Genomic DNA, 93046 nt, shown 5'->3' with positions numbered 1-93046 from the left:
CGGCCCGCTGGTTTGCACAGCAAACCCGCTACACCGCGCCGAAACTGCCGTTCTTTAGAACGGAAGCTTCATATCCTTGGGCAGGCCCAGACCTTCGGTCAGTTTGCCCATCTCTTCTTGCGCGCGTTCGGCGGCTTTCGCCTGCGCATCCTTGATGGCGGCCAGGATCAGGTCTTCGACAACTTCCTTGTCGTCGCCATTAAAAATCGACGGATCGATATCCAGCGCCTTGAGATCCCCTTTCGCCGATGCGGTGGCCTTCACTAGACCCGCGCCCGCTTCGCCTGTGACCATGATGTTGTGCAGCTCTTCCTGCATCTCGGCCATCTTGGTCTGCATTTCCTGGGCTTTTTTCATCATCCCGGCCATATCGCCGAGGCTGCCAAGTCCTTTGAGCATGTCGTGGTCTCTCCTGAAAAATCGGTTGATGGTTAGATACGGGGGGCAAGCGGGCCGTACAAGGGCCGCGTGGCTGTCAGGGGGTATCCCCGTCTTTGGGGGTGCGTGGAACGGTATAGAGGATCACGATCACGCTGATCGCGGCGACAATCGCAATAAACAGGGTGGGCGATCCGATACAACCTTCGGCCACGCCGGCGGCACGCCCCCCCGCGTCGGCGAATGTGATAAGCGAGATCAGAGCGGTCCAGAGCACCACGACGACGACGCCGCCCCATTGGCTTTTGAACCGCAGGCAGAGCGCGCTGGCCACAAGCAGTACCAATGCAAACGGGGAGGAAAAGAGTGCGATCGCCTCGTCCACCATGGTCACATCTGTACCTGCAATCCAGTTCGGGCGCTGATCCGCGCAGCTTTGCGCCCAGGCGGAGCCCGGGATCAGCAGGAATGCGGGGATGAGGATGCGAAGCTGTTTGATGGCCTGTGCCTTTGGTTGATCAGTCTTCTTCGAACGGATCCCATTCGTCTTCGACCTCGGGGAGGGCTTCGGTCTGGGCCTCGGCCGCGATGTCTGCGGCGGTGCGGATATCCTTGATCTGCGCCTTGGGGAAGGCCGACAGGACGGCCTGCACCATCGGGTGCGCGCGCGCCTGTTCTTCCAGCGCATAGCGTTCGGCGTTGCGCACCTCGTCAATCGTCTTGCCGCCGCCGGAAGAGACGACCGAGACGCCCCAACGGTTTCCCGTCCACATCTGCAGGCGCTGGCCCAGCCGCTGCGCCAGATCGCCGGGGGCGTTGTCTGCAGGTTGAAACTCGATCCGGCCGGGCTGATAGCTGACCAGCCGCAGGCCGGTTTCCACATCGACCAGCAGCTTGCCATCGCGGTTGGCGCGGATCAGTTCGACCACGTGTTCGAATGTGGGAAAGCGCGCCAGCGCCTCATCCAGATCGCGCGCCAGAGCGGTGGTCTGACCCGAAGCGTTGGGGCTGCCCGCCATACGGGTTTGCGCCCGCGCCACCGCCTGTGCGCCGGAGCTTGTGCCGTTCTGCACGGCGGTCCCGGGGCCTGGGCCCGGTGCGGGAGGCGGCGGCGCATCAGACAAGCGGCGCACCAGCTCTTCCGGGCTGGGCAGATCGGCCACATGGGTCAGCCGGATGATCGCCATCTCGGCGGCCATCATGGCGTTGGGGGCGGCGGCGACCTCCTCAAGCGCTTTCAGCAGCATCTGCCACATGCGGGTCAGGACGCGCATCGGCAAAGCCTCGGCCATCTGGACGCCGCGGGCACGCTCATCGGGGCTGACGGTGGGGTCTTCGGCCGCGTCTGGGGTGATCTTGACCACGGAAATCCAGTGCGTGATTTCAGCCAGATCACGCAGCACGGCCATGGGATCGGCCCCATCGGCATATTGCGCGCCCAGCTCGCCTAAAGCGGCGGCTGCATCGCCCTTCAGGATCATGTCCATCAGATCCAGAACCCGGCCCCGGTCGGCCAGACCCAGCATCGCGCGAACCTGATCGGCGGTGGTTTCGCCCGCGCCATGGGAAATCGCCTGATCCAGAAGCGAGGTTGCGTCGCGTGCCGACCCTTCCGCCGCGCGGGTGATCAGCGCCAGCGCATCGTCGGTGATCTGCGCGCCTTCGGCGGTTGCGATCCGGCGCAGAAGGGCGATCATGTCTTCGGGTTCGATCCGGCGCAGGTCAAAGCGCTGGCAGCGCGACAGGACCGTCACTGGGACTTTGCGGATCTCGGTTGTGGCGAAAATGAATTTCACATGCGCTGGAGGTTCTTCCAGCGTTTTCAAAAGCGCGTTGAAGGCGCTGTTGGACAGCATGTGGACTTCGTCGATGATGTAGATCTTGTAGCGGGCGGAGGCCGCGCGATAGGCGACGGAATCGATGATTTCGCGGATATCGCCAACGCCGGTGCGCGAGGCCGCGTCCATCTCCATCACATCGACATGGCGGCCTTCCATGATCGCCACGCAATGCTCGCATTGCCCGCAAGGATCTGTCGTGGGCTGGCCTTGCCCATCCGGCCCGATGCAGTTCATGCCCTTGGCGATGATCCGGGCGGTCGTCGTCTTACCCGTTCCGCGAATGCCTGTCATGATGAAGGCCTGAGCGATCCGGTCCGCCTCGAACGCGTTTTTCAGGGTGCGCACCATGGCGTCCTGACCTACGAGATCGGCGAAGGTTTCCGGGCGGTATTTCCGCGCCAGTACCTTGTACCCTTTTGTGTCGGTCTCGCTCATCGTCTCTCCGGAGATTCGGCTGAGCCCGCAGGTTATGCGAGCGCGCCGGGGCGGTCCAGCAAGGAGCGTGTAAGATCGCTGGTCAGGTGCGCCGCGATGCGCTTAGGATGGTAAGATGTGTTCCGGTTCGGAGGTTCGCCATGCGGTTACGAGGCGTCAGAAAAAGCACCAATATCGAAGACAGGCGCGGTCAGCGGCGCGTTGGCGGGCGCGCGGGTGGGCTGAGTGCGGGCGCGGTGCTGCTGATCCTGGCGATCGGATATTTCACCGGAATCGACGTGGTGCCCCTGCTGGAGGAACAGGCCGGATCGGTGGGCGAACCCCGTGCGCTCAGCGAGGCTGATCAGCAGGCTGCCGACTTTACTTCGCGTGTTCTAGCGACAACGGAACAGGTCTGGGCCGCGCGGTTTGAAGAGGAATTGGGTCGTAGCTATCAACCGCCGGTTCTGGTTCTGTTTGGCGGGGCGACGCAAAGCCCTTGTGGCGGGGCGTCCGGCGCGACGGGGCCGTTTTACTGCCCGGCTGATCAGAAAGCCTATCTGGATACGCAGTTCTTCGCGACGATGTCGCAGCGGCTGGGCGCCGGGGGTGACTTCGCGGCGGCCTATGTGGTGGCGCATGAGGTGGCGCATCACGTGCAGAACCAGCTTGGTATCCTGAAGCAGGTTCATGACCTGCGCAGACAATCCTCGCGATCCCAGGCCAACGCGCTGACCGTGCGGCTTGAGCTGCAGGCCGATTGCCTGTCCGGCGTGTGGGCCGCATCGGTGCAGGGGCTGATGGAGCGCGGGGATCTGGCCGAGGCGCTGAACGCGGCGCGGATGATCGGCGACGATCAGTTGCAAAGAAGCGCGGGCCGGGTGCCGCAGCCGCATACCTTTACCCATGGCACATCCGCGCAGCGCGCCCGCTGGTTTGAGCGCGGCTTTGATCAGGCGCGGATCGCGGCTTGTGACACTTTCTCGACCAACCGGTTATAGGCGGGTCAAAGCGCCGCCAGCTTTTCCGGCAGGTGGCGCAATACGTCCGATGACCGTTTCGCGCGTGCCATGGTCCAGCCGCCTTCGATCAGCATGAACAGAAGTTCAGCCTTGCGCCTTGCGTCATCGGGATTATCCCCGAAACGGATGGCGTAGTGTTCTGCTTCGGAGATCCAGCCTTCGAAGATGTGGTCGGTGGTTTTGCGGAAGTCTTCGTTTTCCGGCCCATCGAATAGCGCGCCCGAGACGGGGCATCCGTCGCTTTGGCCCGACAGTTCGAACAGCTTGGCCAGCTTGTGACAGAGCGTGGCGAAACCGGCCTCGAAACTGTCGGCATTTTCAAAAGACGCAGCCATGGTGCGCAGCATTCCGTCTGAGGCCCAGGTCGCTGCGGCGATGGCAAGATCCGTCTTGCCGTTCGGAAAATGATGATAGAGCGATCCTTTGGGGGCCTTGGCGGCCTCAAGAATGTCGTTCAGCCCAACCCCGTTATAGCCATAGCGGCGAAACAGGCGGGCCGCAGCCTGTATCAGGCGGTCTTTCGTGGGAAGGGGGCGGTCCGAGCTGGTCATGTTTCCATATTGACAGGTCTGGACCGATTGGTCTAGTGATGTGATTGGACCGATTGGTCTAGTGCCGCTCGCAACCCAGAGGATCTGCTCATGCTGGATGCCAATTCCTCCGACCTGATCCAGGTTGTGCCTGTTACCTTCCCATCAGGTTCAACTGAACTGAGCGGCACTCTTTTTCTTCCTTCGGGGCCTCCGCGTGCGGCCCTGGTTCTGAACGGCGCAACGGGTGTGCCACAGCGTTTCTATCGCCACTTTGCCCGGTGGCTTGCGTCTGACCAGAAAATCGCGTGCCTGACATTTGACTATGACGGCATGGGTACGTCGGCCACGGGACATGTGCGTGATAGCCATGCGACAATGCTGAACTGGGCGCTGCGCGATCAACCCGCCGCCCGCGCGGCGTTGCGGGATCGGATTCCGGGCGTTCCGCTTTGGGTGCTGGGGCATTCTCTGGGCGCGATGTTGCTTCCCATGCAGGATGACATTGACGACATCGAACACGTCTTTGCCGTTGCAAGCGGTTATGTGCACCACAGCGATCACCCCTGGCCCTATCAGGGATTGGCGCGGCTGTTCTGGTTTGGCCATGCCCCGCTGATCGCCGGGGCGCTTGGGTATTTGCCCGGCAAGCGTCTGGGGTTCGGGGAGGACCTGCCACCCGGCGTCTATTGGGAATGGCGCAAGTGGTGCACGTCGAAATCCTTTTTCTGGCCGGACGTTGGAGACACGATCCCCAAGCCGAAATGGACCGGTGCGCCTGTGCGTCTTGTCAGCTTTGCCGATGATTCCATGATGCCGTCGCGCTGCACATGGCGGCTGGAGCGCAGCTTTGGCGCGGAGGCCTGCAGCCGGGTTGTGCTGGATCCGTCCGATGCCGGTTTGTCATCGGTAGGGCATGTTGCGGGGTTCGCGCCACAGAACGCGGCGATATGGCCGCACATGTTGGGCGAGGCTGTTTGCATCTGATCCTGGTGGAAAGGGTGAGAGGCTGGACAACGACCCAAGCGGGGCTCGTTACGGCTGCTTCCTTCCGGATCTGACCGGGTTGGCGAGGCGCTCGCCCGCGCCAACCTCTCAGGGGTTTATTTAGGGAAACCCGGCGGGATTCGCAAGATCACCCAAAGGTCAAAGCGTCAGGCGCAGTTGAAGGAAGCCGTGCTTGTCTATGCCATGCTCTCCGGCAAAAATCGGACCCAGCTCGTCAAGATGGGCGCGCGCATCGGGGCTGGAGGCGGCCAGGACAGTGGTTTGACCCAGCGGCGTGAACCGGCAGACCTGTTGTTGCGCCCAATCGGGGAAGCACCCGTCCTGAAGATAGGTCCGCAGCGCATCGCGCACCAGAAGATGCGGTATCTCTATCCTCTCGGCTGATCTGAGGGCTGCGATATTGCCGCCGCCATTGGCCCGGTAACTGCTGAGGGCGACGGCGAACCTGTCATCGGCGGCAACAGGTTTGCCCTGATACTCAAGCCGTACCAATCGGCGATGGCTGTCGTCGACCAGGTCGCCTGAGATGGTGAAACGCGAAGGTTGGGACAGGTCTAGTTCATATTCCACACCGTAGAAGATGTCGCTGCCATGGGCGGGTCTTTCAGGATCCAGAAGGGGCTGATCGGGCTGGCCGGGCGTGATCTGGTTGTAAAGGCCGGCCGACATCTCGATCCAGTCGGCCAGTTGCGCGCCGGTGACGATGACGCCGGCCATCCGGTTCGGGAAGAAGCACAGATCGAAGACATGGCGCAGGCTGAGCGGCCCGGCGGGAATGTTGACGTAATTGTCAGGCCCGCCGCGCCCGCCCATCTTGGCCGGGGCAACACTGGACAGGATCGGCAAGCCATCAGGCAGCGCGCCCAATTGGCTGAGCGCATGCGCTTTGGCAGCCGCGACAAGGGCAAGGGCTGGGGACGGGGCCAGAAACCCGAAATAGCTGTGAAGCGGCAGAGGGGTATGACCTATGCTTTGCGCCAGATGCGACCGCGTCGCCCGGTGCAGTGGCGCAGTCATTTCAGAAAGTGCTGCATCCTCGCCCGTTTCGGCCGGGCGCAGTTGGGCCTGTTTGCCAATGACCTGCCACGCGCGGCCGTCATGCGCCAGATCCAGATCGATGATGCCAAGATGCCCGCCACCTGCCCCCGGCATGACCACGGGCGTGCCATGCAAAACGCCGCGCGCCAGGTCAGAGCCTTCTGGTGCATGCGGATCGGGCAGTAACAGATGCGTGTGACCGGCCACAACCGCATCCAGACCACCCATCTGGGTCAATGGCCAAAGCGCGTTTTCCTGCCCGGTTTCTTCGACCGGTTCGCCAAGGCCGGTATGGGCCAATGCGATGATGATGTCACAACCCTCTGACCGAAGGGTCGCGATGGCATCGCGCGCCGAGGACATGATGTCATCAATCGTCATGTGGCCGGTCAGGTGATCGGCATCCCAGATCAGCGTTTGTGGCGGCAACACCGAGAAGACGCCTATTTTCAGGGAATGCCCGCAAAGCTCTCGGTCAAGCACGGTCCAGCGATGCACGGGCAGTTGCCCGCCATCGACGCGCCGCGCATTCGTGCACAGGATCGGCACGGGGGCATCGCGCAGGCTGGCCTCGAGGGAATCGAGGTCGAAGTTGAAATCGTGATTGCCCAGACCGGCCGCGTCATACTGCATGAGGTTCAGCGCCCGGTAGAAGATGTGCGGGCCCGCCATGTCGCGCAGGGCCTGTTCTTCCAGCGGGGTGCCCTGCAGGCTGTCGCCATTGTCGAGGGTGATCACCACATCGCCGCGTGCTTTGGCCTTTTCGCGGGTCTCGCGCATCAGGGTGGCCAGCCGGGTCATGCCGGCGCTTTCGATAGGTTTATCCGTGAAGTAATCGAAACTGCGCAGCTGCATATGCAGATCCGAAGTCGCAAGAATGCGCAACCGGCCCGCTTTGCGTGTCGACGACTGCCCCACAGCAGTTGTTTCGGGAAGCCGACGATCGTGTTTCAGAACGCCCTCCGTGGCGGGGTAAGAACAACCTTCCCCTGACAACATAGCAACTTCAGGTTGCATTCAAGGTTCGGTATGCGAATTCTTCGCGAAGTAATTCGACCGCCTGCCATTGTATCGCGGCAAATCGCATGCGATGCCTGCCAAACAGGCAGGGAGGATGAAGGTGAAACTGGCCGAAACAGTGACATTCGGGGGCAGCGGACTGGATCGCGCGGCCCATCTGCGTGGCGATGCGGCGGCCTTGGCCAAAATGCTGAAAGATTCGCGCGCGCGGTGCCTTCCGGTCTGGCGGGGCAAGCCACTGCTCAAAGGGGAAGGGCAGGACAGTCTGGGCCTGCTGCCACCGGATCATCCGGTTCTTGAGCGCGAGGTTGGAAATCGGGACACGATGGTTTTCATTGGGCTTGAGGAGGATGGAACGCCTCTTTTTGCTGTGGATTTTTCGACCTGGGAGCCGGAACAGCTGGATGCCGAGTCCCTCGGGCTTTTTCTGGATCCCAGCCAGCAGCGCCACCCCGACTTGCCCGAGGACCATGTTTTTGCCGAATTGCGCATGGTGATGACGCGGCTTGATCGGCGGGCGGCAGAAATCGCGGCAACCGCCAAGGCGATCATCGGTTGGCACAGTACGCACCGTTTCTGTGCGCGGTGTGGTACGCGCAGCGATGTGGCGCAGGCGGGATGGCAGCGCACCTGCCCCGCGTGCAAGTCGCATCATTTCCCACGGACCGATCCGGTTGTGATCATGCTGATCACGCACGGGTCATCCGTTCTCATGGGCCGGTCCCCAGGTTGGCCCGAGGGGATGTATTCCCTTCTGGCGGGTTTCGTGGAGCCCGGTGAAACCCTGGAAGCTGCCGTGCGGCGCGAAGTATTCGAGGAAACCGGCGTCAAAGTGGGCGCTGTGAGCTATCTGGCAAGCCAGCCCTGGCCGTTTCCGGCCTCGCTCATGTTCGGGTGCGGGGGGGAGGCGCTGAGCCGGGATATCACGATCGACCCGAACGAGATCGAAGATGCGATCTGGGTGACGCGGGACGAGATGATGACGGCTTTTGCCGGCCAGCACCCGGTTTTGAAACCGGCGCGCAAGGGGGCGATCGCGCATTTTTTGATCCGCAACTGGCTTGCGGACAGGCTGGATTGACGGCACAGTTTTGCCAAATCACAAAGCATCCCCGAGGCACGCAGCATGAAATTTTCCAGCAAGGAAGACGTCGAAGCGCCGATTGCCAGCGTGTTTGGCATGCTGTCGGATTTCGAGATTTACGAACGCTCGGCCATCCGGCGCGGGGCGGATGTGCACCGGATCGGCGATCACGACATTCCGCATGTCGGCCAGGCCTGGCAGGCCAGCTTCACCTTTCGTGGCAAAGAGCGGAAGACCCAGGTTACCCTGGCGCGATACGCGATACCCACGGAAATGGTTTTCGAGGGGCAGTCGGGCGGGCTTTTGACATCTCTCGCGCTGGAGCTTGTGGCGCTGTCGCCCAATCGCACGCGCATTTCCGTCGATTTCGAGATCAAACCCCGCACATTGCCCGCGCGGCTTTTTGTACAGTCGATGAAGCTGGCCAAAAGCAATCTGACAAAACGGTTTCGACTGCGCGTGGCAGAATATGCCCGCGACATTGAAGAGCGTATCTCACGTATGGCGTGAAGGTGCGGGGCCGGCGTCAGTGCCGGTCGGGTGAGGCGGGATAAACGCCCAGGATTTCCACGTTGGTCGTGAAGTAATCCAGTTCTTCCAGGGCAAGCTTGACGCCCGGATCGTCGGGATGCCCGTCGATATCGGCATAGAACTGCGTGGCGGTGAAGGTGCCGCCCACCATGTAGCTTTCCAGCTTGGTCATGTTCACGCCATTGGTCGCGAAACCGCCCATGGCCTTGTAAAGCGCTGCCGGAATGTTGCGCACCTGAAAGACGAACGAGGTGATCATGCCATCATTCCCGCGCCGGGAATGATCGGCCTCGCGGGACATGATCAGGAAGCGGGTGGTGTTGTTGCCCTCATCCTCGATATGGCGGGCCAGCACATCAAGGCCGTAGATCTCTCCGGCCAGTTCGCTGGCAAGCGCTGCGATCTTGGGATCGCCCAGTTCAGCCACATGGCGCGCGGATCCTGCCGTGTCGGCGCCAGTGATCCGGTGAATGCCGTGTTTGGCCAGAAATTCCTTGCACTGTCCCAGCAGGACCGTGTGGCTCATTGCCTGTTCGATCTGGTCAAGCGGGGTGCCCGGAACCGCCAGCAGATTGATGTGCACGCGCACAAAGGCTTCGTCGATGATGTGCAGGCCCGAGCGCGGCAACAGCGAGTGGATGTCGGCGACGCGGCCATAGGTCGAGTTTTCAACGGGCAGCATGCCAAGATCGGCTTCGCCCGAACGCACCGCTTCGATGGCGTCCTCGAAGGTGCGGCAGGGCAGCGCCTCCATATCCGGGCGCGCTTCGCGGCAGGCCTGGTGGGAATAGGCACCCAACTCTCCCTGAAAGGCGATCCGTTTGGTCATGTCTTGGTCCTTCAGCGCATTTGATCGAAAAGGGCGTTTGGTCGCGGTGTCTATATCTTGCCAGTTCCGGAGGGAAGCAATAGATAGCCGCGGAACTGGATCAAATGGACGGGCAACACATGCTTGATACGATGACCTTCACCAAGGCGGCCGGCGGTTTGTTCGGGGCGCTTCTTATCTTTTTGCTGGGCAGCTGGGCCGCGGAAGAACTTTACCATGTCGATGGGCATGGCGAGCAGGCCTATGTGATAGACACCGGCGAGGAAGAAACCGAAACGGCCGAAACCGAAGAGGTCGATTTTGCCACTGTGTTTGCTTCGGCCGAAGCGGACAAGGGTGCACGCCTGTTCCGTCAATGCAGCGCCTGCCACAAGCTGGAAGACGGCGCAAACGGCACCGGGCCGCATCTGTTTGGCGTTGTGGGCCGCGAAAAGGGGACGGTCGATGGCTATGGCTATTCCGATACGCTTGCCTCTATGGGAGGCGCGTGGACCCCTGAAAACCTCAGTGGTTTCCTGGAAAGCCCGCGCGATTACGCGCCCGGAACCTCGATGGGCTATGCCGGCATGCGCAAGATCGAAGATCGTGCAAACCTGATTGCCTATCTGGCAACCATCGGCGGGTAATCCGACCGGCATGCAGTTTTTCGAAGGCCGTCGCGTTTTGCGGCGGCCTTTTTTCGTGCGTTGCGCCGCCAAAGCAACGCGGGAAGCAGAAATCGCCTGCAAAACGCAGAGGATTGCCGCACACAGGCGTTTGATCACGGATTCTCAACTTGAGTGTTGGCTTGTGCGCTGATTACCTTACATCAACAAAATAAGGCCCTGAGGCCATCCAGATTGACAACAGGAAGATCCGAATGTTCCAAACCCGTGCCCTCGCGCGCCCTGCATCGCATCCCCGTTTGTTGAGTTTCGGCTTTATCTGCCTTTCCTTCGTTCTGCTTCTAAGCTTGCCCGCCAAGGCGGAAGAGACGGCAAGCGATGATCTGATCGTCAGTCACGGCTATTCTTTTTACGGCGATCTGAAATACGGGCCCGATTTTGAGCACTTCGATTTCGTGAACCCTGACGCGCCCAAAGGGGGCGAGATTTCCTTCGCCGCGCTGGGCACTTTCGATTCGATGAACCCCTACACGGTGAAGGGCCGTCGCGGGCAGCTGAGCTGGTTCATGTATGAAAGCCTGTTGGGCGATGGGGCGGCCGATACATATGGCGAAGGCTACTGCCTGCTGTGCGAGCGGTTGGAATACCCGCCCACCAAGGATTGGGTGATCTTTCACATGCGCCCTGAGGCGCGGTTTTCCGATGGCACGCCGCTGACGGCGCATGATGTTCTGTTCTCGCACAACCTGTTGTTGGAGCAGGGTTTGCCGTCATACGCGGCGGCGGTGAAAAAGCGGATCCCCAAGGCCGAAGTGCTGGATGATTACCGCATCAAGTTCTACTTCACCGAAGGCATCTCGCGCCGCAGTCTGATTGATCAGGTGGGCGGTGTGCCGGTTTGGTCGAAGAAGTGGTTTGAAGAAACCGGAGCGCGGTTGGATGAAAGCCGGCTGGAAACCTCACCCGGATCGGGGCCTTACATGGTCGACACCGTCGATGTAAACCGCCGCATCGTTTACAAGCGAAACCCCGATTATTGGGGCAAGGATCTGCCAATCAACCAGGGCCGGCACAATTTCGACAGCATCCGGGTTGAGTATTTCGGCGACGACACCGCGTCTTTCGAGGCGTTCAAAGCCGGTGAATACACCTTCCGCCAGGAGGGCGATTCCAAGAAGTGGGCGACGCTCTATGATTTCCCCAAGATCAATGATGGCTTTGTGGTGAAAACGGAATTGCCTGACGGTACGCCTCCGACACCGTCCGGCATCGTATTCAACCTGGGCCGGGAGATCCTGCAGGACAAGCGCGTCCGTCAGGCCATCGCGCTGGGCTATAATTTCGAATGGACGAATGAATCGCTGCAATACGGGCTCTTCAAGCAACGCGCATCCTTCACGCAGGACACCCCCCTGATGGCCGAAGGGGTGCCGGAAGGCGCCGAGCTGGAGTTCCTGCAATCCCTTGGCGATATTGTCCCGCCCGAACTGCTCACGGAACCGGCGTTGATGCCCCATACATCGAACCCCGCGCGTCTGAACGACCGCCGCAATCTGCGTCAGGCGATGCGACTTTTGGACGAGGCAGGCTGGGCCGTGGGCGATGACGGCAAACGCCGCAACGCCGCTGGCGATCCGTTGCGCCTGACGTTCCTCTTCAACACCGCACAGGAAGGCACGCTGAGCGCTGTGATGGAAAACTTCGTCTCAAACCTTGAAAAGATGGGGGTCGAGGCGATTTTGGAAAAGGTCGACCCCTCGCAATACACCCTCCGTGAACGTGAGCGCGACTATGATCTGGTCTTTGACGCCTATGCGGCATTCCTGGGCACCGGCACCGGATTGATGCAGCGCTATGGCTCGGACGAGGCGGCGTTTTCCGTCTTCAACCCCGCCGGTCTGGCCAGCCCCCTGGTGGACGCGATCATCCAGGCCTCGCTGCTGTCTGAAAGCACCGCAGAGGAACAAACCACCCTGCGTGCGCTGGACCGCGCTCTGCGGTATGAATTCATCATGATCCCGCTGTGGTACAATGACAGCTATTGGGTCGCCTATTACGACATGTTCGATTATCCCGACCCTTTGCCCCCCTATGCGCTGGGCCAACTGGATTTCTGGTGGTACAACGCCGACAAGGCGGCCGAACTCAGAGCCGCGGGTGCATTGAGGTAAGAGCCCCATGGGCGGCTATATTCTGCGGCGTCTGCTGCTGATCATTCCCACGCTGTTCGGCATTATGCTGGTCAATTTCGCACTGACCCAGTTCGTCCCGGGCGGCCCTGTGGAACAGGCTATCGCACGGGCGCAAGGGCAAGGGGACGTGTTTGGGTCCTTTGCGGGCAATCAAGGGGATGCCGGGGTCGAAAAAGCCGGGCCAAGTGACAGCCAATATGTCGGCGCGCGTGGCCTGCCGCCCGAGTTCATCGAGCAACTTGAAAAGGAATTCGGCTTCGACAAACCGCCGGTTGAGCGGTTTTTCAACATGCTGTGGAACTACATGCAGCTGGATTTCGGCGACAGTTACTTCCGGTCTATCGGGGTGATCGACCTGATCATCGAAAAGATGCCGGTGTCGATCTCACTTGGGCTGTGGTCCACGCTGATCGCCTATCTGATCTCGATTCCTCTTGGCATCCGTAAGGCGGTGCGCGACGGGTCGAGTTTCGACACCTGGACCAGCGGTGCGATCATCGTCGCCTATGCCATCCCTGGGTTCCTGTTTGCGATCCTTTTGCTCGTGCTCTTTGCAGGCGGCTCCTATTATCAGATCTTCCCCTTGCGCGGCCTGACCTCGGACAATTGGGAAAACCTCAGCCTGTTTGGCAAGATCGGCGATTACTTCTGGCACATCACGCTGCCGGTGCTGGCCTCCACCATTTCCGCCTTTGCGACGCTGACGCTTTTGACCAAGAACAGCTTTCTGGATGAGATCAAAAAGCACTATGTCATGACCGCCCGCGCCAAGGGCTTGTCTGAGCAGAAAGTGCTTTATGGCCATGTCTTCCGCAACGCCATGCTGATCGTGATCGCGGGCTTCCCGGCGGTGTTCATCGGTGTGTTCTTCTCAGGCTCACTGATCATCGAGACGATCTTCTCGCTGGACGGCCTTGGCCGCCTTGCCTTCGAAGCCGCCGTCGCCCGCGATTACCCCATCGTCTTTGGTACGCTCTTTATCTTTGGCCTGATCGGCCTGGTCGTCGGCATCCTGTCGGACCTGATGTATGTGCTGGTCGACCCCCGCATCGATTTCGAACGGCGGGAGGGGTAAGTGGCACTTTCCCCCCTGAACCAGCGCCGCTGGCGCAATTTCAAGCGCAACAGGCGCGCCTATTGGTCAATGTGGATCTTTGGCGTGCTGTTCGGCCTCAGCCTGTTCGCGGAATTCCTAGCCTACGACAAACCGATCCTGATCCGCTACCAAGGTGCATTCTACACGCCCATCTGGAATTTCTACCCCGAAACCGAATTCGGCGGCGATTTCCAGACCGAGGCCGTCTATCGCGACCCCGAGGTGCAATGCCTGATCGCCACGGGTGGTCTGGATCTCTGCTTCGACGACCCGGAAGGGTATATCGAAGACGCCGAGGATGGGATCGTCGAGGGTGAAGAGATCACACGCGGCTGGATGCTCTGGCCGCTGATCCCCTATTCCTATGACACGCCAGTGGACCGTCCCGGCGCGGCCCCTTTGCCGCCAAATGGTGAGAACTGGCTGGGCACCGATGACACCAAACGCGATGTGCTTGCGCGGGTGATCCACGGGTTCCGATTGTCGGTGGCCTTCACACTCATGGTGACCGCGGCCGCCTCCATCATCGGTATCATCGCAGGCGCGGTGCAGGGGTATTTCGGCGGCTGGCTCGACCTGATTTTCCAACGGATTATCGAGATTTGGACGGCCACCCCCTTCCTTTACGTGATCATCATCATGTTCGCGATCCTGGGGCGAAGTTTCTGGCTGCTCGTGTTCCTTCTGGTCATCTTCAGTTGGACGGCCCTTGTGGGCGTGGTGCGCGCCGAATTCCTGCGCGCGCGCAATCTGGAATACGTCCGCGCCGCCAAAGCGCTGGGCGTGGGCAACATGACCATCATGTTCCGCCACATGCTGCCCAACGCGATGGTGGCGACGCTCACCATGCTGCCCTTCATCGTCACGGGCACGATCGGCACGCTGGCGAGCCTCGATTTCCTGGGCTTTGGCCTGCCGTCCTCGGCCCCCTCGCTGGGCGAACTGACGCTTCAGGCCAAGGAAAACCTGCAAGCGCCATGGCTGGCCTTCACCGCCTTTTTCACCTTCGCGATCATGCTGTCTTTGCTGGTCTTTATCTTCGAAGGCATCCGCGATGCGTTCGACCCCAGAAAGACCTTCTCATGACAGCGATTTTGGACGTCAAAGACCTGCGCGTTGCGTTCCGTCAGGACGGTCAATTTACCGAAGCTGTGCGCGGCGTTTCCTTCTCTGTCGACAAGGGTGAAACCGTCGCACTGGTGGGCGAATCCGGGTCCGGCAAATCGGTCACGGCGCTTTCCACCGTGTCCCTGCTGGGCGATAGCGCGCAGGTCTCGGGCTCTGTCACCTATGACGGGCAAGGGATGATCGGCGCCCCGGAACGCCTGCTCCGCAAGGTGCGCGGCAACGATATCAGCTTCATCTTCCAAGAGCCGATGACCTCGCTGAACCCGCTTCACACCATCGAAAAGCAGTTGCGGGAAAGCCTCGCCTTGCACCAGGGGCTGGTCGATGACGCCGCCCGCACCCGGATTATCGAGCTGCTGGACAAGGTGGGCATCCGCGACGCCGAAAGCCGTCTCTCTGCCTACCCCCACCAGCTTTCCGGCGGCCAACGCCAGCGCGTGATGATCGCCATGGCGCTGGCCAACAAGCCCGACATCCTGATCGCGGATGAACCCACAACCGCGCTCGACGTGACCATTCAGGCGCAGATCCTGGAACTGTTGGCCGAGCTGAAAGCACAGGAAGGGATGGGCCTTCTCTTCATCACCCACGATCTGGGCGTCGTGCGCCGCATCGCCGACCGTGTCTGCGTGATGAAAGACGGCGAGATTGTCGAAACCGGTCCCACCGAAGAGATTTTCACCAACCCGCAGCACCCCTATACCCAGAAACTCCTTGCCGCCGAAGCCGTGGGATCGCCCGAACCCATCAACGGCACGGCCGAAGAAATTGTGCGCACCCAGAACCTCAAGGTCTGGTTCCCGATCCAGCGGGGGTTTCTGAAACGCACCGTGGGCCATGTGAAGGCCGTCAACGACACCACGCTGTCGGTGCGCGCGGGTGAAACACTGGGCATCGTGGGCGAAAGCGGATCGGGCAAGACAACGCTGGCGCTTGCCATCATGCGCCTGATCGGATCGGAAGGCGGGATCACCTTCCAGGGCCAAGACATCCGCAAATGGTCCACCCGCGAGCTTCGCCGCCTGCGAAAGGACATGCAGATCGTCTTCCAGGATCCCTTCGGATCGCTCAGCCCACGGATGACGGCGTTCCAGATCATCTCTGAAGGGCTTGCCATTCACAAGGTCGACCCCGACCGCAACGCCCGCGAACTCGTGGCCGAAGCGATGGTGGAAACCGGTCTCGACCCGGCAGCCATGGATCGCTACCCCCACGAATTCTCCGGCGGCCAACGCCAGCGCATCGCCATTGCGCGCGCCATGGTGCTGCGCCCCCGGCTATTGGTGCTGGACGAACCCACATCGGCTTTGGACATGACCGTGCAGGTCCAGATCGTCGACCTGCTCCGCGATCTGCAAAAGAAATACGGGCTGGCCTACCTCTTCATCAGCCATGACCTGAAGGTCGTGCGCGCCATGAGCCACCGGATGATCGTGATGAAACAGGGCGACGTCATCGAATATGGCGAGGCCGAGGCTCTCTTCTCAAATCCGCAAACAGATTACACCCGCACCCTGCTGGCCGCTGCTGGATAATCCCTGCTTCTTTCTGGCCCTAAATACTCCCGGAGCGCGAGGCAGAGCCTCGCAAAATCCCTACACCCGCCAGGTTCAAATGGCCGAGGAATGGCCCGCCTTACTTAGATCGTAGGCATCGAACACGCGCGCGATCATGCGCGTCAGGGGCCGCGCCTCCTGTGGGACGAACAAACCGTCTTCGGTCAATTCGATCATGCCGGGAAAGGCTGTTTCAGCTTTCTGGAACAGATCAGTGACCTCTGCGCGCGATACACCGAAGCGGTCGGTGATTTCGGCGGTGTTGATCCGGAAATCGCACATCAGCGCTTCGATCAGGCGTGCACGCATCAGGTCGTCGCCCTGGAACACATGCCCACGTGAGACCGAAAACTGACCGGCCCGGATTTCTCCGGTATGTTTGCCGGTTGAAGGCGCGTTCTGCGCAAAGCCTTGCGGGAATTTCGAGATGGACGACGCTCCTACGCCGATCAGCACGTCGGATGTATCGTCGGTATATCCTTGGAAATTACGCCGCAGTTTGCCGGCATCCAATGCAGTGCTCAGCCCGTCATCTGGACGGGCGAAGTGATCAATCCCGATTTCCCGATACCCGTCCCACATGAACAGCCTTCGTGCCGTGTCAAACAGGGCAAGACGTTCTTCCGGGGTTGGCAGTTCATCAGACGGGATCATCGTCTGGCGCCGCGCCATCCAGGGGACATGGGCATAGCCATAAAGCGCCACGCGGTCGGGGTTCAGCGAGAGAAGTTTCTGCACGCTTTCCGTCATCCGTTCTTTCGACTGGCTGGGCAGGCCGAACAGGATATCTGCGTTGAGGCTGCGAATGCCCCGCGCGCGCAGCATGTCAGCCGCGGCCTTGGTCACGTCAAAGCTTTGGATTCGGCCGATGGTTTGCTGAATGTCGGCATTGAAATCCTGCACCCCGATGGACGCGCGGTTCATCCCTGCCGCGGCCAGCGCGTCGACGCGTGCCTCGTCAATCTCGTTCGGATCAATCTCGACCGAGAATTCATAGCCTTCCGCGAAAGGCGCCACATCGGCGATGGCTTGGGCCAACTCGCTCATCATTTCGGGTTTCAGAAGCGTGGGCGTCCCGCCGCCCCAGTGCAGCCGCGAAAGGCTGACGCCAGCTGGAAGCACCGTTTTCAACAGTGCGAGTTCCTGCTTGAGCGTTTCCAGATAGGCCGCAACGGGTTCATCTGATTGCGTGCCCTGCGTGCGGCAGGCGCAGAACCAGCACAGGCGCCGACAGAACGGCACATGCACGTAAAGCGAGATTTGTCCGCCTTCGGGGATCTGGCCGATCCAGTCCACAAAGTGACCAGGACCCACACGATCATCGAAATGCGGTGCGGTCGGATAGCTCGTGTACCTGGGCACACGCGCGTCAAATAGACCGAACTTGGCCAATTGCGAAATCAGTTTCATGATAATACTCTTAAGATGTGGTGAGGGGCGGGGGCCTTGACCCAGATCAAGTTTGGAAGCGCGCATGAACCTTACCCAATCCTTTTCTCAGGAGTGCTCGGACTGCCCTATTCGACACAGGGCTGTCTGTGCCCGGTGTGAATCCGATGAGCTCGAGCGTCTGGAAGAAATCAAATATTATCGAAGCTTTGAGGCCGGTCAGACCGTCATGTGGTCTGGCGACAAGATGGATTTTGTCGGCTCGGTCGTATCGGGCATCGCATCGCTTACGCAGACGATGGAAGATGGTCGGACGCAAATGGTCGGCCTGTTGCTGCCATCGGATTTCGTTGGCCGTCCGGGCCGCGATGGCGCAGCCTATGATGTGGTCGCGACCACCGATCTGGTGATGTGCTGTTTCCGCAAAAAGCCATTCGAAGAGTTGATGAATGACACGCCCCACGTGGCGCACCGGCTGCTGGAAATGACTCTGGACGAGCTGGATGCCGCCCGCGAGTGGATGCTTGTTCTGGGCCGCAAGACAGCGCGGGAAAAGATCGCAAGCCTTCTGGCCATCATTGCCCGGCGCGATGTCACGCTGAATATGCAGACCGGAAACAGCCAGGTGGTCTTTGACCTGCCTCTTACCCGCGAGGCGATGGCGGATTACCTTGGTCTGACCCTTGAAACGGTCAGTCGCCAGATCTCGGCGCTGAAAAAGGACAAGGTTATTCTTCTGGAAGGCAAACGCCACGTAACTGTGCCGGATATGGACCGGCTTCTTGAGGAAGCGGGCGATGACAGTGACGGCGGCATGCTGAACTGATCACGTCAAACCGAAAAAAAAGGCCCCCGCTTCTATCGGGGGCCTTTTTCGTTTCTGTGACGTCCGATCAGTGGGCCATCAAAACGGGAACGCTGGCCTGTTCCAGCATGTTGCGTGTGGCCCCGCCCAAGATGGCTTCGCGGAACCGGGAATGGCCATAAGCACCCATCACGATCATGTCGGCGTTCTTGTCCGTCACGTGACGGTTCAGCACATCTGACACCCGAGGCAGGGTTTTCGACACAACGTCGATCTCGCACGTGATGTCGTGCCGCGCCAGCATCTGGCTGAGCAATCCGCCGGGATCGGATCGTTCGGGCCCATGCGCCGGGGGGTCGACTACAACGATCCGCACCAGTTTCGCCTGTTTCAGGAAAGGCATCGCGGCGCGTATTGCCGAAAGCGCCTCTTTGCTTTGGTTCCAAGCGACGATGATTTGTTCCGGCGTCGGATTGGGCTGCGCGTCGTCGGGCACCACCAGAACCGGGGCGTCTGCGTCAAAAAGCGCAGCTTCCACCACGGGTTCCAGTTCGGCGCCGCGATTCTCGCCATAGGGTTTGGGCAGGATCACCAGATCCGAGAACCGCGCGTGAAGCGCCACATGGCGGGCCAGATCGGCAAAGGGCGCCACGCCGGTATCGGCCGCCCAACGCACACTGCTTTTCGACAGAATGCCCTTGGTCAATTCAAGAAGCTCATCCGCTTCTTTGTGAGCACGTGTCAGGGTTTCCTGCAAAATCAGTGCGTTGGCACCTGCATAATAATACCCGGTCTGTGTGCGATCCACACCCAGGCACATCGCTTCGACATGGGCGTCCTGCGCGGCGGCCAGAGCCGTGGCATGGGCCAGCGGGCTTTCCGCGACCGCCGCGTCGGTGATGATGGTCAAGATTGATTTATAGGCCATGTGTCCACGTCTCCCTCACTTGGATGGCTCTTTCCGAAAAAAACTCTAGGCCCCACCGCAGGCGCCCTTCGTTGATGCGCGTCAAAAGTTACCGATGAAATGCTTGATTCAGATCAAGGTTTTTACAGGGGGCATCGGCGATCAAACGATCAGTCTAATCCGTCCGACGCGGCACTCGAATCGCGCGGACACGACGAAGGGACGAAAAATGTTGAATTATATCAAGCTGATCGTGCTTGGCCTCGTGGTATTGTTCGCCATGATGGGGGCCTCATTCGCACGTGATTTGGCTTACCAGGTCCACATGATCCTGATCATGGTTGTGGCCGGTGGTCTGTTTTTGTGGACATTGCGCCAGACAGATGAACCCGAAGCGGTGGCGGATCTGTCGGGAGAATATAACGACGGCGTCATTCGCGCGGGCGTTATTGCAACGTGCTTCTGGGGCATCGCTGGGTTCCTGGTGGGCGTGATCATCGCCTTCCAACTGGCGTTTCCAGCGCTGAATTTCGAATGGGCTCAAGGCTATGCCAATTTCGGACGCCTGCGCCCGCTGCACACATCTGCGGTGATCTTTGCCTTTGGCGGCAACGCGCTGATCGCGTCCTCGCTTTATATCGTGCAACGCACGTCGGCAGCGCGCCTTTGGGGCGGCAACCTCGCGTGGTTCGTGTTCTGGGGTTACCAGCTTTTCATCGTGCTGGCGGCAACCGGATATCTGCTGGGCGGCACGCAATCCAAGGAATACGCTGAACCGGAATGGTATGTTGACCTGTGGTTGACCATCGTCTGGGTCGCCTATCTGGCGGTGTTCCTGGGCACGATCATCAAGCGAAAAGAGCCGCATATCTATGTGGCCAACTGGTTCCTTCTGTCGTTCATCGTCACGGTCGCCATGCTGCACGTGGTCAACAACCTGACCATCCCGGTCAGCATCTGGGGGTCGAAATCCGTGATCGTCTGGGCCGGTGTGCAGGATGCCATGGTGCAGTGGTGGTATGGCCACAACGCTGTGGGCTTCTTCCTGACCGCAGGCTTTCTGGGCATGATGTATTACTTCATCCCGAAACAGGCCGAACGCCCCGTCTTCAGCTACAAGCTGTCGATCATTCACTTCTGGGCGCTGATCTTCCTTTATATCTGGGCTGGTCCGCACCACCTGCATTACACAGCGCTGCCTGACTGGGCATCGACGCTGGGCATGGTGTTCTCGGTCGTGCTGTGGATGCCCTCCTGGGGTGGCATGATCAACGGTCTGATGACCCTTTCGGGTGCATGGGACAAGCTGCGCACCGATCCGGTGATCCGGATGATGGTGATCTCGCTTGGCTTTTACGGCATGTCGACCTTCGAAGGCCCGATGATGTCGATCCGCGCGGTCAACAGCCTCAGCCACTACACCGACTGGACCATCGGTCACGTGCATTCCGGTGCGCTGGGCTGGAACGGGATGATCACCTTTGGTGCGCTCTACTTCCTGGTGCCGGTTCTGTGGAAACGCGAGCGTCTCTACAGCCTGACGATGGTCAGCTGGCACTTCTGGCTCGCCACCATCGGCATCGTGCTTTACGCCGCTTCGATGTGGGTGACCGGTATCATGGAAGGCCTGATGTGGCGTGAAGTGGACGCGAACGGCTTCCTGGTGAACAGCTTCGCCGACACCGTCAGCGCCAAGTTCCCGATGTATGTGGTGCGCGGTCTGGGTGGGGTCCTGTTCCTCGCCGGTGCCATCATCATGTGCTACAACCTCTGGATGACTGTGAAGGCTTCTCCTGCCAAGGAGAAAAGCCTCTCCACAGCCGTCCCGGCCGAATAAGGAGGGCCTGGACCAATGGCACTTTTGGACAAACACAAGATCCTTGAGACCAACGCGACGCTCCTTCTGGTGTTCAGCTTTCTGGTTGTGACCATCGGGGGCATCGTGCAGATCGCACCGCTCTTCTACCTGGAGAACACGATCGAGGATGTAGAGGGCATGCGCCCCTACACCCCGCTCGAACTGGCGGGCCGTGAGGTGTATCTGCGCGAAGGTTGCTATGTCTGCCACAGCCAGATGATCCGCCCCATGCGGGACGAGGTCGAACGCTATGGCCACTACTCGCTGGCGGCGGAGTCGAAATATGACCATCCGTTCCAGTGGGGCTCCAAGCGGACAGGTCCTGACCTGGCGCGTGTGGGCGGCCGGTATTCGGACGATTGGCATGTGGACCACCTGCGGGATCCGCAGTCGGTTGTGCCGGAATCGGTGATGCCGAAATATGGCTTCCTGGAACGCACTCTGATCGACGGCGAATATATCGGCGACGTAATGGCAACGCAGGCGATTGTGGGCGTGCCTTACACCGAAGACATGGTCGCCAATGCGCAGGCTGACTTTATGGCGCAGGCGGATCCCGACAGTGATTTTGACGGGCTGCTGGAACGCTATGGCGAAGAGACAGTAAATGTCCGCAACTTCGACGGTCAGCCGGGTGTCTCGGAAGCGGATGCGCTGATCGCCTATATGCAGATGCTGGGCACTTTGGTCGACTTCTCGACCTTCACGCCAGATGCAAGCCGGTAAGGGAGGGTCAGTTCATGGAAACCTATACCTTCCTGCGCCAACTCGCAGACAGCTGGTTCCTTTTGGCGATGTTCTTGTTCTTTGTGGGCGTGATTTTCTGGGTCTTCCGGCCCGGAAGCACAAAGGCCTACGAAGATCCGGCGAATTCGATCTTTCGGAATACCGATAAACCCGCTCAATCCAAGGAGGCACAGTCATGAGCAAGAAACCTGTGCAAAACGACAAAGATCCAGATACCACGGGTCACTCCTGGGATGGGATTGAAGAGTTCAACAATCCACTTCCCAAATGGTGGGTCTGGGTCTTCTACGCGACCATCGTATGGGGCATCGGCTATACGATCGCCTATCCGGCCTGGCCGCTGGTGAACTCGGCAACGGCTGGCCTGCTGGGCTATTCGACACGCGCCGAAGTCGCCGAGGAGATCGCCGAGTTCGAGGCCAAGAATGCCGGTATCAACGAACGTCTGGCCGGTGTTGAACTGGCCGCGATCGGAGATGACGCCGAGCTTTATGGTTACGCCGTATCTGCGGGTGAGGCCGTGTTCCGCACGTGGTGCGCGCAGTGCCATGGCTCGGGGGCTGCGGGTGCGGTTGGCTATCCCAACCTTCTGGACGACGACTGGCTGTGGGGCGGCGATATCGAAGCCATTCATTACACGATCAGCCACGGCATCCGGAACGAAGAGGATCAGGATTCGCATTATTCGGAAATGCCGGCCTTCGGTGACATCCTTGAAGAAGGTGAAATCATCGCCGCCGTCAATTACGTGCAGACCCTGTCGGGTGGCACGCCGAATGATGCGGCAGCCGCAGCAGCGGGCGAGGAAGTCTATCTGGACAATTGCTCGGCCTGCCATGGCGAAGCTGGCGAAGGCGACATCTATCAGGGTGCGCCCAACCTTGCTGATGCGATCTGGCTCTATGGTGGGGATTACGACACGTTGATCGAAACGGTCACCTACTCCCGCTTTGGTGTGATGCCGCCCTGGCAGACACGCCTGAGCGAGGCCGAGATCCGTGCCGTCGCCACCTATGTGCACCAATTGGGCGGTGGTGAGTAACCATCCCTGATGACATACCTTGGGGCAACCTGACTTGCCCCAAGGCTTCAGCGCCGGTTTTCCGATCTGTTCGCGCGTTTCCTGGAAAACCGGCGCTACTTTTTCCCCGCTTACAGACAACGGCCGTGATCAGGTCGTGGAGCCACGGCGATCCGGTTCGGAACGCCGTGCCGCTTGGTTCAAAATAGTAAGCCAAACGTCAAAAGATGAATAACCGATACGCTTTTTGACCCATGTCAAAGTTGCGAGCGGATGGGGATGAGAAAACACATCCCAAATGATGCATCCTTCGGAGTGATTCCCTTGTCCGATACCTCGGAACAGCCGCAAAGCCTTTACGCGGCGCGTGAACCGATTTTTCCCAAACGCGTATCCGGTCCGTTCAGAAATCTGAAATGGATCATCATGGCGGTGACGCTTGGCATCTATTATATCACGCCATGGATCCGTTGGGACCGAGGCCCCGATCTGCCCAATCAGGCGGTGCTGCTGGATATGGCGAACCGGCGGTTTTACTTCTTCTGGATCGAGATCTGGCCGCACGAGTTCTATTTCGTCGCCGGGCTTCTGATCATGGCCGGGCTTGGGCTGTTTCTGTTTACCTCGGCTTTTGGCCGGGTGTGGTGCGGATATGCCTGCCCGCAAACTGTGTGGACCGACCTTTTTATTCTGGTTGAGCGTTGGATCGAAGGTGACCGTAACGCCCGCCTGCGACTGCATCGCCAAAAGAGCATGGATTTTCGCAAGTTCCGCCTGATGACCAGCAAGTGGATTGTCTGGCTTCTGATCGCGCTTGCCACAGGTGGGGCCTGGGTCTTTTACTTTGCCGATGCACCCACATTGCTGCGGGATCTGGTGACGCTGAACGCCCATCCGATTGCCTATACGACCGTGGCCATTCTGACAGCGACAACCTTCTTCTTCGGCGGCTTCGCGCGTGAGCAGATCTGCATTTATGCCTGCCCCTGGCCGCGTATCCAGGCCGCGATGATGGATGAAGATACCATCACCGTCGGCTATCGCGCCTGGCGGGGGGAACCCCGGAAGCACTCAAAGGAAATCACCGAGGACACGCCGCAGGGCGACTGCATTGACTGCATGGCCTGTGTGAATGTGTGCCCCATGGGCATCGACATTCGCGACGGCCAGCAGATGGAGTGCATCACCTGCGCGCTGTGCATCGACGCCTGTGATGACATCATGGCGAAGATCGGAAAGCCACGGGGTCTGGTCGACTATATGGCGCTGTCGGACGAGCCGCGCGAGCGTTCTGGTGAAAAACCGCGCAGCATCTGGAAGCACATCCTGCGACCCCGCACGATCCTTTACACCACGTTGTGGTCTCTGGTGGGCATTGGTCTGGTTTTTGCGCTGTTCGTGCGGTCGCATATCGACATGTCGGTCGCACCCGTGCGCAACCCGGTCTTTGTCACGCTGTCGGACGGGTCGATCCGCAACACCTATGACGTGCGGCTGCGCAACATGACGAACCAGCCCACCACGTTCCGTCTGTTTGCCACAGGTCATCCGCAGCTGCGCTTGCAGCTGGAAGGCACACCTTATGAAACCGTTGATCTGGATGCGCAGGGGGCCGAGCTCCAGCGTGTCTATGTGATCGCCCCTCCGGGCTCGGATCCCGCGAATGCGGAACGGACCGAGCTGAGATTCTGGGTCGAGGACCTGTCGAACGGCGAACGCAACTATGCCGACACCACGTATTTCGGGAAAGGAAACTGAACCATGGCAACGCGCGAGTTTACCGGCAAACATGCCTTGATGGTCTTTGGTGGAGCCTTCGGTGTGATCATCGCGGTGAACCTGGCGCTGGCCTACAGCGCGGTCAGCACCTTTCCGGGGCTTGAGGTCAAGAACTCCTATGTCGCCTCCCAGCAATTCGACGCCAAGCGCGATGCTCAGCTTCGGCTGGGCTGGTCGGTGCGTGCGGATGCGCGCGACGGGCAGGTGATCCTGTCGTTCACTGACAAGACCGGCGCGCCGGTCGAAGTGGCGGATCTGAAGGCCACACTTGGCCGTGCAACCCATGTGAAAGACGATCTGGAGCCGGAGTTCGTTTTTGACGGCAAGGCTTATGTCGCCCCAGCTGATCTGGACAAGGGCAACTGGAATATCCGTTTGATCGCCCGCGCCGACGACGGAACGGAATTCACGCAGCGCGTCATCCTTCACGTGCGGGGTTAGGCGAAAGTGACCGCGCATATGCCCCCTTCGGCTGCGGCCTGTCCCGGCTGCGTCGCTGCGCCGGCCCAACCGGTAGAGGAACCGGTCAAACCCGGCCGCATTGCGCTGTCACTGCCCGGCATCCACTGCCAGGCCTGTATCTCGAACGTCGAACGCATCCTGAACAGCCAGCCGGGCGTTCATTCGGCCCGCGTGAACCTCACACTGAAGCGGGCGATGATCGACGCCGATGCCGATGTACAGGCCGCCGGTCTGATCCCCCTGCTCGAAGCGGGCGGGTATGAAGCGCATGAGCTTGATCCGGGCGCTTTGCGGGCAACGCAGACGGACCGTGCAGGCCGGGATCTGCTGATGCGGCTTGCGGTTGCCGGTTTTGCCTCGATGAACGTGATGCTGCTGTCGGTGTCCGTCTGGTCAGGGGCCGAAGACGCCACGCGGGACATGTTCCATTGGATTTCCGCGGCGATCACCCTGCCGGCGATTGCCTTTTCCGCGCAACCCTTCTTCAGGAATGCCTGGTCCGCGTTAAGGGTGCGCAAGCTGAACATGGATGTACCCATCGTTCTGGCGATTGTTTTGGCGCTGGTCACCTCGCTTTGGGAGACCGCGCTGTCTGGGCATCATGCCTATTTTGATGCAGCCATGGCGCTGACCTTCTTTCTGCTGGCGGGCCGGTATCTGGATCACCGCACACGTGCCGCAGCGCGATCGGCAGCAGAGGAACTGGCGGCGCTGGAAGTCCCACGCGCCTTACGTCAAGAAGACGGAGCCGAGGTGGAAGTTCCCGTTGCGGCGCTCGGTGTGGGCGACCGTATTCTTGTACGCCCGGGCGGTCGCATGCCGGTGGATGGCATCGTTGTTGACGGACAGTCCGAACTGGACCGGTCCCTTTTGACCGGCGAGACGGTTCCGGTTTTTGCCGGGGCAGGGCAGGCGGTAAGCGCGGGTGAGGTCAACCTGACCGGCCCCCTGACGATCGAGGCCACGGCAGTGGGCGAGGATACCTCGCTTCACCGCATGACCGATCTGGTGGCCATCGCGGAATCGGGGCGGTCGAACTATACCTCGCTGGCGGACAAGGCGGCCAAGCTCTATGCACCGGGGGTGCATATCCTGTCGGCGCTCAGCTTTCTGGGTTGGTATATGTTCACATGGGACATGCGCACCGCGCTGAACATCGCAGCGGCTGTTCTGATCATCACTTGCCCCTGCGCCCTGGGTCTTGCGGTGCCAGCGGTGACGACGGCGGCCTCGGGACGTCTTTTCCGCAAAGGTATGCTGATCAAGGATGCAACAGCCCTTGAACGGCTGGCGGCCGTCGACACGGTCGTCTTCGACAAGACCGGCACGCTGACGGCAGGTGCGCCGGAACTGACGAACCTTGCCGACCATGGGCGGCGCGAACTGGAAGTTGCGCTGGCCCTGGCCGAAGTGTCGTCGCACCCGCTTTCAAAATCGCTGACTGCCGCCGCGCGCGAGGCGAGGATCACCCCAGCAGCGCTGACAGACGTGGCCGAGGTACCCGGATACGGCACGCAAGCCAGCTGGAATGGGCGCCGGGTGCGGTTGGGCCGCGGTGCATGGGTCGGCGCGGGAGAGGCGCAGGGCACCACCGCCTGGCTGGGCATCGAAGGCGACGCGCCGCGTGCCTTCAGCTTTACGGACGCGCTGCGCCCGGGCGCGGAAGAAGCCGTGGCCGCTTTGACTGCTGCTGGCTATGAGGTGCTTTTGATCTCAGGCGACACGCCGCATGCGGTGGAGGGGCTGGCTAAACGGCTTGGCATCGCCAAATGGGTGGCCGAGGCCTTGCCTTCCGACAAGGCCGACCGGGTGCGCAAGTTGGCAGAACAGGGCCGCCATGTGCTTATGGTGGGCGATGGTCTGAACGACACGGCAGCCTTGGCGGCTGCCCATGTCTCCATTTCCCCGGCGTCTGCGCTGGATGCAGCGCGGGTGGCGTCGGACATCGTGCTTCTGGGAACGGATCTGTCGCCGATCCCGGAAAGCCTTACAGTCGCGCAACGTGCCGTGAAGCGCATCCGCGAGAATTTTCAGATCGCAACGGTCTATAACATCATCGCCGTGCCTTTGGCCGTCGCGGGGCTGGCAACGCCGCTGATCGCCGCCTTGGCGATGTCGACCTCGTCCATTACGGTGTCACTGAACGCATTGCGGCTGAGGTGACCTGATGGAGGTGCTTGGATATCTCATCCCGATCTCGCTGACCCTTGGGGCGGTGGGATTGGCTGCGTTTATCTATACGGTCCGGTCGAACCAGTATGACGACCCCGAAGGCGACAGCAGGCGTATCCTCAGCGACGAGTGGGACGACCGCCCCAAGCCGGACTGACCCAAGCCTTAGCTGGGCCCGATCATGAAACAGCTGACATTGCGCGCCTGCAGCCGGCGGCAGGCAAGGTCCGCGCTTTCGCGGGTCATGCCGTGGAAATTCGCGTCAAAACCGCGGGGGCCTTTGACCACCTTGCGCAGACTTCCGTCCAGCGACGACATCTCGGCCAGGGCCGTGCGCAGCAGGACCTTCTCGGCCTGGTACCGGCTGGTATAGCGCCCCACATTGATCCCCCAGTGCTTACCGCCCGATGTTGACAGGCGCGTGACCACTTCCCTTTGTGTGTCGTCTGGCAGGTTTTCTGCTGTCGCGACGGTTGTGGCGGTTTGCACCACGGTTTTCGGCCGGGCTTCGGGACGGATGGTGGCCTCAAGCGATGCGGTCTGGATCGTTTCGATCACGTCGGGCGCGTCGTTGCTGTCTGTCGCTTCCGGGTTTGCGGCAGCAAGCGCTTCGGCGATCTCCTCGCGCAGCAGCTTCTCTTCGGCCTTGGCGGTCTCAACAATGGCTTCCGCTACAAGGATCGGCTCCGCTTCACCCGGCCGCAACTGCGGTCTGAGGCTTTTCTGGACTGCACCGCTGACGCGGATCGTTTTGCCTGCCGCACCGTCCGATGCCGCAGGGTTCGACGCATAGACCGGCGGCGCCGGTTTGCGTAGAGGCGCGCGAGAGGGCGCGCGTCGGAAGCCCAGATCAAGCAATTCGGCGACGCGGGCGTTGCGCGACGTGGTGGATTTGCCGCCAAACACCGTGGCAATCACCCGTTCGTTTCCGCGCTGGGCAGACGCGACAAGGTTGAACCCGGCCGCGCGGGTATAACCGGTTTTGATCCCGTCCGCGCCGCGATAGGCTGCCAGCAGGCGACGGTTGGTGTTGCTGACCTCTTTGATGCCGGCATGTGTCGTGCGGCGGGAAAAGAGGTTGTAATACTGCGGATAATCATAAAGCAGCCGGCGGCCCATGATTGTCATGTCGCGGGCGGTCGACAGATGTCCGGATTCCGTGAGACCGTGGGCATTCTTGAATGTGGTGCGCGTCATCCCAAGCGCCTTGGCCGTCGCGTTCATGCGGCGAGCAAAGGCCGCTTCTGACCCTGAAATCGCCTCGCCAATCGCGGTGGCCGCGTCATTGGCCGATTTCACCGCCGCGGCGCGGATCAGAAAGCGCAGCTTGATACGTTGACCGGGGCTGAGACCCAGTTTGGACGGCGGTTCGCTGGCGGCTTTCTTCGAGACGCGCACTTCCGTATCCAGGCTGATCTCGCCATTCTTGACCGCTTCGAACGCGATATAAAGCGTCATCATCTTGGTGAGAGAGGCAGGGTGCAGCCGCGTATCGGCATTGCGCGAGTGCAGCACTTCGCCGGTGCGGGCGTCCATCACCATGGCTGCATAAGGGGCTGCCGCCACGCTAAGTGGGACAACAATGCACATCCAGATTGCTGCGAATACATATAGCCCTAAACGGGCCGGGCTAATGCGCCGAACCTGCACGATCAATGCCTCTATCTGCCTCAATGCCGCTGATTTTTCAGCTGACGTTTTTCTGCTTATGCGAAAAGGCTAACATAAGGTCCGTTCAAAAGAAAGTTCGAACTTGCAATGATTTAAGGGGCGCACTGGGCGCCCTGTGTCCACATTTTGTACTTAGGGCAGAGATACTTACTAAACCGGCAATTGTGGCAAAAATGGGGCGCGGTCAGCCGATCTGGTCCAGCAATTCAGGCAGGGCACCCAGATCGGCGATCTCGTGGAAGCGGGGGGCCTCCTGCGGCGCGGGTGCGGCTTCGATCTCCCATTCGAGGCCATGGGGGACGAATACGCCCCAGCCGCCGATTTCCACAACAGGCACCACGTCGGATCGCATGGAATTGCCCACCATCATCGCATGTTCCGCGCCATCGGCATGGGCATCGAAAATCCGCGCATAGGTATCTGGCGTTTTCTCCGAGACGATCTCGACCCCATCGAACAAATCGCCCAGACCGGATTGTGCCAGTTTGCGTTCCTGATCCAGCAGATCGCCCTTGGTGATCAGCAGAACGTGGTGGGTGTCTGCCACCGCCTTCACCGCCTCTTCGGCATGGGGCAACAGCTCGATCGGTTGGCGCAGCATGTCCTGCCCGGCTGCCAGAAGTTCGGCGATTACCGAGGCGGGCACGCGTTCCTCGGTCACCTCGATGGCGGTTTCGATCATCGACAGGACAAAACCTTTGATGCCATAGCCGTACTGCCCGATGTTGCGCTTCTCGGCTTCCAGCAGGCGGGCCATCAGGTGATCGGCCTCGGTATAGTCGCGCAACAGGTCTGCGAACCGCTCCTGCGTCAGGCGGTAAAACCTCTCGTTGTGCCAAAGCGTGTCATCGGCATCGAAGGCAATGCAGGTCAGCGTGCGCATCCGGATTCTCTCGCCCATGTCTTTTCTAATTTTTCACAGGCGTTATATAAGGCCATCAGGGAAGAGAAAGCACATTGGCACGGTAGATGCAGATGACGATAGGTCCTTGGATCATGGCAGGCGATAATGGCACCGATGACGATACATCGGTCATTACCGACGTGCGCCCAAAGACCAAACGCCCGCCGCTGTATAAGGTGCTGCTGCTGAACGACGACTATACCCCGATGGAATTCGTGGTGCATGTGCTTGAGCGGTTCTTTGGCATGACCCACGCGCAGGCCTTCGAAGTCATGCTGACTGTCCACAAGAAAGGCGTGGCCGTTGTCGGTGTCTTCAGCCACGAGATTGCCGAAACCAAAGTGGGCCAGGTCATGGATTTCGCCCGCCGTCATCAGCACCCCCTGCAGTGCACGATGGAGAAAGAGGACTGATCCTCCCCCATGTCGCCCCGGTTATCGCTGGCTTTTGAAACGGGCGGTTTGAGCCTGCCTGATGGACGCATCGTTGTGCTGCATCCACGCGCCGATGCGGATTTGTCGGCTCTCCCGAAAGACCGTGTGACCATCGTTCAGCCCTTTTACCCCGACTACGCGGCATGGTCTGCGCGCGGTTATGACTGCAGCCCGACGCTTGATGGCGAGTTTGCGGCGGCGGTGGTTTTATTGCCCCGGTCGAAAACGCAAGCGCGGGCTTTGGTCTGCGATGCGGCGCAGGTGGCCGGGCTGGTGGTGATTGACGGGGCCAAGACCGATGGCGTCGACAGCCTGTTGAAGGACCTGCGCAAGCGCACGGATGTCTCGGCCCCGATCGCCAAGGCGCATGGGAAAATTTTCTGGTTCACGTCCGGTGCGGATCTGTCCGACTGGGCGGCGCAGCCCACGCATGTGGACGGGTTTCAGACCCTTCCCGGCGTGTTTTCGGCCGATGGGATAGATCCGGCCTCCCGCATGTTGGCAGAGGTTTTGCCGGAAAAGCTGGGCCCCCGTGTAGCCGATCTGGGGGCGGGCTGGGGATATCTGTCTGCCGAAGTGCTGACGCGGGCATCGGTCAAGGAGCTTCATGTGGTCGAAGCCGATCACACCGCGCTGGCCTGCGCACAGATCAACCTGCCCGATCCGCGTGCGCAGTTTCATTGGGCCGACGCGCGGGACTGGGGCACACCGGGTTGCGTGGACACGGTGGTGATGAACCCGCCTTTTCATACCGCTCGGGCCGCAGATGCGTCGCTTGGGCAGGCGTTTATTGAAGCAGCCGCCCGGATACTGAGCCCGCAAGGCACGCTCTGGATGGTGGCAAACCGCCATCTGCCCTATGAAACCGCGTTGCGCGCTGCCTTTCGTGAGGGTGACGAGTTGGCAGGCGATGCACGGTTCAAGCTGTTCCGCGCCGCACGCCCCTCTCGCCCGCGGCGCTGAAAGCCGCTAGTGTCCGCCCAGACTGAGGAGATCGCACATGTCCTTTTCCATTGCAGGAAAGACCGCCATCGTCACCGGGGCCGCCAATGGCATCGGGTTGGCCATCGGCCGTCACTTTGCCGAGAAGGGCGCGAATGTGATGTTCGCGGATATCGACGAGAAAGGCCTAATCGACCAGCTGGGCGAAAAGGCGGATGAAGGCAACATCCGCTATTTTGCCGGTGATCTGCGGGAAAAGCTGACGATTGCCAACCTTCTGTCTGCCACAATCGACGCCTTCGATCAGGTCGATATTCTGGTCAATGGCGCGCGTCAGGTCACGGTGTCGGATCCGTTGTCGCCCGATGATGATTCCGTCATCAGCCTTCTGAACCAGAACCTGGTTCCGGCCTTGCGCCTGACACAGCTTGTCGCCAAGCGGATGGTCAAGCAGGCCGAAGGCGAAACCGAAGGGCAGGTGGGTTCGATCATCAATCTCAGTTCAATCGCGGCGCGGCGCACGCATCCGGATCTATTGGCCTATTCGGTCAGTTCAGCGGCTCTGGACCAGCTGACGCGGTCGATGGCGGTGGCACTGGCTCCGATGCGCATTCGAGTGAACGCAGTTGCCTTCGGATCCGTGATGTCTGCGTCACTCCAGGGCACGCTGCGCGAGAATTCAGAGTTCCGTCAGGATATCGAGCGCCACACCCCTTTGGCGCGCATCGCAGCGCCCGGGGAACTGGCCGACGCGGTGCAGTATCTGGCGTCCGAAGGGTCGGGCTTCATGACCGGCCAGATCCTGACCCTGGATGGCGGGCGCACCTTGCTGGATCCGGTCGCCGCACCCGCGCATTAAGTCTTGGCCCTGTTTCCCAAGGGGGGTAGGCTATGTGTCAAGTGAAGGAGACAGCGATATGACGGCCCATTTTGACACGGAAAAAGCCACCGCGGCCGCCTGGTTCCGCCGGCTGCGCGATGACATCGTGGCTGCGTTTGAAGGGCTGGAAGACAGCCATTCGAAGGGCCCCCTGTCGGATCAGGCCCCGGGTCGCTTCGAAGTGACCGAGACCAAAAGGCACTCTGACGATGGGTCGGATGCTGGCGGCGGATTGATGAGCGTGATGCGCGGCGGGCGCGTGTTCGAGAAGGTGGGCGTCAATGTCTCGACCGTCTATGGCACGCTGGGCGAACGGGCGCAGGCCGCGATGATGGCGCGCAAAGGCCTGCCCGGCATGAAGGACGATCCGCGGTTTTGGGCTTCGGGCATCAGCCTTGTTGCCCATATGCAAAACCCCCATTGCCCGGCGGTGCATATGAACACACGCATGTTCTGGACGCCCCATGCGTGGTGGTTCGGCGGCGGGTCCGATCTGAACCCCTGCATCGAATATGACGAGGATACGGCCCATTTTCATGCAACGCAGAAAGCGCATCTCGACCCCCATGGTGCCGCACATTACCCGCGGCTGAAGGAATGGGCGGATGAGTACTTCTTTGTGCCCCATCGGGGCCGCGCGCGGGGTGTGGGCGGGATTTTCATGGACGATTACTGCACCCAGGATTGGCAGGCGGATTTTGCGCTGACCCAGGATATCGGTCGCGCCTTCCTGCCAGCTTTTGTCCCGCTGATCGAAAAGCGTCGGGCTCAGGAATGGAGCGATGCTGACAAGGATGCTCAGTTGATCCATCGCGGTCTTTATGCGGAATACAACCTTGTCTATGACCGAGGCACCAAGTTCGGGCTGGAAACCGGCCACGATGCCAATGCTGTGCTGATGAGCCTGCCGCCTCTGGCCAAATGGGTCTGACCGCCACCGCGGGACAGGTACGAAAATCCACCATATGCGCAGGGGGCCGGGCCTGTTAGGCTGTAAGCTCTGTCAGGTGGGTGGTCATATGCTTCCGGATTCTGGATTTCTTTCCAACGCGTCCCAGGACCTGCGCGACCTGATGGGACGCGCGGCGACCGAGGTCACGTTGAAAGACGGGGAAACCCTGTTCGATCAGGGGGACGAAGGCGACACGCTTTATGCGGTGACGGAAGGCGCGATCGAATTGAGCGTGCTGTCCCGCGAAGGGCGCAAACTGTCCCTCGATATCCTGCGGCCTGGCGACATGTTCGGAGAGATTGCCCTTTTCGACCCAAGTCTGAGGACGGCTGCGGCTGTGGCGGTTGGTGAGACGCATCTGCTAAGCGTAAGAAACGCCGATCTGCTGCGGGAATTGCGGCATGCTCCCGAACTGGCCGTCGATCTGGTGAAGCTGGCCGGGCAGCGCATGCGCTGGATGAACAGGCAGCTGAGCGAACAGGTTTTCCTGCCAATGCCTAGCCGTCTGGCGCGGAAGATCCTGCACCTGACCGAACATGAGAAAACCGACCAGCCGATGCTGGATATGTCCCAGACGGATTTGGCCGAATTCGTCGGTGCCACACGTGAGGCTGTGTCGAAAACCCTGTCGACATGGAAAAAGCGTGGTGTCGTTGAAAACGCCAAGGGTGGTTTAAAAATATTGGATTCCAGCGCCTTACGCGCGATGGCCGACCTGGACGAACTGTAGGCCGCAAGTTTTCTTCTGCCCTGTGACCCAGTTCACAGCCCGAATCAATCGCCTTTGGCAAAGTCATTCTCAGACAAGGGGCCAACAACCCCACATCGGAAGGATGACACAAGATGACCCGCAAAGACGCCTCTTCCCAACGCGCCCATCCGGTTGAGACAGTCCGGAACATCCTGAGCTGGATCGCCGAAACCGACCGCAAATTCCGCATGGCGCAGGCCCGCATTGATCAGATCAGCGATCGCTTCTGAGCTGTGACAGAAACAGGCGATTGCGCCGTCAGGCCGATCGCCAGCCCGCTTCGCCCAAGGCATCCCAATAGGACCGGGCGACCCTCATTTCAGCACCAAGACCTTTTTCAATAAGAGCGTCATGCATGTGCCTGAGCTTCCAGCAGGGCACATGCATGACCATATGATGTTCCAGGTGATAATTGACCCAATAGGGTGCAACCAAAGCCCGTGCGATGGGGCCCGCATGGGTGGTGCGCACATTCTGCAGCGGGTTCTCGGATTGCTCCGTTGCGCCATGTTCCGCGATGTTGCGAACGCGGAGAACCAGTTGGAACCAGGTCAGGAAGGGCAGCAGCCAGAAGGCCAGACCGTACCACCATTCGCCAATCACGCCCATCAGCACGATGATGCCAAGAAAAACCGGGAAGGATTTCCACAGATCCCGTGCCTTGAAAGCCTGCGCGAAATCGGAATTCGCCGCCTTGATCGCGTCGTCATCGCCCGCCAGACGAAGTGACATCGCGATCTGGCCCGCCAGTTGCTTGAAGCCCGTCTGGCCGGTCAGGTCGCGGATGAACTTCCGCTTCAGCGAGGCATGAGAGGTGGGAAACTTGGAGGACAGAACCAGGTCAGGATCCTTGTCGGTCTGGGTAAAGCGATGATGAGTCAGGTGGTAGTGGCGATAGGCCGAAAGTTCTGCCAGAATGGGCCGACCGCACAACCACTCGCCCACGAACTCATTCACCGCGCGGGTCTTGAACAGGGCGTTATGCGCCGCCTCGTGCATCAAAATCGCAAGGCCAAGTTGGCGCGATCCGATGATCATTACCGCCAGGACAAAGGTGATCGGGTTGGGCAGCCACGCAAAAAGCGCGACGGCCAGTGCGATCACGCCCCAGCAATGCAGGATCAGCCAGACGCCCATCGCGTCCGAGCGTTCTGCAAGAGGTCTGATTTCGTCGGTGGTCAGATAGGCTTTGCCGGGTGTCATTTCGCGCCTCCCGTCAGGTTGACGTGACACATGGTCCAGCCGGACGCGTCGTCTGTCAACAAAAGCGCGGCGTCACTTTGTGGTCAGCTGTGCCAGTCGAAAAAGCCGGGACCTGCCTGTTCCAACAATTTGCGCGCCATCGCGCGGCCCAGTTCGGGGCCGTCCTCGATCGGGGCGGAGGCATCGTCGGCAATGGCTTGCGACCCATCCGGGCGCAGGACTTCTCCGCGCAGCCTCAGTGTACCGCCTTCCAATTCCGCAAGGCCCGCGATGGGCGTTTCGCAAGATCCGTCGAGTTCTGCCAGAAATGCCCGCTCGGCGGCCAGACGCTGGCCGGTTGGGCCGTGGTGGATCGCCTCCAGCATTGTGGCCGTGCGGCTGTCATCGGCGCGCCGTTCGATGCCGATGGCGCCTTGCGCGACGGCAGGCAGCATATCATCGGGGGAAATCGCGTGCTTCGGCACTTCGTCCATCGCCAGCCGGTTCAGGCCGGCCATCGCTAGGAACGTGCATTCCGCAACGCCCTCGGACAGTTTGCGCAGCCGGGTTTGCACGTTGCCGCGAAACTCCACCACCTGCAGATCGGGTCGGCGGTTCAAAAGCTGGGCCTTGCGCCGCAGGCTGGATGTACCCACAACCGCGCCCTGAGCCAATGCCGCGATCCCGTCCTTGTCGGGAGAGATGAATGCATCGCGCACATCCTCGCGCGGCAGATAGGTGTCCAGCAGCAAACCGGCGGGTTGCTCGACCGGCATGTCCTTCATCGAATGTACCGCAATGTCAATTTTTCCTGACAGTAGGTCCTCTTCGATCTCGCGGGTGAACAGGCCCTTGCCGCCGATTTCTTTCAGAGGACGATCCTGAATGGCATCCCCGGTGACCTTGATCACCACGATCCGGAAGGCTTCTTCAGGAAGATCAAAGGCTTCGCTCAGGCGGCGGCGCGTCTCATGTGCTTGCGCCAAGGCCAGGGGGGAGCCTCTGGTGCCAATGTTCAGCGGGTGATCGGGGGTCGGCAAATCAATCGTCATAAGCCTATCATTAGTCGCGTCAATTTGCCCTGACAACCGCCCCCGTCTTGACAAAGTGACGCTGAGCCATGACCAAAAGCGCACAGACGTTGATGAGGGACTTATGGCCGAAACGAAGACACTGCTGCGCGCCCTGGCGGGAGAAACACTTGAGACACCGCCGATCTGGATGATGCGGCAGGCAGGCCGGTACCTGCCGGAATACCGCGCCACGCGCGCTCAGGCAGGGGATTTCCTGTCGCTTTGCTATAACAGCGAACTGGCGGCCGAGGTCACTTTGCAGCCCATCCGCCGCTATGGGTTCGATGCGGCGATCCTGTTTGCCGATATCCTGCTGGTGCCGCAGGCGCTGGGCGCGGATCTATGGTTTGTCACCGGCGAAGGCCCGCGTCTGTCGACCATCACGACCGAGGCCGATTTTGCCAAGATCGGCACGCGCGACGATATTCACGAAACACTGAACCCCATTTATGAAACCGTGCGCATCCTGCGCCGCGAATTGCCCGAAGAAACCACGCTGATCGGATTCGCGGGTGCGCCGTGGACTGTGGCCACCTATATGATCGCGGGTCGCGGCACTCCGGATCAGGGGCCTGCGCATAAGCTGATGGCCGAGAACGAGCCGCTGTTTGCCAGCCTGATCGACCGTTTGACCGAGGCCACGATTGATTACCTGTCGGCGCAGATCGAAGCGGGCGCGGAAGTCGTGAAGATTTTCGACAGCTGGGCTGGGTCTCTGAAAGGCGACGCCTTTGACAAATACGCGCTTGAGCCCTGCCGCGTGATCACCGCCGCGCTGAAGGAAAAGCACCCTGGTATCCCCGTGATCGGCTTCCCGCGCGAAGCCGGTGAGAAATATGTGGGCTTTGCAAAGGCAACCGGCGTGGATTGTGTTGCGCTGGACAGCGCAGTTGACCCGAAATGGGCGGCTGAACATGTGCAGGTCGATGGCTGCGTGCAAGGCAACCTAAAATCCTCGCATATGGTGACGGGTGGTCAGGCCTTGATCGACGAGACACGCGCGATTGTTGAGGCCTTTTCCAACGGGCCGCATATCTTCAATCTGGGCCATGGGATTACGCCGGATGCCGATCCCGAGAACGTCCAGCTGATGATCGACACGGTGCGCAGCGCAAAGCGGTGATTTCCCGCTTGACGAGTCGCGGGGGCTGGCATAGGTCACGCCCCCATGGCGCGGTAGCTCAGCTGGTTAGAGCGCTCGACTCATAATCGAGAGGTCGGGAGTTCAAGTCTCCCCCACGCCACCATCCCCTTCAAGAATACGAAATCTGTGCATCTTGGCATGACCGACCTGCCTTCGCGCTTGCGCGACTCGCAGGGCTGAGCAATGCTTTGTTCTGATGGTGTCCGGCAAGACGATATGCCGGGCTGAAATGGGAACGCGGTGCGGGCCATCTGGCCCAATTCCGCGACTGCCCCCGCAACTGTAGGCGGCGAGCGATCCTGAAACGCAACCACTGAGCGCCACAACGCTTGGGAAGGTTCAGGCAAGCAGCGACCCGCAAGTCAGGAGACCTGCCATCTCCGGTGTGTTTCGCACCGCAGTCAACTCAACCCGGGCGGGGTGCCCCGGAGAAGGAGCAGACAGGATGGACCGGACAGGCCCGACACAGTTGCAGACTTCCCCGCGCACCGCCCCTGCTGCGCGGAGGGCGCGATGCTGATCCACAGAACCTTGCAACAACTTCAGGTACGGGCGGACACGCCCGAAAGGGCGCTCGAATTGGGGCGCATGGGCTATATGCAGTGGCTGGGTGGCTTGCCTGGTCAGGCGAATTACGAATTCGAGGCGATCCGGGCTTATCTTTACGCCCGCCCCTTCGTTGAAACCGATCCGGCGGTGGCTGTGTTCTGCGACCTGTTGCGCCAGTCGCTGCAAAAACCGCTGACGCCGCTGGATCTGACACTGCCAAAACCCCGGCGGCGCGGCGGGGCCGCGGAACGGCGTATGTCGCTGTGAGCTAAGCGTCACTGCGTGGCGCGATAGGCCTCCAGCACCCGCCAGACCAGATCCTGCATCCATGCAGCCTGGGCCTTGTCCGGTTCCCCGCGCGCGGGGATGCCATGGGGCAGGCCTCGTGGGTCGGCGCCATAGATGACCGCATAATGCGCCAGTGCGATCAGATAGGCCCCGCGCGCATTTAGGTGGATCTGATCCGTAAACAGGTCCGAGATGGATGAAAGGCCCGGTGCCTTACCTGCGGCGATGTCGTCATATGCCGCTGCCATGATCAGCGGGCCGGGAATCATCGAAACTTTCGGTACCCCTTGTGGCAGGTTCGCGTTCACGTGATCCAGAATACTTCGCCATCCCGCCATCTCGATCGGCAGCCGGTCGCGAAAGGGGATATGGCCGTCCGGGTCGTTATACAGGTTTTCCGCATCGGGGCCGCTGTCGATCTCGACCCAGGTGGCGTAGAGCACAGTCCGCAGGCCGCCGTTTCGCCAGGCATGTGTCGTCCAGCGCAGCGCCCATTCCGGTGACTGGTGCCAGGGCAGGGTGCGGCTGAGCGGAGCCCGTTCGGTCAGCACCAGCACATCGTATTGTGCGATAACGCCGGGCTGGCGGATATCCGGATCGGTCGGGTTGTTCCACCGCCAGTCCATCGGGCTGCCGGGGAGGGTCGCCTTGTCGAGCTTCCCGCCGCGCACATGGGTCGCACGCACCATTTGCGTCAGTGGCGCCATGATGTCGTCGGTTAGGCTGTGGCCGGATTGCACGACATCCAGCGCGGGCAGGCGACCTTCTGCACCCACCCCCGATCCGGTGCACAGCCCCAGGGCAAGAATGAAACCGATCAGCCGCATATTGTCTCAATCGCCGTGCTTTAGGCCCGTCAGGGGCGTTTCTGAAACGCAGGTAGCCCGTCTTCCACATGATGGAAGGGCTGTGCATCGCACAGGAAAATCGCAAGTTGCGGGCGGAAGACAGAAGGATCGTCCAACGTCCCGACCTTTAAAATCATCAGGTCTGGCCGGCGCGGACTGTAATTGCCGATATGGGTTCCGCATCTGGGGCAGAAGTACCGAGGAACCGGGTTTTCCAGATCGGATCGCGCGAAGGTCGCGAGGTTTCCACGGGTAAAGATGACATCGCCTTCATCGAAGGCCATGGCGGTGGCCGGTTCGCCGCCGCTGAAATACTGACATTCCCGGCAGTGGCACTGAAACGCGGCCTCTGCGGGACCGTCAATCTGGTATCTTATGTCGCCGCAATAGCAGCCGCCGCTGGCTTTCATCAGTATCGCTCCTTTTCGTGGGGTTTTGCCAATCGGGGGCATCGCAGCGGACAAAGCCCGGAGACGTCGTCGCAGCCGGGGAAATGAATTTGACACAGCCCCGCTTGTGGGATGGGATGCGTTGTCTGCTCATTTTACCCATTGGATGCCATGGCCGCGCCTTCCGTTTCTCTGTCACTGTCGGATTATACCGCACGGATCAGCGGGCGTCTGGTAACCAACACATTGGGCCAGATCGACGCGGCCTTTCAAGGGCTTTCGGCCGATGGCCCCACTCTGACGCTGGATCTCTCCGGGCTTGAGGCGCTCGATACCGGTGGTGCCTATCTGGTTGTCCGGCTGCGGCGGCGGTTGGCTGCAGAAGGGACCGAGGTGCACATCTCCGGCGCCAATCCCGATCAGATGCAACTGATCGACACGGTGTCCGAAGCCCTGCCCAAAGACGAGGGGCAGGAGGATCTGCCGCGCGGCGTCAAAGAGTGGTTGGAGGATCTGGGCGAAGGTACATACCAAGGGTGGCTGTCGGTCCTGTCGCTTCTGTCCTTTCTGGGTCTCACGCTGCAGCGGTTCCTACGCATGACCCTGCAACCGCGCAGGTTGCGCATGCCCGCGCTTGTCAGCCAGATGCAGGAAACCGGTTTGAACGCGGTGCCAATCGTCGCGCTGATGGGTTTTCTGATCGGTGTTGTGCTGTCCTTTCAGGGGGCGGCGCAGTTGCGGCAATTCGGGGCCGAGGTTTTCGTCGTCGATCTGATCGCGATCTCGATCTTTCGGGAATTGGGCATTCTGCTGACCGCGATCATCGTGGCCGGCCGGTCCGGTTCGGCTTTCACCGCCTCTATCGGGTCGATGAAAGTGCGCGAGGAAATCGACGCGATGCGCACGCTGGGGCTTGATCCGATTGACGTTCTGGTGCTGCCGCGGGTGCTTGCGCTGGTCATCATGCTGCCTGCGCTTGGGTTTATCGCCAATATCGCGGGCATTTTTGGCGGCGCATTGATGAGCTGGATCGAACTGGGCGTCAGCCCCGGCATGTTCATAACCCGGCTTTATGAAAACACCGATGTCTGGCATCTGGGCGTGGGTATGATCAAGGCACCGTTTTTCGCCGTGGTCATCGGCGTTGTGGCCTGCTGGCGTGCGATGCAGGTGAAGGGGTCCTCCGAAAGCGTCGGACGGCAGACGACCTCGTCGGTGGTGCAATCCATCTTTCTAGTTATCGCGCTGGATGCCGCCTTTTCCATCTTCTTCTCGGAAGTGGGGGTCTGATGGACGGCGCGCTGACACCAGAAAAGGCCCAGAGCGACGTGCAACGCGAAGCTGTGATCCGGGTGCGTGGCCTGCGCACTCAGTTTGGCACGCAAGTTGTACATGATGACCTGAACCTCGACGTTTGGCGGGGGGAGGTTCTGGGCATCGTCGGCGGATCGGGAACGGGCAAGTCGGTTCTGCTGCGCACCATTGTCGGGTTGAACCGTCCTGCCGCCGGGTCGATCGAGGTGCTGGGCGTTGACGTGCTGAATGGCCCCGAAGCCGAAAGGCGCAATGTCGAAACCCGCTGGGGCGTGGCGTTTCAGGACGGGGCGCTGTTTTCGTCGCTGACTGTGCTTCAGAACGTGATGACCCCGATGCGCGAGCACCTGAAACTCAGCCCCGCGCTGATGAAGGCTTTGGGAGAGTTGAAGATCAGCCTTGTGGGTCTGCCCCCGCTGGCCTGTGGCAAGCTGCCTTCGGAACTGTCGGGCGGCATGCGCAAACGTGCGGCGCTTGCGCGCGCGCTGGCGCTGGATCCCGAGATCGTGTTTCTGGATGAACCCACCGCAGGTCTCGACCCGATCGGGGCGGCAGCTTATGATGACCTGATTGGCGAGTTGCAAAGATCATTGGGTCTGACGGTTTTCATGGTGACGCATGACTTGGACAGTCTTTATGCGATTTGTGATCGCATTGCGGTCTTGGCCGAAAAACGCGTTCTGGTAGAAGGTCCGATAGAAGACATGACAGCCGTAGATCACCCCTGGGTCCAGGAATATTTCACCGGGCCGCGCGCCCGTGCCGCGCAAGAAAAGTCCCAATAAGGCAAACCGCACCGATGGAAACCAAAGCAAATTACCTGCTGATCGGCGTGTTCACGTTGGCGACCATCATCGGCGGGTTCGGGCTGTTGCTATGGTTGACCAAGGTCGAGATTGATCGCCAGTATGCCTATTACGACATCCTTTTTCCCGATGTTGCGGGGCTGAGTGCGGCGGGCGATGTGCGCTATAACGGGCTGCCGGTGGGACAGGTCGTCAATCTTGAGCTTGACGAGGGCAGCAACGCCTTGGTGCGCGTGCGGATCGAGGTGGGCGCGAATACCCCTGTTAATACCGAAACCGTGGCGCAATTGCAGGCGCAGGGTGTCACCGGCGTCAGCTATGTGGCGCTGTCGGGCGGATCGGACACCTCGACCCCGTTGCCGGAAGGGTCGGTGATCCCGTCGGAACGCTCGGCCTTGCAATCGGTTTTCGAAGGGGCGCCCGTGGTGCTGGAAAAAGCGGTTTCGCTTCTTGAAGATATCAACGAGGTCTTCAATGAAGAAAACCGCACTGCCATTTCGGACATTCTGCAAAACACCGCAGACGCAACCGAACGGCTGGACACGGCGCTGACGAATTTCGAAACGCTTTCAAATGATCTCAGCACCGCCGCGCAAGAGGTTGCCGCCTTCTCTAACCGTTTGGAGGATCTGGCGGATGTGGCGGAAACCACGTTGAACACCGCCACCGAAACACTGGATACCGCAGGCGATACGTTCGAAAGGGTCACTGCCTTTACCGACAACGACCTGCCCCGCATCGTGGAGGATATCCGTGAAGTGGCAGATACAGCCAACAAGGTGATTGACCAGTTCGGCACAGACGTGTCCACCGCTGTGGCCAGTTTCGAAACCTTTGCCGAGACAGGAAATCAAACGCTGCTGGATGCCTCCCAAACCTTTGCCAATGCCAATGAAACATTGACCGCCATCGACGGAGCCATGGTCGCCGCCGAAGAGACATTGGACACCGCGCAGGAAGCATTCGGATCGGTGAACGAGATTATCGATACCGAACTTGACGGGATCATCACTGATCTGCGCGGGGCAGTGACAGCATTCTCCGACACTGTCGCCGGCGCGTCCGAAGATATCGACCGCGTTGCGGAAGAGATCCGCGAAGCGTCACTTTCGGCCTCGTCCTTCCTGGGCACTCTGGAGGATCTGGTTCTGGAAAACCGTCGTCAGGTTTCGGATTTCCTTGGGCTTGGCCTGCCGGAATTCCTGCGCCTGACAGAAGAGGCGCGCCTGCTTGTGTCGGGTCTTGACCGTCTGGTTGATCGGGTGGAAAGGGATCCCGCCCGTTTCCTTCTGGGCACCACCAATTCGGAGTTCCGCAGATGATCCAGACCCTGATCCGCCTGGCCGTATGCACCGCGCTTGTCAGCGGGCTAAGCGCTTGTGCCGGTCTGACCCGTCTGCAATCGGTGGCCACACCGAACGAGCTTTATGCGCTGACGCCGAAAAGCACGTTTTCGTCCAATCTGCCCCGATTGACCCAACAGATTGTCGTGGAAGAACCCACCGCGACCGCTGCGGTCAGCACCGACCAGATTGCCGTGCAACCCACGGCTCTGCGCGTTCAATATCTGCCTGTGGCCCGCTGGGTGGATCGCGCGCCGCTGATCGTGCAATCGCTGCTTATTGAAAGTTTCGAGAATTCCAATCGTGTGCCTGCGGTGGGCAGTTCGGGTATCGGTCTGCGCGCCGATTACTATATCGCGACCGATATCCGCGAATTTCAGGCGGTTGTTCCCGCTGACGTAGGGCCTGATGCGCCGCTGCAGATTCAGGTGCGTCTGAACATCAAGCTGATTGATGCCCGTGAGGACCGGATCATCGGCTCACGATCATTCGAAGAATTTTACCCATCACTCAGCGACAATCCCAATGACGTGGCGACCGCCTTTGATGAGGCGCTGGGCAGTGTGATGAAAGATGCGGTGGAATGGAGCATCCGCAGCATCCACACCCATGCGACCGAAAGGGAAGAACGCGAAGCGCGTGCGCGCAGACCTGCACCGCGCCCGTCGCCACTATCCGAATCCGGGACAGACGCTTCGGAACAGACGCCGGTGCAAGACGACGGCTGATCGGGCTCGGAAAAGCCCGGCAAATAGTCGGGCCTGACGCCAGGTTTCGCAGCAAGTCGCATTTCGCGTCTCTCCCGCGTCAGGGCGCTTTACTATGCCCGCGCTTTGCCTAAGCTGTTTGAATAAGCAAAAAAACCGGGAGGTTCACATGAAAAAACTATTGGCTGCCAGCGCCGTTGCCGCGCTGCTTGCGCCTTCGGCCATGGCCGAGGAAATCAAACTGGGTATCATTTTCGGCTTCACCGGGCCGATTGAATCGTTGACCCAACCCATGGCCTCGGGTGCCGAATTGGCGATGAAAGAGGTCTCCGATAGCGGACTTCTGCTGGATGGCGCTTCGGTCGTGTCGGTTCGCGGTGACTCCACCTGCATCGATTCCGCCGCGGCGACAGCGGCAGCGGAGCGGCTGGTCACGGCTGACCGCGTGAACGCGATTGTCGGTGCCGATTGTTCGGGTGTGACGGGCGCCATCCTGCAGAACGTGGCGGTTGCCAACGGCATCGTGATGATTTCGCCCTCGGCCACATCGCCGGGTCTGTCGGCGGCCGAAGACAACGGTCTCTTCTTCCGTACCGCCCCGTCTGACGCGCGGGAAGGTCAGGTGATGACCGATATCCTGATGGAAGAAGGCATCAAATCCGTCGCGCTGACCTATACCAACAACGACTATGGCAAAGGTCTGGCCGACAGCTTCCGCACCGCGTTCGAGGCAGCCGGTGGCGAGGTGACCGTGAACCTTAGCCACGAAGACGGCAAGGCTGACTATTCCGCCGAGGTTGCGACCCTTGCCGCCGCAGGCGGTGACATTCTTGTGGTTGCCGGATATCTGGATCAGGGCGGCCGCGGCATCATCGAAGGCGCGCTGGATACTGGCGCATGGGATCGCTTTGTTCTGCCCGGCGGCATGATCGGCGACAACATCCTGACCATCGGCGATGCGCTGAATGGCTCCTTCGGACAGGTCGCGGGCACCGACAGCCCGGGCACCGACATCTATGCCAAGATGGCTGAAGCGGCGGGCTTTGACGGCACATCGCCGTTCACGCCGGAAAGCTATGACGCGGCGGCGCTGATCATGTTGGCCATGCAGGCGGCAGGGTCATCCGACAGCCAGGCGCTGAAGGATCATGTCTTTGACGTGGCCAACGCCCCGGGTGAAAAGATCTATCCCGGTGAATTGGCCAAAGCGCTGCAGATCCTGAAAGACGGCGGCGACATCGACTATGTTGGCGCATCGGCGGTCGAGCTGATCGGCCCTGGTGAATCGGCGGGCAACTATCGTCAGGTCATCGTGAAGGACGGCCAGTTCGAGACAGTGCGCTACCGCTAAAGCGATCTTTTCAAAGCGTTACAGACACCCCGGCATTTGTCCGGGGTGTTCTTGTTCAGGGGAACGACATTCAAGACCGCGGCGGAAATCCCCATGGACGACCATGGCAACCTCACCTAACTTGTGCGCTGCACCTCCGGGAGGGAACATGCTGACCAACACCAAACATGCTGGCTATTTTCTCTATCACTCCATCGGGATGTATCCCGGCAAAGAGGAGGAAATGGCCGCCGCGATGGCCGAGTTTGCCGAGGTCTGGGCCGCGCCCAATGACAAGCAATGGGGCTATGTTCTGCTGAAACGGCAGGATTTCATTGATTACTGGCGGCGCATCATCAACGTACCCAAGGGATCGACGACCACCTGCGAAAGCGTGACGGACGGCTTGCACAAGCTGATGCGGTCGCTGCCTGAAGGTATGCTGCGGGGCAAGCGCGTACTGGTGGCTGGCGACTGTTTTCCCAGCCTGCATTTCCTGCTGACAGGCCTTGCGCCCAAGATGGGCTTCACGCTTGACACCGTGCCCCTGTCAGAGGGGAAATCCTGGGTCGAACAGGACCAATATCTTGAACATTGGGGCCCGGATGTGGGTCTGGCCCTGATCACCTGGGTGACCTCCACTGCGTCGGCACGCGTGGATCTTGAACCGCTTGTGGCGCATGGCCGCAAGATGGGCAGCCTGATCGGCGTGGACATTACGCAGGCCGCCGGGCTGATCCCGTTTGACGCCCAAAACCCCAAGGTTGATTTTGTTCTGTCCACCTCGCTGAAATGGATGTGCGGGACACCTGGTGCAGGCATTCTGTATGTCGACAAATCGTTGGTGCTGGAGCTGGAACCAGAAGGACGCGGATGGTTTTCGCAAAACAATCCGTTCAGCTGGGATCTGGACAAGTTCGAATATGCGCCCGATATCCGCCGATTTGACAGCGGAACGCCGGGATCGGTGCCTGCCATTGCCTCTCTGCCGGCGCTTGCCTGGCATGCGGAGCAAGATCACGCAGAGCTGGCCGCCTGGAACCGCAAGCTGGTCGACCGGATCATCGCACGCGCTGATGCATTGGATTTGCCGCTCCATTCGCCCCGCGATGCGGACAAGCGCGGCGGATCTGTCATGCTGCGCTTTCCCGACAAACCCGAGGCTGCCGCCACAGTAGGGGCGCTGGGGGTCGAAGGATTTTCCGTTGATTTCCGTGGCCCGCTGGTGCGCCTGTCGCCCGGTAATGTCACGCGCGAAGAAACCATCGACGCGGTCTTCGACATCACCGAAGAAACGCTGAACCGCCGCAAGCGCCGCTTTGCCGGTAAAGGCCCGCAAACCCCTGTGAAAGGCATCCAAATGACCCCTCAAGACCTTCTTGGCGGGCTGGGCGCCATGTTGCTGAGCGGTCAGGTGAAGATAGTTGATTGCACCGCACCTCTGGGCCCCGATACGCCGATCCTGCGTTTGCCCGAGGATTTTGCGAAAAACACGCCCAAGGTCGAAATCCACCGCATAAGCGAATATGACGCCGATGGTCCGTTCTTTGCCTGGAACTGGCTGAAACTGGGCGAACATTCGGGCACCCATTTCGACGCGCCCCATCACTGGATCACCGGCAAGGATTTCGAAGACGGCTATACCGACACGCTGGACGTGCAACGCCTGATCGCGCCGGTGAATGTGATCGACTGCTCGAAGGAAAGCGCCGAAGACCCCGATTTCCTGCTGACGGCCGAACACGTCAAGGCGTGGGAGGCCGAACACGGCGAAATCAACCCCGGCGAATGGGTTGTCATGCGTACCGATTGGGACAAGCGCGCCCATGATGAGGAGCTGTTTCTGAACGACGATCCCAGCCCGCATGAGGACGGCTCGCACTCGCCCGGCCCAACAACCGAATGCATGGATTACCTTTTGTCCAAAGGTATCGTCGGCTGGGGCAGCCAATGCATCGGCACCGATGCGGGCATGGCCGGAAAGATGAGCCCGCCTTACCCCGCGCATAACTATCTGCACCGCGACAATTGCTTCGGTCTGGCAAGCCTTGCCAATCTGGATCAGTTGCCGCCAAAGGGTGCGATCCTGATGGCGGCGCCTCTGAAAATCGAACAGGGAACCGGATCACCCATTCGCGCGTTGGCCCTGGTGCCTCAGGGCTGATCGTTCAGGCAAGAAAGCGCCGCATTGGGCATAGGCGGCGCGATCTGCGGGAAACTGGTTGCACCTGCTTTCCCGCACGGGGCAGAGTCTGGCCTATGCGCCGGAACTTTTGGGGGAAGTAGGTTCATGGGCCGATCCGGTCTGCTGTCGTTAGTGCTGACCTGCATTACTGCCTGGGTGCTTGGCGCGGGTGCGCCCAGCGCTGCGCCTGCCTTGTCGTTCAATGTGCCTTCACAAAATGAAGACTTGCGGGACGATTTGCGTGCGACCTCGCTTCTGGCCTCTGCAATCGCCGAAGGCGAAACCGCGCCCTCTGATCTGGTGTCCGCGGCCTTGGCCGATTACCGGCGGCTTGTTGAGACGCTTTACGCCTATGGTCATTACAGCGGCGTGGTGCGCATTCAGGTGAACGGGCGCGAAGCCGCGTCGCTGTCGCTGCTGTCCCTGCCGGCCGAAATCACCCGGGTTGCCATTATTGTCGACCCCGGTCCGCCCTTCCGCTTTGGCCAGACGCGCATTGCTCCGCTGGCACCGGGCGACGCTGCGCCGGAAGGGTTTGCACAAGGACAGCCAGCGCTGGCGACCGTCATTCGGCAAGCCAGCCAATCCGCCATCGTGGGCTGGCGCGAGGCCGGTCATGCAAAGGCCGAACAGGGGCCGCAGCGCATTGTGGCGGATCACAATGCGAAAACCCTGTCGGCCGATCTGACCATCATTCCCGGACCGCGTCTGCGGTTTGGCGATCTCATCATAAAGGGCGAAAGCGCAGTGCGTCCCAATCGCATCGCCCGCATCGCCGATCTGCCCAGCGGAGAGGTCTTTTCCCCCGAAGCGTTGGACGCCGTGACAACTCGGATGCGCCGCACGGGAACGTTTTCGTCGGTGTCCCTGCGTGAAGGGCCCGCGCAGCCCGATGGCACCATGGATATCGAGCTGACCGTTATTGACCGTGCTCCGCGCCGGTTTGGCTTTGGTGCCGAACTGTCGTCCTTAGAAGGGCTCAGCCTCTCGGGCTTCTGGTTGCACCGGAACCTTCTGGGTGGAGCCGAACACCTGCGTGTTGAAGGCGAGATCAACCAGATCGCCGCGCAGGACGGGAACGGGATGGATTTCAAACTGGGTGCGCGGCTGGAGTTTCCATCTGCCCTGCGCTCGGACACCACGCTTTTCGTGTTGGGCGAGTTGGAAAGCCTGGATGAACCCACCTTCCGATCCGACACGTTCGAACTGGGCGTAGGTGTGACGTGGTATCCCATGGACGGGTTTGAGGCCGAAACAGGCGTCGCCTTCTTCCGCTCGAAAACCCGGTCAGCACTTGGGCCCATCGACTATACGTTGATCGAATTTCCCAACATCGCGACCTGGGACAAACGCGATGATCCGCTGAACGCGACCGGAGGCACGTTTCTGCGCGCCACTGCGACGCCTTATCTGGGACTTTCCGACACTGCCTCGGGCTTGCGGCTGACGGCTGATGCGCGGGCCTATCGCAGCTTTGGCGATGGGCGGTTTGTTCTGGCAGGGCGTGTGCAATGGGGGTCAATTATTGGTTCGGACCTGACGGAAACGCATCCCGATATGCTGTTTCTGTCTGGTGGAGGCGGCACGGTGCGTGGTCAGCCCTATCAATCGCTGGGCGTGGATCTTCCGCCCAACCTGACCATTGGCGGGCGCAGTTTCCTGGGCACCATGGTTGAGCTGCGCACCGGTTTCACGGAAACGCTTGGCGGTGTGATCTTTGTCGATGCAGGTTATGTGGGGTCGGGCAGTTTTCTGGATGGTACGGGTGAATGGCATGCGGGCGCTGGATTTGGTGTGCGGTACAACACAGGCATCGGCCCCCTGCGTGTCGATATCGCGGCCCCGGTCAGTGGCAATACGGGCGATGGCGTTCAACTGTACATCGGGATAGGACAGGCGTTTTGAGATTTGCCCGCATCATAACCCTGCTTGTCTGCCTGAGCCCGTTGCCTCTGTCCGCGCAAGGCAATGCGGAGGAGGTTGATGACCGCGGATACCTGCAGGCCCTGCTGGAAGACAGCCTTTCGGGTGCCGGACGGGATGTGCGGATCGAAGGCTTTGCAGGTGCGCTCAGCTCATCAGCGACGATGGAAACGCTGACCATTGCAGATGCCGATGGCGTGTGGCTGACGCTGACCGACGCACAGCTTGACTGGCGTCGCGCGGCCTTGCTGCGCGGACGGCTTGAGGTGGACAAGCTGACAGCCGAAGGGCTGACCATCTCGCGTCTGCCCTCCACCGAAGAGGAGGAACCGGCCGGTTTCCAGCTTCCCAAGCTGCCGCCGCCGCAGGCCACGGCGTTCTCCTTGCCGGAGCTTCCCGTCTCGATCCAGATCGGAGAGCTGGGGATCGAAACGGTCACCATCGGAGAGGCGGTCTTCGGCGAAGCGGCCGAGGTGTCCATCACCGGATCCGCTTCGCTTGCCGGCGGGGAAGGGGCGGCCAATCTGTTGATTGCGCGCACCGACGGCAAAAGGGGTGCTTTCGAACTGACGGGTGACTATGCCAACAGCACGGATATCCTGTCTTTGTCCTTGAACGTGTCCGAGGCGCGCGACGGTCTGATCGCCACGATGGCAGGTATCCCGGAGCGCCCTTCATTGGATCTGAGCGTCACGGGGCAGGGACCACTCAGTGATTTCACGGCGGATATCGCCCTGGCGACCGACGGTGCGGATCGGCTGGCGGGGCGTGTCGTTACCGGTTCAAGCCAGACGGAAAGCGGTACGACCGAACAGTTCCTGCGCGCGAACCTGTCGGGCGATATCCGCCCGCTGCTTCAGCCCGATTATCGCAGCTTTTTCGGCGAGGACCTGCGGCTTGAGCTGGATACGCTCAGATCCGATCAGGGCGGGCTGGAGATCAACACGCTGATCCTTGATGCGGCGGCTTTCGATCTGAACGGCCAGATTTCCCTTGGCCCCGAAGCCTGGCCGCAAGAGATCAACCTGACCGCCCGCATTGCGCCGGTTGAAGGAGACAGCGTGCTGCTGTCGATTCCGGGGCCTGCCACGCGGCTGGACGGGGCCCGGTTGAATTTCGCCTTCGATGCGGATCAGGGCGACATCTGGGACCTTTCGCTTTTGGCCGAGAACGTGACGCGCGACGGATTTTCCCTTGGGGCGGCGCGCATGAACGGGCGCGGAACGATCGCGGCAGGCGAAGGCGATGCGGTTGGCCGCGTACTGGGCGATGTGGTCATGTCGCTGGTCACGCTGGATCTGGGGGATGCCGATCTGAACCGCGCCGTGGGGCGGGATCTGAACGCCTCGTTCGACTTTGCCTTGATCGAGGATGAACCCTTCCGCATCACCGATCTGAACCTGAGGGGCGATGATTATGGCCTGCGGGGCGATCTGAGCCTGCGTCTGCCCGATGGCAGCGATAGCCCTATCATCACCAGCGATCTGACATTGCAGGCGAACGACATAAGCCGCTTCGCCGCGTTGGCAGGTCAACCGATCGAAGGTGGCGTGCAGGTCGATGTAGTTGGCGATGTGGTACCCTTGGATGGCGCGTTCGATCTGCAGGTCACCGGTTTGTCCCAAGATCTGGCAGTGGGCGTTCCTCAGGTCGATCCTTTGATCGGAGGGGAAGGCGCGCTCAGCGTCGCGGCCCGTCGCGACGGGGACGGTACTTACTTGGACAGTTTCGATATCGGCACGCCGCAGGCCGGCATCACCGGCAAGGCTGCGATCACGGGTTCGTCCTCCTCCGGGCAAATCACTGCGCGCATTCTGGATGCCTCGCTAATCCACCAGGACATGCAGGGCGAAGGCCGGGTCGAGGCGACGTTCGAACAAAGTGGCGCGCGCCTGAATGCTGATGTGTCTGCCAATGCACCGGGCAACACACGTCTGGACGCCACGCTTGAGACGCCACTAGACAGCGAGACAACGCGGTACCGGATCGACCTGCAATCCGACGATGTGTCGACCTACGCTTGGCTGCTGGACAGGCCTCTTTCCGGGGCGGTGAACCTGTCGGCCGAAGGCCAGGGGCAGATTGAGACGCAATCGGGCAGCCTGAGCCTGACCGGGCGCATTACCGATCTGCAAACCGGGATTGCCGAGGCGGACACCCTTCTGGCAGGTCGCGCTGACGTCTCGCTTGAGGCTGCGCGCGAGGCGGATGGCACGATCACTCTGGATCTTTTCGACCTTGCCGCGCCGCGCATCTCGGCCAGTGCGAATGGCACGCTGATGGGCGATGACACCTCGTTAGCCTACAGCCTGTCATTGCCGGACCTTGGCGTGATCGTCGCCAGCCTGCCGGGGGCGGTCGCCGCAGAAGGGACTTTGGGCCAAAGCAGCCAAGGCTGGGCCATCGACACCGATCTGACCGGCCCCGGAGGCATGCAGGTGGCGCTGGACGGCACGTTGGCGCAGGATGCCGCCACCGCTGATCTGGCAGCCACCGGCGTCGCGCCCCTGGCACTGATCAACCGGCAGATCGCGCCCAACATCATTGACGGCCCGGTGCAATTCGACATGGCCCTGCGTGGCCCGCTTGCGCTGACATCGCTCAGCGGTACGGCGCGCATCAACGGTGCGACCTTGTCGCTGCCAGCACAGAAACTGGCTTTCAGCAGTATTGACGGCACGGTCGGCCTGTCTTCGGGCCGCGCCTCTGTCGATGCCGCCCTTGCGGTCTCTTCGGGAGGTGTGATCCGCCTGTCTGGTCCGGTCACGATCAGCGACCCGTTCCCCGGCGAACTGTCGATCCTGATCGAGAACATGGTCGTGGTTGAACCTGGCCTGCTTGAGACGACCGCGAATGGCCAACTGACGGTGGACGGTCCACTTACGGGTGGCGCGCGGATCGCAGGCCAGATCACCTTTGACGAAGTCGGTATTCAGGTGCCCAGTACATCTGGTCCCGCATCCGCAGCCTTGCCGGGGTTGGTGCACCGCAATGAACCCGCTGCCGTCCGAAACACGCGCGCGCGCGCCGGATTGATCGAAACCGGCGGCAATGGTGGCGGAGCGACGCGGCCTTACGGGCTGGACGTGCTCGTGTCAGCGCCTGCGCGCATCTTCATTCGGGGGCGGGGGCTTGATGCTGAAATGGGTGGCAGCCTCCGTGTCGCAGGGACCACCAACGCCGTTATTCCGACGGGCCGGTTCGAACTGATCCGGGGCCGGCTCAGCATTCTGGGTCAGCGTCTGGATCTGACCAAAGGCTTTATCGAACCGCAAGGCGATCTTGACCCCTATATGCGCATCGTGGCCGAAGCATCCGCCGGGGAAACCGATGTACGCTTTGTGATCGAAGGGCCGATATCGGCACCCGAACTTGTCCTGACGTCCTCTCCGGAACTGCCCCAGGACGAGATCCTCTCGCGGTTCCTGTTTGGGCGCGATGTATCCGAGATTTCCCCTCTCCAAGCGTTGAAGATCGCCGATGCCCTTGCCCAGCTGTCAGGTCGCGGGCCGGGTGCGGTCAGCCAACTTCGCGAGGGGCTGGGTCTTGATGATCTGGACGTTTCCACGACCGAGACGGGTGAAACATCGGTACGCGCGGGCAAGTATATCAGCGAGAATATCTATTCCGACGTCTCCCGCACCACCGAAGGCGAATCCGAGATCAACCTGAACCTGACGATCACCCCGAATCTAACCGCACGGGGCACGGCGCGGTCTGACAGCTCGACCAGCCTCGGGATATTCTTCGAAAAGGATTACTGAGCGCGACGGGTTCAGCGGAACTCGGCCGGGGCGTATTTCAGAAGCACAGGCACGACCAGTTCTTCCTCGTCCAGAAGATGCCGGTTCAGCAGCGGGGCAAAGTCTGACAGGGTCTTGCTGAACTGACCGGCGCCTTCACGCACCGCCGCGTCATCGCCCGCCTGCAGCGCGTCGTTTGCCCCCTGCGCCAGCCGCTGCAATTGCGCATCCATCGCGTGGTGGTCGCTGTCCAGAATGTCGAAGCCTGCCGAAACGCGGCTGTCCAGCTTCGCCATGCTGGGGAAGTAATGCATATCCTCGATCATGTGGTGGCCGTGCAATTCATTGATTAGCAGCCCGCCGAACCGATGCAGCCGCGCCTTGTATGTGCGCGGGTCCATGCTGCGATCCAGCGCGGCCTGGGAATCCTGAGTCAGCTGCTCAAGCAACTGGCGGAACATCATGTGCCGGTTCAGCCAGAAGTCGATCAGCTGGGAATAATTCTGATGCTCAGCCCAACCCGCGCGCGGGATTTCCCTGACCAGCACCCGCAGGGCATCGGGCAGTTCCTGGCGCGTGGCAAGGTCGGGTTGGTGCAAGGTCATAGCGGCTCCGGTCGCGGTCTGATCAGTTTCGCCGCGTCAGATAGCCCGATTGCCCGCAAAGGCCAAGCTGATCAGCTGACCTCGGCCAGAAGGCTTGCGTTGCCGCCGGCTGCCGTCGTGTCCACGCAGATATGCCGTTCGATCCGCAGTCGCGCGGGCATGTCCGTTTCCGCAACCAGCGGGATCAGCTTGCCCGACCGTCCTGCCAGGGCGATGCGCATGGCTTGCAGGACGTCGTCTTCAGCCTCACAGGCGACCGCGTCAAACCCGTGCAACCCGGCCAGCGCCTGCGGGTTGAGTACCCCATCAACACAATCCGGTCCGCTAAGCCCCGGCGCAACACCGACGGCAACACAGCCGTTATCTGCCGCAATCGCCATTTGCTGGCGAGCCAGCTCTGCCGTGGGGCCCAGGCAGAGAACCACACCGCGCCCGAATTCCGACAGGCGGTTCGATTCCCCCGTCGGCCCGGGAAGGGAGACGGTCTTCAACGGGTGATGCAGCCGCACCATCCGGTCAATCGCAGTTTGAACCGCGTCTACATCGGCCAGCTCGGCCTCTTCCGTGGGCAGCATCACGCGCTCTGGCAGGGTGAAGCGCGGCACATAAGACGGCCCGCCTGCCTTGGGGCCCGTGCCGGACATCCCTTCACCGCCAAAGGGTTGAGAGCCGACGATGGCGCCGATCTGGTTGCGGTTGATATACATGTTGCCTGCCCGCAACCGGCGGGTGACCTGATCAATCCGGTCGTCAATGCGCGAATGCATCCCGAAGGTCAGCCCAAAGCCTGTGGCGTTGATCTGATCGACGACTTTGTCCAGATCCTCAGCGGCATAGGTGGCCACATGCATGACCGGACCGAAGATCTCGCGCTTCAGATCGGCAATGCCGTTCACTCGGATCACCGTGGGTGCAATGAAGGTGCCGTGATCGGGCACAGACAGTTCTTTCAGCACGCGCCCGTCCTGACGCGCGGCGTCGATATGCGCGGCGATACCGGCGCGGGCGGCGTCGTTGATCACCGGCCCGATATCGGTGTTCAGCGCCCATGGATCGCCCAGCGTCAGCTCATCCATGGCACCGTACAGCATGGTCAGGAAATCCTCGGCGATATCCTCTTGCAGATACAGCATGCGCAGGGCCGAGCAACGCTGGCCGGCGGACTGGAAGGCCGATGTGACGATATCCTTCACCGCCTGTTCCGGCAGCGCGGTGCTGTCCACGATCATCGCATTCAGGCCTCCGGTTTCGGCGATTAGCGGGGCCGTGGGCGCAACCGATTTCGCCATGGCGCGATTGATGCGCTGCGCGGTGGCGGTTGAGCCTGTGAAGCACACCCCCGCAATGCGCGGGTCGGACGTGATCCTGGCGCCAACGACAGACCCGTGGCCGGGCAGCAGCTGCAACACCTCTTGCGGCACGCCTGCCTCATGAAGCAGCCGAATGCCAAGGGCAGCGATCAGGCCCGTGGGCTCGGCCGGTTTGGCCAGAACGCCATTGCCCGCAGCCAGCGCCGCCGCGATCTGGCCGGTGAAGATGGCCAGCGGGAAGTTCCAGGGAGAGATGCAGGCGAAGACACCGCGCGCGGGCATCTCCAACCGTTCCCCTTGCGCCGCGTAATAGCGCAGGAAATCAACGGCTTCGCGCAGTTCCGCAATGGCATCCAGTGGGGTCTTGCCCGCCTCCCGCGTCAGCAGGGCGAAGATCTCCCCGAAGTTTGCTTCATAAAGGTCGGAAGCTTTGGTCAAAACCACCGCGCGTTCTGCTGCGCTGGCCTGCCACGGGCGGGCCGCGTCAAGGGCTGCGTCGACATCTGCCGGTGACGACAGGGTCAGCGTGCCCACCTGATCTTGCGGGTTGCAGGGGTTCAGGACGGTTTGCTGTTCCGCCCCCTCTGCCTTGCCCGCGATCATCGGACCTGCCGCCCAGCGATGGGTGCGCCAAGGGGTGCGCGCGTCCTCGACCTCTGCCAGATCGACGGGGTCGTGCAGATCCCAGCCTTTGGAATTCACGCGCTCTGGCGCGTAAAGATCGGCAGGTGCCGTTACCGGGCTTTGCCCTTTGCGATAGGTGTCGAACGGGTCGGCGGCCACGATCTCGGGAGGAACGGTTTCATCCACGATCTGGTTCACAAAAGAGCTGTTCGCGCCGTTTTCCAACAGCCGCCGTACCAGATAAGCCAGCAGATCCCGATGCGCGCCAACAGGGGCATAGATCCGGCACCGTGTGGCATTCGCGGCCAGAACCCGGTCATGCAGCGCTTCGCCCATGCCGTGCAGGCGCTGGAATTCAAAGGCGGTGGGATCCTCGGCCATTTCGATGATGGCAGCCACGGAATGGGCATTGTGCGTGGCGAACTGGGGATAGATCCGGTCGGTCATGCCCAGCAGTTTCTGCGCGCAGGACAGGTAGGAGATATCCGTCGCGGCTTTCTGGCTGAAGACAGGGAAACCATGCAAACCTTCAACCTGCGCGCGCTTGATTTCAGTGTCCCAATAAGCGCCTTTGACCAGCCGCACCATAATCTTGCGATCCAGCTGTTCGGCCAGCGTATGAAGCCAGTCCAGCACTGGCGCAGCGCGTTTGCCATAGGCCTGCACCACAACGCCGAACCCGTCCCAGCCGGCCAGTGACGGATCGCTGAGCACCGCTTCGATCACGTCCAGCGACAGGTCCAGCCGGTCGGCCTCTTCCGCGTCGATGTTCAGGCCCATGCGCGCATCCTTGGCCATGCGGGCGAGGGTCAGGGTGCGGTCCACCAGTTCGGCCATCACGCGGGTTTTCTGACCCATCTCGTAGCGGGGGTGGAGCGCGGAGAGCTTGATCGAGATACCCGGATTGTTGCAGATATCGCTGTGTTTGCATTCGGCCGTTAGGCGTTTGATCGCGTCGGCATAGGCGTCATAGAACTCCTGCGCGTCCGCCGCGGTCAGGGCGGCTTCGCCCAGCATGTCGTAGGAAAAGGTGTAGCCCTGCGCCTCTTTCTTGCGGCCGCGTTTGACGGCTTCGCCAATGGTTTCGCCCAGCACGAACTGCGCGCCCAGCTCCTTCATGGCGCGGGCCACGGCGGTGCGGATTACGGGTTCGCCCAAACGCTTGACGGCGCCGCGCAGAACGGACGCAACCCCTTGACCATCCTGCAAAACCTTGCCCGTGAGCATCAGCGCCCAGGTGGAGGCGTTGACCAGCGGGGAGGAGGATTTGCCCAGATGTTCGCCCCAATGGGAGGGCGCGATCTTGTCTTCGATCAGGGCATCAATGGTGTCAGTGTCGGGCACGCGCAAGAGTGCCTCGGCCAGGCACATCAGCGCCACGCCTTCGTCGGTCGACAGGCCGTATTCGGCCAGAAACACCTCCATCAGGCCGGGATCGTCGCCCTTGCGAATATCGCTCACCAGCTTGGTGGCGCGGGATTTGGCGGCCGTTCTGACATCGTCGCTGATCGGCGCGTCCTGCATCAGTTGAGCGAGGATGTCATCATCCGGTTTTAGGGTTGCTTCGCGGATGGAGGAACGAATCTGGTCGAGATTTTGCATGGGGCGCACCTGTGATGATACCAGGTGAGCCTAACAGATTCCTTCTAGGCAATGTGTCCATGTTGCTCTAGATTTCAGGTAAATTTCCCTATTTTGGATCATCTTGAACGTTATATGAAACTTAAATCCTCAGAAATCAGCCAACTTGACTATTTTGATATCGCCATCCTGGAAAGCCTCAGTCGGGATGGGCGGATGCCCATCACCGACCTTGCGCGGATGATCGGCTTGTCAAAGACACCGACGCAGGCGCGGGTGCGCAGGTTGCAGGCGGAAGGGTATATAACCGGCTTTCGAGCGGTGCTGAACCCGGCGAAGCTGGGGCAGGATCACGTGGCCTTTGTGGAAGTAGAACTGACCGATACGACAGAGGTGGCTTTGCAGGCCTTCAACCGGGCAGTGCAGCAGGTGCCGGAGATCGAGGAATGCCACATGATCGCCGGGGCGTTCGATTACCTGCTGAAGGTGCGCACGACGGATATCAAGGCTTACAGGCAAGTGTTGGGAGAGAAGATTTCGGCGCTGCCGTTCGTGGGCAGCAGTTCGACCCATGTGTCGATGGAGGCGGTCAAGGATCTGGGGTTCTGACGGCCAAAACCGCTGTGCACAACCCGCGCACCGATTCTGTGCATCGGTCGGGTGGGGCCAAGCGGCTTCGAAGCCGCTTGATCAAGCCCGTTCGAACGGGCTTGGCCCGGTGAACTTCCCGCAGGCGTTTGATGCAACGGGCGCGGGGAATCCCTTGCAGCCTTCCGTGGCCAAGCCCTTTCGGTGCTCGATCGGCCTCAACGCGCTTTCAATATGGCAGGCCAACATAGTTTTGCGCCATGACCGCCTGAGCGTCGCGATTGTCGCGCAGAAAGGAAATCTCGGCCTGCTGCATTTTCAGATCGAATTCGGACTGGTCCGGGTAGCGGTGCATCAGATTGGTGAACCACCAGCTGAACCGTTCGGCCTTCCAGACCCGCGCCAGTGCCCGTTCGGAATACCGCTCGATCCCGTCATCGTCGTTGTCCTGATAGTGCTGCACCAGCCCGTGATAAAGATAATGCACGTCCGAGGCTGCCGTGTTCAGACCCTTCGCGCCGGTGGGCGGCACGATATGGGCGGCGTCTCCGCACAGGAACAGCCGACCCCAGCGCATGGGTTCGGTGACGAAACTGCGCAGGGGCGCAATGGATTTTTCGATGGAGGGGCCGGTAATGAGCGCCTCGGCCTGCGAGGCTGGGATGCGGCGTTTCAGTTCAGTCCAAAAGGCGTCATCGGTCCAGTCGTCGGGGCTGTCTGACAGCGAACACTGGATGTAATAGCGGCTGAGGTTCGCGTTGCGCATTGAACAAAGCGCAAAACCGCGGTCGGAACTGGCATAAATCAGTTCGTCGTTCACGGGGGGTGTCTCGGACAGGATGCCCAGCCAGCCGAAGGGATAGACCTTTTCATATTCGCGCCGCACCGACAGGGGGATGGTCTGGCGGCTGACGCCATGGAAGCCGTCGCAGCCTGCGATGAAGTCGCAGTCGATCCGGTGTTCGGTGCCGTCGACGGTGTAGGTGACATATGGCGCGTCGCCATCGGCATCGCGGATGGTAACGCCTTCGGTGTTATAGATGATGGGTGCGCCCGCCGCTTCGCGTGCGGCATAAAGATCGCGGGTCACTTCGGTCTGGCCATAGACCACGACCGAGGTGTCGGTGTGTTCCTTGAAATTGATGCCAAAAAGATCATCGCCATAGGAAATCAGCGTGCCATCGTGGATAAAGCATTCCTTGTCCATCCGTTCGCCCACGCCCGCTTCGCGCATCAGTTGCACCATGCCGGTTTCAAGGATCCCTGCACGGATGCGGCCCAGAACATAGTCCTTGGTTTTGCGTTCAAGGATAACCGTGTCGATGCCCTTGCGGTGCAGAAGCTGGCCCAGAAGCAGGCCCGATGGCCCCCCACCAATGATGGCGACTTGCGTGCGCATCCTGTCCTCCTTCTCTTGCGACAGTTCCGCACTATTGCTGATGAAAAACGGTATGGAAAATGAAAATTGAATGCGGTTAGCTGTCGATACAGGAAAGTATGAGGGCCAAATGGATCGCCGGATCAAGATCAGACATCTGCAGGCCTTCGTCGAGATCGCGCGGCAGAAATCGCTGAAGCGCGCCTCCGAGATTCTGAACCTGACACAGCCCGCCATATCCAAGACACTGAAAGAGCTGGAGGAGGTGGTCGAGATGCCGCTGATGCAGCGTGACCGGGGCGGGGTGCGGATGACACAGGCGGGCGAGGTGTTTCTGCAATCGGCCACCACGGCGCTGGGCGCGCTTGAGCAGGGTCTGACCGGGCTGACGCGGATGCGCGATGGCGGACCTGCGCAGATCGCCATAGGGGCGCTGCCGTCGGTTGCGGCGCGGGTGTTGCCGCTGGCCAGCCAGAAATTCGGTGCCCTGCTGCCGGATGCGACGCTGAATTTCGAAGAAGGCCCGCACGGGTTTCTGATGGACCGGCTGCGGCAGGGATCGCTGGATCTGGTGGTGGGTCGAATGGGCCCGCCGCCGTCGATGAAGGGCGTGTCCTTCGTGCAGCTTTACAGCGAAAAGGTGGCCTTCGTCGTGCACCCTGATCACCCGCTGGGAGAGGGCGCGCGGCTTGGTGATATCGTGCATTGGCCGGTGGTCTATCCTGCGGAAGGATCGGCGATCCGGCCGCTTGTGGACAGGCTTTTGATGGCGGGCGGCATTGCCCGCGTGCCCAACCGGATCGAAACGGTGTCCGGCGCTTTCGGACGGGAACTGGCGCGGTCGAACGATGTGATCTGGGTGATCTCGGAAGGGGTGGTCGCGGCGGATCTGCAGACGAAAATCCTGCGCAAACTCCCCTTTGATACCAGCCTGACCGCCGGGCCCGTGGGCATAATGACCCGGGCCGATGAAGACCTCAAAATGCCGGTGCGGCATTTCCGTCAGGCGATCCGCGCCGCGGTTGAGGATCTGGCGCTGTAGCACGGATTTTCGGGCAGAACATGTCAGAAATTGGGCGTGGATAAATGCGTTTTTCCACCGCGCTGACATGATTGTCCCGCATTTTAGTCAGAATTTAGTTCAATATTCATACTCTGTGAGAGTAGGAAAACAGGTGCCAAAAAAAATGGCCAACCATGTGAAAAAGAAGACACGGGTGCTTGCCGTTGATGACGAACCCAGCATCCTGGAACTTCTGAAAACGGCGCTGAACGCATTGGGCACGTATGATGTGACCACGGCTTCGTCTGTGGACGACGCGATTCAGACGCTGGAGCGGCAGGAAAAGCCGTTTGACTGCCTGCTTTTGGATATTCAGATGCCGGATGTGAACGGCATCACCTTCTGTGCCGAGCTGCGCAAAATCACGGAATACCGCAAGACCCCGATCATCATGCTGACCGCCATGTCGGATCGCGATTACATCGACCGCGCTTTCGCGGCCGGGGCGACGGATTACCTGACCAAACCCTTCGACCTGCTTGAGCTGCGCTCACGTCTGGGCACGGCCTCAATGCTGATCGAGGAACAGGGCCGCGCAAAATCCTCGATCGAGGTGGCGAAGGCCCTGAAGGACGAGCTTGAGACGAACCTGCACTTCAACCTGGAAGACCCGATTGCCATTGACGATGTGGACAACGTGCTGGGCTATGCGGAGTTCGAGAATTACGTGATCCAGCTGTCACAAGGCAAGCTGTTCAACTCTTTCGCGACGGCGGTGAAGATCGCCAATGCCGAAGCGCTTTATGCAAAGCTGTCGTCATCGGCGTTCCGCGCGGTGTTGCATGATGTGGCAGCGGCCATTTCGCGGCTGGTGCGCAAGGACGGATATATGGTGTGTTACCGCGGGAACGGGGTGTTCCTGTCGATCAGCCACCGTCGCAACGGACCGCTGCATCCCGGCGCTGAGCTGCATCTGAACCAGATCGCCGCAACGATCATGTCCCGCCATGCCGAACGGCAAGACGTGAAGCTGATCGTTGGCGAGGCCGCGTCGATGCGGGCGATCACGAAATACGGATCGCTTTATGCGCTGAACAAGGCGGTCGACAACGTGGAAAACCGCGTGGTGAGCGAGACCGACGTGATGAGCCTCCCGTCGCATGTGGTGATGCATCGGTCGCGCAGCACGGCCCACGCACATCTGGAGCGCCGCGCCTATGAAACGGTGCTGGACGATCTTTTGCGCGACGAACCACGGCTGCGCAGCAACGGGACGTGACGCGCGCGCGTTTTCTTGACCGACCTGTTAAACGACACGTCCCGGCCTTTGCGCCGGGACGTTTTCGTTTATGGGCAGTGCTGATGAGAATATGCGTCGCGCGCGGGCGCGGCGTTACTGCGCGAAGATGTCCTGGATGACCGGGAGCAGGGCGTTGATGCGGCGGGCGTCGACATAAGCCAGAAAGCGGTTCCGGTCACAAAAGGCGCATAGCAGATGCGCACCTGTTTCGCCGTCGGCTCCAAAGCTCATACAGCCGCTTTTCTGGCTGCGGCCCAGCGTCTGCTGCATGGCCTGTATGATATCCGGCAGGTGATCTTCAGCCACGTCGCGCAGGCGGTCGGTCAGCCCCCCGTCGCCCAGGGCCTGGGCTTCGTGCCCGTGGCCATCCAGAACCAGCGTGGCACTGGCATGCCGGGCCAGCGCGCGTGTGACCTTGTCGGACAGGCTTTCGCCCGCCAGCGCCTCAAGATCCAGGCCCATCGCCGCCGCAAGCGCCGCGGCCGAACAGCCCACATCGCTGCGGTCCTGGGTGCTGTCCATCCGTGCGCTTTGAAGGGTGACTTCGGTCGCGCGCAGAAGGGCGCGTTTCAGTTCTCCGGCCAGGATCTTGGCGGCCTCGATCGGGTCATCGGGCTGACCGACCGATCCGCCACTGCCCTGCACGACCAGCCGCAATAGCCGGCGCCCGGCGATATCCAGGGCAAAGCGCTGGCCGGCATTGGTGGTCACCCGCACATGACGCGGAAGGATTGTTTCGTCGATGTCGCGCAGAAGCGCCGTGGTCAGCGCGCGCGTATCGCTTTCCGACAATTTGCGGTGCCCCAATCCGTTCAGACGCACGCGCTGGCCCAGCCTTTGCAGGCGGGCAAGTGTGCGCGCATCGCAGTTCTGTGCCGCGTCAGTTGGATATGTGGCAAGAACCGATGTCATTGCAGTGTCGAGATCCTGTGCAGCGTCGACCGGCCCGCGGCAACCATTTCGCGGATATCGGTCTGGTCGGTGAAGGTGCAGAACAGCGCGTCGCAATCATCCAGATGCGAGCGCAGGAAAACCTTGATTTCGCCCGAGCCGACGGCGACGACCTGCGCCAGCTTGCCGCCGCCTAAGGCAGGCGCGATCTGACCAGAGGCAGGACCATCCAGCGACAGCGACGCGGCCTTGCAAAGCGCGTCCAGTTCCTCTTGCGGGCGCTTCTCTGACGCACTGGCGCATAAAACGATACGAGCACCCAGATCGCCAAAGGCGACAAGGGTGCATCCGGGAAGCGTTGCGCGCAGTTTGTCCAGTTCGTCGATGACGCTCATGCTTGTATCTGCCTTGATCTGCGCATGACGGGTTTATCCATGGCCCACCGCACCGTGCCGTCCCGAGGGTTGCGGTCTGCCGGGTCGCGGGGTGGTCTGCCCCGCCGCTTTCACGCGCATGGGTCGGACGGGCGTGATCGGGCGCACTTCGGCTTTGGGCGGTTCCGGCGTTTCCTGGGCTGGTTCGTCGGGGGCCAGAACGGCATCGGGGTTGGTCAGCAGTTCCAGAAGCGCCTTGAGGAACGGCTCGGCCCCGCTGCGATCCCATTTCGCGCGATCCTTGCCCGAGGCCAGCGCATCCAGCAGCGACACCGGGAAGATCGCACGGAACCGGCCCTTGGTTTCGGCCTTGACGCGGGCCAGCACGCGCTTGCGGTCGCGTTCAGAGTGCAGCTTGTCAAAGCGTGTGATCAGCAGGATCGCGTTCTTCTGCAGATGTTCGGGCAACCCGTCAAAGGCGGCGGCCTCGGACTGGCGCCAGGCCTGGGTGGCGTGGGTGCACCAGATCACCAGATCGGCCTGGTTGATCACGCCCGACCAGACCGAACTGTCCATGTTCGGGTCCGAGATACCGGGCATGTCGACCAGATCGCAGATATGCAGGATATCCGATTGCATCTGCAGCTGGATCAGACGGGTGTCTTCCATCTCGACCCCGTTCAGGCCATCGGGGCCCAGCGGGTGGACCTGACCTTCCTTGTCTTCGCGCAGGCCGGCACCTTCACCAAGGGTGATCCAAACCGGCGGCAGGCGGGTCGCGGTGATCTTGACGGGCAGGGGATCGGCAGCCAGCAGAAGGTTCGTCAGCGTGCTTTTGCCCGCGCTGAACTCGCCCATCAGCGCCACCCGGGGCAGGCGGTTTTCGTCTTCGTCTTCGTGCTTTGGCATGTCGTCGGTCATATCGGTCATGTCTTTGCCTTATCCTCAGGCCGCACAGGTCGACAGCGTGCGCATGGTGTCCTCCAGCGCGGCGCGGCGATGGGCGAGGTCATCTGCCGACAGGGCCGCGTCGAAGGCGTCGGTGCCGTGCTGGGCCTTGTCGGCCAGTTCCAGCATCAGCGCGCGCTGTTCGTCGATGAATTGCGTCAACGTGGCGATGACGGCCTGCTGCAGAACCTCGGCCTGATCATATTTCAGCTCGGCCAGAATGGTGTCGGTCTCGCCCTTGATCATGGCGCGGAAGCTTTCGGCGAAGGCCTTGTAGCCGCGTGTGCGTCTCCACCAGCTGGACCACCAGCCATCCTTGAAATCCAGCGCGATGGTCTGGCCCAGGCCGACGGGTGGGTTCACTTCGGGGGCGGTAGGGGCTTCGATGCCGAACCCGTTGATCACGCCGCCGAAAGATGTGCCGTAAAGCTGGGCGATCTCGGTCGCGGTCGCGTCGTACTGACGCTGGGCCGCGCTGCGCGTCTGGTTGCCGAACACGGTATAGGCCGAGCGCAACAGCATCCGCAGACCGGTCGGGTCATAGGACCAGGTGGGTTCTTCCCCATGGGTTTCCAGATGCTTGATCAGCGAATGGGTGGCGCGATCAAGGAAGTTACCATGCGCGCGGTCCGACCGCGCGTGATAGGATTTCACGATTCCCGCCATTTCCGCGCGCAGGCTGGACATGTTGCGCTTTGCAATGGTGTCGAGCGCTTCGGCAATGGCGTGCTTGTCGACCTGAGCCGGCATATCGCCCTCGGCCGAGACTGTGATCGCCTCGGAAATCTTCAGGCTGCCTGCCAAATTCATGGCATTGCGCGCGGTTTTCGACAGGATTTCCTTGCCCTGGCCATTCACCACGCGGGTGCCGATCGCGCGATACAGCGCGGGCAGGCCTGACAATTCCCAGACCATCTTGGCGGGCGACTGGTCATCGCCGGGTTCCATCATCTTCGACGCCCAGTTCAGAAGCGCGTCAGCGCTGTCGGGGGCCATGTTTTCGATGTCATTGGCCAGCACCTTGCCCGCCCAATAGGCCGAGCCGAAGACGATCTCGCAATCTTCAGGGCCGTTTTGCGCCTTGAGCGTTTCGCGGATCGAGGCGCGGATTTCGTCGATCTGGGCGGCGGGGTCGGGCAGTTCGTCGATGCGGTTCACGAAGATGATCACATCGCGGGTATTGAGGTTCGAGATCAGACGGATCACCGCCATGTCCACCGAGCTGAGCGCCTGATGGGCCGACAAGACCAGTACGCACAGGCGGCTGTCGCGGATGGCCTGAATGGTGACCTGTTCGCGCATCATGAAGGTGTCGTTCACACCTGGTGTGTCGCGCAGGCACAGGGGCACCGGCAGGTCGGGGGCCTGCAGATACAGATCGGCGGATTTGGTGATATCGGCAAATCGGCCCTGATCGGCGGCGTCGGGTTCGTCGTCGAACAGATCGCCCAGGCAGATGTAACGTTCGATCAGGTTCTTGTCGAAATAGCCGTATTCGTGGGACTGGCCCAACAGCAGCTCGAATTTCCGGCCCAGACGGGCGCGGGATTTCTCGCGCATCTCTTCAATCTGTTCGCGGATTTTCTGCACTTCGCCCGCGGCACCGGCACGGTCGGCCATCTCACCCAGACGGCCGCCTTTCTGCATTAGCCGGTCCCATTCGCCCGAGCCGAAGAATTTGAACTCGGCCCGCGCGGCGGTGTCCTGCTTGTGTGGCGTGAGGTGGAGCGATGTGACAACGGATGTCCAGGGGTTCACATCCGACGGCAACAGATCCGACCAGCCGGCCATCGCATTGACCAGCGCTGTCTTGCCGGCCTTGACCTGGCCCAGAAGCGTCACGCTGGGTTCAAAGCCGCGCAGTTCGGCGCGCATCCGGTCGACGCTGCGCTTGAGCGCGTTGTCGCCCTGCTCGGCCAGATCGACCAGCGCCTGATCCAGGCGCGCCATCTCTTCCGAGAACGCGTCCAGCGTCTCAAGCCCTGCGCGGGTAATGTCTGTGCGGCGCTCGATCCGCAGTTCGGTTGCAGGCGTGTTTTCTGTGCCCATTCTTCTTACCCCAACTTACACCGCGCCAAAGACCGACCTGTCTGCACAGGCATGCGCGCGATGATTTTTTTCTGCGTCAAAACTGGATGAAAAATGTGGTGAATTTGGGGCCATCATCCGACGATAAAGGACAGTTTGCTGAATTTTAGCCTGCTGTTTTCTCTGCGACTTCTTTCTTGAGTTGCAACAGCAGCGTCACCGCGTCCGAGACCGCGTCTTCCGATTTTTCCAGCTGCAAAAGCACCATCATATCGGCGCTTTCCATGACCTCTTCCTGCAGTTCGGCCAGGGATGGATCGGACTGATCGAAATCCTGCAACAGCGTGCTGAGCTGATTGGCCGTATCCAGGCAATGTTCAAGGATCGCATCGGTGCTGTCATTGCCGGGGGAATCCAGGCTGCTGATCAGCTTTTCGGCGCGGTCCTGCAGATAATCCAGCGCCTCTACAAAGACTTCGCGATTGCGCTGGGCCTTGCCCATGGCTTCGGCCGTCTCCGGGATGACCGAGATCTTGCGCACGGTCTCATCCTGCGTCTCGCGGGTTTCTCCGCGCATGCGTTCGATCTGCGACACGACCGCCGAATACCGGCTCAGGAACAAAAGCGCGTTGTCGGTATCGGCGCGGCGGCCGGTGTCGACCAGTTTCAGCACCGCTTCGTGCAGGGCGTGACCGCCGCTGGCGCTCCAGACTTCGGAGTCGGGGATTTCGGGGCCGGTGCGGGCGGAAATCGCCTGGATCGTGGCCACGGAATAGAGGCTGTGAAATTCCTGGGCGACGATCTCTTCAAGCGAGGCGATGTGATCCTGCAGGACGCCCTTCATCAACAGCTGATCTGCTTTGGTGATGACCAGAAAGCTGTGATCCTTCAGCGCGTCGCGGGCCGGAGCCCAAAGCGCGCGTTCGATGGCGTCGAAACTTTGCGTGCACCAGAGCGCCACATCGGCGCGGTCGCAGGCCCACGTCGCCATATCGCGCTGCGCTGCCGATGTGCCGCTGAGCGTCACTTCGGTCAGGTTGAACTTGTTCAGGACAGGCAGCGGCAATTCGACCCGGACCATCACCGTATCATCGGGAAAGGGAACGTCGGGGCCGGCGGTCCAGTGTTGGATGGTGTCGTCTTCGCGGATCACGAAGACGCGCGGCGCTTCGCCATAAACGATTTCGCAGGTGTCCAGATCGGCGATCTGGGGATAGATCGCGTGGCCCAGCAGCATATTGATCAGCCGCGACTTGCCGCTTTGCGGCTTGCCCAGCACCACGATCTGCACGGGCGAGCGTAACCGGTCGAGCAGGCGCGCGCCCAGCGCCTTCGCCTCGTCCGGGAAGCGATCGGAGTCAAGCACCAGGGACAGTTGGTTCAAGACCGCCTCGGTGGCGTGAGTCTGGCTCATGCCGACCTCTCTGAGGGGCGTTTGAAATGATACAGCATCGACAGACCCCCCAAAGTCTTACGTGCGATCACGGTGATCTTGTTGCCTGACCGTGTGGAGGCCGTGGCGGCAATCTGCGGCTCTTCGGCGACCTCGTCTTCGGCGGCGATGGCCTCTTCCTCAAGGAACAGGTTGCTGATCGTTTCTTCGGCGTCGGGCGTGATATGCACCGGGGCTTTCTGCGTTTGGCCGGTATCGGCCTTGATCACGCAGATCGACACGTTGTCCTGGTGCGGATCGTCCAGTGCCTCAAGCGCGCTGATCAGGCTGCGGGCGATCTCGGCGCTGCTGTCACCGGCCTTTTCCTGGATCAGCCCTTCGATTTCGGAGTTCTCAAGGAATTGCAGCCCATCGCTGGCCACGACAACGATATCGCCGGGGCGCAGTGTCAGGGGCTTTTTCGGGCAGTCGATGCGCGCGATCTCGTCTCCGATCAGGACCGAGGTCAGGCAATGCCGGTCGGGATGGTTTTCCGCCGTCTGCTGATCCATCAGACCCTTGCGCACAAGAAGGTCGATCTGGCCCGCCAGCGAATGATCTTCATTCAGCTGCATCAGCTCGCCATCGCGGAACAGATAAAGCGGTGAATCCCCAACCGAGACCCAGAACATCTTGTCGCCAAGCAGAACCGGGGCCACCAGTGTCGCGCCCATGCCGTGGCTGCCGGGATTGTGCTGGGCGTGCAGGCGGACGCATTCATTGGCCACGCTTGCGGCCTGCGCCAGGATTGCAGGCATGTTGGCTTCGAAACGCCCGGCCTCTCCGCTTTGGAGTTTCAGTTCGCTGAAGACTTCGGTCACGACGATCTTGCTGGCCACGTCACCGGCGGCGTGTCCGCCCATGCCATCGGCCAGAACCGCAAACCCGATATCACCATCCAGCGGGAAGTCGGCGATCACCGCGTCTTCCTGGCTGTCACGCTGACCCTGCGCAAGCGCAGTGGCCACATCATAGGTGAGTTTCGGCATCTCCGTCATCGATCAGAGACCTTCTTGCGCCCAGGAGAAGGTGTCGTCGCAGAGCGCCACAAAGCGCAGTGTCGTCTCGCCGATACGGATGACGGCGCCTGTGGTGATTTCTTCCGTGCTCAGGACTGGGCGGTCATTCAGGCGCACCATGTTGGCCTTGCCGCCATGACCCAGATAAAAGCCGCCCTGTTCCTCGTCATAGGCGATGGCGGCGTGGTTCGACCGCGAAATGCTGGTATCGCCGAAATCAAGCCGTACGGCCTGATCGTCGCCGCGGCCGATCTGCGACACACCGCTGTGCAGCGCGAAGGACGCGCCGCGGCCCGGGCCGCCGGTGACCACCAGCCAGCCCACCGGGAAGGTGGTTTGCGGGGCGGGCGCGCCGTCGGTCGGGGCGGCGCTGGCGAAGGGATCTTTCATCGGCGCTTCTTCGGTGCCGAAACCCAGCAGGCGCGTCTTGACCCGGCCCGCGCCACGGCCCGACCGGCCAGAGGCGGGGGCAGGCACGGCGATCATCGCCTGGATGTCTTCTTCGCCCATGTCCTTCTGCGCGCCACGCCCCTGCATCGCCGGAAAGGCGCTGGGCGCGGGTTCGGGATCTGCCGGGGCCTCAACAGGCGGGGCGGCGTCGTAAAGCCTGCGGGGGCGCGCCATAGGAGGGGGGGCCGGTTCGGGCTCTGGCTGCGGCTCGGGATCGCCAAAGCTGTCTTCGATGGGCGCGTCCTCTTCCTCTTCCATCTCCTGCAAGGTGGAGCGATGACGGCTCAGGAAATCGCTTTCGTCGAAATCGTCGGAACCCAGGTCTTCGCCATCCTCTTCGATCTCTCCGAACAGGTTGTCGCTGTCGTCTTCGAAATCCAGCGCGTGGTCTTCGTCCTGCACCGGCATCGGGTCATCGTCTTCGGCCAGTGCTTTGGCGGCGTCCTCGCCCAACAGGCGTTTGAAAACGTCATCCCCGTCCAGATACGCGCTGTCGGACAGGCGCGTCATCGTGCGGTCCCTGCGCGTCGGTTCCGGGGTGGTCACGGGCTCGGGCCGCACCGACGCATTGGCGCGCGGCTCTGCCTGTGTTTTGCCTTCCGAGCGTTCGGCAATGATATCGCGAATGAACTTCATAACATTTCCCCAGATCAGTTCGTAACAGAGCGTTTGGGATCAGATTGCCCCGGCACCAGCCGGGAGATCAGAGATTTCAGGAAGCGTTGCTTGCCTTTTGGCGCGTCAGCAGCAAGTGCGGCGGCTTCTGCCTTGGCTTGCCGGGCTAATGCGCGTTCCTGTTCGCGCATCCATTTGTCCACGTCCTCGATCGGGTTGCCGAAGATATCGACGGGGATCTCGGGTCGCTTTTCTTCTTTCTTGACCGGGATCACCGGGCTTAGCGGGTTGGACACATGGGTCATGTTGCGGTGCACGCGCTTCAGATCGCCGGGCTTGCCCTGTTCCAGATCGCGGTTGGTGTCCTGCACCAAGCGTGACAGTTCCCGCGTCATCGGTTCTTCGTCCAGCGAAGGGCCGGGGGCCTCTTCGCGCGGGGCGGGGGCCTTCGCGGCGCGGGGCGCGCGGTCTTCGATCACGTCCAGCCATTCCGCGGCCGATTGGGGGCGGCCTTCCGGGAAGACGGCCAATGCCTGGTCAATCATACCCAGGAAAACATCGTCAAAGCCGTCCACACGGCCAACCAGCGGCACATAGGTATCCCCGGTTTCGCTGGCACTGGCGGCCAGGCGTTCCTGGCTGTGCGGCGGCGCCTCACCCGTAATCACGTGATAGAAGGTGGCCCCCAGCGCATAGAGATCGCTGGCCTCGGTCTGGCCCACACCGGGGAGATAGAATTCCTGCGGGGAATACCCGTCTTTCACCGCCAGAAGCGCAGACAGCGCGCGATGCGCCTTGGTCACATGTTCGCGCGCGGCGCCGAAATCGATCAGCGTGAGATTGTCGTCCCAATCCAGCAGGAAGTTATCGGGCGAGATATCGCGGTGCAGAATGCCACGTTCATGGATATAGTCGATGGCGCGTAGCGATTGCGTCAGCAGGCTGCGGATCAGCTTGGGCTTGAGGCGGTGCGGCTCTTCTTCGATCACCATCAGAAGGTCGATGCCGTCCAGATAATCCAGCGCCATATAGGCGGTGTTGTTTTCCTCAAACACCTGATGAACACCCACGATATTGGGATGTTTCAGCCGGGACAGACGGCGCGCTTCCCGCAGGAAGTGGCGGGTGATTGATTCGAACTGAGCCAGCTGATCACGGCTGCGGGCCACGACCTGACCGTTCTTCCGGAAACAGATCGCGTTGGGATAACATTCCTTGACGACGACCCGCCGTTCCAAGCTGTCGCGCGCCAGATAGGTGATGCCGAACCCTCCGCGCACGAGATACCGCTCGATCACGTATTGACCGTGCAGCAAAGACGTCCCTGGCAGAAGTTCTTCTGCGATCTCGTCCTCGTGATGCATGGCTTGGTTCTGCATGCGCGCCTCTTTGCCCTCTTGTTTTACGGTGCGCTGAAAGGCGACGCACCGACCCAAGGACCACCATCACCAGAATTGTGATGATATCGTGGTCCTCGTCGGACAAACTGTGGGCATTATTGGGCGCGCGGCCCCGTCAGGCCATTTTTTGCCGGGCTCAGCCGGCAGGCGCGGTCAGATAATCGTCGTCGGATACATGTTCCAGCCAGTCCGCGACCGACCCGTCCAGCATTTCCTGAATCGCGATATGTGACATCATCGTGTCTGGCCCCGCGCCGTGCCAGTGTTCTTCTCCGGGGGGAATCCAGACTGTATCGCCTGCCCTGATCACACGCACCTCGCCATCGCGGGCGCCGATCCGCCCCACGCCCGAGACAACATATAACGTCTGTCCCAGCGGGTGCGTGTGCCATGCGGTGCGTGCGCCCGGGCAGAACGTCACTTTCAAGGCGCGCATCCGCGCCGGATCGGGCGCGACCATGATGGGATCCTGCCAGACGGTTCCGGTGAACCATTCCGGTGGAACTGAAGTCGTCGGGCGGCCGGCGGGGAAAATCTCCATCATCATGCTCCTTGTCATCGCTCTTCGCGGTATCTGATTGAAAATACCGGTGTTTCGCAAGCGCCAAGGCACAAAATGTCAAATCGGCGACATGGGGCTGCCTCTTTAACGGCTCATTTCGAAACTAGCACGGGATGGAAGCACCAACCGTTGGCCCTTCCGAGGCGGGCTTTCAGCAGTTCCTAGTGAGCGTTCTGGAGACGAAAATGAAGATCTTGGCCGTTGATGACGATCCCAGCATTCTCGAGGTGTTAGAAGCCGCCCTGAGCACGCTGGAAAATTACGACGTCTTCACCGCTATGTCCGCGGCCGAGGGTCTTGAGATCCTGATGGACCATCCCGAGATGTTCCAGGCCGCGCTGATTGATATCCAGATGCCCGAGATGAACGGGATCGAGCTGTGCCGCGAAATCCGCAAGCTGCCCGATTACACCGATACGCCGCTGATCGTGGTGACGGCGATGTCACAACGCTCTTATATCTCGGATGCGTTCCGCGCAGGGGCAACCGATTACGTTACCAAACCGTTCGACCTGATCGACCTGCGTAGTCGGGTTGCATCCGCCGTGCGCCAAGCCTCGCGCAATGTGTCCAAGCGTGCCTCGGGAACGCGCGATTTGTCCGAGGCTTTGCAACTGCGCAACGTCACGCGGTTTCTGGGACAGGACGAATACGAAAACTATGTGATGCAGATTTCGCAGAGCCTGACCTCGAAATCTTCGGTCGTCGCGATCAAGGTCAACAATGTGAAACACCTGCATGATGCGCTTGAACCCGAAGAGTTTCAGGCCGCGATGGAAACGGTTGGCAAGTCAATCTCGGAACTGACGCGCCAGGATGGGCACATGATCTCCTATCGTGGGAACGGTATTTTCCTATGCATCCGCATCGGTCGCTATGACGTGCTGCCCGACAGTTTCGAATTGGTTCTCAATCGCGAGATCTATGCAAACAAACCGGACGCATTGGCCAAAGTGGCCCTGAACGCATCGGTCGGCGATACCGCCGTTCTGCGATCGAATTCCAAGGTGGAAGCGCTGGACGCGCTGGGCGCGGCCATCGCCAGCGCCGAGGAGCGGGCCGAAAGCGCCTCTCTCGGGCCGGATATGTCGCGCCGGATCCTGTCGAACCAGTCGCGCAGCACAGAAGAAAAACGCGTCGAACGCCGTGTCTATTCCCGGCTTTTGAAGGATGTGATGCGCGAAGACGGGCCATTGGAACCCAATTTCGGGCGACAATCGCGGTAATCACTGCCCTATTAATAACAAACTGTGGACAATTTATCCGCAATTTGGCCCGCCATACTGTCTGCGAGCAGGACTGACAGTGGAGGCGGCGCAGAAAAATGAGCGTTGCGGATCTAAACACACAAGAAGAAGAAAGCGCGTGGTTCAAGCTGGACCGTCTTGAGCGCCAGCTGAAGGATTACGTCGGCATCACCACAAAGCTGCTTTGGCAGCGGCAGGTGATTTTCCTGGCGGCTACCTTGCTGTCGATTTTCTATTTCGACCCTGTCATGCCGCTGCTGTGCTACGGCATCGTTCTGCTGACTGACATTTTCGATTTGTCGCTGGCCCGCCGGGTGCAGGCCTGGAAGGATCACGACCCGCGCCGCGCACGCGAATTCCTGATGTGGATCATGGTGAACACCGCGCTCAGCGCCGGTGCCATCAGTGCCTTTGTGTTCACAATTTCACTGGAACAGGAATCCGGCGGTCACTTCACCCCGCTGTTTTTCCTGTTTGCCGCGGGCGTCTTTGCCGCGATGAACAATCACCAGCTTATGCCGGCCCTTGTGCTGCGGCTGGCGATCTATTTCACGACCTTCTTCGCCATCTCCCTGATCGACATCTGGCGGTATAACCCGCCGCTGGATTCCCAGGCCTGGCTGCATTTCTTCACCGTGATCTTCGTGGTCTATTTCATCGTGGACTGTTCGTTCGCGTTCCTGCGTCTTTACCGTCAGGGCATCCGCCAACTGGAAGAGCTGCAGGAAGAACACCAGCGCACCAAGGCCGCCTATGAAGTGAAATCGAAATTCATCTCGACCGTGAGCCACGAGCTGCGCACGCCGCTGACCTCGATCAAGGGGTCGCTCGACCTGCTGAATTCAGGCGCGCTGGGCGACGTTCCCGAAACCATGCGCCCCATGGTCGAGATCGCTGGCAAGAACTCCAAACGTCTTGCGGATCTGATCAACGATCTGCTGGATCTGCAGAAGATCGAGGCGGGCGAGATGGTCTATCGCTTCGAACCGCTCAGCGTCACCCAGCTGATTCAGGACGCGATCGAGGCCAACCAGGGCTATGCGGATAGCCTGGGCATTGAACTGATTGCAAACCCGCCGATCCCCGATGTTCAGATCGAAGGGGACGAGGCGCGGCTGATGCAGGTGATGGCTAATGTTATCTCGAACGGTCTCAAATTCTCGCATGAAGGGGGCGCGGTGCGTGTCTTTGGCGAACATGTGGGCCAGAAGGTACGCATCTGCGTCAAGGACAGCGGTATCGGCATTCCCGAAGACGCCAAGGACAAGGTGTTTGGCAAGTTCACGCAGGTTGACAACTCGGATCAGCGGCGCAAGGGCGGCACCGGTCTGGGGATGAACATCACCAAGCAGATTGTGGAACGTCACAAGGGCGAGATCGATTACATCAGCCGCCTGGGGCAGGGGACGACCTTCTTCATCGAATTCGATATCTTCGATCCGACTAAAGTTTTTCTTGATGCGGCAGAGTGATGAGTCGGTTTGAAAGCCTTGCCCTTGGGTCAAGTTTTCCTGGCAAACGCCTCAATTTTCATCGGAAAACGGGTTCTACTTGACGTTGAATAGCGAAAGGTTAACGCAAATCGAACGCGACTGACGCGCATTGGCATCAGAATTTTTTTGTCTGTGTGCCCCGCCCGCAACATGTTTCGATTTGGTTAATTTTTTGTCAACATTGCGGCAAGGCGACGGTGGACGTGCACCCTGCTATTCGGCTTATGGTTGTTAAAAAGACAACAACCCGAGGCAAGGGATGCAGATCACGCGGATGGCGGGGACGGCTGTGCCGTCGTCGTCCATATTTCCGGAATTGGAGCCGGCCGAAAAACCGACCGCCGTTCAGGCGGCGAAGCATACCGTGCGCTCCAAGCTTCGGATTGTATCCGAGCCGGTTGATCGGAACGCGGCCACGCATGTGCGCGCCACGGTCCTGTCCTTTGCCAATATGCACCGCTATGGCGATTTGTGGGGTGCGTTCATGCGCGCTCGCAAAGAGGTGTTTGTCGATCGTCTGAAATGGAACCTGCCGATTTCTGACGGGATGGAGTTCGACCAATACGACACGCCCTATGCGCGCTGGGTCGTGATCCATGAATACGGAGAGATCCTGGGCGGCGTCCGCCTGTCCCCCACAACGGCCAAGGTCGGCATGCACAGTTATATGCTGCGCGATGCGCAACTGGGTCTGCTGGAAGGCATTCCCACCGATGTGCTGTTCTTCGAAGCCCCGGTGGAGGACCGTATACTCGAGGCGACGCGGCTGTTTATAACCGATGCAGTGCCTGCCGAACGCCGTTTGGCGGTTCAGACCGTGCTGATGGAAAACTTCGCCAGCGCCGCGCGCGTGCAGGGCGCCACCCATGTGATCGGCATTGTGCCCGCGGTCTGGTCCCGCTGGTTGCGTCGGCTGGAACTGGGCGCCGTGCCAGTCGGCCCCCGGTTCGAGATTGATGGCACACGCTCACAAGCGGCGCTTTTCAACGTGATCAAGCAGGATGGCAGCGCGAAAGAACGCTGATTCCTGCGGCAGATCCCCCGAAAAATCGCCTGACCATGCGTCATGTTTTGACCAATCGGTTGAAAAAGCGCGACGCATTCGTCTTTCTTACGCGCAGGTGACGCAGTAAGATGCATCCCACAAAAACCAAAACGGGGAGATCACGAAAATGATCAGAACACTGCTTTATGCAGCCACGGCGATGGCGCTTGTCGCACCCGCCGTTCAGGCCGAGACGCTGAAATGGGCGCGTGCCGGTGACGCGCTGACACTGGATCCGCATGCCCAGAACGAAGGGCCCACTTCGGCTCTGGGACATCAGATCATGGAGCCTCTGGTGATGCGCGACATGACCGGCGCCATCGTGCCGGCACTGGCCACGGAATGGGGTCCGTCGGAATCTGACCCCAATGTCTGGACCTTCAAACTGCGCGAAGGCGTCACCTTCCATGACGGCGCCGAGTTCGACAGCGAAGACGTCGTCTTCTCGCTGAACCGCGCGATGACGCCTGACAGCGACTATAAGGAGCTGCTGGCCTCGGTCACCGAGGTGCGCGCGCCTGACAAGTATACGGTCGAGATCGTCACCGATGGTCCGAACCCGATCATGCCCAACAACCTGACCAACATGTTCATCATGGACAAAGGCTGGGCCGAGGCGAACAATGCCGTGAAGGTGCAGGATTACGAGGGTGGTGAAGACACCTATGCCGCCAAGAACGCCAACGGCACCGGCCCCTACAAGCTGATCAGCCGCGAGCCTGACGTGCGCACCGTGCTTGAGATCAACGAGAACTACTGGGGCAAGGATGAATTCCCCCTGGAAGTGACCCGGATCGAATACACGCCCATCCAGAACGCGGCGACCCGTGTCGCAGCCCTTCTGTCGGGTGAGGTCGACTTCATCCAGGACGTGCCGGTGCAGGACCTTCAGCGCGTTGCCGCAGCCGATGGTCTGGACGTGCGCACCGCGCCGCAGAACCGCGTGATCTTCTTTGGGATGAACATGGGCGACGCGGATCTGGCCAATGACAATGTCGAAGGCGCCAACCCGCTGGCCGATGTGCGCGTGCGCAAGGCCATGTCGATGGCGATTAACCGCGACGCGATCCAACAGGTCGTGATGCGCGGCCAGTCGGCCCCGGCTGGCATGATCGCACCGCCCTTCGTGAACGGCTGGAACGAGGCGATGGACAGCTCGTCCACCACCGATATCGAAGCGGCCAAGGCGCTGATGGAAGAAGCGGGCTATGGCAACGGCTTCTCGATCCAGCTGGATTGCCCGAATGACCGCTACATCAACGATGAAGCGATCTGTCAGGCGGCTGTTGGCATGCTGGCGCAGATCGGCGTGACCGTGAACCTGGATGCCAAGCCCAAGGCGCAGCACTTCCCGCTGATCAACAATCTGGAAACGGATTTCTACATGCTGGGCTGGGGCGTTCCGACCTACGATTCCGAATATATCTTCAACTTCCTGGTCCACACCAAGGGTGAGAAGTACGGCTCGTGGAACGGCACACGCTACTCCAACCCGGAGCTGGATGCGATGATCGTGGCGCTGGCATCGGAAACCGACCTGCCCAAGCGGAACGAGATGATCAACACCATCTGGCAAACCGTTCAGGAAGATCAGCTGTATATCCCGATCCACCACCAGGTGCTGAACTGGGGCATGAAGTCGAACGTGGGCACCATCGTCGCGCCTGACGACACGGCCAAGTTCAAATACTTCACCATGGGCGGCTGATCTGCCCCTGGCAAAAGCCAAGCGCGCGCCCCGGTCGGTATACCCCGCCGGGGCGCTTTCGTTCTGCCCCCGGTGCATCCCCTCACGATTGCGCGTAGATGGCTCTTGCTGCTTGTCGCCCCCTTCCGCAAGGCGTAGCCTTGGCAACATGATCTGGCGCTATCTGACCCTTTTTGTTGCCCTTGCCCTGGCTGCCCCGGCCCAGGCCCAATCGCGGGTCGAGCTGGACCTGGCCCGCCAGACGCTGCGCGCGCTGCAGGCAGAGTCGATCCGGGGCAACCGTGAATTTTGCGGAGTGATCGGCAAAGACCAGGCGGGCCGTCTTGTCGTTAGCCCTGCCGCCCGCGGGTCGCGCGCACGCTGCCGCTATCCCAATGCGCCCGCCGGGACGCGGGTGGTGGCCACCTTCCACACCCATGGCGCCTTTCTGGAGCGTTTCGATAACGAGGTGCCCTCGGTCCTTGATGTGCTGGCGGACATGACCACGGGAACCAGCGGCTATATCTCGACCCCCGGTGGGCGGTTCTGGTATATTAATGGCCGCACGGGCGAGGTGCGGTTGATCTGCGGACCGAAATGCCTGCCCTGGGATCCGCGATATGTGCCGGGTCTGGCGGGGCCGGTGGCGGGGAAATACACGCTGGATCAACTCAAGCGTCGGCAGCTTCGATACTGAAGCAGGCCTGAACGGCGCGGAAATTCCCATGCCAAGATGTCGTGAGCCCAGTGTCCCTCCCGCAATCTCCCCTGGTTGATGAAATCCCAGGCAGGGTCACTGCAGTTCCCCGCAGGTCAAGTGATGAACTGGACCTGCCGCCCTTGACCGGCGGGTCTCGGTAACGCAAAAGAGCCGCCATCATCAAGGGGTGGGTGTGCCATGCTGGCCTTTGTTCTCAGGCGTGTTTTCCAGTCGCTTCTGGTCCTGCTTGTCGTGGGTCTGGTGGCGTTTTCCATGTTCCGTTTTGTCGGCGACCCGGTCGACAACATGCTGGGGCAGGAACGCACGCAGGCCGATATCGACCGACTGCGCACGCAGCTGGGTTTGGATCAGCCCTTCCCGGTGCAGTATTTCAAGTTTCTGCAAGGCGCGGTTCAGGGCAATTTCGGCGTGTCGTACAGGCAGGGCCGCCCTGTGGCCGATATCATCGCCGAACGCGCCCCTGCCACGCTGGAGCTGGCTGCGGTTTCGGGGCTGTTCGCGATCACGCTTGGGATTATTTTGGGCGTCTTCACCGCGATCCGACGAAACGGGGTGGCGGCCAACGCCATCATGACGCTGTCACTGATCGGGGTTTCCCTTCCGACCTTCCTGATCGGCATATTGCTGATCTATGTCTTTTCGGTGGAATTGGACATGCTGCCCAGTTTCGGCAGGGGAGACGTGGTTGATGTGGGCTGGTGGTCCACCGGATTTCTGACCAAGTCGGGACTAATGGCGCTGATCCTGCCGTCGATCACGCTGGGTCTTTATCAGATGACGCTGATCATGCGGTTGGTGCGCTCGGAAATGCTGGAGGTGCTGCGGCAGGATTACATCCGCTTCGCCCGTGCCCGCGGCCTGCGCGAACGCGCGGTGAATTTCCGCCATGCGATCAAGAACACGCTGGTGCCGGTGATCACGGTGACGGGCCTGCAGCTGGGCTCCATCATCGCCTTTGCGATCATCACCGAGACGGTGTTCCAATGGCCGGGTGTGGGGCTTTTGTTCATCAACGCGGTGCAGTTCGTCGATATCCCGGTGATGGCGGCCTACCTGATGCTGATTTCGGTGATGTTCGTGGCGATCAACCTGATCGTTGACCTGCTTTACTTTGCAATCGACCCGCGCCTGCGCGTGGATGGGAGGCACTGATGACCGACGAACTGGTTGATATCAAGGGCCGGGCCCAGGCCCCGCGCCGCTCCCGTCTGGGTGAATTCTTTTCGTCGGACTTCTTCTATATGTTCCGCCGGTCCCCGGTGGCCATCATCTCTTTCGCGGTGGTGGCTCTGCTTGTGCTGGCGGCTCTCTTAGCTCCGCTGATTGCGCCTTATGACCCATTCAACCCGGCGTCATTGAACCTGATGAACGGTTTCACGCCGCCCTCGACGCCCAATGCGTTTACTGGTGACACGTTCCTGCTGGGTACTGATGACCAAGGCCGGGACGTGTTCTCCACTATCCTTTACGGCATGCGCATTTCGCTGTTCGTGGGCTTTGCGGCGGTGCTGTTCGCGATGGTGCTCGGTGTGCTTTTGGGGCTGATCGCGGGCTATGTCGGCGGCTGGATCGAGACGCTGATCATGCGGATCGCCGATATCCAGCTGACCTTCCCGTCGATCCTTGTGGCCATGCTGATCTTTGGTGTGGCCAAGGGCTTCACGCCGGTGGAATACCGCGACCAGATGGCGATCTGGGTCCTGATCGTGGCCATTGGCCTGTCCGACTGGGTGCAGTTCGCGCGCGTCGTGCGCGGTGCCACCCTGGTGGAAAAGAACAAGGAATATGTGCAGGCGGCCAAGATGATCGGGCGCACCGGCCCGGCGATCATGCTGAAACACATCCTGCCCAACGTTTTGTCGCCTGTGCTGGTGATTGCCACGATCTCCCTCGCGCTGGCGATCATCGCCGAGGCGACGCTCAGCTTCCTTGGCGTCGGCGCGCCACCCACGCAGCCGTCGCTGGGCACGCTGATCCGCATTGGTCAGGGTTTCCTCTTCTCAGGGGAGTGGTGGATCCTGCTGTTCCCGGCGGCCACCCTTCTTGCGCTTGCCCTGTCGGTGAACCTGCTGGGCGACTGGCTGCGCGACGCCCTGAACCCGAGGCTCAGATGACCGATCCTGTTCTTTCCGTCAAAAACCTTGTTGTTGAAATCCCCACCCGCCGCGCCGTGCTGCGGCCTGTCGACGATGTGTCCTATGACATCGCACCGGGAGAGATCCTGGGCGTTGTGGGGGAATCTGGCGCGGGCAAATCCATGACCGGTAACGCGGTGATCGGCCTGCTGGACCGTCCCGCCCATATCGCGGGGGGCGAGATCTGGCTGAAAGGCAAACGCATCGACAACCTGCGCGCAGACCAGATGCGCAAGGTGCGGGGCAAGGAGATCGGCATGATCTTTCAGGATCCGCTGACCTCGCTGAACCCGCTTTTGCGCATCGGCGACCAGCTTGAGGAAACCATCCTCGAACACCTGCCCGTGTCCCGGGCCGAGGCGCGCAAACGCGCCTTGCAGGCGCTGGAAGAGGTGGGCATTCCCGCCGCCGCCGAACGGCTGGGATCATACCCGCATGAATTCTCGGGTGGTATGCGGCAGAGGGTAGTGATTGCGCTGGCGCTTTGTGCCGAGCCGTCGCTGGTCATTGCGGACGAACCGACAACGGCCTTGGATGTGTCGGTGCAGGCGCAGATCATTGCGCTTCTGAAGCGGCTTTGCCGGGAACGCGGCACCTCGGTCATTTTGGTGACCCACGACATGGGTGTGATCGCCGAAGCCGCCGACCGCGTGGCGGTGATGTATGCCGGACGTCTGGCCGAGCTTGGGCCGGTTGAACAGGTGCTTAACGCCCCGCGCCACCCCTATACAGACGGGCTGGTGGGATCGATGCCCATGGCCTCCGCCGGCAAGGAACGGCTGCGGCAAATCCCTGGATCGATGCCACGCCTGGGAAGCCTGCCCGATGGCTGCGCTTTTCACCCGCGCTGCCCCAAGGCCGACGCGGAATGCCGCCAGAATCCCGGGCCCACGCTGGACGCCACCGGAGGACGCGCTGCCTGCTGGTTCCCGGTGAGCCAGGAGGTGAGCGCATGAGCACGCTTGTTTCCATCCGCAACCTGACGCGGGTCTTCGATGTGTCTAAGCCTTGGCTGAACCGGGTGTTGGAGAATGAACCCAAACGTTTGCTGACGGCAGTGTCGGATGTGTCTTTCGAGGTCGAGGAAAACACCGTCTATGCGCTGGTCGGCGAAAGCGGGTCGGGCAAATCCACCATCGGGAAGATGCTGGTTGGGCTGCTGCGCCCCTCGGAGGGAGAGGTTGAGATCCGCGGCGTGAACCTGGCGGCGGAGAGCGATGCCAAGACCGTGGATCAGATCCGGTCTGATATTCAGATGATCTTTCAGGACCCCTATGCCTCGCTCAATCCGCGCTGGCGGGTGGGCGATATCATCACCGAACCGGTGGTCGCGCGCGGTGGCGATGCGACGGGGCTGGCCGCCAAATTGTTGGAGCAGGTGGGCCTTGCCGCCGAAGACGCGCAGAAATTTCCGCATGAGTTTTCCGGCGGACAGCGGCAACGGATCGGTGTCGCCCGCGCACTGGCGTCGAACCCCAAGCTGATTGTGTGTGACGAGCCGACCTCGGCGCTGGATGTGTCGGTACAGGCGCAGGTGCTGAACCTGATGTCGGATCTGAAGGATGATCTGGGCCTGACCTATCTGTTCATCAGCCATGATCTGACCGTTGTGCGGCACATGGCGGATGTCATCGGCGTGCTCTATCTGGGTCGTCTGGTGGAAGAGGCGGATCCCGATGCGCTGTTTACCACGCCCAAGCATCCCTACACTCAGATGCTGTTGGCCGCCGCCCCGCGCATGGATCAGATCGGGCGAGAGGTCGAACCGCCCAAGGGCGAAATCCCCGATCCGATCAACCCGCCCACTGGATGTGCGTTCCACCCACGCTGCCCGCTGGCGACGGACGTTTGTAAACAGAAGCGACCCGAGCTGCGGTATGTCGGCACCACCCGCGTGGCCTGCCATCACGCCGAGGGGTGAGGCCGCTTGGGGGCGCTGCCCCCAAACCCCCGGGGGTATTTGGAGCCAGAAAGAAGCAGGGAACGCGCCCGGTCGGCAGGATCAGTCGTCGGAGGTGCGGACGGGGTTGCCGTGACGGTTGGTCCAATGGGGGGCCTTGCGGCCACGGTATTTCACGGTGGTCTCAGGGCTGGCGTCATCTTCGTCATAGACACCCAGCACGATCCCCTTGCGGCCCGACTTCCCGCGCATTGCGATCAGCTGGTCCTTGGACCGAGTGGTGCGCTGGGAGGGGCGGCGCGCCCAGGCAAAAAGCTTGTCATACATCTGGTCGATGATGGGTTGATGATCCGGGCTGTCGCCGAGGTCGGTCAGCTCATCGGGGTCATTTCTCAGGTCAAACAGGATGGGCCGGTAGCCGCCTTCGCAATGGATCAGTTTCCACTCTTCCGTGGCGATCATGAACATCACCGCATCGCGCACATCCACGTTCAGTTTGGGTGACAGAGGCGATCCGGAGTAATCGTATTCGCAGATCACATAGTCGCGTTTCGTGGCTCTGGCTGAGCCGTGCAGGATGGGCATCAGGCTTTCGCCTTCAAGGATGTGATCGGCGGGCTTTGCACCGGCCAGCTCGACAAAGGTTGGGGCCAGGTCGATGGATTCCACCAGCGCGTCGCAGGTCGTTCCGCGTGTGGCGTCGGCCTGTTCCGAGGGATCGTAGATGATCAGTGGCACCTTGGTTGAGGTGTCGTGGAAGAAGGTCTTTTCGCCCATCCAGTGATCGCCAAGGTAGTCCCCGTGATCGGAGGTCAGCACGATCATGGTGTCCTCCATCCGGCCGGTTTTCTCCAGCCAGTCGAAGAGGACACCCATCTGATCATCGCATTGCTTGATCAGCCCCATATAGGCGGGGATCACCGCCTCGCGCACATGTTGCTGGGAGAAGCTTTCGCCGATCTTGGTGGTCATGAAGGCCTTGAGGACCGGGTGGGCATTGTCGAATTCGGCTTGCGCGCGTACCGGCGGGAGCACCTGATTGGGCCCGTACATATCACAATAGGGCTCGGGCACGATGTAAGGCCAGTGCGGCTTGATATAGCTGAGGTGCAGGCACCAGGGGGCGTCGCCTGCCTGTTCGATGAACTCCATGCCGCGGCGGGTCATATAGGGGGTCTCGCTGTCGGATTCCTCGATATTGGCGGCCATGGGTGAGTTTTTGAGGAACCAGCCCGACAGGACATTGCCATCGTCATCGAGGGCGGAATTGGCAAAGTCATGCCAGGGGTTGTCGCTGTCATAGCCCTTGGATTGCAGGTATTTATTGTATTCCTTCGCGCCATCGGGGTCATAGGATCCATCCGGCCCTTCGGGCAGCATGCCGTCGTCACGCTCAAAGACGTCAAAGCCGCATTCCGCCACGCGGGCGCCGATGATGCTGTCAGGCTCCAGCCCCAGACGCGCCATACCTTCGGCGTCAGCCGCCATATGGGTCTTGCCTACCAGCCAGCAATCCATGCCTGCGCGGCGCAAATGATCGCCCATCGTCATTTCCCCCACTTTCAGCGGGATGTTGTTCCACGACGCGCCATGGGAATGCACATAGCGCCCGGTATAGGTCGACATGCGCGAGGCGCCGCAGATGGGCGACTGGATGTAAGCGCGGGTAAAGCGGACACCCATCGCCGCGAGCCGGTCGATATGGGGCGTTTCCAGATGGGGATGGCCATAGCAGCTGAGGTAATCCCAGCGCAGCTGATCGAACATGATGAACAGGATATTCTTTGCCTTGGCCATGATGCCCCCCTCGTCCTGTCTGGGATGGGGCCGGAAAAAGCCCCGCTTGGCAAGCCCTTGGGGTTATCTAATTCATGGCCGATCCGCACCGATGGCCCGCGACAGGTCAGCTGCCGCTTGGGAGACTTGTTCGCCGAAGCCCGCGATCATGTGATCGACAATCCGGCTGGACGGGCCAGAGACGGAAATGCCGGCCACCACATCGCCATAGGCATCAAAGACGGGGGCCGCGACGCAGCGCATGCCTTCGTTCCGTTCTTCTGCATCGATGGAATATCCGCGGTCGCGCGTGGCGGCCAGATCGGCTTTCAGCATGTCAGGATCGGTCAGCGTGTGAGGCGTGAATTGATCCAGCCCATGTTCGGCAATTATGCCATCCAGCCGCGCATCGCTGAGCTGCGCCATCAACGCCTTGCCAATGCCTGAAGAATGCATGGGCGAGAGCGTGCCGGGAGGAAAGAACGCACGGATGGAGGCATGGGTCTCGACCTGGCTGAGAAACAGAACCTGTCCCGCGCGCTCCATCCCCAGATTGGCGGTTTCGCCTGTGGCCTCCATCAACTGACGCAGGATGGGGCGCGCCCGTTCAACCAGATTGGTCCGCCGCAGAAAGCGGGATCCGATCAGGAAGGCGCGCGCGCCAATATTCCAAAGCTGTTCGGTGGGGTTGAATTCGACCATGCCGCGGCCTTCCAGCGTGATCAGCACGCGGTAGACGGTGGCAGGGGATTGGTCGGCTTCGGCTGCGAGTTCCGACAGGGTCGCGCCGCCCATGTCCGACAGGGTTTCAAGGACTTCCAGCGCGCGGTCCAGCGACTTGATCGTGTTCTGCGCGGTCTTGTCATGCCAGTCGCGCGGACGGCCCCGGGCACGGCGCGATTCTGCGATCTGAGGGGGCTCTTCCGCCATTGCGATTCCTTTATGAAAAAGTTTTTCATATTATGAAAAATATAAGGCACTGTAATCAAGACATTTTTTAATCTTTCCCGGTTTTGAAAAACTTTTTCAAAAAAATTGAGCGCGCGGCAGGATGCCCTCATAAAGCGTCAACCCAAGCGACGGAGGACGCGATGAGTTTTCAGAACCCGGTTTTTATTCCAGGCCCGACCAATATTCCCGAAGTGATCCGCAAGGCGTGCGACATGCCGACGATCGACCACCGGTCGCCGCTGTTTGCCACCATTCTGCACCCCGCTTTGGACGGTGTGCGCGCGGTCATGAAGCAAACCAAGGGTGAAACTTTCATCTTTCCCGCGTCGGGCACTGGCGGCTGGGAAACGGCGCTGAGCAACACGCTGAACCCGGGCGATACCGTTTTGGCGGCGCGCAACGGGATGTTCAGCCACAAATGGATCGACATGTGCCAGCGCTTTGGCCTGAAGGTGCGTCAGGTGGATGTCACCTGGGGCGAGGGTCTGCCTGTGGCCACCTTCGAAGAGATCCTGCGCGACGATACCGCTGGTGAGATCAAGGCTGTTCTGGCCACGCATAACGAAACCGCCACTGGTGTTGTGTCTGACGTGGGCGGTTTGCGCCGCGCGATGGATGCGGCGGGTCATGGCGCGCTTTTGCTGGTGGACGGCGTGAGCTCCATCGGGTCGATGGATTTCCAGTTTGACGACTGGGGCGTGGACGTGGCGGTGACCGGCTCTCAGAAGGGCTTTATGCTGCCTGCCGGTCTGGCCATCGTGGGCTTTTCCGAAAAGGCGGTGGCCGCGTCGAAAACCAACAGCCTGCCGCGCACCTTCTGGTCGATTGACGACATGCGCAACGGCTATGCGGCCAATGCTTACCCCTACACACCTGCCGTGGGCCTGATGAATGGCCTGAAGTTGGCAACCGAGATGTTGTTGGGCGAAGGTCTGGACAATGTGTTTGCGCGCCATGCCCGCATCGCCGAAGGTGTGCGCGCCGCGACCTTTGCCTGGGGCATGAAACCCTGCGCGGTCAGCCCGGATCTTTATTCGAACACTGTTACGGCCATTCGTACGCCCGAGGGGTTCAACGCCTCTGACATCGTTGCGCGCGCCGCGCAGGAATACGGCATGGCGTTCGGCACCGGCCTAGGCGACGTGGCGGGCAAGGTGTTCCGCATCGGTCACCTGGGATCGCTGACAGACGCTATGGCGCTGTCGGGCATTGCCACGGCTGAAATGGTGATGGCTGATCTGGGCCTGCCGATCCAGTTGGGATCAGGCGTGGCCGCGGCACAGGAAATCTATCGTCACGGAAACACGAGCCAGAGGATGGCAGCACAATGAAAGACATGACACCTTCCACCATCCCCACCTTCCAGGACATGCTGGACGCGCATGAGCGGATCAAACCGTTTATTCATTGCACGCCGGTCCTGACCTCGTCCTATTTCAACGACCTAGTAGGCGCCGAGCTGTTCTTTAAGTGTGAGAACTTCCAGAAAGCGGGTGCCTTCAAGGTCCGTGGCGCATCGAACGCGGTGTTCGGTCTGTCGGATGAGATGGCTGAACGTGGCGTGGCGACCCATTCCTCGGGCAACCACGCGCTCAGCTTAAGCTATGCCGCAGGGCGGCGGGGCATTCCGTGCCACGTCGTGATGCCGCGCACGGCACCGGAGGCCAAGAAAGCCGCCGTTCGTGGATATGGCGGGATCATCACGGAATGTGAGCCGTCCACCAGCTCACGCGAAGAGGTGTTCGCTGACGTGCAGGCCAAGACAGGCGCGGAATTCGTGCACCCCTATAACGACCCGCGCGTGATCGCCGGGCAGGGGACATGTAGCCGTGAGTTCATGGAGCAGACGGGCGGCGTTGACATGATGGTGGCCCCCATTGGTGGCGGCGGCATGATCTCGGGCACCTGCCTGACGCTGTCGAACATGGCGCCCGAAGTTGAGATCATCGCGTCCGAGCCCGAACAGGCTGACGACGCCTATCGCAGCTTCAAGGCGGGTCACATCATCGCCGATGATGCGCCGCAGACGATTGCCGATGGTCTGAAAGTGCCGCTGAAGGAGCTGACCTGGCATTTCGTGTCGAACCACGTGACCGACATCCTGACCGCCTCGGAACAGGAAATCATCGACGCCATGAAACTGACCTGGCAGCGGATGAAGATCGTAATGGAGCCCAGCTGCGCCGTGCCATTGGCGACGATCCTGAAGAACAAGGAGCGTTTCGCAGGCAAGCGTGTGGGCGTGATCATCACCGGCGGCAATGTCGATCTGGCGAAACTTCCGTGGATGGCGGGCTGAAGCCCGCCCTACCGCATATTCCGTAGGCCGGGCTTCAGCCCGACACACCCCTAAAACATTGGGAGCGATAGAAATGAAAGATATGACCAACCTCGACGAATACGAAGTCGGCTATGACATCCCAGCACTGCCGGGCATGGATGAGGCAGACATCCAGACACCCGCGCTGGTCCTCGACCTGGACTCGCTGGAGCGGAACATCAAGAAAATGGGCGACTACGCCAAGGCCCACGGCATGCGCCACCGGGTGCACGGCAAGATGCACAAATCGGTTGATGTGGCCAAGCTGCAGGTCGAACTGGGCGGAGCCTGTGGCGTCTGCTGCCAGAAGGTGTCCGAGGCCGAAGTCTTCGCCCGCGGCGGCATCAAGGACGTGCTGGTGTCGAACCAAGTCCGCGACCCGGCCAAGATCGACCGTCTGGCGCGCATGCCGAAACTGGGTGCACGCACCATCTGCTGTGTGGATGATCTGGCCAATGTGGCCGATCTGTCGGCAGCCGCGCAAAAGCACGGCACGGAAATCGAATGCCTGGTGGAGATCGACTGCGGCGCGGGCCGCTGCGGTGTGACCACCACGCCGGAAGTTGTGGAAATCGCCAAGGCGATCGATGCAGCCGAAGGGCTGAAATTCGCCGGCATCCAAGCCTATCAGGGCGCGATGCAGCACATGGACAGCTATGACGATCGCAAAGCCAAGATCGACATCGCCGTGGCCATGGTGAAAGACGCGGTCGACACGCTGAAAGCGGACGGTCTGGAGTGTGACATCGTCGGCGGCGGCGGCACGGGCTCTTACTACTTCGAGTCGAACTCGGGTGTGTATAACGAGCTGCAGTGTGGATCGTATGCCTTCATGGATGCCGACTATGGCCGCATCCTCGACAAAGACGGCAAGCGCATCGACCAGGGCGAATGGGAAAACGCGCTGTTCCTGCTGGCCTCTGTGATGAGCCACGCGAAGGCCGACAAAGCCATCGTGGACGCAGGCCTCAAGGCGCAATCCGTCGATAGCGGCCTGCCGGTGATCTATGGCCGGACGGACGTGGAATACGTCAAATGCTCGGACGAGCATGGCGTGGTCTCTGACCCCGATGGCGTTCTGAAGGTGAACGACAAGCTGAAACTGGTGCCCGGCCACTGCGACCCGACCTGCAACGTGCATGACTGGTATGTCGGCGTGCGGAACGGCAAGGTGGAAGCCGTCTGGCCGGTCTCGGCACGTGGGCGGGCCTACTGATGGGACTGGACGGAGCCATGACCGACAGCGCCGTCACCATCGTGCCCGAAGGCGAAATCGCGGGGCTTATCACCCCGCAAATCGCCTTCGACGCGGTCGAGGCTACCTTTGCCGCCATGTCGCGCAAATCGGCCTATAACTTCCCGGTGATCCGCGAATCCATCGGCCATGCTGATGCGCTTTACGGCTTCAAATCAGGCTTTGATCGCGACAGCCTTGCGCTGGGTCTGAAATCGGGCGGCTATTGGCCGGGGAACGAGGCGAAGGGTCTCACCAACCACCAATCTACCGTGATCCTGTTCGATGCCGATACCGGCAAGGTGAAGGCTCTGGTAGGTGGCAACCTGCTGACCGCTTTGCGCACCGCTGCGGCTTCGGCCGTGTCGATCAAGCATCTGGCGCGCGAAGACGCCAAGGTGCTGGGCATGATCGGCGCGGGCCATCAATCGGCCTTCCAGATGCGCGCGGCTGTCGCTCAGCGCAATTTCGAAAAGGTCGTGGGCTGGAACTACCACCCCGAGATGCTCTCGCGTCTGGAAGACACCGCGACAGAGCTGGGTCTGCCGTTCGAGGCCGTGTCGCTGGAAGAGTTGGGCGCGCAATCGGATGTCATCATTTCGATCACCTCGTCCTTCGCGCCGTCCCTGTTGGATGCGCATGTCAAACCCGGCACGCATATCGCGGCCATGGGCACCGACACCAAGGGCAAGCAAGAGATCGATGCACCCATCCTCGCCCGTGCCACCGTCTTCACCGACGAGATCGCGCAGTCGATCACCATTGGCGAGGCGCAGCATGCGATTGCCGACGGTTCCCTGACCGAGGGTCAGATCACCGAGATCGGCGCGGTCATTAACGGCGATCATGCAGGGCGGACCAGCGCGGATGAGATCACCGTCTTTGACGGCACTGGCGTTGGCCTGCAGGATCTAGCGGTTGCGCGTGTGGCCGTGGATCTGGCGCAGGCGAAAGGCGTCGCCTCGAAGGTGGACTTCTAAGCGAGCAGAAACTGGCGCTGGCCCCGGCGGGCAGCGTGACATAGATCGGAGCGGGCAGACCTAGCATTGGGTCTGCCCGTTTTCTGTCGGAAGGTCGAATTTATGCCTGACACCATCACGCTGGCCATCAACGGGCTGGGCCGGATCGGCCGCACGATCCTGCGTCAGATCGCGATGCAGGGGGCGGACAGCCCGTTTCGGGTTGCCCATCTGAACGATATCGCGCCGTTGGAGACGCTGGCCTATCTGCTGCGGTTTGATTCCGTCTTCGGGCCCTTTCCCGGGCAGATCGATGTGGAGGGCGATGTTCTGGTGTTGAACGGTGCGCGCATCCCCTTCAGCCGTTCGCCCGACCTGATGGTCGATCTCACTGGGGTGGATCTGCTGTTGGAATGCACCGGCAAGGCCAAGACGCGCGACTGGGCCGAGCGCGGGTTGGACCGAGGGGCGAAGGCGGTTCTGATCTCTGGCCCGTCCCCGGCAGCGGATGTCACCGCCGTTCTGGGCGCGAATGAAGAGGTGATGGCGGGGCATCGCATCGTGTCGAATGCATCATGCACCACCAATGCGCTGGCCCCGCTGATCAAGGCGATGGATGACGCCTGGGGAATCGAGACGGCGCATATGACGACGATCCATTGCTATACCGGCAGCCAGCCGATGATCGACGCGCCGCGCGATGATCTGGCGCGCAGCCGGGCGGGGGCATTGTCGATGGTGCCCACCACAACAAGCGCGACCCAGCTGATTGACGATGTGCTGCCCCATCTGGCGGGCCGGATCACCGGGGCGGCGGTGCGGGTGCCGACAGCGAGCGTGTCGGCGGTGGATATTGTGTTGCAGGCGCGCAGCTTGCCGGAGGATGTAGTCGGGGCACTGAGGGCAATGGCGGAGGCGTCGCCAGTGATGGGCTGGACGGACTGGCCCAATGTGTCGTCGGACCTGCGGGCGCGGCCTGAATCGGTGATTTTGGCCCTGCCAGAGACCAAGCAGGTGGGTGACAAGCAACTGCGCGTCTTTGGCTGGTACGACAACGAATGGGGCTTTTCGGCGCGCATGCTGGATATGGCGCAGCGCTTCGAATTTGATTGAGCGGGCCTAGAGGCGGCCCTCAGCCTCCAGCACTTTGCGCGCGGCGCGGAAGCATTCAAGGCCCTGCGGCACGCCGCAATAGATCGCGATCACGTGGATGATCGCGCGGATTTCCTCGGCGGTGACGCCGTTGTTGAGCGCGCCCTGGCAGTGCAATTCCCATTCGGTCATTTTGCCCAAAGCGCCGATCATCGACAGGTTCATCATCGAGCGCGTTTTGGCGTCGATCACATCGTCACCCCAGCCAAATCCCCAGCACCAGGCTGTCATCGCCTCCTGAAAGGGTCGGGTGAAATCATCGGCATTGGCCAGGCTGTTTTCGACATATTCGGCACCCAGGGTGGCTTTGCGTTTTTCCAGCCCTTTCAGAAAGAGATCCTCGTCGAAGCTGCTCATGGTTGCGGTGCCTTTTGCTTGTGTCGGGTGTGGGTCAGGCTGCACGGACGGATTGCGCTTGGCAAGCGATGCCTTGCGAGGGGCGCTGCCCCTCGCGCTCCCCGGGATATTTGAGAACCCAAAGACGGGGCGGCTGTGTGCTTAATAATTGGGCGAAGTTTGCACTTTGCTTGTCATTTAAGCGGAAATTGACGGCTCAGATGTTCAAATTCTAGGCAAAAGCCGTCACACCCGAGGCGTGTCCGCAAATGCTGCCCTCTCTGATCCTGCCGCTGACGTGATCGTTTTTACCGATCTCGACGGGACATTGCTGGACCATTCCAGCTATGACTATGCGCCCGCATTACCAACGCTCGACCGGTTGCGCAGGGCGGGAATTCCTCTGGTGTTGGCCAGTTCCAAAACGGCGGCAGAGATGGTTCCGCTGCGGCGCGAGCTGGGATTTGAGACCTGCCCGTTGATCTGCGAAAACGGGGCGGGTGTGGTTGCGCCGGGCGAGACCGGAGATGAGATCGCAGGCCCCTATTCCGACCTGCGCAAAGCGTTGGACAAGGTGGATCCACCCCTGCGCATATGCTTTGAAGGGTTTGGCGACATGGAACCCGCGCGCATCAGCGAGGTGACGGGCCTGCCACTGGACCAGGCACTGCTAGCGGCACGGCGCGCATTTTCCGAGCCGGGGATCTGGACCGGGAGTGATACCGAACGCGACGCATTTCTGGCACAACTTTCTTACCAGGGTATTACCGCCAGGCACGGTGGCCGGTTTCTGACGCTGAGCTTTGGGGCCACCAAGGCAGATCAGATGGCACATATCACAGCGGAAATGAGCCGGTCGGTGACTATTTCGCTGGGGGATGCGCCGAACGATGCGGACATGCTGCGCGCGGCGGATTACGCCATTGTCTTGCCGAATGCGCAGGGACATCCTGTGGAGGTGGCCGAGGATGGCGGGGCGCGGGTCTTGCGGGCTGCACTGTCCGGGCCTGCGGGGTGGAACGCCGCGCTGGGTGACCTGCTTACCGAGCTGGGTGTCACAGACTAAGAAGGGGGACGCCAGTTGGCGGATTTTCATCAGAACGGAAACATCGCGACGCTGCACAATCTGCGGTCTGGGACACCTCAGTTGATGGAGCATACGGTCAGCACTTTTGCCCAGTTCCGCAAGATCACACTGATCCTGCCCTCGCTTTATTCCGAGCTTGAGGCGCCGGCTTTGGACAATATTGTCAAGGAGTTGGCCCAAGTCCCCTATCTGCATCGCATCATCATCGGGCTGGACAGGGCTGACCGCGATCAGTTTGCGCATGCGGTCGAGTATTTCTCGCGCCTGCCGCAGGAGCACGTGGTGATCTGGAATGACAGCCCCCGCCAGAAAGAGATTGGCGCGCGGTTGGAAAAGATGGGGCTGTATCCGTCAGAGCCCGGCAAGGGCAAGAACGTCTGGACCTGTTTGGGCTATCTGATGGCGTGTCAGGACAGTGCCGTGGTGGCGATCCATGATTGCGACATCACCACCTACAAGCGCGAGATGCTGACGCGGTTGGTCTATCCAGTGGCGAACCCGAATTTCCCCTATCAGCTGGCCAAAGGGTATTACCCGCGCATCGGCAATGGGTCGATGAACGGGCGGGTGACGCGGTTGCTGGTGAGCCCCTTGCTGATCGCGTTGAAGAAGGTGATTGGGGATCGCGATTACATCGATTACCTGCGGTCGTTCCGGTATCCTCTATCCGGCGAATTTGCCATGCGGACCAGTATGTTACCCGATCTGCGGATCCCGTCGGATTGGGGGTTGGAGATCGGTGTGCTGTCCGAAGCCTGGCGCAATCTGGCGCCGAAATCCGTCTGCCAGGTCGAGATTGCTGACGCTTATGATCACAAGCATCAGGAGCTGAGCGCGGAGGATGCGACCACCGGGTTGAACCGGATGTCTACGGATATTTGTAAGGCGATTTTTCGTAAATTGGCGGCGGATGGGACGGTGTTTACCACCCATATTTTCCGCACGCTGAAGGCCACTTATTACCGGACTGCGCTCGATTTGCTGGAAAGCTATTACAATGATGCGGCGATGAACGGGCTGAGTATCGACCGCCACAAGGAAGAGCAAAGCATTGAACTTTTTGCAGAAAATATCATGCGGGCGGGGCAGGTGTTTCTGGATAATCCGTCGGAAACACCCTTCATCGCGACATGGAGCCGGGTGCATGCCGCTGATCCTGATCTGATGCGGGACATGCTGTTGGCGGTGGCGGCGGATCACGACGATCTGAAGGGGTGAGGCCGCCGAATGACGTGTGCACAGAGTGAGCACGGCCCATGCACAACCCGTACACTATTTGGTCTGTCTGATGTGGGCCCGCCCCATCCCGGGCTTGACCCGGGATCTCTGTTCGCGAAGGGGAGGCCCCGGATCAGGTCCGGGGCAGGCGGGGCTTAGTCGAACGTGCCCGCCACGCGGCCCAGCAGCATGAAGGCGCGCGCGGTGCGGGTTTCGCCAAGCGCCTGGATATCGGCATCGGTTGCTGTCTTCTCGAACTCGGCCAGCATGCGGTCGAACTTGCGCAGGAAGTGATGCGCGGCGTCGCGGAAGATCGGATCCTGTTTCATCCGCCCCGATGTCAGCGCGAGCGACGAGCGGTCGCGGATGCCCCCCAGCCCGGCCACAGCGCGGCCACGGGTGCCTGTGGCGAAGGCGCGCCAGACTTCCGGGCGGGCCATGTCGGGGCGCAGATCGTCCATATAGATGCCGTCCTGGCTGAGCAGTGTCAGCACGTCCTGCGCGGCCTGGATCATTTGCGAGGTGTTGCGGTCTTTCAATGCGCGGCGCAGGGCGGTGAAGCCGGCCTCATCCTCGGCGGTTTCGGGGAAATTCAGCGCGCGGATGAAATCGCTGGTTTCCAGCGGTGGGGACAGCTCTTCGGCGGGGGTGCCAAGCTCAAGCCGCCCCTGATCTTCCAGCGGGCCTGCCGGTTCGGGCTGCGGCGCCGGGTGGCTGCGCATCTCGCGCCGGATGGTCGAGAAGGTGGCCAGCGCGGTTTCGGTTTTCTTGGTGGTCTCGGCGATCTCTTCCAGCTTTTTGGCGACCGAATTCGTGTCGCCACTGATCGCGCCGCGCTGCTGCTGGGTCAGATAGGCCTGGCGGATCGCGTCGATGGCCGATTGCAGGCGCTGGCTTTCCTCGCGCA

General features: G+C 60.9%; 83 protein-coding genes, 1 tRNA gene, 1 other RNA gene and 1 riboswitch. Of the genes, 54 read left to right on the top strand and 31 right to left on the bottom strand.

All coding sequences use genetic code 11. The features are described from left to right. Positions 1-54: 54 nt before the first annotated feature. The 3 genes from TR61_RS06285 to TR61_RS06275 form a co-directional block, all read right to left on the bottom strand. Positions 55-399, bottom strand: a complete 345-nt coding sequence (locus TR61_RS06285; protein WP_050929058.1) for a YbaB/EbfC family nucleoid-associated protein — start codon at positions 397-399, stop codon at positions 55-57. A gap of 76 nt (positions 400-475) precedes the next feature. Beyond that, positions 476-772 carry a hypothetical protein gene (locus TR61_RS06280; RefSeq protein WP_157440832.1) on the bottom strand — a complete coding sequence of 99 codons (297 nt, stop codon included), beginning with the start codon at positions 770-772 and terminating at the stop codon, positions 476-478. 124 nt (positions 773-896) lie between these two features. Next, on the bottom strand, positions 897-2654 hold the full coding sequence (locus TR61_RS06275; RefSeq protein WP_050929056.1) for a DNA polymerase III subunit gamma/tau: 1758 nt from the start codon (positions 2652-2654) through the stop codon (positions 897-899). Between the two features lie 140 nt (positions 2655-2794). On the opposite strand from TR61_RS06275, the gene ypfJ reads away from it, so the two are divergent. After that, positions 2795-3634, top strand: a complete 840-nt coding sequence (ypfJ, locus tag TR61_RS06270; protein WP_050929055.1) for a KPN_02809 family neutral zinc metallopeptidase — start codon at positions 2795-2797, stop codon at positions 3632-3634. A gap of 5 nt (positions 3635-3639) precedes the next feature. Here ypfJ and TR61_RS06265 read toward each other — a convergent pair whose 3' ends face one another. Continuing rightward, the gene (locus TR61_RS06265; protein WP_050929054.1) at positions 3640-4206 is read right to left on the bottom strand and encodes a TetR/AcrR family transcriptional regulator; all 567 of its coding nucleotides are present in this window, start codon (positions 4204-4206) and stop codon (positions 3640-3642) included. Positions 4207-4296: 90 nt separating this feature from the next. Here TR61_RS06265 and TR61_RS06260 point away from each other — a divergent pair, with 90 nt between their 5' ends. Further along, positions 4297-5172 carry an alpha/beta hydrolase family protein gene (locus TR61_RS06260; protein WP_050929053.1) on the top strand — a complete coding sequence of 292 codons (876 nt, stop codon included), beginning with the start codon at positions 4297-4299 and terminating at the stop codon, positions 5170-5172. Between the two features lie 13 nt (positions 5173-5185). Here TR61_RS06260 and ffs read toward each other — a convergent pair. Together ffs and TR61_RS06255 are read right to left on the bottom strand one after the other, a co-directional pair. Beyond that, an RNA gene (gene ffs, locus TR61_RS19620) (signal recognition particle sRNA small type) lies at positions 5186-5282 on the bottom strand. A 49-nt stretch (positions 5283-5331) separates the two neighbouring features. Continuing rightward, positions 5332-7149, bottom strand: a complete 1818-nt coding sequence (locus tag TR61_RS06255) for a 5'-nucleotidase C-terminal domain-containing protein (protein ID WP_172676943.1) — start codon at positions 7147-7149, stop codon at positions 5332-5334. A 202-nt stretch (positions 7150-7351) separates the two neighbouring features. On the opposite strand from TR61_RS06255, the gene nudC reads away from it, so the two are divergent. Then, positions 7352-8332, top strand: a complete 981-nt coding sequence (gene nudC / locus TR61_RS06250) for an NAD(+) diphosphatase (protein WP_050929071.1) — start codon at positions 7352-7354, stop codon at positions 8330-8332. A gap of 45 nt (positions 8333-8377) precedes the next feature. Continuing rightward, a complete protein-coding gene (locus tag TR61_RS06245) occupies positions 8378-8845 on the top strand; it encodes an SRPBCC family protein (RefSeq protein ID WP_050929051.1) in 468 nt (155 codons plus the stop codon). A 16-nt stretch (positions 8846-8861) separates the two neighbouring features. On the opposite strand, the gene TR61_RS06240 is transcribed toward TR61_RS06245, so the two are convergent. Then, positions 8862-9695, bottom strand: coding sequence for a prephenate dehydratase (locus TR61_RS06240; protein WP_050929050.1), 834 nt, complete (start codon positions 9693-9695; stop codon positions 8862-8864). A gap of 119 nt (positions 9696-9814) precedes the next feature. Here TR61_RS06240 and TR61_RS06235 point away from each other — a divergent pair, with 119 nt between their 5' ends. From TR61_RS06235 to TR61_RS06215, 5 genes are all read left to right on the top strand, one after another. After that, entirely contained in the window at positions 9815-10321 is a 507-nt protein-coding gene (locus tag TR61_RS06235) for a c-type cytochrome (RefSeq protein ID WP_050929070.1), read from the top strand. A 233-nt stretch (positions 10322-10554) separates the two neighbouring features. Next, positions 10555-12471 carry an extracellular solute-binding protein gene (locus tag TR61_RS06230; RefSeq protein ID WP_082181865.1) on the top strand — a complete coding sequence of 639 codons (1917 nt, stop codon included), beginning with the start codon at positions 10555-10557 and terminating at the stop codon, positions 12469-12471. Between the two features lie 7 nt (positions 12472-12478). After that, complete coding sequence (locus tag TR61_RS06225) at positions 12479-13567, top strand: microcin C ABC transporter permease YejB (protein WP_050929049.1); 1089 nt, start codon at positions 12479-12481, stop codon at positions 13565-13567. Continuing rightward, positions 13568-14674 carry an ABC transporter permease gene (locus tag TR61_RS06220; protein WP_050929048.1) on the top strand — a complete coding sequence of 369 codons (1107 nt, stop codon included), beginning with the start codon at positions 13568-13570 and terminating at the stop codon, positions 14672-14674. Then, positions 14671-16251, top strand: coding sequence for an ABC transporter ATP-binding protein (locus TR61_RS06215; protein WP_050929047.1), 1581 nt, complete (start codon positions 14671-14673; stop codon positions 16249-16251). Before TR61_RS06220 ends, TR61_RS06215 begins: the two co-directional genes overlap by 4 nt. 75 nt (positions 16252-16326) lie before the next feature. Here TR61_RS06215 and hemN read toward each other — a convergent pair whose 3' ends face one another. Next, on the bottom strand, positions 16327-17682 hold the full coding sequence (gene hemN, locus TR61_RS06210) for an oxygen-independent coproporphyrinogen III oxidase (protein WP_050929046.1): 1356 nt from the start codon (positions 17680-17682) through the stop codon (positions 16327-16329). A 64-nt stretch (positions 17683-17746) separates the two neighbouring features. On the opposite strand from hemN, the gene fnrL reads away from it, so the two are divergent. Further along, complete coding sequence (gene fnrL / locus TR61_RS06205; RefSeq protein WP_050929045.1) at positions 17747-18487, top strand: transcriptional regulator FnrL; 741 nt, start codon at positions 17747-17749, stop codon at positions 18485-18487. A 67-nt stretch (positions 18488-18554) separates the two neighbouring features. Here the strand turns inward: fnrL and TR61_RS06200 are convergent, their stop codons facing one another. Continuing rightward, positions 18555-19394, bottom strand: coding sequence for a universal stress protein (locus tag TR61_RS06200; RefSeq protein WP_050929044.1), 840 nt, complete (start codon positions 19392-19394; stop codon positions 18555-18557). A 208-nt stretch (positions 19395-19602) separates the two neighbouring features. On the opposite strand from TR61_RS06200, the gene ccoN reads away from it, so the two are divergent. The 8 genes from ccoN (at position 19603) to ccoS (ending at position 27569) form a co-directional block, all read left to right on the top strand. After that, the gene (ccoN, locus tag TR61_RS06195; protein ID WP_050929068.1) at positions 19603-21210 is read left to right on the top strand and encodes a cytochrome-c oxidase, cbb3-type subunit I; all 1608 of its coding nucleotides are present in this window, start codon (positions 19603-19605) and stop codon (positions 21208-21210) included. A gap of 15 nt (positions 21211-21225) precedes the next feature. Beyond that, positions 21226-21957 carry a cytochrome-c oxidase, cbb3-type subunit II gene (ccoO, locus tag TR61_RS06190; RefSeq protein WP_050929043.1) on the top strand — a complete coding sequence of 244 codons (732 nt, stop codon included), beginning with the start codon at positions 21226-21228 and terminating at the stop codon, positions 21955-21957. A gap of 14 nt (positions 21958-21971) precedes the next feature. After that, positions 21972-22157 carry a CcoQ/FixQ family Cbb3-type cytochrome c oxidase assembly chaperone gene (locus tag TR61_RS06185; RefSeq protein WP_050929042.1) on the top strand — a complete coding sequence of 62 codons (186 nt, stop codon included), beginning with the start codon at positions 21972-21974 and terminating at the stop codon, positions 22155-22157. Next, positions 22154-23020, top strand: a complete 867-nt coding sequence (gene ccoP, locus TR61_RS06180; protein WP_050929041.1) for a cytochrome-c oxidase, cbb3-type subunit III — start codon at positions 22154-22156, stop codon at positions 23018-23020. Before TR61_RS06185 ends, ccoP begins: the two co-directional genes overlap by 4 nt. A 303-nt stretch (positions 23021-23323) precedes the next feature. Further along, complete coding sequence (ccoG, locus tag TR61_RS06175) at positions 23324-24757, top strand: cytochrome c oxidase accessory protein CcoG (protein ID WP_050929067.1); 1434 nt, start codon at positions 23324-23326, stop codon at positions 24755-24757. Between the two features lie 3 nt (positions 24758-24760). Next, positions 24761-25219, top strand: coding sequence for a FixH family protein (locus TR61_RS06170; protein WP_050929040.1), 459 nt, complete (start codon positions 24761-24763; stop codon positions 25217-25219). Between the two features lie 6 nt (positions 25220-25225). Beyond that, positions 25226-27403 carry a heavy metal translocating P-type ATPase gene (locus tag TR61_RS06165; RefSeq protein ID WP_050929039.1) on the top strand — a complete coding sequence of 726 codons (2178 nt, stop codon included), beginning with the start codon at positions 25226-25228 and terminating at the stop codon, positions 27401-27403. Between the two features lie 4 nt (positions 27404-27407). Further along, positions 27408-27569, top strand: a complete 162-nt coding sequence (gene ccoS / locus TR61_RS06160; RefSeq protein ID WP_050929038.1) for a cbb3-type cytochrome oxidase assembly protein CcoS — start codon at positions 27408-27410, stop codon at positions 27567-27569. A gap of 8 nt (positions 27570-27577) precedes the next feature. On the opposite strand, the gene TR61_RS06155 is transcribed toward ccoS, so the two are convergent. Together TR61_RS06155 and TR61_RS06150 are read right to left on the bottom strand one after the other, a co-directional pair. After that, on the bottom strand, positions 27578-29002 hold the full coding sequence (locus TR61_RS06155) for a serine hydrolase (protein ID WP_082181864.1): 1425 nt from the start codon (positions 29000-29002) through the stop codon (positions 27578-27580). A 265-nt stretch (positions 29003-29267) separates the two neighbouring features. Then, positions 29268-29984 (bottom strand): HAD family hydrolase, encoded by a 717-nt coding sequence (locus TR61_RS06150; protein ID WP_245626829.1) that lies wholly within the window; start codon positions 29982-29984, stop codon positions 29268-29270. Between the two features lie 95 nt (positions 29985-30079). Here TR61_RS06150 and clpS point away from each other — a divergent pair, with 95 nt between their 5' ends. From clpS to TR61_RS19855, 6 genes are all read left to right on the top strand, one after another. Then, a complete protein-coding gene (gene clpS, locus TR61_RS06145) occupies positions 30080-30400 on the top strand; it encodes an ATP-dependent Clp protease adapter ClpS (protein WP_245626830.1) in 321 nt (106 codons plus the stop codon). 9 nt (positions 30401-30409) lie between these two features. Next, on the top strand, positions 30410-31384 hold the full coding sequence (locus tag TR61_RS06140; RefSeq protein ID WP_050929035.1) for a class I SAM-dependent methyltransferase: 975 nt from the start codon (positions 30410-30412) through the stop codon (positions 31382-31384). 37 nt (positions 31385-31421) lie between these two features. Beyond that, entirely contained in the window at positions 31422-32222 is an 801-nt protein-coding gene (locus tag TR61_RS06135) for an SDR family NAD(P)-dependent oxidoreductase (protein ID WP_050929034.1), read from the top strand. A gap of 58 nt (positions 32223-32280) precedes the next feature. Continuing rightward, entirely contained in the window at positions 32281-33174 is an 894-nt protein-coding gene (gene hemF, locus TR61_RS06130) for an oxygen-dependent coproporphyrinogen oxidase (RefSeq protein ID WP_050929033.1), read from the top strand. Positions 33175-33262: 88 nt separating this feature from the next. Continuing rightward, entirely contained in the window at positions 33263-33925 is a 663-nt protein-coding gene (locus TR61_RS06125) for a Crp/Fnr family transcriptional regulator (RefSeq protein ID WP_050929032.1), read from the top strand. 113 nt (positions 33926-34038) lie between these two features. Continuing rightward, entirely contained in the window at positions 34039-34176 is a 138-nt protein-coding gene (locus TR61_RS19855; protein ID WP_157440830.1) for a hypothetical protein, read from the top strand. Positions 34177-34204: 28 nt separating this feature from the next. On the opposite strand, the gene TR61_RS06120 is transcribed toward TR61_RS19855, so the two are convergent. Together TR61_RS06120 and hemC are read right to left on the bottom strand one after the other, a co-directional pair. Next, a complete protein-coding gene (locus tag TR61_RS06120; RefSeq protein ID WP_050929031.1) occupies positions 34205-35149 on the bottom strand; it encodes a fatty acid desaturase family protein in 945 nt (314 codons plus the stop codon). Positions 35150-35232: 83 nt separating this feature from the next. Then, the gene (gene hemC, locus TR61_RS06115; RefSeq protein ID WP_050929030.1) at positions 35233-36180 is read right to left on the bottom strand and encodes a hydroxymethylbilane synthase; all 948 of its coding nucleotides are present in this window, start codon (positions 36178-36180) and stop codon (positions 35233-35235) included. Positions 36181-36283: 103 nt separating this feature from the next. Between hemC and hemE the strand changes: the two genes are divergently transcribed. The 3 genes from hemE to TR61_RS06100 all read left to right on the top strand — a co-directional run bounded on the left by hemE (position 36284) and on the right by TR61_RS06100 (position 38161). After that, on the top strand, positions 36284-37324 hold the full coding sequence (gene hemE, locus TR61_RS06110) for a uroporphyrinogen decarboxylase (protein ID WP_050929029.1): 1041 nt from the start codon (positions 36284-36286) through the stop codon (positions 37322-37324). 47 nt (positions 37325-37371) lie between these two features. Continuing rightward, positions 37372-37448 (top strand) — tRNA-Met (locus tag TR61_RS06105). A gap of 77 nt (positions 37449-37525) precedes the next feature. Then, positions 37526-37738, top strand: a riboswitch (cobalamin riboswitch). A 120-nt stretch (positions 37739-37858) separates the two neighbouring features. Then, the gene (locus tag TR61_RS06100; protein ID WP_050929028.1) at positions 37859-38161 is read left to right on the top strand and encodes a hypothetical protein; all 303 of its coding nucleotides are present in this window, start codon (positions 37859-37861) and stop codon (positions 38159-38161) included. 8 nt (positions 38162-38169) lie between these two features. Here TR61_RS06100 and TR61_RS06095 read toward each other — a convergent pair whose 3' ends face one another. Continuing rightward, positions 38170-39009: a hypothetical protein gene (locus TR61_RS06095; RefSeq protein ID WP_050929020.1), complete on the bottom strand. Its 840-nt coding sequence runs from the start codon at positions 39007-39009 to the stop codon at positions 38170-38172. 29 nt (positions 39010-39038) lie between these two features. Further along, positions 39039-39440: a GFA family protein gene (locus tag TR61_RS06090; protein WP_050929018.1), complete on the bottom strand. Its 402-nt coding sequence runs from the start codon at positions 39438-39440 to the stop codon at positions 39039-39041. Between the two features lie 150 nt (positions 39441-39590). On the opposite strand from TR61_RS06090, the gene TR61_RS06085 reads away from it, so the two are divergent. The 8 genes from TR61_RS06085 (at position 39591) to TR61_RS06045 (ending at position 52791) form a co-directional block, all read left to right on the top strand. Continuing rightward, positions 39591-40709 (top strand): ABC transporter permease, encoded by a 1119-nt coding sequence (locus TR61_RS06085; protein WP_050929065.1) that lies wholly within the window; start codon positions 39591-39593, stop codon positions 40707-40709. Then, positions 40709-41518 (top strand): ABC transporter ATP-binding protein, encoded by an 810-nt coding sequence (locus TR61_RS06080; RefSeq protein WP_050929017.1) that lies wholly within the window; start codon positions 40709-40711, stop codon positions 41516-41518. The genes TR61_RS06085 and TR61_RS06080 overlap by 1 nt, the downstream gene beginning before the upstream one ends. A 14-nt stretch (positions 41519-41532) precedes the next feature. Then, positions 41533-42861 carry an MCE family protein gene (locus TR61_RS06075; RefSeq protein WP_050929016.1) on the top strand — a complete coding sequence of 443 codons (1329 nt, stop codon included), beginning with the start codon at positions 41533-41535 and terminating at the stop codon, positions 42859-42861. Beyond that, positions 42858-43610 carry an ABC-type transport auxiliary lipoprotein family protein gene (locus TR61_RS06070; RefSeq protein ID WP_082181863.1) on the top strand — a complete coding sequence of 251 codons (753 nt, stop codon included), beginning with the start codon at positions 42858-42860 and terminating at the stop codon, positions 43608-43610. The genes TR61_RS06075 and TR61_RS06070 overlap by 4 nt, the downstream gene beginning before the upstream one ends. A 148-nt stretch (positions 43611-43758) precedes the next feature. Next, positions 43759-44940 carry an ABC transporter substrate-binding protein gene (locus TR61_RS06065; protein ID WP_050929014.1) on the top strand — a complete coding sequence of 394 codons (1182 nt, stop codon included), beginning with the start codon at positions 43759-43761 and terminating at the stop codon, positions 44938-44940. Positions 44941-45088: 148 nt separating this feature from the next. After that, positions 45089-47083 carry an aminotransferase class V-fold PLP-dependent enzyme gene (locus TR61_RS20550; protein WP_425394200.1) on the top strand — a complete coding sequence of 665 codons (1995 nt, stop codon included), beginning with the start codon at positions 45089-45091 and terminating at the stop codon, positions 47081-47083. Between the two features lie 126 nt (positions 47084-47209). Next, the gene (locus TR61_RS06050; RefSeq protein WP_050929013.1) at positions 47210-49009 is read left to right on the top strand and encodes an autotransporter assembly complex protein TamA; all 1800 of its coding nucleotides are present in this window, start codon (positions 47210-47212) and stop codon (positions 49007-49009) included. Beyond that, entirely contained in the window at positions 49006-52791 is a 3786-nt protein-coding gene (locus TR61_RS06045) for a translocation/assembly module TamB domain-containing protein (protein ID WP_050929011.1), read from the top strand. The genes TR61_RS06050 and TR61_RS06045 overlap by 4 nt, the downstream gene beginning before the upstream one ends. Positions 52792-52802: 11 nt before the next feature. On the opposite strand, the gene TR61_RS06040 is transcribed toward TR61_RS06045, so the two are convergent. Together TR61_RS06040 and putA are read right to left on the bottom strand one after the other, a co-directional pair. Then, entirely contained in the window at positions 52803-53375 is a 573-nt protein-coding gene (locus TR61_RS06040) for a hemerythrin domain-containing protein (RefSeq protein WP_050929006.1), read from the bottom strand. 71 nt (positions 53376-53446) lie between these two features. Further along, positions 53447-56911: a bifunctional proline dehydrogenase/L-glutamate gamma-semialdehyde dehydrogenase PutA gene (putA, locus tag TR61_RS06035; RefSeq protein WP_050929004.1), complete on the bottom strand. Its 3465-nt coding sequence runs from the start codon at positions 56909-56911 to the stop codon at positions 53447-53449. A gap of 114 nt (positions 56912-57025) precedes the next feature. Here putA and TR61_RS06030 point away from each other — a divergent pair, with 114 nt between their 5' ends. Continuing rightward, positions 57026-57499, top strand: coding sequence for an Lrp/AsnC family transcriptional regulator (locus tag TR61_RS06030; RefSeq protein WP_050929063.1), 474 nt, complete (start codon positions 57026-57028; stop codon positions 57497-57499). Between the two features lie 208 nt (positions 57500-57707). Here TR61_RS06030 and pobA read toward each other — a convergent pair whose 3' ends face one another. Next, positions 57708-58877: a 4-hydroxybenzoate 3-monooxygenase gene (pobA, locus tag TR61_RS06025; RefSeq protein WP_050929003.1), complete on the bottom strand. Its 1170-nt coding sequence runs from the start codon at positions 58875-58877 to the stop codon at positions 57708-57710. 109 nt (positions 58878-58986) lie between these two features. Here pobA and pcaQ point away from each other — a divergent pair, with 109 nt between their 5' ends. Continuing rightward, positions 58987-59898 (top strand): pca operon transcription factor PcaQ, encoded by a 912-nt coding sequence (gene pcaQ, locus TR61_RS06020; RefSeq protein ID WP_050929002.1) that lies wholly within the window; start codon positions 58987-58989, stop codon positions 59896-59898. A gap of 145 nt (positions 59899-60043) precedes the next feature. After that, entirely contained in the window at positions 60044-61138 is a 1095-nt protein-coding gene (locus TR61_RS06015; RefSeq protein ID WP_050929001.1) for a response regulator, read from the top strand. Positions 61139-61252: 114 nt separating this feature from the next. Here the strand turns inward: TR61_RS06015 and TR61_RS06010 are convergent, their stop codons facing one another. The 9 genes from TR61_RS06010 to TR61_RS05970 all read right to left on the bottom strand — a co-directional run bounded on the left by TR61_RS06010 (position 61253) and on the right by TR61_RS05970 (position 70857). Beyond that, entirely contained in the window at positions 61253-62071 is an 819-nt protein-coding gene (locus TR61_RS06010) for a hypothetical protein (RefSeq protein ID WP_050929000.1), read from the bottom strand. Next, the gene (locus TR61_RS06005) at positions 62068-62445 is read right to left on the bottom strand and encodes a hypothetical protein (RefSeq protein ID WP_050928999.1); all 378 of its coding nucleotides are present in this window, start codon (positions 62443-62445) and stop codon (positions 62068-62070) included. The genes TR61_RS06010 and TR61_RS06005 overlap by 4 nt, the downstream gene beginning before the upstream one ends. Positions 62446-62478: 33 nt before the next feature. Then, positions 62479-63354 carry a GTPase gene (locus TR61_RS06000; RefSeq protein ID WP_050928998.1) on the bottom strand — a complete coding sequence of 292 codons (876 nt, stop codon included), beginning with the start codon at positions 63352-63354 and terminating at the stop codon, positions 62479-62481. A gap of 15 nt (positions 63355-63369) precedes the next feature. Continuing rightward, positions 63370-65421: a dynamin family protein gene (locus TR61_RS05995; RefSeq protein WP_050928997.1), complete on the bottom strand. Its 2052-nt coding sequence runs from the start codon at positions 65419-65421 to the stop codon at positions 63370-63372. A gap of 145 nt (positions 65422-65566) precedes the next feature. Further along, on the bottom strand, positions 65567-66814 hold the full coding sequence (locus TR61_RS05990; protein WP_050928996.1) for a hypothetical protein: 1248 nt from the start codon (positions 66812-66814) through the stop codon (positions 65567-65569). Beyond that, a complete protein-coding gene (locus TR61_RS05985; protein ID WP_050928995.1) occupies positions 66811-67830 on the bottom strand; it encodes a PP2C family protein-serine/threonine phosphatase in 1020 nt (339 codons plus the stop codon). Before TR61_RS05985 ends, TR61_RS05990 begins: the two co-directional genes overlap by 4 nt. Before the next feature lie 3 nt (positions 67831-67833). Beyond that, positions 67834-68937 carry an FHA domain-containing protein gene (locus tag TR61_RS05980; RefSeq protein WP_050928994.1) on the bottom strand — a complete coding sequence of 368 codons (1104 nt, stop codon included), beginning with the start codon at positions 68935-68937 and terminating at the stop codon, positions 67834-67836. A gap of 14 nt (positions 68938-68951) precedes the next feature. Continuing rightward, positions 68952-70295: a serine/threonine protein kinase gene (locus TR61_RS05975; protein ID WP_050928993.1), complete on the bottom strand. Its 1344-nt coding sequence runs from the start codon at positions 70293-70295 to the stop codon at positions 68952-68954. 157 nt (positions 70296-70452) lie between these two features. Then, on the bottom strand, positions 70453-70857 hold the full coding sequence (locus tag TR61_RS05970) for a (R)-mandelonitrile lyase (protein ID WP_050929062.1): 405 nt from the start codon (positions 70855-70857) through the stop codon (positions 70453-70455). Positions 70858-71063: 206 nt separating this feature from the next. Here TR61_RS05970 and TR61_RS05965 point away from each other — a divergent pair, with 206 nt between their 5' ends. The 9 genes from TR61_RS05965 (at position 71064) to TR61_RS05925 (ending at position 81127) form a co-directional block, all read left to right on the top strand. Next, positions 71064-72104 carry a response regulator gene (locus TR61_RS05965; protein WP_050928992.1) on the top strand — a complete coding sequence of 347 codons (1041 nt, stop codon included), beginning with the start codon at positions 71064-71066 and terminating at the stop codon, positions 72102-72104. A gap of 98 nt (positions 72105-72202) precedes the next feature. Beyond that, positions 72203-73597: a sensor histidine kinase gene (locus TR61_RS05960; protein ID WP_050928991.1), complete on the top strand. Its 1395-nt coding sequence runs from the start codon at positions 72203-72205 to the stop codon at positions 73595-73597. 280 nt (positions 73598-73877) lie between these two features. Continuing rightward, entirely contained in the window at positions 73878-74642 is a 765-nt protein-coding gene (locus tag TR61_RS05955; RefSeq protein ID WP_082181860.1) for an acyl-homoserine-lactone synthase, read from the top strand. 148 nt (positions 74643-74790) lie between these two features. Continuing rightward, a complete protein-coding gene (locus TR61_RS05950; RefSeq protein WP_050928990.1) occupies positions 74791-76371 on the top strand; it encodes an ABC transporter substrate-binding protein in 1581 nt (526 codons plus the stop codon). A gap of 148 nt (positions 76372-76519) precedes the next feature. Next, positions 76520-77047, top strand: coding sequence for a DUF4329 domain-containing protein (locus TR61_RS05945; protein WP_050928989.1), 528 nt, complete (start codon positions 76520-76522; stop codon positions 77045-77047). Between the two features lie 201 nt (positions 77048-77248). After that, entirely contained in the window at positions 77249-78223 is a 975-nt protein-coding gene (locus TR61_RS05940; protein ID WP_050928988.1) for an ABC transporter permease, read from the top strand. Further along, the gene (locus tag TR61_RS05935) at positions 78223-79185 is read left to right on the top strand and encodes an ABC transporter permease (RefSeq protein ID WP_050928987.1); all 963 of its coding nucleotides are present in this window, start codon (positions 78223-78225) and stop codon (positions 79183-79185) included. Before TR61_RS05940 ends, TR61_RS05935 begins: the two co-directional genes overlap by 1 nt. Then, positions 79182-80162 (top strand): ABC transporter ATP-binding protein, encoded by a 981-nt coding sequence (locus tag TR61_RS05930; protein WP_050928986.1) that lies wholly within the window; start codon positions 79182-79184, stop codon positions 80160-80162. Before TR61_RS05935 ends, TR61_RS05930 begins: the two co-directional genes overlap by 4 nt. Then, positions 80159-81127 (top strand): ABC transporter ATP-binding protein, encoded by a 969-nt coding sequence (locus tag TR61_RS05925; protein WP_050928985.1) that lies wholly within the window; start codon positions 80159-80161, stop codon positions 81125-81127. The genes TR61_RS05930 and TR61_RS05925 overlap by 4 nt, the downstream gene beginning before the upstream one ends. 81 nt (positions 81128-81208) lie before the next feature. On the opposite strand, the gene TR61_RS05920 is transcribed toward TR61_RS05925, so the two are convergent. After that, entirely contained in the window at positions 81209-82903 is a 1695-nt protein-coding gene (locus TR61_RS05920) for a sulfatase-like hydrolase/transferase (RefSeq protein WP_050928984.1), read from the bottom strand. A gap of 72 nt (positions 82904-82975) precedes the next feature. Beyond that, the gene (gene bhcR / locus TR61_RS05915) at positions 82976-83812 is read right to left on the bottom strand and encodes an HTH-type transcriptional regulator BhcR (protein ID WP_050928983.1); all 837 of its coding nucleotides are present in this window, start codon (positions 83810-83812) and stop codon (positions 82976-82978) included. A 161-nt stretch (positions 83813-83973) separates the two neighbouring features. Here bhcR and bhcA point away from each other — a divergent pair, with 161 nt between their 5' ends. The 5 genes from bhcA (at position 83974) to TR61_RS05890 (ending at position 89459) form a co-directional block, all read left to right on the top strand. Further along, positions 83974-85164 carry an L-aspartate--glyoxylate aminotransferase BhcA gene (bhcA, locus tag TR61_RS05910; RefSeq protein WP_050928982.1) on the top strand — a complete coding sequence of 397 codons (1191 nt, stop codon included), beginning with the start codon at positions 83974-83976 and terminating at the stop codon, positions 85162-85164. Next, positions 85161-86132 (top strand): beta-hydroxyaspartate dehydratase BhcB, encoded by a 972-nt coding sequence (gene bhcB, locus TR61_RS05905; RefSeq protein WP_050928981.1) that lies wholly within the window; start codon positions 85161-85163, stop codon positions 86130-86132. Before bhcA ends, bhcB begins: the two co-directional genes overlap by 4 nt. Before the next feature lie 73 nt (positions 86133-86205). After that, on the top strand, positions 86206-87369 hold the full coding sequence (gene bhcC / locus TR61_RS05900; protein WP_050928980.1) for a 3-hydroxy-D-aspartate aldolase BhcC: 1164 nt from the start codon (positions 86206-86208) through the stop codon (positions 87367-87369). Further along, positions 87369-88367, top strand: coding sequence for an iminosuccinate reductase BhcD (bhcD, locus tag TR61_RS05895; protein ID WP_245626828.1), 999 nt, complete (start codon positions 87369-87371; stop codon positions 88365-88367). Before bhcC ends, bhcD begins: the two co-directional genes overlap by 1 nt. A 102-nt stretch (positions 88368-88469) precedes the next feature. Next, positions 88470-89459, top strand: a complete 990-nt coding sequence (locus TR61_RS05890; RefSeq protein ID WP_082181859.1) for a type I glyceraldehyde-3-phosphate dehydrogenase — start codon at positions 88470-88472, stop codon at positions 89457-89459. 6 nt (positions 89460-89465) lie between these two features. Here TR61_RS05890 and TR61_RS05885 read toward each other — a convergent pair whose 3' ends face one another. Next, positions 89466-89855: a carboxymuconolactone decarboxylase family protein gene (locus TR61_RS05885; RefSeq protein ID WP_050928979.1), complete on the bottom strand. Its 390-nt coding sequence runs from the start codon at positions 89853-89855 to the stop codon at positions 89466-89468. A gap of 277 nt (positions 89856-90132) precedes the next feature. On the opposite strand from TR61_RS05885, the gene TR61_RS05880 reads away from it, so the two are divergent. Together TR61_RS05880 and TR61_RS05875 are read left to right on the top strand one after the other, a co-directional pair. Beyond that, complete coding sequence (locus TR61_RS05880) at positions 90133-90900, top strand: HAD-IIB family hydrolase (protein WP_082181867.1); 768 nt, start codon at positions 90133-90135, stop codon at positions 90898-90900. Positions 90901-90915: 15 nt separating this feature from the next. Beyond that, the gene (locus TR61_RS05875; protein ID WP_050928977.1) at positions 90916-92139 is read left to right on the top strand and encodes a glycosyltransferase family protein; all 1224 of its coding nucleotides are present in this window, start codon (positions 90916-90918) and stop codon (positions 92137-92139) included. A 155-nt stretch (positions 92140-92294) separates the two neighbouring features. Here TR61_RS05875 and TR61_RS05870 read toward each other — a convergent pair. Beyond that, positions 92295-93046: hypothetical protein (locus TR61_RS05870; protein ID WP_050928976.1), on the bottom strand; the 752-nt coding region annotated here is incomplete at its 5' end.

It is taken from the genome of Aestuariivita boseongensis, from assembly GCF_001262635.1.
In the GTDB taxonomy this organism is placed as follows: Bacteria; Pseudomonadota; Alphaproteobacteria; order Rhodobacterales; family Rhodobacteraceae; genus Aestuariivita; species Aestuariivita boseongensis.
This window is presented reverse-complemented; position numbering and strand designations above follow the sequence as displayed.

What these genes read in the sequence shown, in the direction of transcription:
- TR61_RS05995 (WP_050928997.1), bottom strand. Translation starts at nt 65,421, where the DNA reads ATGGGCACAGAAAACACGCCTGCAACCGAACTGCGGATCGAGCGCCGC.
- TR61_RS06000 (WP_050928998.1), bottom strand. Translation starts at nt 63,354, where the DNA reads ATGACCGATATGACCGACGACATGCCAAAGCACGAAGACGAAGACGAA.
- bhcR (WP_050928983.1), bottom strand. Translation starts at nt 83,812, where the DNA reads ATGGCGGAAGAGCCCCCTCAGATCGCAGAATCGCGCCGTGCCCGGGGC.
- ypfJ (WP_050929055.1), top strand. Translation starts at nt 2,795, where the DNA reads ATGCGGTTACGAGGCGTCAGAAAAAGCACCAATATCGAAGACAGGCGC.
- TR61_RS06215 (WP_050929047.1), top strand. Translation starts at nt 14,671, where the DNA reads ATGACAGCGATTTTGGACGTCAAAGACCTGCGCGTTGCGTTCCGTCAG.
- TR61_RS05990 (WP_050928996.1), bottom strand. Translation starts at nt 66,814, where the DNA reads ATGAGCCAGACTCACGCCACCGAGGCGGTCTTGAACCAACTGTCCCTG.
- hemF (WP_050929033.1), top strand. Translation starts at nt 32,281, where the DNA reads ATGACGGCCCATTTTGACACGGAAAAAGCCACCGCGGCCGCCTGGTTC.
- TR61_RS06100 (WP_050929028.1), top strand. Translation starts at nt 37,859, where the DNA reads ATGCTGATCCACAGAACCTTGCAACAACTTCAGGTACGGGCGGACACG.
- TR61_RS06150 (WP_245626829.1), bottom strand. Translation starts at nt 29,984, where the DNA reads ATGGGCGAGAGAATCCGGATGCGCACGCTGACCTGCATTGCCTTCGAT.
- TR61_RS06125 (WP_050929032.1), top strand. Translation starts at nt 33,263, where the DNA reads ATGCTTCCGGATTCTGGATTTCTTTCCAACGCGTCCCAGGACCTGCGC.
- bhcC (WP_050928980.1), top strand. Translation starts at nt 86,206, where the DNA reads ATGAAAGATATGACCAACCTCGACGAATACGAAGTCGGCTATGACATC.
- TR61_RS06010 (WP_050929000.1), bottom strand. Translation starts at nt 62,071, where the DNA reads ATGACATCGGTTCTTGCCACATATCCAACTGACGCGGCACAGAACTGC.
- bhcA (WP_050928982.1), top strand. Translation starts at nt 83,974, where the DNA reads ATGAGTTTTCAGAACCCGGTTTTTATTCCAGGCCCGACCAATATTCCC.
- TR61_RS06135 (WP_050929034.1), top strand. Translation starts at nt 31,422, where the DNA reads ATGTCCTTTTCCATTGCAGGAAAGACCGCCATCGTCACCGGGGCCGCC.
- TR61_RS05940 (WP_050928988.1), top strand. Translation starts at nt 77,249, where the DNA reads ATGCTGGCCTTTGTTCTCAGGCGTGTTTTCCAGTCGCTTCTGGTCCTG.
- TR61_RS06260 (WP_050929053.1), top strand. Translation starts at nt 4,297, where the DNA reads ATGCTGGATGCCAATTCCTCCGACCTGATCCAGGTTGTGCCTGTTACC.
- TR61_RS06075 (WP_050929016.1), top strand. Translation starts at nt 41,533, where the DNA reads ATGGAAACCAAAGCAAATTACCTGCTGATCGGCGTGTTCACGTTGGCG.
- TR61_RS05970 (WP_050929062.1), bottom strand. Translation starts at nt 70,857, where the DNA reads ATGGAGATTTTCCCCGCCGGCCGCCCGACGACTTCAGTTCCACCGGAA.
- hemE (WP_050929029.1), top strand. Translation starts at nt 36,284, where the DNA reads ATGGCCGAAACGAAGACACTGCTGCGCGCCCTGGCGGGAGAAACACTT.
- fnrL (WP_050929045.1), top strand. Translation starts at nt 17,747, where the DNA reads ATGAACCTTACCCAATCCTTTTCTCAGGAGTGCTCGGACTGCCCTATT.
- TR61_RS06275 (WP_050929056.1), bottom strand. Translation starts at nt 2,654, where the DNA reads ATGAGCGAGACCGACACAAAAGGGTACAAGGTACTGGCGCGGAAATAC.
- TR61_RS06080 (WP_050929017.1), top strand. Translation starts at nt 40,709, where the DNA reads ATGGACGGCGCGCTGACACCAGAAAAGGCCCAGAGCGACGTGCAACGC.
- TR61_RS06040 (WP_050929006.1), bottom strand. Translation starts at nt 53,375, where the DNA reads ATGACCTTGCACCAACCCGACCTTGCCACGCGCCAGGAACTGCCCGAT.
- TR61_RS05935 (WP_050928987.1), top strand. Translation starts at nt 78,223, where the DNA reads ATGACCGACGAACTGGTTGATATCAAGGGCCGGGCCCAGGCCCCGCGC.
- TR61_RS05920 (WP_050928984.1), bottom strand. Translation starts at nt 82,903, where the DNA reads ATGGCCAAGGCAAAGAATATCCTGTTCATCATGTTCGATCAGCTGCGC.
- TR61_RS06085 (WP_050929065.1), top strand. Translation starts at nt 39,591, where the DNA reads ATGGCCGCGCCTTCCGTTTCTCTGTCACTGTCGGATTATACCGCACGG.
- TR61_RS06235 (WP_050929070.1), top strand. Translation starts at nt 9,815, where the DNA reads ATGCTTGATACGATGACCTTCACCAAGGCGGCCGGCGGTTTGTTCGGG.
- clpS (WP_245626830.1), top strand. Translation starts at nt 30,080, where the DNA reads ATGGCAGGCGATAATGGCACCGATGACGATACATCGGTCATTACCGAC.
- TR61_RS06065 (WP_050929014.1), top strand. Translation starts at nt 43,759, where the DNA reads ATGAAAAAACTATTGGCTGCCAGCGCCGTTGCCGCGCTGCTTGCGCCT.
- TR61_RS05945 (WP_050928989.1), top strand. Translation starts at nt 76,520, where the DNA reads ATGATCTGGCGCTATCTGACCCTTTTTGTTGCCCTTGCCCTGGCTGCC.
- TR61_RS06230 (WP_082181865.1), top strand. Translation starts at nt 10,555, where the DNA reads ATGTTCCAAACCCGTGCCCTCGCGCGCCCTGCATCGCATCCCCGTTTG.
- TR61_RS19855 (WP_157440830.1), top strand. Translation starts at nt 34,039, where the DNA reads ATGACCCGCAAAGACGCCTCTTCCCAACGCGCCCATCCGGTTGAGACA.
- TR61_RS05975 (WP_050928993.1), bottom strand. Translation starts at nt 70,295, where the DNA reads ATGCAGAACCAAGCCATGCATCACGAGGACGAGATCGCAGAAGAACTT.
- TR61_RS06095 (WP_050929020.1), bottom strand. Translation starts at nt 39,009, where the DNA reads ATGCGGCTGATCGGTTTCATTCTTGCCCTGGGGCTGTGCACCGGATCG.
- TR61_RS06120 (WP_050929031.1), bottom strand. Translation starts at nt 35,149, where the DNA reads ATGACACCCGGCAAAGCCTATCTGACCACCGACGAAATCAGACCTCTT.
- pcaQ (WP_050929002.1), top strand. Translation starts at nt 58,987, where the DNA reads ATGGATCGCCGGATCAAGATCAGACATCTGCAGGCCTTCGTCGAGATC.
- TR61_RS06140 (WP_050929035.1), top strand. Translation starts at nt 30,410, where the DNA reads ATGTCGCCCCGGTTATCGCTGGCTTTTGAAACGGGCGGTTTGAGCCTG.
- ccoN (WP_050929068.1), top strand. Translation starts at nt 19,603, where the DNA reads ATGTTGAATTATATCAAGCTGATCGTGCTTGGCCTCGTGGTATTGTTC.
- TR61_RS06090 (WP_050929018.1), bottom strand. Translation starts at nt 39,440, where the DNA reads ATGAAAGCCAGCGGCGGCTGCTATTGCGGCGACATAAGATACCAGATT.
- TR61_RS06070 (WP_082181863.1), top strand. Translation starts at nt 42,858, where the DNA reads ATGATCCAGACCCTGATCCGCCTGGCCGTATGCACCGCGCTTGTCAGC.
- TR61_RS06185 (WP_050929042.1), top strand. Translation starts at nt 21,972, where the DNA reads ATGGAAACCTATACCTTCCTGCGCCAACTCGCAGACAGCTGGTTCCTT.
- TR61_RS06265 (WP_050929054.1), bottom strand. Translation starts at nt 4,206, where the DNA reads ATGACCAGCTCGGACCGCCCCCTTCCCACGAAAGACCGCCTGATACAG.
- TR61_RS06170 (WP_050929040.1), top strand. Translation starts at nt 24,761, where the DNA reads ATGGCAACGCGCGAGTTTACCGGCAAACATGCCTTGATGGTCTTTGGT.
- TR61_RS06050 (WP_050929013.1), top strand. Translation starts at nt 47,210, where the DNA reads ATGGGCCGATCCGGTCTGCTGTCGTTAGTGCTGACCTGCATTACTGCC.
- ccoS (WP_050929038.1), top strand. Translation starts at nt 27,408, where the DNA reads ATGGAGGTGCTTGGATATCTCATCCCGATCTCGCTGACCCTTGGGGCG.
- TR61_RS06200 (WP_050929044.1), bottom strand. Translation starts at nt 19,394, where the DNA reads ATGGCCTATAAATCAATCTTGACCATCATCACCGACGCGGCGGTCGCG.
- pobA (WP_050929003.1), bottom strand. Translation starts at nt 58,877, where the DNA reads ATGCGCACGCAAGTCGCCATCATTGGTGGGGGGCCATCGGGCCTGCTT.
- TR61_RS05885 (WP_050928979.1), bottom strand. Translation starts at nt 89,855, where the DNA reads ATGAGCAGCTTCGACGAGGATCTCTTTCTGAAAGGGCTGGAAAAACGC.
- TR61_RS05930 (WP_050928986.1), top strand. Translation starts at nt 79,182, where the DNA reads ATGACCGATCCTGTTCTTTCCGTCAAAAACCTTGTTGTTGAAATCCCC.
- hemN (WP_050929046.1), bottom strand. Translation starts at nt 17,682, where the DNA reads ATGAAACTGATTTCGCAATTGGCCAAGTTCGGTCTATTTGACGCGCGT.
- ccoO (WP_050929043.1), top strand. Translation starts at nt 21,226, where the DNA reads ATGGCACTTTTGGACAAACACAAGATCCTTGAGACCAACGCGACGCTC.
- TR61_RS05960 (WP_050928991.1), top strand. Translation starts at nt 72,203, where the DNA reads ATGAGCGTTGCGGATCTAAACACACAAGAAGAAGAAAGCGCGTGGTTC.
- ccoP (WP_050929041.1), top strand. Translation starts at nt 22,154, where the DNA reads ATGAGCAAGAAACCTGTGCAAAACGACAAAGATCCAGATACCACGGGT.
- bhcD (WP_245626828.1), top strand. Translation starts at nt 87,369, where the DNA reads ATGGGACTGGACGGAGCCATGACCGACAGCGCCGTCACCATCGTGCCC.
- TR61_RS06005 (WP_050928999.1), bottom strand. Translation starts at nt 62,445, where the DNA reads ATGAGCGTCATCGACGAACTGGACAAACTGCGCGCAACGCTTCCCGGA.
- TR61_RS05965 (WP_050928992.1), top strand. Translation starts at nt 71,064, where the DNA reads ATGAAGATCTTGGCCGTTGATGACGATCCCAGCATTCTCGAGGTGTTA.
- TR61_RS06155 (WP_082181864.1), bottom strand. Translation starts at nt 29,002, where the DNA reads ATGTGCATTGTTGTCCCACTTAGCGTGGCGGCAGCCCCTTATGCAGCC.
- TR61_RS06030 (WP_050929063.1), top strand. Translation starts at nt 57,026, where the DNA reads ATGAAACTTAAATCCTCAGAAATCAGCCAACTTGACTATTTTGATATC.
- bhcB (WP_050928981.1), top strand. Translation starts at nt 85,161, where the DNA reads ATGAAAGACATGACACCTTCCACCATCCCCACCTTCCAGGACATGCTG.
- TR61_RS06245 (WP_050929051.1), top strand. Translation starts at nt 8,378, where the DNA reads ATGAAATTTTCCAGCAAGGAAGACGTCGAAGCGCCGATTGCCAGCGTG.
- TR61_RS05950 (WP_050928990.1), top strand. Translation starts at nt 74,791, where the DNA reads ATGATCAGAACACTGCTTTATGCAGCCACGGCGATGGCGCTTGTCGCA.
- TR61_RS05980 (WP_050928994.1), bottom strand. Translation starts at nt 68,937, where the DNA reads ATGAAGTTCATTCGCGATATCATTGCCGAACGCTCGGAAGGCAAAACA.
- TR61_RS05890 (WP_082181859.1), top strand. Translation starts at nt 88,470, where the DNA reads ATGCCTGACACCATCACGCTGGCCATCAACGGGCTGGGCCGGATCGGC.
- putA (WP_050929004.1), bottom strand. Translation starts at nt 56,911, where the DNA reads ATGCAAAATCTCGACCAGATTCGTTCCTCCATCCGCGAAGCAACCCTA.
- TR61_RS06225 (WP_050929049.1), top strand. Translation starts at nt 12,479, where the DNA reads ATGGGCGGCTATATTCTGCGGCGTCTGCTGCTGATCATTCCCACGCTG.
- TR61_RS05925 (WP_050928985.1), top strand. Translation starts at nt 80,159, where the DNA reads ATGAGCACGCTTGTTTCCATCCGCAACCTGACGCGGGTCTTCGATGTG.
- TR61_RS05955 (WP_082181860.1), top strand. Translation starts at nt 73,878, where the DNA reads ATGCAGATCACGCGGATGGCGGGGACGGCTGTGCCGTCGTCGTCCATA.
- hemC (WP_050929030.1), bottom strand. Translation starts at nt 36,180, where the DNA reads ATGACGATTGATTTGCCGACCCCCGATCACCCGCTGAACATTGGCACC.
- TR61_RS06285 (WP_050929058.1), bottom strand. Translation starts at nt 399, where the DNA reads ATGCTCAAAGGACTTGGCAGCCTCGGCGATATGGCCGGGATGATGAAA.
- TR61_RS06240 (WP_050929050.1), bottom strand. Translation starts at nt 9,695, where the DNA reads ATGACCAAACGGATCGCCTTTCAGGGAGAGTTGGGTGCCTATTCCCAC.
- TR61_RS20550 (WP_425394200.1), top strand. Translation starts at nt 45,089, where the DNA reads ATGCTGACCAACACCAAACATGCTGGCTATTTTCTCTATCACTCCATC.
- TR61_RS05985 (WP_050928995.1), bottom strand. Translation starts at nt 67,830, where the DNA reads ATGACGGAGATGCCGAAACTCACCTATGATGTGGCCACTGCGCTTGCG.
- TR61_RS06015 (WP_050929001.1), top strand. Translation starts at nt 60,044, where the DNA reads ATGGCCAACCATGTGAAAAAGAAGACACGGGTGCTTGCCGTTGATGAC.